The organism is Ruegeria sp. AI2 (assembly GCF_056541275.1).
In genome coordinates, this window is sequence record NZ_JBQFYB010000012.1 from 1 (window position 1) to 112,727 (window position 112,727).

General features: G+C 57.8%; 97 protein-coding genes and 1 pseudogene. 62 read left to right on the forward strand and 36 right to left on the reverse strand.

What is annotated here, in order from left to right; all coding sequences use genetic code 11:
* Nucleotides 1-149: 149 nt before the first annotated feature.
* The 5 genes from hpaD to ACR0LL_RS16920 all read left to right on the forward strand — a co-directional run bounded on the left by hpaD (nucleotide 150) and on the right by ACR0LL_RS16920 (nucleotide 5,286).
* Nucleotides 150-1,001: a 3,4-dihydroxyphenylacetate 2,3-dioxygenase gene (hpaD, locus tag ACR0LL_RS16900; RefSeq protein ID WP_480588400.1), complete on the forward strand. Its 852-nt coding sequence runs from the start codon at nucleotides 150-152 to the stop codon at nucleotides 999-1,001.
* Nucleotides 1,002-1,094: 93 nt separating this feature from the next.
* The gene (locus tag ACR0LL_RS16905) at nucleotides 1,095-2,567 is read left to right on the forward strand and encodes an NAD-dependent succinate-semialdehyde dehydrogenase (protein ID WP_480588402.1); all 1,473 of its coding nucleotides are present in this window, start codon (nucleotides 1,095-1,097) and stop codon (nucleotides 2,565-2,567) included.
* A complete protein-coding gene (locus tag ACR0LL_RS16910) occupies nucleotides 2,567-3,421 on the forward strand; it encodes a fumarylacetoacetate hydrolase family protein (RefSeq protein ID WP_480588404.1) in 855 nt (284 codons plus the stop codon). The genes ACR0LL_RS16905 and ACR0LL_RS16910 overlap by 1 nt, the downstream gene beginning before the upstream one ends.
* Entirely contained in the window at nucleotides 3,418-4,218 is an 801-nt protein-coding gene (hpaH, locus tag ACR0LL_RS16915; RefSeq protein WP_480588406.1) for a 2-oxo-hept-4-ene-1,7-dioate hydratase, read from the forward strand. The genes ACR0LL_RS16910 and hpaH overlap by 4 nt, the downstream gene beginning before the upstream one ends.
* A gap of 12 nt (nucleotides 4,219-4,230) precedes the next feature.
* Nucleotides 4,231-5,286, forward strand: coding sequence for an aldolase/citrate lyase family protein (locus ACR0LL_RS16920; protein ID WP_480588408.1), 1,056 nt, complete (start codon nucleotides 4,231-4,233; stop codon nucleotides 5,284-5,286).
* 144 nt (nucleotides 5,287-5,430) lie between these two features.
* Here the strand turns inward: ACR0LL_RS16920 and ACR0LL_RS16925 are convergent, their stop codons facing one another.
* The 7 genes from ACR0LL_RS16925 to ACR0LL_RS16955 all read right to left on the reverse strand — a co-directional run bounded on the left by ACR0LL_RS16925 (nucleotide 5,431) and on the right by ACR0LL_RS16955 (nucleotide 12,807).
* A complete protein-coding gene (locus ACR0LL_RS16925) occupies nucleotides 5,431-6,660 on the reverse strand; it encodes an AGE family epimerase/isomerase (protein ID WP_480588410.1) in 1,230 nt (409 codons plus the stop codon).
* Between the two features lie 67 nt (nucleotides 6,661-6,727).
* The gene (locus ACR0LL_RS16930; RefSeq protein ID WP_480588412.1) at nucleotides 6,728-7,795 is read right to left on the reverse strand and encodes an ABC transporter ATP-binding protein; all 1,068 of its coding nucleotides are present in this window, start codon (nucleotides 7,793-7,795) and stop codon (nucleotides 6,728-6,730) included.
* Nucleotides 7,796-7,806: 11 nt separating this feature from the next.
* Nucleotides 7,807-8,649 (reverse strand): carbohydrate ABC transporter permease, encoded by an 843-nt coding sequence (locus tag ACR0LL_RS16935; RefSeq protein WP_480588414.1) that lies wholly within the window; start codon nucleotides 8,647-8,649, stop codon nucleotides 7,807-7,809.
* Between the two features lie 10 nt (nucleotides 8,650-8,659).
* Entirely contained in the window at nucleotides 8,660-9,610 is a 951-nt protein-coding gene (locus ACR0LL_RS16940; RefSeq protein ID WP_480588416.1) for a carbohydrate ABC transporter permease, read from the reverse strand.
* Nucleotides 9,592-10,851 carry an ABC transporter substrate-binding protein gene (locus ACR0LL_RS16945; RefSeq protein WP_480488675.1) on the reverse strand — a complete coding sequence of 420 codons (1,260 nt, stop codon included), beginning with the start codon at nucleotides 10,849-10,851 and terminating at the stop codon, nucleotides 9,592-9,594. The genes ACR0LL_RS16940 and ACR0LL_RS16945 overlap by 19 nt, the downstream gene beginning before the upstream one ends.
* 35 nt (nucleotides 10,852-10,886) lie before the next feature.
* Nucleotides 10,887-12,038 carry an aminotransferase class I/II-fold pyridoxal phosphate-dependent enzyme gene (locus ACR0LL_RS16950; RefSeq protein WP_480588418.1) on the reverse strand — a complete coding sequence of 384 codons (1,152 nt, stop codon included), beginning with the start codon at nucleotides 12,036-12,038 and terminating at the stop codon, nucleotides 10,887-10,889.
* Nucleotides 12,031-12,807, reverse strand: coding sequence for a FadR/GntR family transcriptional regulator (locus tag ACR0LL_RS16955; RefSeq protein WP_480588420.1), 777 nt, complete (start codon nucleotides 12,805-12,807; stop codon nucleotides 12,031-12,033). Before ACR0LL_RS16955 ends, ACR0LL_RS16950 begins: the two co-directional genes overlap by 8 nt.
* A 390-nt stretch (nucleotides 12,808-13,197) precedes the next feature.
* Here ACR0LL_RS16955 and ACR0LL_RS16960 point away from each other — a divergent pair, with 390 nt between their 5' ends.
* Both ACR0LL_RS16960 and ACR0LL_RS16965 read left to right on the forward strand, forming a co-directional pair.
* Nucleotides 13,198-14,937 (forward strand): type I secretion system permease/ATPase, encoded by a 1,740-nt coding sequence (locus ACR0LL_RS16960; protein WP_480484348.1) that lies wholly within the window; start codon nucleotides 13,198-13,200, stop codon nucleotides 14,935-14,937.
* 41 nt (nucleotides 14,938-14,978) lie between these two features.
* Nucleotides 14,979-16,253, forward strand: coding sequence for an HlyD family type I secretion periplasmic adaptor subunit (locus ACR0LL_RS16965; protein WP_480588422.1), 1,275 nt, complete (start codon nucleotides 14,979-14,981; stop codon nucleotides 16,251-16,253).
* 8 nt (nucleotides 16,254-16,261) lie between these two features.
* Here the strand turns inward: ACR0LL_RS16965 and ACR0LL_RS16970 are convergent, their stop codons facing one another.
* From ACR0LL_RS16970 to ACR0LL_RS16980, 3 genes are read right to left on the reverse strand one after another with little or no spacing between them, the layout of a single operon-like run.
* Entirely contained in the window at nucleotides 16,262-17,269 is a 1,008-nt protein-coding gene (locus ACR0LL_RS16970; RefSeq protein ID WP_480588424.1) for an ABC transporter substrate-binding protein, read from the reverse strand.
* Nucleotides 17,248-18,615, reverse strand: coding sequence for a sensor histidine kinase (locus ACR0LL_RS16975; protein WP_480588529.1), 1,368 nt, complete (start codon nucleotides 18,613-18,615; stop codon nucleotides 17,248-17,250). The genes ACR0LL_RS16970 and ACR0LL_RS16975 overlap by 22 nt, the downstream gene beginning before the upstream one ends.
* Nucleotides 18,605-19,273: a response regulator transcription factor gene (locus ACR0LL_RS16980; RefSeq protein WP_480588426.1), complete on the reverse strand. Its 669-nt coding sequence runs from the start codon at nucleotides 19,271-19,273 to the stop codon at nucleotides 18,605-18,607. Before ACR0LL_RS16980 ends, ACR0LL_RS16975 begins: the two co-directional genes overlap by 11 nt.
* 108 nt (nucleotides 19,274-19,381) lie before the next feature.
* Between ACR0LL_RS16980 and ACR0LL_RS16985 the strand changes: the two genes are divergently transcribed.
* The 5 genes from ACR0LL_RS16985 to ACR0LL_RS17005 all read left to right on the forward strand — a co-directional run bounded on the left by ACR0LL_RS16985 (nucleotide 19,382) and on the right by ACR0LL_RS17005 (nucleotide 24,364).
* The gene (locus tag ACR0LL_RS16985; protein WP_480588428.1) at nucleotides 19,382-20,362 is read left to right on the forward strand and encodes a tripartite tricarboxylate transporter substrate binding protein; all 981 of its coding nucleotides are present in this window, start codon (nucleotides 19,382-19,384) and stop codon (nucleotides 20,360-20,362) included.
* A 65-nt stretch (nucleotides 20,363-20,427) separates the two neighbouring features.
* A complete protein-coding gene (locus ACR0LL_RS16990) occupies nucleotides 20,428-20,910 on the forward strand; it encodes a tripartite tricarboxylate transporter TctB family protein (protein ID WP_267366075.1) in 483 nt (160 codons plus the stop codon).
* A gap of 1 nt (nucleotide 20,911) precedes the next feature.
* Complete coding sequence (locus ACR0LL_RS16995) at nucleotides 20,912-22,423, forward strand: tripartite tricarboxylate transporter permease (protein ID WP_480588430.1); 1,512 nt, start codon at nucleotides 20,912-20,914, stop codon at nucleotides 22,421-22,423.
* Nucleotides 22,416-23,600 carry a CaiB/BaiF CoA transferase family protein gene (locus ACR0LL_RS17000; protein WP_480588432.1) on the forward strand — a complete coding sequence of 395 codons (1,185 nt, stop codon included), beginning with the start codon at nucleotides 22,416-22,418 and terminating at the stop codon, nucleotides 23,598-23,600. The genes ACR0LL_RS16995 and ACR0LL_RS17000 overlap by 8 nt, the downstream gene beginning before the upstream one ends.
* Nucleotides 23,597-24,364, forward strand: coding sequence for a citryl-CoA lyase (locus ACR0LL_RS17005; protein ID WP_480588434.1), 768 nt, complete (start codon nucleotides 23,597-23,599; stop codon nucleotides 24,362-24,364). The genes ACR0LL_RS17000 and ACR0LL_RS17005 overlap by 4 nt, the downstream gene beginning before the upstream one ends.
* On the opposite strand, the gene ACR0LL_RS17010 is transcribed toward ACR0LL_RS17005, so the two are convergent.
* The 6 genes from ACR0LL_RS17010 to ACR0LL_RS17035 form a co-directional block, all read right to left on the reverse strand.
* A complete protein-coding gene (locus ACR0LL_RS17010) occupies nucleotides 24,361-25,557 on the reverse strand; it encodes an acetate/propionate family kinase (RefSeq protein ID WP_480588436.1) in 1,197 nt (398 codons plus the stop codon). The genes ACR0LL_RS17005 and ACR0LL_RS17010 overlap by 4 nt on opposite strands.
* 279 nt (nucleotides 25,558-25,836) lie before the next feature.
* Nucleotides 25,837-28,017 carry a Tex family protein gene (locus ACR0LL_RS17015; RefSeq protein ID WP_480588437.1) on the reverse strand — a complete coding sequence of 727 codons (2,181 nt, stop codon included), beginning with the start codon at nucleotides 28,015-28,017 and terminating at the stop codon, nucleotides 25,837-25,839.
* A 135-nt stretch (nucleotides 28,018-28,152) separates the two neighbouring features.
* Nucleotides 28,153-28,893: an aspartate/glutamate racemase family protein gene (locus ACR0LL_RS17020; RefSeq protein WP_480484339.1), complete on the reverse strand. Its 741-nt coding sequence runs from the start codon at nucleotides 28,891-28,893 to the stop codon at nucleotides 28,153-28,155.
* 38 nt (nucleotides 28,894-28,931) lie between these two features.
* On the reverse strand, nucleotides 28,932-30,170 hold the full coding sequence (locus tag ACR0LL_RS17025; RefSeq protein ID WP_480588439.1) for an NAD(P)/FAD-dependent oxidoreductase: 1,239 nt from the start codon (nucleotides 30,168-30,170) through the stop codon (nucleotides 28,932-28,934).
* Nucleotide 30,171: 1 nt separating this feature from the next.
* Nucleotides 30,172-32,385 (reverse strand): TRAP transporter permease, encoded by a 2,214-nt coding sequence (locus ACR0LL_RS17030; RefSeq protein WP_480588441.1) that lies wholly within the window; start codon nucleotides 32,383-32,385, stop codon nucleotides 30,172-30,174.
* 80 nt (nucleotides 32,386-32,465) lie between these two features.
* On the reverse strand, nucleotides 32,466-33,473 hold the full coding sequence (locus tag ACR0LL_RS17035) for a TAXI family TRAP transporter solute-binding subunit (protein ID WP_480484336.1): 1,008 nt from the start codon (nucleotides 33,471-33,473) through the stop codon (nucleotides 32,466-32,468).
* Nucleotides 33,474-33,602: 129 nt separating this feature from the next.
* On the opposite strand from ACR0LL_RS17035, the gene ACR0LL_RS17040 reads away from it, so the two are divergent.
* Entirely contained in the window at nucleotides 33,603-34,547 is a 945-nt protein-coding gene (locus ACR0LL_RS17040) for a LysR family transcriptional regulator (protein ID WP_480588443.1), read from the forward strand.
* A 24-nt stretch (nucleotides 34,548-34,571) separates the two neighbouring features.
* On the opposite strand, the gene ACR0LL_RS17045 is transcribed toward ACR0LL_RS17040, so the two are convergent.
* From ACR0LL_RS17045 to ACR0LL_RS17055, 3 genes are read right to left on the reverse strand one after another with little or no spacing between them, the layout of a single operon-like run.
* The gene (locus ACR0LL_RS17045; protein WP_480588445.1) at nucleotides 34,572-36,785 is read right to left on the reverse strand and encodes a hybrid sensor histidine kinase/response regulator; all 2,214 of its coding nucleotides are present in this window, start codon (nucleotides 36,783-36,785) and stop codon (nucleotides 34,572-34,574) included.
* 3 nt (nucleotides 36,786-36,788) lie between these two features.
* On the reverse strand, nucleotides 36,789-37,958 hold the full coding sequence (locus tag ACR0LL_RS17050) for an FIST N-terminal domain-containing protein (protein WP_480588447.1): 1,170 nt from the start codon (nucleotides 37,956-37,958) through the stop codon (nucleotides 36,789-36,791).
* 45 nt (nucleotides 37,959-38,003) lie between these two features.
* Nucleotides 38,004-38,684, reverse strand: coding sequence for a response regulator (locus ACR0LL_RS17055; RefSeq protein ID WP_267367519.1), 681 nt, complete (start codon nucleotides 38,682-38,684; stop codon nucleotides 38,004-38,006).
* 180 nt (nucleotides 38,685-38,864) lie between these two features.
* Between ACR0LL_RS17055 and ACR0LL_RS17060 the strand changes: the two genes are divergently transcribed.
* From ACR0LL_RS17060 to ACR0LL_RS17075, 4 genes are all read left to right on the forward strand, one after another.
* The gene (locus ACR0LL_RS17060) at nucleotides 38,865-39,413 is read left to right on the forward strand and encodes an SRPBCC family protein (protein WP_480588449.1); all 549 of its coding nucleotides are present in this window, start codon (nucleotides 38,865-38,867) and stop codon (nucleotides 39,411-39,413) included.
* Between the two features lie 28 nt (nucleotides 39,414-39,441).
* On the forward strand, nucleotides 39,442-39,924 hold the full coding sequence (locus ACR0LL_RS17065) for a (2Fe-2S)-binding protein (RefSeq protein WP_209507073.1): 483 nt from the start codon (nucleotides 39,442-39,444) through the stop codon (nucleotides 39,922-39,924).
* An 80-nt stretch (nucleotides 39,925-40,004) separates the two neighbouring features.
* Nucleotides 40,005-42,365, forward strand: a complete 2,361-nt coding sequence (locus ACR0LL_RS17070) for a xanthine dehydrogenase family protein molybdopterin-binding subunit (RefSeq protein WP_480588450.1) — start codon at nucleotides 40,005-40,007, stop codon at nucleotides 42,363-42,365.
* 95 nt (nucleotides 42,366-42,460) lie between these two features.
* Nucleotides 42,461-43,252, forward strand: a complete 792-nt coding sequence (locus ACR0LL_RS17075; RefSeq protein WP_480588451.1) for an FAD binding domain-containing protein — start codon at nucleotides 42,461-42,463, stop codon at nucleotides 43,250-43,252.
* A gap of 197 nt (nucleotides 43,253-43,449) precedes the next feature.
* Here ACR0LL_RS17075 and ACR0LL_RS17080 read toward each other — a convergent pair whose 3' ends face one another.
* Nucleotides 43,450-45,276 carry a BCCT family transporter gene (locus ACR0LL_RS17080; RefSeq protein ID WP_267366082.1) on the reverse strand — a complete coding sequence of 609 codons (1,827 nt, stop codon included), beginning with the start codon at nucleotides 45,274-45,276 and terminating at the stop codon, nucleotides 43,450-43,452.
* A gap of 417 nt (nucleotides 45,277-45,693) precedes the next feature.
* Nucleotides 45,694-46,638, reverse strand: coding sequence for a PDR/VanB family oxidoreductase (locus ACR0LL_RS17085; protein WP_480588453.1), 945 nt, complete (start codon nucleotides 46,636-46,638; stop codon nucleotides 45,694-45,696).
* Between the two features lie 140 nt (nucleotides 46,639-46,778).
* Here ACR0LL_RS17085 and ACR0LL_RS17090 point away from each other — a divergent pair, with 140 nt between their 5' ends.
* The 4 genes from ACR0LL_RS17090 to ACR0LL_RS17105 all read left to right on the forward strand — a co-directional run bounded on the left by ACR0LL_RS17090 (nucleotide 46,779) and on the right by ACR0LL_RS17105 (nucleotide 51,891).
* Complete coding sequence (locus ACR0LL_RS17090; RefSeq protein WP_480484326.1) at nucleotides 46,779-47,684, forward strand: LysR substrate-binding domain-containing protein; 906 nt, start codon at nucleotides 46,779-46,781, stop codon at nucleotides 47,682-47,684.
* Nucleotides 47,685-47,787: 103 nt separating this feature from the next.
* Nucleotides 47,788-48,945 (forward strand): aromatic ring-hydroxylating oxygenase subunit alpha, encoded by a 1,158-nt coding sequence (locus ACR0LL_RS17095; protein ID WP_267367492.1) that lies wholly within the window; start codon nucleotides 47,788-47,790, stop codon nucleotides 48,943-48,945.
* 133 nt (nucleotides 48,946-49,078) lie between these two features.
* Nucleotides 49,079-49,318: a hypothetical protein gene (locus ACR0LL_RS17100; RefSeq protein ID WP_480488707.1), complete on the forward strand. Its 240-nt coding sequence runs from the start codon at nucleotides 49,079-49,081 to the stop codon at nucleotides 49,316-49,318.
* A gap of 152 nt (nucleotides 49,319-49,470) precedes the next feature.
* Complete coding sequence (locus tag ACR0LL_RS17105) at nucleotides 49,471-51,891, forward strand: GcvT family protein (protein WP_480588455.1); 2,421 nt, start codon at nucleotides 49,471-49,473, stop codon at nucleotides 51,889-51,891.
* Here the strand turns inward: ACR0LL_RS17105 and ACR0LL_RS17110 are convergent.
* The 3 genes from ACR0LL_RS17110 to ACR0LL_RS17120 all read right to left on the reverse strand — a co-directional run bounded on the left by ACR0LL_RS17110 (nucleotide 51,888) and on the right by ACR0LL_RS17120 (nucleotide 55,159).
* On the reverse strand, nucleotides 51,888-53,132 hold the full coding sequence (locus tag ACR0LL_RS17110) for a molybdopterin molybdotransferase MoeA (RefSeq protein ID WP_480588456.1): 1,245 nt from the start codon (nucleotides 53,130-53,132) through the stop codon (nucleotides 51,888-51,890). The two genes, ACR0LL_RS17105 and ACR0LL_RS17110, sit on opposite strands and share 4 nt — an antisense overlap.
* Before the next feature lie 184 nt (nucleotides 53,133-53,316).
* Nucleotides 53,317-54,327 (reverse strand): D-cysteine desulfhydrase family protein, encoded by a 1,011-nt coding sequence (locus ACR0LL_RS17115; RefSeq protein WP_480588458.1) that lies wholly within the window; start codon nucleotides 54,325-54,327, stop codon nucleotides 53,317-53,319.
* 139 nt (nucleotides 54,328-54,466) lie between these two features.
* Nucleotides 54,467-55,159 carry a Crp/Fnr family transcriptional regulator gene (locus ACR0LL_RS17120; RefSeq protein ID WP_267365173.1) on the reverse strand — a complete coding sequence of 231 codons (693 nt, stop codon included), beginning with the start codon at nucleotides 55,157-55,159 and terminating at the stop codon, nucleotides 54,467-54,469.
* Between the two features lie 185 nt (nucleotides 55,160-55,344).
* Between ACR0LL_RS17120 and hemA the strand changes: the two genes are divergently transcribed.
* Nucleotides 55,345-56,568: a 5-aminolevulinate synthase gene (gene hemA / locus ACR0LL_RS17125; RefSeq protein ID WP_480588460.1), complete on the forward strand. Its 1,224-nt coding sequence runs from the start codon at nucleotides 55,345-55,347 to the stop codon at nucleotides 56,566-56,568.
* Between the two features lie 53 nt (nucleotides 56,569-56,621).
* Here hemA and ACR0LL_RS17130 read toward each other — a convergent pair whose 3' ends face one another.
* From ACR0LL_RS17130 to ACR0LL_RS17155, 6 genes are read right to left on the reverse strand one after another with little or no spacing between them, the layout of a single operon-like run.
* Entirely contained in the window at nucleotides 56,622-56,909 is a 288-nt protein-coding gene (locus ACR0LL_RS17130; RefSeq protein ID WP_480588461.1) for a cytochrome C oxidase subunit IV family protein, read from the reverse strand.
* 5 nt (nucleotides 56,910-56,914) lie between these two features.
* Nucleotides 56,915-57,463, reverse strand: coding sequence for a cytochrome c oxidase subunit 3 (locus ACR0LL_RS17135; RefSeq protein ID WP_209597161.1), 549 nt, complete (start codon nucleotides 57,461-57,463; stop codon nucleotides 56,915-56,917).
* Nucleotides 57,460-59,382, reverse strand: coding sequence for a nitric oxide reductase activation protein NorD (locus tag ACR0LL_RS17140; protein WP_480588463.1), 1,923 nt, complete (start codon nucleotides 59,380-59,382; stop codon nucleotides 57,460-57,462). Before ACR0LL_RS17140 ends, ACR0LL_RS17135 begins: the two co-directional genes overlap by 4 nt.
* Nucleotides 59,383-59,391: 9 nt before the next feature.
* Nucleotides 59,392-60,201 (reverse strand): CbbQ/NirQ/NorQ/GpvN family protein, encoded by an 810-nt coding sequence (locus ACR0LL_RS17145; RefSeq protein ID WP_267365163.1) that lies wholly within the window; start codon nucleotides 60,199-60,201, stop codon nucleotides 59,392-59,394.
* An 8-nt stretch (nucleotides 60,202-60,209) separates the two neighbouring features.
* Nucleotides 60,210-61,577: a cbb3-type cytochrome c oxidase subunit I gene (locus ACR0LL_RS17150; protein ID WP_480477361.1), complete on the reverse strand. Its 1,368-nt coding sequence runs from the start codon at nucleotides 61,575-61,577 to the stop codon at nucleotides 60,210-60,212.
* Nucleotides 61,578-61,593: 16 nt separating this feature from the next.
* Entirely contained in the window at nucleotides 61,594-62,043 is a 450-nt protein-coding gene (locus ACR0LL_RS17155) for a c-type cytochrome (RefSeq protein WP_209597154.1), read from the reverse strand.
* 266 nt (nucleotides 62,044-62,309) lie between these two features.
* On the opposite strand from ACR0LL_RS17155, the gene ACR0LL_RS17160 reads away from it, so the two are divergent.
* Complete coding sequence (locus ACR0LL_RS17160; protein WP_480588466.1) at nucleotides 62,310-63,416, forward strand: Hint domain-containing protein; 1,107 nt, start codon at nucleotides 62,310-62,312, stop codon at nucleotides 63,414-63,416.
* 28 nt (nucleotides 63,417-63,444) lie between these two features.
* On the opposite strand, the gene ACR0LL_RS17165 is transcribed toward ACR0LL_RS17160, so the two are convergent.
* Complete coding sequence (locus ACR0LL_RS17165) at nucleotides 63,445-64,641, reverse strand: NnrS family protein (RefSeq protein WP_480588468.1); 1,197 nt, start codon at nucleotides 64,639-64,641, stop codon at nucleotides 63,445-63,447.
* 243 nt (nucleotides 64,642-64,884) lie between these two features.
* Here ACR0LL_RS17165 and ACR0LL_RS17170 point away from each other — a divergent pair, with 243 nt between their 5' ends.
* The 32 genes from ACR0LL_RS17170 to ACR0LL_RS17325 all read left to right on the forward strand — a co-directional run bounded on the left by ACR0LL_RS17170 (nucleotide 64,885) and on the right by ACR0LL_RS17325 (nucleotide 100,653).
* Nucleotides 64,885-66,561, forward strand: coding sequence for a cytochrome D1 domain-containing protein (locus ACR0LL_RS17170; protein WP_480484314.1), 1,677 nt, complete (start codon nucleotides 64,885-64,887; stop codon nucleotides 66,559-66,561).
* Nucleotides 66,562-66,685: 124 nt separating this feature from the next.
* Entirely contained in the window at nucleotides 66,686-68,473 is a 1,788-nt protein-coding gene (locus tag ACR0LL_RS17175) for a NapC/NirT family cytochrome c (protein ID WP_480588470.1), read from the forward strand.
* A gap of 54 nt (nucleotides 68,474-68,527) precedes the next feature.
* Complete coding sequence (locus ACR0LL_RS17180; protein WP_480484312.1) at nucleotides 68,528-68,929, forward strand: cupredoxin domain-containing protein; 402 nt, start codon at nucleotides 68,528-68,530, stop codon at nucleotides 68,927-68,929.
* Nucleotides 68,930-69,129: 200 nt separating this feature from the next.
* Nucleotides 69,130-69,891, forward strand: a complete 762-nt coding sequence (gene cobA, locus ACR0LL_RS17185; RefSeq protein ID WP_480588472.1) for a uroporphyrinogen-III C-methyltransferase — start codon at nucleotides 69,130-69,132, stop codon at nucleotides 69,889-69,891.
* On the forward strand, nucleotides 69,884-70,267 hold the full coding sequence (locus ACR0LL_RS17190) for a c-type cytochrome (protein WP_480588474.1): 384 nt from the start codon (nucleotides 69,884-69,886) through the stop codon (nucleotides 70,265-70,267). The genes cobA and ACR0LL_RS17190 overlap by 8 nt, the downstream gene beginning before the upstream one ends.
* On the forward strand, nucleotides 70,264-71,409 hold the full coding sequence (locus tag ACR0LL_RS17195; protein WP_480588476.1) for a cytochrome D1 domain-containing protein: 1,146 nt from the start codon (nucleotides 70,264-70,266) through the stop codon (nucleotides 71,407-71,409). Before ACR0LL_RS17190 ends, ACR0LL_RS17195 begins: the two co-directional genes overlap by 4 nt.
* A gap of 3 nt (nucleotides 71,410-71,412) precedes the next feature.
* A complete protein-coding gene (gene ahbB / locus ACR0LL_RS17200; RefSeq protein ID WP_480588478.1) occupies nucleotides 71,413-72,402 on the forward strand; it encodes a siroheme decarboxylase subunit beta in 990 nt (329 codons plus the stop codon).
* Nucleotides 72,399-72,848 (forward strand): Lrp/AsnC family transcriptional regulator, encoded by a 450-nt coding sequence (locus ACR0LL_RS17205; protein WP_480588480.1) that lies wholly within the window; start codon nucleotides 72,399-72,401, stop codon nucleotides 72,846-72,848. Before ahbB (ACR0LL_RS17200) ends, ACR0LL_RS17205 begins: the two co-directional genes overlap by 4 nt.
* Nucleotides 72,845-73,327, forward strand: a complete 483-nt coding sequence (gene ahbB / locus ACR0LL_RS17210; protein ID WP_480484307.1) for a siroheme decarboxylase subunit beta — start codon at nucleotides 72,845-72,847, stop codon at nucleotides 73,325-73,327. The genes ACR0LL_RS17205 and ahbB (ACR0LL_RS17210) overlap by 4 nt, the downstream gene beginning before the upstream one ends.
* Before the next feature lie 4 nt (nucleotides 73,328-73,331).
* Entirely contained in the window at nucleotides 73,332-74,546 is a 1,215-nt protein-coding gene (gene nirJ / locus ACR0LL_RS17215) for a heme d1 biosynthesis radical SAM protein NirJ (protein ID WP_480588482.1), read from the forward strand.
* 76 nt (nucleotides 74,547-74,622) lie between these two features.
* Nucleotides 74,623-76,146, forward strand: coding sequence for a cytochrome D1 domain-containing protein (locus ACR0LL_RS17220; RefSeq protein ID WP_480588484.1), 1,524 nt, complete (start codon nucleotides 74,623-74,625; stop codon nucleotides 76,144-76,146).
* The gene (locus ACR0LL_RS17225; protein WP_209507042.1) at nucleotides 76,103-76,366 is read left to right on the forward strand and encodes a hypothetical protein; all 264 of its coding nucleotides are present in this window, start codon (nucleotides 76,103-76,105) and stop codon (nucleotides 76,364-76,366) included. The genes ACR0LL_RS17220 and ACR0LL_RS17225 overlap by 44 nt, the downstream gene beginning before the upstream one ends.
* A gap of 549 nt (nucleotides 76,367-76,915) precedes the next feature.
* Entirely contained in the window at nucleotides 76,916-79,087 is a 2,172-nt protein-coding gene (locus tag ACR0LL_RS17230) for a 4Fe-4S binding protein (RefSeq protein WP_480588530.1), read from the forward strand.
* A 15-nt stretch (nucleotides 79,088-79,102) separates the two neighbouring features.
* Nucleotides 79,103-81,010: a TAT-dependent nitrous-oxide reductase gene (nosZ, locus tag ACR0LL_RS17235; protein ID WP_209507040.1), complete on the forward strand. Its 1,908-nt coding sequence runs from the start codon at nucleotides 79,103-79,105 to the stop codon at nucleotides 81,008-81,010.
* Nucleotides 81,011-81,012: 2 nt separating this feature from the next.
* Nucleotides 81,013-82,269, forward strand: a complete 1,257-nt coding sequence (locus ACR0LL_RS17240) for a nitrous oxide reductase family maturation protein NosD (RefSeq protein ID WP_480588486.1) — start codon at nucleotides 81,013-81,015, stop codon at nucleotides 82,267-82,269.
* Complete coding sequence (locus ACR0LL_RS17245) at nucleotides 82,259-83,152, forward strand: ABC transporter ATP-binding protein (RefSeq protein ID WP_480588488.1); 894 nt, start codon at nucleotides 82,259-82,261, stop codon at nucleotides 83,150-83,152. The genes ACR0LL_RS17240 and ACR0LL_RS17245 overlap by 11 nt, the downstream gene beginning before the upstream one ends.
* Nucleotides 83,149-83,970 carry an ABC transporter permease gene (locus ACR0LL_RS17250; protein ID WP_480588490.1) on the forward strand — a complete coding sequence of 274 codons (822 nt, stop codon included), beginning with the start codon at nucleotides 83,149-83,151 and terminating at the stop codon, nucleotides 83,968-83,970. The genes ACR0LL_RS17245 and ACR0LL_RS17250 overlap by 4 nt, the downstream gene beginning before the upstream one ends.
* The gene (locus ACR0LL_RS17255; protein ID WP_480588492.1) at nucleotides 83,967-84,482 is read left to right on the forward strand and encodes a nitrous oxide reductase accessory protein NosL; all 516 of its coding nucleotides are present in this window, start codon (nucleotides 83,967-83,969) and stop codon (nucleotides 84,480-84,482) included. Before ACR0LL_RS17250 ends, ACR0LL_RS17255 begins: the two co-directional genes overlap by 4 nt.
* Complete coding sequence (locus tag ACR0LL_RS17260) at nucleotides 84,479-85,372, forward strand: FAD:protein FMN transferase (RefSeq protein WP_480588494.1); 894 nt, start codon at nucleotides 84,479-84,481, stop codon at nucleotides 85,370-85,372. Before ACR0LL_RS17255 ends, ACR0LL_RS17260 begins: the two co-directional genes overlap by 4 nt.
* Nucleotides 85,373-85,502: 130 nt before the next feature.
* Nucleotides 85,503-86,018, forward strand: coding sequence for a ferredoxin-type protein NapF (gene napF / locus ACR0LL_RS17265; RefSeq protein WP_480588496.1), 516 nt, complete (start codon nucleotides 85,503-85,505; stop codon nucleotides 86,016-86,018).
* Nucleotides 86,015-86,305: a chaperone NapD gene (locus ACR0LL_RS17270; RefSeq protein ID WP_480588498.1), complete on the forward strand. Its 291-nt coding sequence runs from the start codon at nucleotides 86,015-86,017 to the stop codon at nucleotides 86,303-86,305. The genes napF and ACR0LL_RS17270 overlap by 4 nt, the downstream gene beginning before the upstream one ends.
* Nucleotides 86,305-88,797 (forward strand): nitrate reductase catalytic subunit NapA, encoded by a 2,493-nt coding sequence (gene napA / locus ACR0LL_RS17275; RefSeq protein WP_480588500.1) that lies wholly within the window; start codon nucleotides 86,305-86,307, stop codon nucleotides 88,795-88,797. The genes ACR0LL_RS17270 and napA overlap by 1 nt, the downstream gene beginning before the upstream one ends.
* A gap of 28 nt (nucleotides 88,798-88,825) precedes the next feature.
* The gene (gene napG, locus ACR0LL_RS17280; protein ID WP_267363552.1) at nucleotides 88,826-89,644 is read left to right on the forward strand and encodes a ferredoxin-type protein NapG; all 819 of its coding nucleotides are present in this window, start codon (nucleotides 88,826-88,828) and stop codon (nucleotides 89,642-89,644) included.
* Nucleotides 89,641-90,558: a quinol dehydrogenase ferredoxin subunit NapH gene (gene napH, locus ACR0LL_RS17285; RefSeq protein WP_480588502.1), complete on the forward strand. Its 918-nt coding sequence runs from the start codon at nucleotides 89,641-89,643 to the stop codon at nucleotides 90,556-90,558. The genes napG and napH overlap by 4 nt, the downstream gene beginning before the upstream one ends.
* Before the next feature lie 12 nt (nucleotides 90,559-90,570).
* Nucleotides 90,571-91,008 carry a nitrate reductase cytochrome c-type subunit gene (locus ACR0LL_RS17290; protein WP_480588504.1) on the forward strand — a complete coding sequence of 146 codons (438 nt, stop codon included), beginning with the start codon at nucleotides 90,571-90,573 and terminating at the stop codon, nucleotides 91,006-91,008.
* 29 nt (nucleotides 91,009-91,037) lie between these two features.
* Entirely contained in the window at nucleotides 91,038-91,730 is a 693-nt protein-coding gene (locus tag ACR0LL_RS17295) for a NapC/NirT family cytochrome c (protein ID WP_480588506.1), read from the forward strand.
* 13 nt (nucleotides 91,731-91,743) lie between these two features.
* The gene (locus ACR0LL_RS17300) at nucleotides 91,744-92,001 is read left to right on the forward strand and encodes a hypothetical protein (protein WP_267363546.1); all 258 of its coding nucleotides are present in this window, start codon (nucleotides 91,744-91,746) and stop codon (nucleotides 91,999-92,001) included.
* A 484-nt stretch (nucleotides 92,002-92,485) separates the two neighbouring features.
* Nucleotides 92,486-95,686 (forward strand): adenylate/guanylate cyclase domain-containing protein, encoded by a 3,201-nt coding sequence (locus ACR0LL_RS17305; RefSeq protein WP_480588508.1) that lies wholly within the window; start codon nucleotides 92,486-92,488, stop codon nucleotides 95,684-95,686.
* Between the two features lie 52 nt (nucleotides 95,687-95,738).
* Nucleotides 95,739-96,623, forward strand: a complete 885-nt coding sequence (locus tag ACR0LL_RS17310) for an encapsulin (RefSeq protein WP_209507025.1) — start codon at nucleotides 95,739-95,741, stop codon at nucleotides 96,621-96,623.
* Between the two features lie 14 nt (nucleotides 96,624-96,637).
* Entirely contained in the window at nucleotides 96,638-97,462 is an 825-nt protein-coding gene (locus ACR0LL_RS17315) for a DUF3237 domain-containing protein (RefSeq protein ID WP_480588510.1), read from the forward strand.
* Nucleotides 97,455-99,578 carry a hydroxysqualene dehydroxylase gene (locus tag ACR0LL_RS17320; RefSeq protein WP_480588512.1) on the forward strand — a complete coding sequence of 708 codons (2,124 nt, stop codon included), beginning with the start codon at nucleotides 97,455-97,457 and terminating at the stop codon, nucleotides 99,576-99,578. Before ACR0LL_RS17315 ends, ACR0LL_RS17320 begins: the two co-directional genes overlap by 8 nt.
* A gap of 4 nt (nucleotides 99,579-99,582) precedes the next feature.
* Nucleotides 99,583-100,653: a polyprenyl synthetase family protein gene (locus ACR0LL_RS17325; protein WP_480588514.1), complete on the forward strand. Its 1,071-nt coding sequence runs from the start codon at nucleotides 99,583-99,585 to the stop codon at nucleotides 100,651-100,653.
* On the opposite strand, the gene ACR0LL_RS17330 is transcribed toward ACR0LL_RS17325, so the two are convergent.
* The 4 genes from ACR0LL_RS17330 to ACR0LL_RS17345 form a co-directional block, all read right to left on the reverse strand.
* Nucleotides 100,644-101,114, reverse strand: coding sequence for a hypothetical protein (locus ACR0LL_RS17330; protein WP_480588516.1), 471 nt, complete (start codon nucleotides 101,112-101,114; stop codon nucleotides 100,644-100,646). The genes ACR0LL_RS17325 and ACR0LL_RS17330 overlap by 10 nt on opposite strands.
* A gap of 75 nt (nucleotides 101,115-101,189) precedes the next feature.
* Entirely contained in the window at nucleotides 101,190-101,969 is a 780-nt protein-coding gene (locus ACR0LL_RS17335; protein ID WP_480588518.1) for a carnitinyl-CoA dehydratase, read from the reverse strand.
* A 3-nt stretch (nucleotides 101,970-101,972) separates the two neighbouring features.
* Nucleotides 101,973-103,988, reverse strand: coding sequence for an acetate--CoA ligase family protein (locus tag ACR0LL_RS17340; protein WP_480588520.1), 2,016 nt, complete (start codon nucleotides 103,986-103,988; stop codon nucleotides 101,973-101,975).
* A gap of 2 nt (nucleotides 103,989-103,990) precedes the next feature.
* The gene (locus ACR0LL_RS17345; protein ID WP_480484285.1) at nucleotides 103,991-105,151 is read right to left on the reverse strand and encodes an acyl-CoA dehydrogenase family protein; all 1,161 of its coding nucleotides are present in this window, start codon (nucleotides 105,149-105,151) and stop codon (nucleotides 103,991-103,993) included.
* Between the two features lie 80 nt (nucleotides 105,152-105,231).
* On the opposite strand from ACR0LL_RS17345, the gene ACR0LL_RS17350 reads away from it, so the two are divergent.
* Nucleotides 105,232-106,179: a GlxA family transcriptional regulator gene (locus ACR0LL_RS17350; RefSeq protein WP_480588522.1), complete on the forward strand. Its 948-nt coding sequence runs from the start codon at nucleotides 105,232-105,234 to the stop codon at nucleotides 106,177-106,179.
* 67 nt (nucleotides 106,180-106,246) lie between these two features.
* Here ACR0LL_RS17350 and ACR0LL_RS17355 read toward each other — a convergent pair whose 3' ends face one another.
* Entirely contained in the window at nucleotides 106,247-106,849 is a 603-nt protein-coding gene (locus ACR0LL_RS17355) for a helix-turn-helix domain-containing protein (protein ID WP_480588523.1), read from the reverse strand.
* A gap of 146 nt (nucleotides 106,850-106,995) precedes the next feature.
* On the opposite strand from ACR0LL_RS17355, the gene glyA reads away from it, so the two are divergent.
* The 6 genes and pseudogenes from glyA to gcvT form a co-directional block, all read left to right on the forward strand.
* Nucleotides 106,996-108,249: a serine hydroxymethyltransferase gene (glyA, locus tag ACR0LL_RS17360; RefSeq protein ID WP_480484282.1), complete on the forward strand. Its 1,254-nt coding sequence runs from the start codon at nucleotides 106,996-106,998 to the stop codon at nucleotides 108,247-108,249.
* An 11-nt stretch (nucleotides 108,250-108,260) separates the two neighbouring features.
* Nucleotides 108,261-109,643 (forward strand): dihydrolipoyl dehydrogenase, encoded by a 1,383-nt coding sequence (lpdA, locus tag ACR0LL_RS17365; protein WP_480588525.1) that lies wholly within the window; start codon nucleotides 108,261-108,263, stop codon nucleotides 109,641-109,643.
* Between the two features lie 14 nt (nucleotides 109,644-109,657).
* The gene (lipA, locus tag ACR0LL_RS17370) at nucleotides 109,658-110,602 is read left to right on the forward strand and encodes a lipoyl synthase (RefSeq protein WP_480588526.1); all 945 of its coding nucleotides are present in this window, start codon (nucleotides 109,658-109,660) and stop codon (nucleotides 110,600-110,602) included.
* A gap of 25 nt (nucleotides 110,603-110,627) precedes the next feature.
* The gene (locus tag ACR0LL_RS17375) at nucleotides 110,628-112,001 is read left to right on the forward strand and encodes an alanine/glycine:cation symporter family protein (protein ID WP_480488771.1); all 1,374 of its coding nucleotides are present in this window, start codon (nucleotides 110,628-110,630) and stop codon (nucleotides 111,999-112,001) included.
* A gap of 82 nt (nucleotides 112,002-112,083) precedes the next feature.
* Nucleotides 112,084-112,506, forward strand: coding sequence for a universal stress protein (locus tag ACR0LL_RS17380; protein ID WP_480588528.1), 423 nt, complete (start codon nucleotides 112,084-112,086; stop codon nucleotides 112,504-112,506).
* A 16-nt stretch (nucleotides 112,507-112,522) separates the two neighbouring features.
* Nucleotides 112,523-112,727 (forward strand): annotated as a pseudogene (gene gcvT, locus ACR0LL_RS17385) (glycine cleavage system aminomethyltransferase GcvT); the annotation flags it as partial.

Sequence of the window (112,727 nt, forward strand, 5' to 3'; positions counted from 1 at the left end):
GCGACGGCGGCAACTGGAGCTTCGAGTTCTACATGGAACAAAAACACGTCGGCTTCGCAACTGGCCAACACAAAATCATGCAGCTCGGGAAACTGTAACCGACTGCACTCGAAATACGCGCGAAGAAACTCTAACTCCAGGAGGAGACCATGGGAGAAATCGTACTTGCCGCCAAAATGACTCACGTACCTACCCTGCTCATGTCCGAGCAGGAAGGACCGATCAAAGGCAAGCGTAAACCGGCTATTGATGGTCACCGGGAGATTGCTCGTCGCGCCAAGGAACTGGGCGCAACAACGGTTGTCATCTGTGATACGCATTGGGTGTTGAACGCAGGTTTTCACATAAACGCCAACGACCATTTTGAGGGTCTATTCACATCGAATGAATTCCCGCAGTTCATTCAGGACCTGCCCTATAAATATGAGGGCAACCCCGAATTGGGTGATGCGATTGCGCGGATTGCGACCGAAAAGGGTGCCTATACCTTGGCCCATCACCTGGACAGCCTTGAGGTGGAATACGGCACGCTGGTACCGATGCGGTTCATGAGCCGTGAACACGAAATGAAAGTGGTGTCGATCGGTGCGTGGTGCACCGTGCACGCTCATGACGAGAGCCGTATCGTCGGCGAGGCAATCCGCGAAGCAGTCGAGGCCAGCGACGAAAAGGTGCTGCTGGTTGCGTCGGGTTCGCTGTCGCACAAGATCTGGGCCAACAAGGACTATGCCGCCAATAACGGCACTTTCACAATCAGCTCAGAATTCAATCGCCAGATGGATCTGCACGTGCTGGAAATGTGGAAAAACGGCGATCACGCTACGTTCCTCAAGATGCTGGGTGACTATGCCAACTTCTGCTGCGGTGAAGGTTCGATGCATGATACCGCGATGCTATACGGCGCACTCGGCTGGGACACTTACGACAAGAAATGCGAGGTTGTGACCGAGTATTTCCCGTCCTCGGGCACCGGTCAGACTAACGTCATATTCCCGGTCTGAGGATCGCGGTTTCCATTCCGATTGCTTGCCCCTGGTGCCTTTTGGCGGGGCAAGCCGTTGATCTATCCAATTCGAACTGATGCAGGTCCCCAAATGTTTCCTTTGAATGACCCCGGTTTGCTGCGAGAGGCTGCCCTTGTAGGTACACGCTGGATTGAAGCTGACCCGGCCAACAGCCTGGCCGTCACCAACCCCGCCACCGGTGAAGTTATTGGTCATGTTCCCAATCTGGGTGCCGCCGAAACCGCCGAAGCTATTGCTGCCGCCGAGACCGCGCGCCACGGGTGGGCTAAACGCACCGCCAAAACGCGTAGTCAAATTCTGCGTCGCTGGTACGAACTGATGATGGAGAACCAGGACGATCTGGGTGCCATCCTGACAGCTGAGCAGGGCAAGCCACTGGCCGAAGCCAAAGGTGAGATCGCCTATGGTGCCAGCTTCATTGAGTGGTTCGCAGAAGAGGCCCGCCGCGCCTATGGTGATGTCACCCCAGGCCACGCTCCAGACAAACGCATCCTGACGATCAAACAACCCATCGGGGTTGTAGCCGCGATTACGCCGTGGAATTTCCCAAACGCTATGATCACGCGCAAGGCTGGCCCTGCTCTGGCGGCGGGCTGCTCCATGGTTCTGAAACCGGCCAGCCAGACTCCATTCTCAGCTATCGCGTTGGCGGTTCTGGCCGAAAGAGCGGGCCTGCCTGCGGGGCTGTTCTCGGTCGTCACCGGCTCAGCCCGTGGCATTGGCGGCGAGATGACCGGGAACCCGACAGTACAGAAACTGACCTTTACCGGTTCGACCGAGATCGGAACGCTTCTATATGCGCAATGCGCACCAACGATCAAAAAACTGGGGTTGGAGCTGGGTGGCAATGCGCCCTTCATTGTTTTCGATGATGCTGATCTGGACGCTGCTGTGGAAGGAGCGGTGATCGCCAAGTTTCGAAATAATGGTCAGACCTGCGTTTGTGCCAACCGCATTTACGTGCAGGCCGGTGTCTACGATTCCTTTGCCGCCAAGCTGCGCGACAAAGTAGCGACTTTGCCCACTGGTAATGGCTTTGACGAAGGTATCATATTTGGTCCGCTGATCGATCAGGCGGCAGTCGACAAGGTTGCTGAGCACATCGCTGATGCGACCTCGAAAGGTGCCGAAGTCACTCTGGGCGGCAAGTCGCACGATCTGGGTGGCACATTCTTTGAGCCAACCATTTTGACCGGTGTTACTTCGGAGATGGCGGTCGCGAACGAAGAGACGTTTGGCCCGGTCGCACCCCTTTTTAAGTTCAACACCGAAAGCGAAGTCGTCGCTGCGGCAAATAACACCGAGTTCGGCCTTGCCTCATATTTCTATTCCCGCGACCTGGCTCGCGTTTGGCGAGTTTCCGAGAAGCTGGAATATGGCATGGTCGGAATCAACACCGGCCTGATCTCGACTGCGGAAGCTCCATTTGGCGGGGTTAAGATGTCTGGTCTGGGCCGTGAAGGCTCGCGCCATGGGCTGGATGACTTCATGGAACTCAAATACCTGTGCATGGGCGGCATCGACACCGCCGAGGAGGCTTAATGCGCTTTGCTACTTATACCGCCGAAGGGGATACCTTCTTTGGCGCGATTACCGATGATGGTGCGATTGCCCTGAACGGTGATTTCCCCGAGTTTTCCAGCCTGTATGAGGTCATCGCTGCGGGTGAGTTTAGCCGGTTGGCTGCGGCGGCCGAGGGTAAGCCTGTGACCCATTCCGATTTCACCTATGAAATGGTGATGCCGGATGCCCGTCGCATTCTGTGCGTCGGCGTGAACTTCCCGGACAGAAATGCGGAATACAAGGATGGCAGCGCGCAGCCGGAATATATGTCGCTGTTCCCCCGCTTTGCCAGCGGCTTTACCGGCCACAACCGCCCGCTGATCCGACCGGCGGAAAACCACACGCTGGATTACGAGGGCGAAGTGGCCATTGTAATCGGCAAGGCGGGTCGCCGGATTTCGCAGGACGAAGCCTATGAGCACATCGCCGCGTTGACGCTGTGCAACGAAGGCACGATCCGCGATTGGGTGCGCCATGCCAAGTTCAACGTAACTCAGGGCAAGAACTGGGACAATTCAGGGTCGATCGGCCCTTGGCTGGTGCCCTTCACCGACCCGGCGCAATTGGATGACGCCCGCATTCAAACCCGCGTCAATGGTGAGTTGCGTCAGGACGACACCCTCGACCGCATGATGTTCCCGATCCGGCGCGAGATCGAGTATATCTCGACCTTCATGACCCTGAAACCGGGTGACATTATCGTAACCGGCACCCCCACCGGTGCGGGCGCGCGCTTTGACCCGCCAAAATATCTTGCACCGGGTGACGTGGTCGAGGTTTCTGTCGAAGGTATCGGCACCTTGCGCAACACAGTCGAGGATGAGAAGGCATGACACCCGAAGAGCATGCCCGCGCAGCAGCCGACCTGCTTCAGGCCGAACGCACCGGCGACCAGATCGGTCTGCTGAGCCTGCGCCACCCCCAGATGGGTATGGACGACGCTTATGAGGTGCAGAACGCCATCTATCGCCAGAAGCTGGCCGAGGGGCGCAAGGTCATCGGGTGGAAAATCGGTCTGACATCGAAAGCGATGCAATATGCGCTGAACATCGATATTCCCGACAGCGGCATCCTGTTTGATGATATGGCGTTTGAAAACGGTGGTACGGTCCCTGCGGGCCGTTTCATCCAGCCCCGGATCGAGGCTGAAATCGCCTTTGTTATGAAATCCGCCATCGGTGGCGAGAATGTCAGCCGCGACGATATCGTATCCGCCACGGACTACGTCTCACCGGCGATTGAAATTCTGGACACACGTATTCAGCGTCAGGACCCCGAGACCGGCAAGGCCAGAACCGTCTTTGATACGATCAGCGACAATGCCGCCAATGCAGGGATTGTGCTGGGTACAGAGCGCAACGCGATTGACGAATTCGACCTGCGCTGGGTTGGTGCCTTGACCTTCCGCAACGGTGAGATTGAGGAAACCGGCCTTGGGGCCGGCGTATTGAATGATCCTGTTGAAAGTGTTGTCTGGCTGGCCCGGCGCATGGCGCAATACGGACAAAGTATTGAACCCGGACAAGTGATCCTGTCGGGCAGCTTCATTCGCCCCGTCGAATGCCCGCCAAGCACAGAAATTCACGCCGATTTCGGACCCTTCGGCTCGGTCGATATCAAATTTGATTGAAGGAGCACCTTAATGCCCGCGCCAACAAACCCCTTCAAGGCCGCACTGAAAGCCGGAAAACCCCAGATCGGATGTTGGATTGGGATGGCCAATGCATATGCCGCCGAAATCGCCGCCACATCCAGATTTGACTGGCTGCTTGTTGACGGGGAACATGCCCCGAACGATCTGCGGTCTATCCTTGAGCAAGTGAGGGTCATCGAAGGCACAGGTAGCCAGCCGGTAGCGCGCCTGCCAATTGGCGAGACCTGGATGATCAAGCAATATCTCGATGCTGGCGTCCAAAGCATATTGGTGCCAATGGTTGAAAGCGGCGATCAAGCGCGGGAATTGGTGCGCGCAGTGCAATATCCACCACATGGAGTTCGAGGCGTTGGGTCTGCTCTGGCGCGTGCTTCGCGTTTCGCGGCGATCCCGGATTACCTGACAACGGCAGGCGACCAGATTTGCCTGTTGGTTCAGGTGGAAAACCGCCTTGGCCTGGATGCACTGGATGACATTCTGACGACAGATGTCGACGGCGTATTTATCGGTCCGTCAGATTTGGCCGCGGATATGGGGCACATCGGCAATGCTGGCCACCCCGACGTGGTCGAAGCGGTTTTGGACGCGTTGACAGGGATCGTGGCCGCGGGCAAGGCAGCGGGCATCCTAACGTTGGACCCCGTGATGCAACGCAAGTGTCTAGATCTTGGGGTTACGTTCCTGGCCACGAATATCGACGTAACACTTTTTGCCAAGTCTATGCGCGGGGCGGCCGAAACTGCGTTGGAAATGTTGTCAGACCAGTGCGCGTCTGGAAATGCGCGAACAGAAATGGCCAGCAAGTATCTTCAGCAGTTATGCAAGCACTGGTCCCACAAAGGGCAAGTCGAATTTGACGCAACTGAAGGAAACGTTTCGTTTGAAAACCGGCGCAGGGTTGCGATGAAAGCGACGGACGAAGGGCTGGAAATAGTTGCTTCTGTCGGCCCTCGTGAGGATTTGGATTTTTGGATGGGTGTTATAGAGGACCATCTGAAACGCTTTGCGTTTCGTGAGGAGTTCGAGGTTGTTTGGAATGCATAACGCTGGAATGCAAGGGCAACCGAGCGCGCCCCTGACATTCGGACACCGCCGCAGGCTACGATTTGTAGTCTGCGGGTATTCGACAAGACCCTGCACCGGATTCTGACTCGGGTAAAACAAGCCGCAACTGCGGATTTTCCAAACCTAAAGCGGCATCATCCTCGACAGACGTTGTGACAGCGGAAACAGACAGGCTTGCAACGAGTGATAGATGTCCGGCTTGCCGTCAAAGATGGACGTCACAACAGCCCCTGCCCCATCTACTGCTGGATACCAGCCGCCATGCTGATGATCGACAAATGTTTCATTCGCATAGGTCCAGAGCTTTCTGTACCACTCCTCGTCTTCTGGCCTTCTGTCTAGCACGATCAGAGCGGCAATCGCCCCGATGGCTTCGGTGATGGGCCACCAGAACCGCGAAGCGTTGGCAACGCGGCCATCAAAATCAAGTGTGTAGGCCAACCCGCCATCAGGCAGCCACGCATCTTTCAAAGCCTGCGCAATCAGGTGGCGCGCCGTGTTCGGAGCATTAGGGCTCGTTCGGCCTGACAAATCCCAATGCTGAAGCTGAAGCCGACCCAATTCGAACGAATGCCCCGGCGTTGTTCCGGAAGGCCTGAACATCGGATCGCCCGCATAATCCCGATTAATTTGCCAATCAGACGAATAGTGTTCGGGAAGACGCCAGTTTTCACCGGGTGCAATTTTGCCAATGAAAAAGTCCAGAATGCGACCGGCGCGGGACAGGTAGGTTTCGTCCCCTGTTGCCTCAAAGGCAGCCAGCATCGCCTCAACGCCGTGCATATTGGCATTCATTCCACGATATGCGGAAAACGGCGTCCAATCCCTGTTCCATTCATCGCGAAACAGGCCCGCTTCTTCGTCCCAGAAGTGTTTTTCCAGAACATTTCGGACATCTGTCATTAGTTTGTCTGCATCCGGGTGACCCGTCATTTTCGCACTTGCCGAGGCAAGAAGGACAAAGACGTGCCCATAAGCAAGCTTGCGGTCATCCTTGATCTGATCCCCATCCAACGCCCAGAGATATCCGCCGTGGTCGCGATCTCGGTGATGGCTTTCAAGAAATGCCATACCGTGATCAATGATCCGTTCAGCACCTTGAAAACCAGACAGATGTCCCAATGCATAAGAATGAATCAACCGGGTTGTCGTGTGCAGCTCCTGCAGCTTGCCGGGCAGCGGGCGACCATCGTGACCAAGTGTATAGAACCCGGGCTCATCCCGGCAACTTGCGCTGAAGAACGTAAGTTGCCGCTTGGCCTGGTTCATCAACCAATCGCGGTGTCTTGGCGTTTCAATCCAAAAGCCGGTCTCGGACTGTGACCCCGGAAGCAATAACTGATTGTCATTCATCTAAATATCCCGCGGATGGAGATCTGTCGCGTGCGACTTGGCCCGATCTTCCAAATTGCCCATCATCTCAGCAAGCCCGTCGCAACGCTGTACCATCCGAAGCAAACAGATGTGCATTCTGTGCTTGAATGCGCAAACCGAGGCGATCCCCGGATTTCACGGGGATATTGCCATGCTTGCGCACCATCATGGGGCCGATCCCCTCGGCATTGACGTAGATGTTCGTGTCCGACCCCAGATGTTCAACAACATCCGCAACGGCCGACAGATCACCGGCACCGTTTTCCACAACATCGATGTGTTCCGGCCTTACACCCAGTTCTTTGGCCTCAGCGGCAAGGGGTTGATCGAGAATTTTAATTTCAACCCCATTCCCGACATTCACACCAGTTTCAGTTCCCAATACAGGCACAACATTCATGGTGGGTGAGCCGATAAACTGCGCAACAAACTTGTTGGCCGGTCTTTCATAAAGCTCAAGCGGGCTGCCGACTTGCTGGATGTCGCCTGCGTTCAGAACAACGATCCGATCTGCCAGCGTCAACGCTTCGACCTGATCATGGGTCACATAGATCATGGTCGCGCTGAGCTTTTGATGCAGCCGCGCAATCTCCAGCCGCATCTCGACACGCAAAGCGGCGTCAAGGTTTGACAATGGCTCGTCAAACAGAAATGCGCGCGGGTCTCGGATGATGGCCCGCCCCATGGCAACCCGCTGACGTTGACCACCCGAAAGGGCCTTGGGCAAGCGATCCGTTAATTTGGTCAATCCCAGCGTCTCCGCCGCCTGGGCGACCTTTGATATGCGTTCAGCCACCGGAGCTTTGCGGATTTCCATCGAGAAACCCATGTTTCGCGCGACGTCCATATGCGGATAGAGCGCGTAGGATTGGAACACCATCGCGATGTCCCGGTCCCTTGGCCTCACATCGTTCATACGCTCGCCATCGATCAGAAAGTCGCCGCTTGATATCGGTTCAAGACCAGCAACCATGCGCAGCAAAGTGGATTTGCCGCAGCCTGACGGGCCGACCAGAACGATGAACTCACCATCCTGAATTTCAAGATTGATGTTGCGCAGGACCTCGACGGATCCATAGCGTTTTGCAACGTCACGAAGTTCGATACGTGCCATGATCTGGCCTCCTATCCTTTGACCGCGCCGGACGTGAGGCCCTGCACGAGATAGCGTTGAATGAAGATGAAGAAGAGGCAACTTGGGATCAGAGCCAGCACGCCAGCCGCCATCATTTGCCCCCAATCGACCGAGAATTTGGAAACAAATGTCAACAAGCCAACCGGGAATGTCATCGCGTCGTTCTTCGAGATCAGCATCAACGCAAACAACAGCTCGGACCACGCGGCAGTAAAGACAAACCCAAGCGTCGCCCCTAACCCGGGCAATGTCAGCGGGAACACCACTTTGCGCAGCGCCTGAAACCGTGTACAGCCATCCATCATCGCCGCATCTTCCAGATCTTTGGGTATGCCATCAAAAAATGACTGCATCAGGAATGTTGCAAAGGGGATGTTGAACGCAGTGTAGACCACGATAAGGCTTGTCAGCGAATTCAGCAGCCCCAGGTCCGCGATGATCTTGTAGATGGGTGCGATGATCATCAGCAACGGGAACATCTGGGTGACCAGCATCAAGGCGATGATGATGCGTTTGCCCGCAAAAACGAAGCGGGAAAAGGCATAACCCGCCCCAGCCGCGAACAAGGTCGTAAAGAACGCAGCCCCCAGCGACACCACAAGAGAGTTCCGGAAGTAGGACACAAAATCGGTCTGAAAGATAACCGTTTTGAAGTTTGAAAAGGTCACCTCGCTTGGAAACAGGCGGGTGCCCTCTGAAAAGATCAGCGCGTCCGGCGTCAACCCGATCTTGAGCAACCAATAAAGCGGGAACAACGCAAAGATCAGATAGAACGCAAGTGCCGCGTATTTACCCACAACCAGCAGGGGGTTGGGTTTCCTGACAGCTGACATGGTCAACTCCTCAAATCTTGACCAGCTTCTTGCGAAGCCAGAGCAGGATAACGGCGTAAATCAGAAGGATCAGCAGCAGCGCCACAGCAATGGTTGACGCGTAGCCGAAGTCCAATTTGCGAAAAGCGGTGGTGAATATGTAGGTCGACAGGATTTGCGTCGAATTGGCAGGCCCGCCGCCGGTCATCACATAGATCAGGTCGGCGAAATTGGCGATCCAGATCGTCCTCAGCATCACGGTGATCGCGATCATCGGAGCAAGGAACGGCAACGTGATCTTGGTGAAAGTCTGCCAGGGGGTCGCGCCATCGACTTCTGCGGCCTCATAAAGCTCACCGGGTATCGATTGCAAAGCCGCCAGCAGTGTGATCGCAAAGAACGGAACGCCGAACCAGATATTTGCAGTGATCGGGCCCCATATGGCGAGCTCGGGATCGCCAAGGATATTGTAGGGCTCTGACAGAATGCCAAGGGCGGCCAGCCAATGCGGTAGCGGGCCGATGACAGGGTTAAAAAGCCACGCCCATGTCAGCGCAGAAAGGAAGGTCGGGACAGCCCAGGGTAGGAAAACAAGCGCCTGAAAAAGTTTCTTTCCATAGAACTGCGTATTCAAAAGCATGGCAAGGCCAAGGCCAAGCAGAAACTGGAACGTTATCGACCAAAAGGTCCAGAACAGCGTGTTCTCCATTGCGATCCAGAACTTGCGGTCTCTCCACAGATCAACGTAGTTTTCAAACCCGATCCAGCCAGAAGCAAAAGGCTTCAACAGCTCAATGGATTGGAACGAATATGAGATTCCGATGATTAGCGGAACCATGATCACCGCACCGATCAGAAGAATTGCGGGTGACAAATAGAAAAACGGCTCGACCATGTATTGCAGGTAGAGCGAGCGTCGTGCCCGGGTTTCCCCGGGCCTGACAGTTTTCTGAGTGCGCGAAATCACTGTTTTGCCTTCCACTTGGCGTGCTCGTCGGTGAGGAACTCAGCCCACTCGTCCGCGACGTCCTGCGCGCTGCGCTGCCCCAACAGGGCTTCCTGACTGGTTTCCAGCAGAAGCGTGCTGCCAAAATAGCCCCACTGTTCCAGGTTGGTTGGCATTGTTGTCGGCACATATTGCTCGCCGTTCAGTTCCTCAAACCAGCCTTTGAATTGCTCGGTCTGGAAATGAGGATCCTGATCGGCGCCTTTATGGATCGGAATGACGCCTACGCGTTTTGCCCACGTGGCGTTGGCTTCGGGCGTCGACAAGGCCGCAACCAGATCAAAGGCTTCGTCTTCATGTTCAGTCGCATTGAAGATCGACCAGCCTGCGAACCCAATTGTTGGGAAAGCTTTGCCCGATGGTCCGACAGGCATCGGAATGACCGCGAAATCTTCGGCAGGCATCCGTTCGGCAATAGCGATCAGTGCGTCCGGGTCCTGATCAAGGAATGCACAGGTGCCGGAATAGAAGCCGGCCACGATCTCGTTAAAGCCCCAACTGACGGCATCCTTGGGCGCATACCCGTTCTGATACATATCGATCATGAACTGGATACCTTCGACCGAGCCGGGCTCGTTGATGCGGCTGACACCGTCTTCTGTGAAGAACTCGTTGGTGCCGTTCATGGCTGCCGCGAACATGATCCAGCCATTTGTTCCACCGGGACCACCGCGCAAACAGTATCCATACTTGCCCTCAAGCTCGGACACTGCGGCCGAGGCTGCCTTGAACTCCTCCATCGTAGTCGGGGGAGTGTCGATACCCGCTTCGGCCAGCAGTTTCTTGTTGTAGAACATCGCCCGCAGGTAGAAGCCGTACGGGATCATATAAAGGTCACCCGCCTGGCTGCCCATGGCGACTGTCTTGTCAGTCAGCGAAGCCCCGTGTTCCCATCCGGCGACATGATCCTTGAGACTGACCAGCTGATCGGACCCGGCATAGAGGGCCTGCCAGGTGTCGGGCATTTCAACCACATCCGGGATGTCGCCTCCTGCCACCATTGTTGCCAGCTTTTCGAACGCGTTGCCCCAGGGTAGCGATACAATCTCGACAGTGACGTCTGGGTTATTGGCTTCAAACTCATCAATCAGCCCCTGAAGCACCTCTGTACGCTCGGGGCTTGTAATAACCTCGACCAGTTTCAGTGTGGTCTCGGCATAAGATGCCGAACCCATGAACACGGCCGCAGCCGTCATTCCAGTTAGTAGTTTCTTCATGTTTTCCTCCTGTTGGTTTTATTGAGCGAACGGTTCTAAGCCGCGCTTTCGGCGAGAGCCGAAGCAAAATCGGCCCATAGATCTTCTGCCGACTCGAGCCCCAAACTCAGGCGCACCAGATTGGGTGAGACCCCAAATTTCTGCATTGAGTTTTGTTCACCAGCCTGAGCAAGCCCGACGCGCGCAGGCAGGATCAGACTTTCGAAGCCCCCCCAGCTCACACCGAGGCGGAATAGGTTCAAGGCATCAGAAAGTTTTGCGATGTCGACACTGTCATCAAACTCAACCGACATAAGACCGGACCGCCCGGTCAACCCGGGCACGTCGTTGGCACCGGGTGAGTTGACCTGCCTGACCTGCGGAACAGTGGCCAGGCGATCAACAAACGTGTTGGCCGTTGCTTGATGCTGCATCATGCGTGCGTTCAGCGTGCGCAGGCCGCGCGTCAGCAGGAAGGCTTCAAAAGGTGCCAGTTTGGCCCCAAGCAAAGGAAGTGTCAGATCACGGATGCGGGCGATATGGTCCCGGGAGGCAACCACCACGCCCGCAACCGTGTCCGAGTGCCCCGAAATATATTTCGAGGCCGAGTGGATGACGATGTCGATGCCCAATGCGAGGGGGCGTTGGAACACCGGGCTTGCCCATGAATTATCAATCATCGTCAACACGTTGTGGCGTCTGGCATGCTCTGCGACGCGACGTAGATCCATCGCCTCAAAAATGATCGATCCGGGGCTCTCCAGATAGGCCACCGTTACATCGGCAAGCAGATCGGGGTCGTTCTCGAAACGCTCCGGCGCATGGTAGTCGATATGCACCCCGAACGGGCGCAGGATGCGCTCCATGAACCGGAATGAATCCGGATAGACATGTTCGACGCAGGCAATCCGGTCACCGGGTTTGACAAATGCCAGCAGCGTTGAGGAAATGGCCGCCATCCCGGAAGCAAATGCAACGGCTGCCTGACCTTGCTCGGCTTCAGCCATAAGCGTTTCAAACGCGGCGACGGTCGGGTTTTCCACGCGCGTGTAGATGGCCGTTTCTGATCTTCCGGCCATCCGGTCTTCAAAACTTTGGTAATTGTCGAAGGTGAACAGTGACGTTTGAACGATCGGCGGCGTGACCGAACCAGCCGCATCCGGGAAGGTTGCTGCAAGACGCGTCGAAAGGTCTTCGTAGTCAGACATTCTGGCTTTCCATGATTTCTAGGACTTCTGCTTCGACCATGTCCATGATCGCGCCGATAATACTTGCGGCTTCGTCTGCACGGCCGGAGACAACTGCTTCGGCCAGCGGCGCATGTATTGGAATTGAGGCCTGCCCCAAGTGTGGTTGACCGAAGGGCGTGTCATATACTTCGTGAAAAGCTTTTTGAATTTGCCGGATCAACTGCCCGAAAAGTGGATTTCCGCACGCTTCATGCAGTGCTGCGTGAAACCGGTAATCGGCCGGCCGCCAATCCTCACCTGCAGAATGAACAGCTATGAGCTCTGCAACGCGGGCCGAAATCAAAAGCCGCTGCGCGTCTGAGCAATTCAGTGCTGCCAACCTTGCTGCCTCGATTTCCAGTGGCCGGCGCACGGCGTGTGTTCGCAAAAGGCTTTCGGCTTCGAGCTTCAGCGTGAGTGGGAGATGGATCGTATTGGCAGATACCTCGGCCGCCAATCGCGTCCCGGCTTTCTTGTTCCGTACAACGATGCCCATATTCTGCCAACTTGTCAGGGCCTCGCGAACCTTCGCCCGTCCGATCCCAAGCTGATTTGCAATTTCGATCTCTGGCGGCAGGCGATCCCCTACTTTCAATCCTTCCACTTCGATCATTCCAGAGAGAGCATCCAGAACGTCCCGGCCGCTGCTGCCAGCCGGTAGCACCTTCAAGGTGTTGCCGACACTCTCAGCTTTTTCCTTTGAGGGCGTTTTTTTGACCACGCGCGACTTCTCCGATTCGTATTTCATTCACTTCTATATTTAATGTAGGACAAAATAAACAATAATGTCCGACATTATTAAGGCGCTTGTCATCTTTACAGGTGAAGTCGAAAAATCCGGTCTCGGTCATTTCGCGGCGGGATCAATGCAGCCTTAATCGCCTGCGGCTAGTTGGCAGGCTGCGGTCTTAGCGCGTCCGTCTATTTGCTGTATTCCGCCCGATTTGCCGTAACCCTGAAGCGCCCGCCCAGCGGCGCTTGTAATTGCCATTAGGTTTTTGTCAGCTACGGCTGAATAGTGCTTCTTTACGCTAGGGACCCGCGGTTTCTTGCCCAAAAAAAGATGTGCAAACTTGGCAAGGCTGATCTAACTTTTTAAATGCGGGGGCGCATCTCCGGATAATATGGATTTAAAACATTGAAACCTGAACACCGCGTATCTGCGGCCCCCCGGCATGAACTGCGCAATGTGCGCAATCAGGGGATCGCGTTCCTTGCTTTGGCGTTCTTGTTCAGCATTTTTGTGAACCTGCTTATGCTGACGGGCCCATTGTTCATGTTGCAGGTGTATGACCGGGTATTGGGCTCGCGTGCGGTGGAAACCCTGACAGCGCTGTTTTTGTTGGTGGCGTTGCTTTATGCGCTGATGGCGATGCTGGATTTTGCCCGCGGACGCATCGTGGCCCGGTTCGGCGCACGGTTCCAGTCACAGTTGGATGAGCGCGTCTTCGAAGCAACGCTGCGGCGTTCACTTTTGCCGCAAATACGATCTGCCCCGGCAACGGCCTTGCGTGATTTGGAATCCATTCGAAACCTGTGCTCATCCCCCGTTCTGCTGGCGGTGATGGATATTCCATGGACGCCTGTTTTTCTGGGTGCGATTTTCCTGTTTCATCCCTTGCTGGGCTGGCTGGCCGTGGCAAGCGGTGTTCTGCTTGTCGTGATTGCACTGCTCAATCAGGCTCTGACCAGCAGAAAAGTCGCTGAAGCACAAACTGCAGCAGCGCGGGCAAACGCCTTTGCGGAACATGCGAGACAAGCGGCAGAGGTTGTGCGCTCACAGGGTATGCAGGCGGACGTGACAAAGCGGTGGTTGGACCAGCGTTCGAATGCCTTGCGCCAAACCATTTCGGCCAGCGACTGGACAGGCAGTTTTACGTCTTTGACCAAGTCGTTACGACTGTTTCTTCAATCTGCAATGCTTGCCTTGGGCGCGTGGCTGGTTTTGCAAAACGAAATGACACCGGGCGCGATGATCGCGGGTTCAATCCTTTTGGGTCGGGCCCTCGCCCCGGTCGAACAAGCGGTCGGCCAATGGGGCATGATCGAACGTGCGCGAACGGCCTGGACTTCCCTAAGCCGGTTTTTGGATCAGACCCCTCCCGAAGAGCAGCGGATTCGCTTGCCCATCCCGAAAGCGCAGTTGGAAGCCAAATCGCTGACTGTCATTCCCCCCGGGGCAACAACGCCAACGTTGCGGAACGTGAATCTGAAGCTGCAACCGGGCAAGGCGCTGGGTGTCATCGGCAAAAGCGGATCGGGAAAGACGACACTGGCCAAGGCGTTGCTGGGGCTTTGGAATCCGGCAGCCGGTGAAATTCGACTGGGTGGTGCCACTCTGGATCAATATGACTCCAACGATCTGGGCAGCCATATCGGATATTTGCCGCAGCAGGTTACCCTGTTTAACGGGACCGTGGCCGAGAACATCGCCCGGATGTCAGAAAACCCGGATTCCGAAGCGGTGGTGGCCGCAGCCAAGAAAGCCAATGCGCACGACCTGATCCTGTCTTTGGAGAAAGGTTATGGTACCTTCCTTGAAGGCAATGACAGTCAGTTGTCAGGCGGGCAGAAACAGCGCATCGCTCTGGCCCGCGCCCTCTATGGCGACCCTGTTCTGCTTATTCTCGACGAACCAAACTCGGCACTGGACGCGGATGGCACCGAAGCCTTGAACGCGGCCGTGAGGGGGCTCAAGGCGGCAGGCAAAGCCGCCATCATCATGACACACCGCCCGCAGGCCATTTCGGAATGTGACGATCTGGCCGTTGTCGAAAAAGGACAAGTGGTCAGGTTCGGCAGTCGTGACGAGGTTCTCAGCGCAATGGTGCAGAACGCGGGCGCGATTAAGCGCAAGCTTAGCCCCGTAGGTGAATAATGGCAAAAAACACGACCAAGAAGCAGGCGCAGGCCTGGAGTATGAAAATTCCCGCCCTGGTAGGATTCGCCGCGCTTGCCATTTTGGTTGGCGGACTGGGCCTTTGGGCAGTGAAGACGCGCCTCGCTGGTGCAATCGTATCCTCAGGAGTGATCGAGGTACAAAGCAACCGTCAGGTGGTCGAACACCCTGATGGCGGCGTTGTTGGCGAAATATTTGTACGCGATGGTGATGTGGTCGCCTCGGGCGAGATGCTGTTGCGGCTGGATGATACTTTCCTATCGTCCGAACAGACGATTGTGGAAGCGCAGCTTTTTGAGCTTCTGACAAGGCGTGTCCGGCTTCAGGCCGAACGCGACGGGCTTTCGTCGCAAGAGTTGGCGGCGCGGTTGCACGAGGTTCAGACGGAATACAGCATTGATCTGGACCTGATCGAAGGTCAGCAAAACCTGTTCGACGCCCGGGTGGAAACCCTATCCAAACAGCAAGAACAGCTGAACAAGCAGCTGGTTCAGATCGAGAGTGAGATTGAAGGCACGCAGGCCCAACTCGTTTCGCTGCGCCGTCAGGTTGAATTGATCGAGGATGAGCTGGAAGACCAGCAAAGCCTGTTGAAACGTGGATTGACACAAACCAGTCGTGTACTGGCCCTGCAACGGGAAGAAGCCAGCCTGACAGGTGAAATAGGCCGACTGGAAGCCGCTGTCGCCCGCCTCAAAGGGCAGATCGCATCAACCGAGATCCAGATCGTTGAACTGACTGCAACCCGCCGGGAAGAGGCAATTACCACGTTGCGGGACGTACAGGCGCAAGTTGCTGAACTATCGGAACGCCGACTGTCCCTGTCCGAGCGGCTGACACGATTGGACATCCGCGCACCGGTCAGCGGAACAGTATATGGAAGTCAGGTCTTTGCCCTTCAGTCTGTCGTTCAGCCGGGTGAACCCATGATGTATGTTGTTCCACAGGATACGCCATTGCTTGTCGCCGCGCGCGTTGACGCGATCCATGTGGATCAGCTGCATGTGGGTCAACCTGTCGCCCTGCGGTTTCCGGCCTTCAATCAGCGTGAAACGCCTGAATTGGACGGGCAGGTCAAAAACGTGTCAGCCGATACATTCACGGATGAAAAGTCCGGCTTTACATTCTACCGCGCCGAAGTGGTTATGAATGATGGCGAGCTGGACCGTCTCAACGGTCAGGAGCTTTTGCCGGGTATGCCTGTTGAGACACTGATAAAAACCGATGAACGCACCCCGTTGTCCTATCTAGTCAAGCCGATGGCCGATTACTTCAATCGTGCATTTAGGGAATGACGGCAGGGCTATCTCTGGATAACTGCGCTTTCCCATTCGGCCAGAAAACGGCGGCGTTTTAATCTGTCCAAAAACGTCATCAGCGCTGGATCCAGCCCAATCGTTTCACGTTCTTCGTCCGTGTCAAAAGGTGCCAAAGGCGGGAGGGTGTGGCCGCCACCTGACTGCGTGGATTGCTTTGATACAAGGTGACGAACAAAAGACGCGGAAAATTCAGGTACGGGTGTACCTTCAAGAACCATCGCCGTGCGCATCATGGTCGTCTGAAAATCCGACGGCAGGATAACCTCAAGCGTATCCTTGTGCCCGGCGCGCGCATCCGCATAGCTGCCAAGCACATTATAGGCTACGGCGATCTCACCTTTGACAAGATCATCAATCATGTCGCCGGAACAGCAGTACAGACGCACATCCAACCCGCCCATGACTTCCATCAGGCGCCAGAACGTTTCTGACGCACGGGCATCCTGCGTCGCAAACAGATACCCGAGACCGGACTGACGGATGTCATAAGTTCCCACCCGGCCCCGAAAGCTGTCCGGTCGCATTCGAAGAGCTTCAATCAGTTGCTGTCGGGTCTCTGGGACAGGCGCGCCGGAAAAGGCGGCACGGTTGATCACGATGGTCGCGGGCTCGAACGTGAAGGCGAAAAGACTGCGATGCCACTGCGCCCAGGATGGCAGCGATATGTCATCGATCACGCGTCCATATCCGTCATTGGCCAGTTTCAGTTGCAGGTCCATGGCGCTGGAAATGACAATATCGAAATCTTTCGGTGCGGCGCGCACGATCCGATCGATGTCAGCAGTACCGGTCACCAAATACTCGACAGAAATGTCAGGGTTTTCCTTGATAAAGCTGGAAATCATAGGCTCAAACAAAAACGTATCCGTGCTTGAGATGACCCGAATATGCGCCTCGTCTGCTTCGGCGTTGAATACTTGCCGATCCTCCCAGACTTGCGCCTGTGTGACAGCGGGAAACCAAAGGAAGACTAAAGCGATAATGTAACGCATGCGCCGCCTCCCTGTCTGTTGGACAAGTCAAGCGCTCCACCATGCGCTGTTGCAACGTCCTGCGCGATGGTCAGGCCCAAACCGGACCCAATGGTACCACTTGCGTTCTTACCCCGTTCAAACCGACGCGTGAGAGTGTCAATTTCGTTTAAGGGAAACCCCGGGCCACGGTCTTTTACCCGGATTTGAGCCCGTGGCTCCGACGTGACTTCGATGCGAACAGAACTGTCGGCCGGAGCATATTTAAGTGCGTTGTCAATCATGTTGCGCACGGCGTTTTGAATGAGGATGGGGTCACCTGAATACATGACCTGTGGGTCGCCACAAAGCGACAACGACAAGTCCTTCATCTCGGCAATTGGTGTCAGGCGCTGCACAAGGTCACTGACCAAAGCGTTCAGGTCAATGTCTTCCCGCTCAAGGTGGTCAGCCCGGAACGTGATCATCGCATGATCCAACAGCTGTCCGGCTGCACGAGAGCTTTCATCAATGGCGCGCACCATCGAACGCAGCGCCTCGCGGTTTTCTTCTTTTTCAACCCTTTGCAAAGTGGCGTCAGCATAGGACCTGACCGTAGCAAGAGGAGTGCGAACACGGTGGGCCGCCTCGGCAATAAAGTCTTCTGACTGGCTGAGTGACTGATCAAGCCGACCCATCAATGAGTTCAGTGAAGCAACCAAGGGGGCCATTTCGCGGGGTACCGGCTTTTTGAACGGGCTCAGATCCTGCGGCCCACGGCGGGTGACAGAGGTTGTCAATCTATTCAACTGCCCGATGGTCGAGGACGTCGCCCAGAAGGAAAGAGCGGCAGCAAGGGCAAAGAACCCTACGCCCAGAATCGCCGCATTGCGCGAAATCTGGTCCAGAGTTTCGGCCAACGCGTCTTGTGTCTGCCCCAGCGCGACCACCAGTTCGGTTTGCTTATCCAATCCCACCAAAGTCCGGCTGGCGCTGACCTGACGAATGGTTTCACCGCGAATCTGACTGGAACTGAAAAGCGACTTTCCGTCACGCGGTCCAATGGTCGGTGGAAAATCCTCGTATCCGGAAAGAAACGTGCCGTCCTGAAAAATAGAATAGAAGATCCGGTCGTCCGCAGGGGTGCTTAGCATCGCGAAGGCGGCATATGGGATATCGACCTCCAGCTCCCCTTCCCGCAAAGCGGCCGCATCGAGGATTGAGGCCACTGATGCACCAAGTATGTTGTCTTGCCCCTGTTGCGCGACCTGCGCAGCATAGTTTCGGACTGCGACAAACAGCAGGAACGCAAGTATGGCCGCGCCGCCGATCAGTGTCAGAACCAGCCTGTTCCGCAGCGATCCTGACACATTGGGATCAGGAGGCATGGTCAAGTCTGTATCCCAGCCCACGAAGCGTGGTGATCTTTAGATCCGAGGGTTCCAGATGCTTGCGCAAACGGCCCACATAAACTTCGATCGCGTTATCAGAGACATCATCATCATAAGAAAACAGCCGGTCCGTTAGTTTTTGTTTCGAAAAAACGTGACCAGGTGCGCTGATGAACAATTCCAGCAGGCGCAGTTCACGATTGCGCAGCGACACGGTCTCGTCACCCACGGTCAGATGGCCAGCCAGGGGATCGAATACGATGCCGCCGACTTCTATCGTTGTCTTCGTATTCCCGGATTTGCGACGCAGAACTGCGCGGCAGCGCGCTTCAAGCTCGGCATGATCAAACGGTTTGGTGACATAATCGTCAGCACCAAGATCAAGCGAGCCGATTCGATCCGAAACCTGACTGCGGGCCGTCAAAACGATCACCGGCGTGTCCAAATGGCTCGCGCGATGCCGCTTGAGGAAATCGCGACCGTCCCCATCCGGCAGCATGATATCCAGCAGGATCAGATCGTATTCCTGAGTTTCAACGAAGGCAGTAGCATCACCTAATGTAGACGCGTTATCAACCACATGCCCGTCTAACCTCATGCGGGAACTGATCGCGTTTGCGAGGTCTAGATTGTCTTCGACAAGCAGAAATTTCATCGGGCTTTTATACTATTCTCGCGCGTGACAGGTTGATGTCAGGTTGGTGTGTTTTTGTTCTTCCCAATCTGAGCCGCCATGCGGCCCGTTGTCAAATGGGAGGACATCATGACAACATTCGCACTGGGCCGTCGCGCCCTTATCGCAGCTGTAGCTGCAGTAGGTCTTGCAGGACCTGTTCTGGCTGAAGACCAGGTAGTGGACAGCATCCACTTTCTGATCCCCGGCGGCGCCGGTGGTGGTTGGGACGGTACCGCCCGCGGCACCGGCGAAGCGCTGACGAACGCCGGTCTTGTGGGCACCGCGTCTTATGAAAACATGTCAGGCGGTGGTGGCGGCAAAGCCATCGGCTATCTGATTGAAAACGCCGACAGCAACCACGGGACATTGATGGTAAACTCCACGCCAATCGTGATCCGTTCGTTGACTGGCGTGTTCCCTCACAACTTCCGTGACCTGACGCTGGTGTCGGGTACGATCGGTGATTACGCAGCCATTGTTGTCGGCAAAGACAGCCCCATCAACTCTATGAGTGATCTGCTGGCAGCCTTCGACGCCGACCCGGGTAACACGGCCATCGGCGGTGGCTCGGTTCCTGGTGGTATGGACCACCTGGTCGCAGCCATGGTGATGGAAGCGGCCGGAAAAGATGCGCTTGGCGTGAAGTACATTCCATATGATGCGGGTGGCAAAGCCATGGCTGCCCTTCTGTCCGGTGAGATCGCAGCGCTGTCTACAGGTTTCTCTGAAGCCGTCGATCTGGCCAACGCAGGTGAAGTTAAGATCATCGGCGTCACATCGGCAGATCGCGTAGATGCCGCCCCAGACGCGATGACCATGAAAGAACAGGGCATCGACACCACCTTTGTGAACTGGCGTGGCTTCTTTGCGGCCCCGGGTCTGCCCGAGGACAAGCTTGCAGCATACCAGGCCGCGATTGCCAAGATGTACGAAACCCCGGAATGGGAAGAGGTTCGTGCACGCAACGGTTGGGTGAACATCCACAACTCGGGCGATGATTTCCGGTCATTCCTTGAGCAGCAGGAACAACAGATCGGTGATCTGATGAAGAAGCTGGGCTTCCTCTGAATACAACTAGGGCAGAGCGGCAACCCGCTCTGCCAACCCTGACGACGAAAAAAGGAGGGGGTCTCATGGCGCTGGATCGCTGGATCGCGCTCATTCTTCTGGGTGTTTGTTTAACATATGGCTACGCCGCTTGGTTCACGATGGACAGTAGTCTACCCCCTTTCATGCAAAGAAACCCCATATGGCCAAGCACTTTCCCAAAAGTCTTGTCAATTCTGGGGATCATCACGGCCACGATCATTCTGCTGGGCTTTGAAAAGGCTGAACCCAGCGAACCTGAAATCGATTACCGGCGGTTGGGCGATTACCATCTTGGTCAGGCGATCATGCTGCTGGTTCTGATGGTTGTCTACGCGTTGTGCCTGCGTCCCGTCGGGTTCCTGATCTCAACTTCGGCCTTCCTGATCTTCGGGTCTTTTATCCTGGGTGAACGAAAATGGCATATCATGCTGCCCGTCGCCCTGATCGCCACCGGTACGGTCTGGTATCTGGTTCAGGAAGTCCTTGGCATATACATGCGCCCTTTGCCCGGCATTTTCGGAGGCTGACATGCTCGAAGGACTTCTGATAGGCCTGCAAACGGCATTCTCACTGCAAAATCTGCTGATGGTCGTCGCGGGCTGTCTGATTGGCACATTCATCGGAATGCTTCCGGGTCTGGGCCCGATGTCGATCATCGCCATCATGATCCCGGTGGCAATTTCCATGGGCGACCCGTCCGCCGCGCTGATCTTGCTGGCCGGTGTGTATTATGGCGCCATTTTTGGTGGTTCGACCTCTTCTATTCTGCTGAATGCGCCGGGGGTCGCGGGTACCGTCGCCTCCAGCTTTGACGGCTACCCGATGGCACGTCAGGGCAAAGCGGGCAAAGCCCTGACCATTGCAGCAATCGCGAGTTTTGCAGGCGGTACGCTAGGCGCATTGCTTTTGATGATTTTCGCCCCTGCCCTGTCGTCTGTTGCGTTGCTTTTCCATTCAGCCGAGTATTTCGCGCTGATGGTTGTCGGCTTGTCGGCCATTGCCGCCTTTGCGGGAACAGGTCAGGTTGCCAAGGCTATCATAATGACAATCCTTGGATTGATTATGGCCACCGTCGGTGAAGGCGCACTGTTCAATATGCCTCGTTTCACCATGGGCATCATGGATTTGCAGTCGGGCTTTGGCTTTATCACACTTGCAATGGCCATGTTCGCGTTACCCGAGGCGCTGTTTCTTGTTCTCAAACCCAAGGACCTTAAGGGCGAAGAAGGTGAAATCAAGGACCTGCGCATAAGCAGGGAGGAAGCCAAAGCCATTGCTCCGGTGATTGGCCGCCAGTCTATCCAAGGGTTTTTCATCGGCGTTCTGCCCGGTGCAGGCGCAACGATTGCCAGTTTTCTGGGTTATGCGGTTGAGCGTAACATCGCCCCAAAGGCCGAGCAGGACGAATTCGGCAAAGGGTCGATCAAAGGGCTGGCCGCGCCTGAAACGGCGAACAACGCCGCCTGTACCGGCTCCTTCGTGCCGCTTCTGACGCTTGGCATTCCCGGATCTGGAACGACGGCGATCCTGCTTGGCGCATTGATTGCCCTGAACGTGACGCCGGGCCCACGCCTTATGCTGGACGAACCGCAGATCTTTTGGGCGGTCATCATGTCCATGTTCATTGGCAATCTGGTACTTCTGATCCTGAATCTGCCGCTGATCCCCTATATTGCCAAAGTTCTCTCGGTGCCGCGTAACTATCTGATCCCCTTTATTTTGTTCTTTACTCTGATGGGGGCCTATATCGGACAGAACAATGCAACCGAACTGCTGATACTGGTGGGTTTTGGGGTATGCGCAACGGCGTTGAAATTTGCTGATTACCCACTGGCACCACTGCTGATCGGTTTCATCCTCGGCGGTATGATGGAAGACAACTTCTCACGGTCCATGCAGTTGTACGATGGTATCGCCTTTATCTGGGAACGCCCGATGACGCTGGGTCTGCTGGTTATTGCGGCGCTTCTGGTGCTCCTACCCAGCTACCGCGCGCGCCGTGCACAGGCCCGGGCGGAAGGGGTTGCCGAAGGTGACTGACCCGCTGGCGGGAATACGGGTTCTCGATCTGACCAATGTCCTCGCGGGTCCGTATTGCTGCTACCAACTGGCATTGATGGGTGCCGACGTGATCAAGGTCGAACGCCCCGATGGTGGCGACCTTGCTCGCGTTCTGGGTGCAGATCCCGCCAGAAACAAGGCGGGGATGGGGATCAGTTTTCTGGCGCAGAACGCCGGGAAAAAGTCTGTCACGCTGGACATGAAATCGGAAAAGGGCAAGGCGCTTCTGAAACGCCTTGTCCAGTCAGCTGAAGTTCTGGTGGAAAACTTCCGGCCCGGAGTAATGGATCGTCTTGGTCTTGGTTATGAAGTTCTGCGCAACGTTAATCCCAACCTGATCTATTGCGCCATCAGCGGGTTCGGGCAGGATGGCCCCCGGCGCGGCGATCCGGCTTATGACCAGATTGTGCAGGGTATCAGCGGCGTGATGTCAATCACCGGCGCCCCCGACACGGCACCGTATCGCGTCGGCTATCCGTTGGCGGACACGGTCGGGGGGATGACGGCCGCCTTTGCAGTCTCGGCGGCATTGAACGCCAAACCACGCGGCACCTATCTGGATGTTGCGATGTCCGAAGCCGTGATTTCGACAATGGGCTGGGTTGTTTCAAATTATCTGGTGGGCGGTGTAACGCCCGGAGCGCATGGGAATGAGAACACAACCTCGGCCCCCTCAGGTACATTTGCCACGCGGGACAGCCCGATCAACATCGCGGCCAATCGGGACGAGCAATGGCAGGCACTTGCCCGCTGTCTCGGGCGGGATGATCTTCTGAACAACCCCGACTACGCAACGCGTGAAGATCGCAAAACAAACCGCCACGCCTTACGTACAGAACTGGAACGCACCCTAAAGACGAAGGCTGCGTCCGAGTGGGCGAGTGAACTAAACGCATTGGGGGTACCGACAGGACAAGTTCTGACCGTGCCCGAGGCCCTTGCAGACCCGCAACTTTCCGATCGCGGTCTGATTGGCTCTTTGTTGGTTCACGGCGAACAAATGCAACTTGCAGGCAGTCCCGTCGTAATGAATGGCGCCCGGCGAATGCCGCAAATCGCGCCACCAAAACTTGGGGCCGACAACAAGGCGGTGTGGTCCGAAATCGGATTGACCGACGCGGAAGTCGACGCGCTGAGCAGAGAGGGGATCATATGAGCGATGTGTCAGATTGGTGGGCAACATCCATCATCGATATGGAACCTGGCCGGATAGACCTGCGCGGGGAGCCGATTCAAAACCTGATCGGACGCCTTGGTTTTGCGGAGATGATCTGGTTCATGGTACGCGGCGACCGCCCATCAAAAGCGCAGGCCCAATTGTTCGAAGCCGCGCTGGTCGCGGCAGTCGACCACGGTCCTCAGGCACCGTCGATTGCAACCGCGCGCATGGCGGTTACCTGTGGCCTGCCTCTCAACAACGCGATGGCGAGCGCTGTGAACATGTTGGGCGTCATTCATGGAGGGGCTGGCGAGCAGGCCGTGGAACTCTACCACTTTGTGGGCCATTACCCTGGCACTTTGGCGCAGGCAATCGCTGCGTGGATCGAAAGCCACGGAAAGATACTTCCGGGTTTTGGACACAGGTTTCACACGCCCACAGACCCCCGCGCGCCGCGCCTGATGGACTTGGTCGCCGAAGCGGTGAAAACCGGTGCTTGCGATGGGCAATTCATGCGCATTGCGCAGCAAATCGAGGCAGAACTTGCGCGGCGTAAGGGTAAACCCATCTCGATGAACATCGATGGCGCAACCGCAGTTATTTATGCCGAGCTTGGGTTTGCGCCACCATTGGCGCGCGGCCTTTTCTGCCTGTCCCGATCAGTGGGTATTCTGGCACATGCCTGGGAGCAGATGCAGCAAGGTGGTCGCAACAAAGGGCCGACCCCACCCTCATATCGCTGGACGTACCAGCCGGGTTAAGCGCTTTTCCGATGGGATCGATTTGCCAACAGATCGGCGGCCGCACGGGCAATAACCAGCTCTTCATTTGTCGGGATAACCATGGCGACCACTCGGGACAGGTCTGTCGAGATGATCCGATCATTGTCCGCGTTGGCATCGGGATCCAGTTCAATCCCCAGCCACCCCATTCCAGAACATACCCTGTCACGTACAAGACGCGAGTTTTCTCCGATACCACCTGTGAAGATCAAGGCATCAATACCGCCCAATATTGCGGCCATTGCCCCAAGTTCGCGGCGGATGCGGAACGTGAAATAGCTGATGGCCTGTCGACTTTCGCGGGTATCTGCTTTTTCAAGGGTGCGCATGTCGCTTGAAAGTCCCGAAAGACCCAGCAACCCTGATTTGCGAAACAGAAGGTCGGAAATCTCTGATGCGCTCAACTCTTCCTGATCCATCAGATACAACAAAACACCGGGATCAAGCTGACCGCAACGGGATCCCATCGGCAGACCGTCCAACGACGAAAACCCCATGGTCGAACCGACGGATCGCCCCCCGACCATGGCACACATCGACGCTCCGTTACCCAAATGCGCAACCACAACCCGCCCCGCGTGCAAAAGCGGCGCGGTTTTGGCCAAATGGTCTGAGATGTATTCATAACTAAGCCCGTGAAAACCATAGCGTCGGACGCCTTTGTCGTAATACTCGCGCGGCAGGGCGAATACGTCGTTCTCCCAGGGGTGGTTGCGATGAAAGGCTGTGTCGAAACAGGCAATCTGGGCAGCATTTGGAAAACGTTCCATAGCTGCCTTGACGCCAGCCAGGTTGTGCGGCTGGTGCAGAGGTGCATACGGAGAGAGCTTGTCCAACTCCTCCAAAGCAGCGGCGGTCAACGGCAAAGGCGTATCGATCTCAGGTCCGCCGTGAACAATACGATGCCCAACCGCGGTGACCTCGCAACTGGGGAAGGCCCGTGACAACAGGTTCAGTACCCAGTCCAGTGCAGCAGCGTGATCGTGAATATCGCCTGCCGTGCCATTCGCCAGAACTCCACCGCCAGATGACCGCGCCTTGACGATTGGCTCTGGCTCGCCGATCCGTTCGACCACACCGGTGCACACCATGACTGGATCGTCTTCTGTCAGTTCGAACAGGCCGAACTTCATCGAAGACGATCCGGCATTCAGTGTCACGACATGTGTCATGCATATCCTCTGGTTTGCGAAAAGGTGAAGTTCCTAAGGTTTACTGATCCGCTCTGGTACAAGGTTGAGTTTAAGACATTGCCCAAGACTACGAGCCAGCCAACCGTTACAAACCCCGTTTTTTGCAAATCTCCATGGAAGAAAAGATCGTTCAGCCCAATTTTTCCGGGGTGCCAACATCACCTTCCTTCCTGCCAACCTAGTCGTAATCATGGATTGGAACACGCGCAAGGCACTAAGCTGAAGCTGTCAAACACGGGTTCCGAAGCAAAGTTCACTTCATCCTCCGCGACGGTTTCCTCCACCCCCTTGTTTTCGCATGGTCAACCCAATGCGCTTTCTCGCGACATCAACATCGACGACACGTACTTTAACCACCTGCCCGGTTTTAACCACGTCATGCGGATCTTTGACAAACCGGTCCGCCAGCTGGCTGACATGAACAAGCCCATCCTGATGCACGCCGATATCCACAAAAGCGCCGAAGGCGGCGACGTTGGTGACTGTGCCTTCCAAAACCATTCCGGGTTTCAGATCGGTGATTTCTTCGATGCCATCGGTGAAAGATGCGGTGACAAAACTGGGGCGGGGGTCGCGACCGGGCTTTTCCAGTTCGGCAAAGATGTCCCTAACCGTCGGCAGGCCGAAATCCTGAGTTACAAATTGTTCCGCCCGCAACCCCTTTAACGCGCCATCATGGCCCATGATGTGCCGGATATCGCGACCGCAGGCGGCAACGACCCGGCGCACAATGTCATAGGCTTCGGGGTGCACTGAAGACGCATCTAAAGGCTCTGAACCGTCCCTGATGCGCAGGAAACCGGCGCATTGTTCGAACGCACGTGGTCCAAGGCGGGCGACTGACAGCAAATCCTTCCGCGATAGGAAGGGCCCATTCAGGTCACGGTGGGTGACAATCGCTTCGGCCTGCGCCGGACCCAGACCAGACACGCGTGACAGTAAAGGGGCAGATGCGGTGTTCAGATCAACCCCGACAGCATTCACCACATCCTCGATCGCGGAATCCAGCGACTGTGACAGGCGATGCTGATCCACATCATGCTGATACTGGCCAACACCAATGGATTTCGGTTCGATTTTAACCAGCTCGGCCAAGGGGTCCTGCAATCGGCGCGCAATCGAGACCGCGCCACGTAGCGAGACATCCAGATCCGGAAATTCGCGCGCAGCCAGTTCAGATGCGGAATAAACCGAAGCGCCAGCTTCTGACACCACCACTTTTGTTGGTGCTTTCAACGTCTTAGGTAGAAGTGCAAGAGTGTCTGCAACCAACCTTTCGGTTTCACGGCTGGCCGTCCCGTTCCCGATTGCGATCAGTTCGATCTGATGAGCAGATATCAGATTGAGGATACTGGCCTGTGCACCTCGCAGATCATTCTTCGGCTGAAACGGGTACAACGTATCAGTGGCGACAACCTTGCCGGTTGCATCAACAACAGCAGCCTTTACGCCCGTACGAATGCCCGGATCCAGGCCCAAGGTCGCCTTGGCACCTGCCGGTGCGGCAAACAGCAGATCCTTGAGGTTTCGCGAGAAGACCTGAATGGCTTCGTCCTGCGCCCGGCTGCGCAGGTCAGCCATCAGTTCGACCATCATTGAGAGCGAAAGTTTCACCCGCCAAGTCCAGCCCGCGACTTTGCGCAACCACACGTCTGCTAGCCCAGTGCCACGTGTCTGTAGATGGGCGGCGACAATCGTCTCGGCCCGCGCGGCACCAAATTCCGGTTCTGGCGCGATATCCAGCGTGACGATGCCCTCTTTGGATGCCCGCAGCATCGCCAATGCCCGATGTGACGGCACGTCCGCCCACAATTCGGAATGGTCAAAGTAGTCACTGAACTTGGCGCCGTCCTTTTCCTTGCCTTCTATGATCTTTGCGCTGAGCAGAGCCTCGTGCTGCATGAAACTGCGCAATTCGCCCAGCAGTGCGGCGTTTTCTGTCAACCGCTCGGTCAAAATATCCCGCGCACCGTTCAAAGCATCCCGGGTCGTTGTTACCGCCTCGGTGAGGTACGCCGCGGCTAATATTTCAGGGTCGCAGTTGCGGTCCGCCAGAATAGCGTCAACCAAAGGTTCAAGCCCATTTTCGCGTGCAATCATCGCCTTGGTGCGCCGTTTTGGCTTATACGGCAGATAAATGTCTTCCAACTGCGCTTTGGTTTCCGCGCGCGCAATGGATTTACTCAGATCGTCGGTCAGTTTGCCCTGATCCTTGATCGAGTTCAGAATGGTTTCACGCCGCGCTTCAAGCTCGCGCAGATAAGTCAGCCGCTCAGACAGCAGGCGCAATTGGGTGTCGTCCAATCCTCCGGTTGCTTCTTTCCGGTATCGGGCGACAAAAGGCACGGTTGCTCCTTCGTCCAGTAGCTTGATCGCGGCACCGACCTGCTCGGAACGTGCCTTAATCTCGGTGGCGATAGTGCGGGCGATACGGTCCAATGGTGCCTCCTGAAGCGACGGTGGAAGAACTTCTTAACCAGCCGTTTCGGCAAGGGGAAGACCCTTGGTTCACTCCGCAGTCAGGCCGTTTCAGTTTGGCTGTTCATCAAGTCAGCACGCCAGGCAGTGTCCACATCAAACCCACGGCATAAGTCCGCGATACGGGCTACGCGTGCTTACCGAATGGGCCATATGTGCCAAGGTCACCAGATCATAAACCGGCAGGCTCAATTCCTTCTGAATTGAGGCCGCGTAAGGCGGTAGATCGGTGCATTCCAGTACCAGCGAACGGATTTCCGGTGTATCGCGTTTCAGTTTGCGTACAGCATTCAGAACTTCAGCCTCAATCAGATCGGTATCCATTCGGGTGCGCGTATTGCGCAGGATGACTTCGGCGAACTCGGTCGTGTTCTCAAGACCCTGCACAGCTACGGGGATGTCCCCTGCCCCAACTCCATCGAAATGGCGTTGCGTCAGCGCCGAGGAATCGGCGGTTATCACTCCTACCGGTGCACTGGCACCGGTCATGTAATAAGCCAGCGGCACCTGAATCAGGCTTGAGGCAAAAACGGGCACGGACACGGCTTCGGCCAGCTCTTTCTGGAACAATGCAAGAAACCCGCAACTGCCAGTGATGGCCCGCACACCTTCGGATTCAAGCCTCTGCGCGCCTTTGATGAAGGGCTCCAGCAACTCTGGTGTCGGGTTGTTCAGCAGCTTTGGTACTGTGACGCCTTCAATCATCTCATACAGCACCGGGAACGGAAGACTCGATGGGTTTTTGATATGGCCCGGAGGTTTGGGGAAATAGCTTTCCAGGCACAAAACTCCGATGGATGCCCCGCAGATATTCTGTCCACCTGGGTAGATCGGCATGACGTTGTGATCCTTCTCGAGAAGTCGCTTCGCGTGTTTTAAAACCGCGACAAGGCAAATGGGTCCAGACTGATGTTCAGACGCTGTCCAGCTACCAGATCGGCCACAAGCTCTCCGGTTTTAGGCGCCATCATCAGGCCATAGTGGGAATGACCGAAAGCGCTGAACAATCCCTGATGTCCGTCAATCGGCCCGATGGCAGGCAAGCTGTCTGGAAACGATGGGCGGCGCCCCATCCAGAATTGCGTGTCGGCGGTATTAAGATCCGGTATCATTGCCTTGGCTTGTCGCGTCAGTAACGCCTGTTTTCGTGGATCGGGCGGGGCATCTACACGCGCAAACTCGGCGGTGCCTGCCACACGCAGCCCACCCTGCATCGAACTGGCAACCACTTTGGCATCCACATCCATGACCGAATTCTGAAGGCTCGCCAAAGGTGCGGGGAACTGAACATGGTACCCGCGTTCAGCAGCCAGCGGCACAGACAGACCCAAAGGTTTCAAAAGCTCGGCAGACCACACACCTGCAGCCAATATGACTGTATCAGCCTGAAGCGTATCGGTCTGGGTTGTCAGATGCCACCGCCCCTCGTCGGTTCGGTTCAGTTTTCGAACTTCGGCCCGAATAAACTCAGCGCCTTGTTGGCGCGCTTTTTCGGCCAGAACCGCGCCAACCTGACCGGGTGATGTAATCCGTGCCTGACATTTGATAAGGATCGCTGCTTCAAAATCCCCGGATAGAGCGGGTTCAATTCGGCGCAACTCTGGGCCGTCGATCCTCTCGAGTTGCCCACCTTTCTCCTGTCGGATCAGATATCCCAGCGCCTTCAGGTCAGCTTGATTCGGGTGGCGGAAAGCATGGATGTAGTTGGAAGCGACTATCAGGTCTTCATAACCAGTGTTCTGCAAATGACGTCGATACAACTCTATCGACGGTCTGCAAAGAAGCTCCATCGCATCCGAGATTCGGCGGACCGATCGTTCATCAGATGCTTTCAAAAACCTCAGGCCCCAAGGGACCATCCTCGGCCAGAACGAGGCCCTGACGGACAAGGCGCTTTTGGGGTCCAGCAGCATCCGGGGGATTGCCTTCCAGATACCGGGAACCGCTTGGGGGATCACTGACCATGGCGAGACCACACCGGCATTACCGAATGAGGTCTCCTGCCCGGGCTCTCCCCGGTCAATCAACCGCACGGTTTTGCCACGTTCCTGCAATGACAGCGCGCAGCAGATGCCGACGATCCCGGCGCCGATTATGGTAACACGTTCAGACATGTCAGGCCGTTGCTTGAGTTCGGGTGCGGGCGATCAACTGCGCAACAATCACGGGTGACGCCACTGCCAGCGCGATCAGGTCAGCCGTTAACGTGGGTGCCACGAAGATGATCCCGGCAAAGGCCATCAGAATACGAGACAATACGTTGAGCGGTTGCAGCCAATAGCCGACGACCGCCGCGGACAGAGCGATGACCCCCGCTATGCAGCTTGCCGCAGTATATGTGAATTCCCAAAAATCAAACCCTGTGGAGGACACGAACAACAAAACCGGCGCATAGACGAATGCCATCGGTGCTATCACCTTGCCCAACCCGAGCGTAAACGCGGACAGCCCGGTGCGGAACGGATTTGAGTTGGCGATCGCAGCTGCCGCATAAGCCGAGGTACAGACCGGAGGTGTAATTTCGGATACCACACCGTAGTAAAGCACGAACAGGTGGCTTGCGATGGGCGGAACACCCAACTGTGCCAGCGCGGGCTGCGCGACAGAAACCAGCATGATGTAAAGCGCTGTGGTCGGAATACCCGCCCCCATCAAAATGCAGACGACAGCGATGAAGATCAGTGAGATGAACAGTTGCAGGTCTTCGATTGCAAACAGCTGGAAGCTGCCGAACGAGATCATATTATAAAGATCCGCCGCCAGATTGCCTGCCCCTTGCGTGACCATAAATCCGATACGAAAGCCGATACCGGTGGTGTTGATCACACCCACAACAATACCGACAGCGGCGGCAGCGGCACCCACCGCCAGCGAGTATTTTACGCCCAGTTCGACAGCAGCCAGCATCTCGGGCACTTCGATACGTTTTTGTGGGTTCAGTGTGGCAGTCACAGACAGCGCGCAGAGTATCGCGGTCATTGTCAGGTCGAACCCGCCATCCGAGAATTTCCACAACACAAAGGCCAGAAACGCCGCCGCGTAAATCAGCGTTGGTGGCTGCTTGATACGCGACATACCCGCGATCACCGCCAGCGATATGCCGCAGAAGGCCGACATGAATGGCGTGTAACCGGTAAACAGCACCACCAGCAGGCCAATCAGGGGCACGATATTGGCCCAACCTTCAGCCCAGACAGCTTTAAGCTGCGGTAATTGCTCTTTCGTCAGACCCTTCAGGTTCAGCTTGCGCGCCATCAGATGCACAACTGCAAAGACACCCACGTAGTGCAGCAGCGCCGGGAAGATCGCCGCAATGACAATAGTGGTGTAAGGCACCTCCAGGAACTCGGCCATGATAAAGGCCGCTGCCCCCATGATGGGCGGGGTAATCTGGCCGCCCGCCGAGGAAGCGGCCTCGACCCCGCCCGCGAAATGGCCCGGATAACCCAGGCGTTTCATGTTCGGGATGGTTAGCGCGCCGGTTGAAACCGTGTTGGCGACCGAGGACCCCGAGATCGTTCCAAAGAATGCCGATGAAACGACTGACACCTTGGCCGGGCCACCTGTATAGCGACCCGCCAGAATGGTGGCATTGTCGATAAACAACTGTCCCAACCCGGTGCGCTGCGCGATCACACCAAACAAAACGAAATGGAAGACTATGGTCGAAACGACCCAAAGCGTGACGCCGTAGATGCCTTCCTGCGGAAAGTACATCGACGACACGAAGGTTTTGAAATTTACACCGGGATGCTGCAACAAACCGGGAAAATAAGGACCAAGCAGAGCGTAAGAGATGAATACGCAGATAATCAGCGGCAGCACCCAACCCAGCGTGCGACGGGCGATGTCAAGTACCAGCAGAATGATAACCACGCCAAGAAAGACATCGTAATTGTTGGGATTACCCATACGAAAAGTCTGTTCCTCGATCCCGAGAAAGGGAATACCGCGCCAGGCAAATCCAACGTAAAGCGCCGCAATGATGCCAAATGCCATGAATACCAGGTCATAAAGCGGGACGTTCCCAATACGAAACCTGCTGATTTTGAGCGCATATAGGTTTTTAGCCCCGACAATCGGAATGGTCGCGTAAACCAGTATGAACAACAGGGCCAGATAAATGCCCATGTGCCAGTGGTCCGCCGGCAAGCCGAAACCTGCGGTGAAGAATTCATAGGACGCGAATAACAGGGCAACAACCCGCAGAACCTTGGCCGTGTTCGGTGTAACCTGACGTACTGCGGCGCCTTCGTCGAACTGTTCTTCGATGGCTGCCAGTTCTTCGGCTGTCAGGTCGTGGTCATCGCGTGTTTCGGTCTCGGACATGATGGCCCTCTGATTGCGCGTGTAAGGAGAGTGCGGTGCCCCGCACAGGGGCACCGACGACAGGCTTCAATGAGGTTCGATTACTGCAGAAGGCCTGCTTCTTTGTAGAACTTCTCTGCACCAGGATGCAGCGGGACACCCAGTGCTTCGACTCCGTCCAAAGCTGTGTCAGCTGTGATCTGCTTGCCTTTGGCGTGACCGTTGTCCAGCAGTTTTCGGGTGTTGTCGTTCCACAGTGCTTTGGTCAGCTGATAGACCAGTTCTTCGGACAGGTCCGACGACACAACCAGCATAGCGCTGACCGCTGGGGTCTTGGTTTCGGTGTCAATCCCTTCATACACACCGCCCGGTATGGCGGAAGGGATATAGGCCGGAATGATCTCGTTGATCTTGGCAAGGTCTTCGTCACTGAACGAGTGCAGGTTCATACCTTTGGTCGATGACAACTGCACCATAGCGGCGACCGGCCAGCCAGCTGCGTAGAAATACGCGTCCAGCTGCCCATCGGCCAGACGCTCGGCGCTCTGACTGTTGTTCAGCTCTGCTTCGTCCATGTTATCGCGGTTTACGCCCCATGCATCCAGCATCTGCAGCACGGCCACCTGTGTGCCTGAACCCGCCTGTGCGATACCCACGCGCTTGCCTTTGAGATCGCTCAGGTCACCAATGGTCTGACCTGCGGGCAGAACCAGATGCAGATCCTCTGGGAACAGGTTTGCCACAATGCGAAGCTTGGGATGCGGCTTGCCTTCGAACTTGCCTTCGCCCAGATACATCGAACGGGTGACATCAGCGGCGGCCAGACCTGCCTCAAGCTCGCCATTCTCCACTGCCGCGTTGTTAAAGACTGACGCAGTTGTTGATTGCGCAATCGCGATCAGGCCGGGTACGCCGCACTGACCACCCTCTTCGCAGGGGCGCGAGCCCGGAGGGGCCGAGATCCCATTTGCGATGGTTCCGCCAATCGGAAAATAGGTGCCGCCTGCACCACCGGTGCCAATACGGAAAAAAGTTGGGTCCTGTGCAAGTGCAGGCGCGGCCATAGCGCCTGCCAAAGCCAGACCTGTCAGGCATTTCATCAGTCTCATCGTAAGCTCCCAGTTTTGGATCATTGGATTCGGTTTGTCCGAACTCTGATCTAATCAGCCTATGGAGATTTACCATAAATACAAATTTGTTATATTTAACTAAATTAAAGTTTGGCTTATGGATGTGGAATGAACCTTACTCAATTGACTGTTTTTCGTGAGGTGATGGAAAGCGGCTCTATCTCTCAAACCGCAAAAAAACTGAACCGGACACAGCCGGCCATCAGCCTTGCGCTCAAGAACCTAGAAAAAAGTTTGGGGCTGATCCTGTTCGAACGAAGAGGGCGCCGTTTGATTCCAGTACCGGAAGCACACTACCTATTGTCGGAAACCACTGGTATTCTGGACAGATTATCTACGATTTCCAGTACGATGCACGGACTTCTTAAAGGGAGTTCCGGTAGCTTGAATATTGCAGCGATGCCAGGCCCTTCCACTTTTGCCTTTCCGAATTTCATCAGCCGTTCAGTTGGTGGAAACCCCGATATACAAATTACACTTTCAACCCGCAGCTCTCCGCAGATTATGGAACTGGCGGGTACTCAGAACATCGATTTCGGGTTTGCTGATTTTGAACATCCGACAGGTAAGCAACCACAGTTCTCAGCCGAGATCATAAGCGGCGACTGTTTTTGCGCGCTGGACAGAGACAACCCTCTGGCGAAAGAAAGCGCCGTTACGATATCCGATCTTGACGGAGTTCCAATGGGCGGGCTGCATGACACGCATCCGTTTCAGGAAAAAGTGCGACAAGCGTTTCAGGTGGTCTCGGCGAATTACACACCAACCGTGACCTGCCAATATTTTCTGCCGCTTATCCCCTTTGTCGGATCGGGCCAATGCTGCACGATTGTCGATCCGTTGACAGTCGTTACCGAGCGGGAGTTGAACATTTCAAACGACCGTGTCGTGTTTTTGCCCTTCAGTGAACCGTTGAGGTATGAATATGCGATCCTGTCACCGAACCACCGGCCTCCGTCCCAGCTAGCGTTGCAGATCAAAGCCGGCTGGAAGGCTGAGGTTTTGTCGATGCTACATCGAACAGGTGCCAACCCACAGACAGAAATCGCCTGAAAACATACACGTTTCCAGTGCTGCTCAGTTGCGTTGTTCAATCGATGACTCCAGCGTTGACCGCAAAAGTTGCGCATCAAGCGGTTTGTAGAGCAAAGGCAGGTTGGCGCGCTTGCAGCGCCTGGCCAGTTCAGGTGATCGGTTGGCCGAAATAACGCAGCCGGGCAGAGGTCCAAACTCGTTCGTCAAGGCATGTATCGCGTCGACACCGGTTCTATCGTGATTCAACTGAAAATCGGCGACTATTGCATCGGGCAGAATGTCAATTTCACGAAGAAGATTGATTGCTTCGTCTTCGCTTTCGCTCTCCAAAACCTCGACCCCCCAGGATTCGATGGTCATGGTCAGTGCACTACGAAGGTTTTCATCATTCTCAATCAACAATACAACCGTGTTACCAAGTACCTTTACGCCCGGATCGTGGGCCGCAGGGACGCTGCTGGATGTGGTCTGCTCTTCCTGCGCCAACGGCACTTCGACCGAGAATCCAGTGCCTTTGCCTATTTCGGAATACAGCTGGATCGGATGTTGCAACAGCCCACAAGCGCGCTCCACGATTGCAAGGCCCAATCCCATACCCTCTGCCGCGCTGGCATCAGAATGCAGGCGCTGAAATTCCTGAAAGACGATGTCTCTTTGGTCTGACGCGATACCGATACCTGTATCCCAGACTTGCAAGGCAATTGCGCCTTTGCGACGCCGCACACCGACCAGAACCTTTCCGGTCTCGGTATACCTGATCGCGTTCGACAGCAGGTTCTGCAAAATCCGACGCAAATAGCTGGCGTCGCTGGTCACACGCGCGTTCGTGTCAAAAAATGACAGCTCAAGCCCTTTTGCCTGCGCCACCGGGCGAAATGCGTCTTCCATCTGCGAAAACAGCGTGCTCACTGATATGGTCGACAAATGCGCGGTGGCCCGTCCTGAATCCAGCTTCGAGATATCCAGCAGCGCTTCCAGAATGTGTTCAACGCTGTTCAGCGCACTTTCAGCCTTGCCTGCAACGGTCTTTGCGTCGTCTTTGTCCAGGCCGCTGCCCAGAGATGCAACATAAAGCTTTGCCGCGGAAAGAGGTTGCAGCAGATCGTGACTGGCAGCTGCCACAAATCGCGACTTGGATGCGTTTGCACGCTCGGCCTCGTTCAACGCGTCAGCCAGTTCCATTGTGCGCGATGTTACGCGTTGTTCCAACAGCTCTTTGGCTTCGTATAAGGCCTGAGCGGACTTTCGTTCTGCGGTTACATCGGTGAAGGATATCACAAAGCCCCGGTCCGGCATTTCCTGCGCAAACACCGAAAGAATTTTTGACCTTCCGCGGTGCATCTGAAATTGCAGAGGACGGCGATAAGTTTGCCGCGTCACCCAATCCAGCAGATCGGCTTCCGTTACCCCCTTCTGGAACTTGATGTTCGTGCCAAGGCGATTGGACAGCGATTCAAACCGGGTCCCCATCTGAAACTGTGCGATCGGAATGGCCAGCAACTCGCTGGCGCGGTTGTTCCAACCGATCAGACGGTGTTTGTTGTCAAAAATGCAAACGCCCTGTTCGATATGTTCCAGCGTCGCGCGGATCAGCCTAGCCTTGTCATCCAGAATCCGGTCACGTTCCTGCCGTTCGATCCGCATGATATCAGTCACATCGGTTTGCAGAATAACAGTTCCGCCATCTGGTGTGCGGTGCTCGGACACTTGCGACCACCGATTGCCAACAAGCCGGACATTGAACACCACATGATCGTCCGTATGCCGGTCCAAACGGCTTTTGGCCCAGTCTGTCGGTGTCATCGTTTCAGGCAGGGACAGGAACCCTGATCGGCTGACCAATTCAACATATTCGGCAAAGCTCAGCCCCGGGCTCAGCCGCTCCTGAATGTCAGGCATATGCAGACCAAAACGGCTGTTGCACAGCACCAGTTTTTCGTCGCGATTGAAAAGGGCAAACCCCTCTTGCACTGTTTCGATTGCATTAGCTAGGTCAGCGCGTGCGGCTTCGGTGTCCTTGTTCGCCTGTGCCAATCTGGCATTGGAATCGTTCAGCAATTCAAGGGCACGCTCCAGATCATTCGTCCGGGCGCGGACCTCTTGTTCAAGCACGGCCGCGCGCTGAAACTGCGCATAAGCTGCGCCTGACGCATCGGTGGATTCTTCTACCCGGCGCATTAGCGCTTCGGCAATCTTGCGAAGTTTCTCGTTCTGGCGGTCAACCGAGTCCGTGGGATCTGTAAGATGCTCGATCATACGTTACTCTTTCTCGGGTGGATAAATCGCAACACCCGTCAGAGTTTGGTTCACATGGATAGAGTTGTACTGCTCTCCGTAGGTTGAAAATCCGACAACGTGGTTGCGGGCCAGAATGTCCGAGATTTCGCGGGTCTTTTGCTTTTCCTGCGCTTCCAGTCGGCGGAGAATGCAATCACAGCCCAGAATTGTGTCGGGTTGCCGTTTCTCAGTCAGAAGGCCAATTTCTTCCTCAAGGTGCTCGACCATGTCCCTCGGTTCGGCCAGCGTCAGCACAAGCCCTTCATCAATGGCCGAGAAAAAGACGAGGTCCCCGTTGCCCGCCACCTGCTGAATCGCGCGGACGTGATGCTGCCCGCCAATCTGCACAACAACGGGGTGCGCCGCAAAGGTGAATGTCGTCAGTTGTTCCGGATCCTTGCCAAGGATACGGGCGTACTCGCGGGCGGCGGGCTCGGCGTTGATCTCCTGAACGATGCGTTTTGCCGGGTCCGCCTTGGTTACGACCATACGCCGGGTCGTTGGAACCAGATGATCGGTTTTGAACACCTTGATCGGGCACCGCGTACGAACCTGGGTCAGAATGGCAGCATTGCTCAGTGCCTTGCCCTGATGCAGCACATAGGTTCGCCCGAACCGGGTTCCATCACCGGCCGATCCGCCAAACAATGGCACCGGCCCCAAACCGACGGCCAACTCGGAGGTCAACGCATCCTCTTTGGTCGACAATCCGTCGATCATCAGGAATGTAAATTCATGGCTCCAGTCGGGCGCCGTGACCATCATGGTATTTCGGTTATGGATCATCTCGTTGATGATGCTTTCCGCCTCAAAATCGTTCAGATCGGAAACCAGGACCGTACGCGTGTCGAAATGGGATTGCGGAAGGCCGATTGCGACGATCTGGTCTTCGCAATAACCGCTATCTGCAAGTTCTCCGGCGGTGGTGCAGCCAACCACCGGCGTAGGCGCAAACACCTGCTCGGCTTTGGCAATGACCACAGCCGCGTCCGCATTTGGACTGACGAACAGTATCACCAGCGCAAGTGGTTCAGCTCCGAATTGACGTTCGAGCACCCCAAGCGCCTGCCCGGTGTCGTAACGCACGAAAGCCGTTTTGACGATGCCTGTTGCACCGGTCCGGGCTGTCGCCCACCCGACTGCTTGGTCCATCGAGCCTCCTCCCTAAAGCGCGACGATGTGGTGAGAGTATGACGCTTAGCCTTGGTCTTGCAAGACGCTGGCAAACGAAGCTTTCTTTGCAATCAGAACGGCTTGCGTCCGGCTTTGCACACCCAGTTTCCGCATGATTGCCGTGACATGCGCTTTGACCGTGGGTTCCGCAATGGACAGGTCATAGGCAATCTGTTTGTTCAGCTTGCCCTCACAGATCAGTTGCAGAATGCGGGCCTGCTGATTTGTCAGCGTCGCAAGCCGATTGACCGCGTCGGCGTGTTCATCCTCTTCGACATTGATCAGAACGCACCCTTCGGGCACGAAAACTTTGCCGGAATGCACTGTCTCGAATGCCAGGCGAAACACATCGCGTTGGCTATGCTTGGGTACATAACCCGATGCGCCTGCCTGAATCACCTGACTGACAACGCGATTATCCGTCATCGAGGACACCACAATAACCGGGGCATTCGCAGCAGCCTTCAGACGGACAAGGCCGTCCAGCCCCTCCACATCCGGCAGGTTGAGGTCCAGCATGACCGCGTCCGGTTTCAGCCCCCCTGACAGAAGTTCCATCGCGCCTTCCAGTCGGTCCGCGGTATGGATTTCGCCGATCTGTGCCACGCTTTGCAAGGTCATCGACAGCGCGTCGCAAAACAGGGGGTGGTCATCGACGATCAGCACTTTCTCGAAGCCAGACCTTACAATGGAGTCAGCAAGCATTTGGTATTGCCTTTTTCAATCAGGTTGTCCCCAGCTTACCCAATCCTAACAATGAAAGTAATCTGCGCCTACTGGCCCAAAGTCGTACATAAGATCGGCTCGGCGTCACCTACACCCAAGGTCTAATAGGCAGGGCGAAAAACACCACGTAGCGTAAGAAAAAACACCTGGAGAAGAGAGATGGAGCTTAGTGACAGCCGCGTCATCGCCGCGCCGCGATCCAAGGTCTGGGACGCGCTTTTGTCGGCTGAGGTTCTGAAAGAATGCGTTCCGGGATGTCAGGAAATGACCGGCTCGGTCGATGACGGGTTCGAAGCAACGGTGGTGCAGAGAGTCGGCCCCGTAAAAGCGACCTTCAAAGGGGCCGTTACCCTTTCTGATATCGTAACGCTTGAAAGCGTGAAGCTCTCGGGTGAAGGTAAGGGTGGGGCTGCGGGTTTTGCCAAGGGTGCGGCCGATGTCAGTTTGTCTGATGTGCCCGAAGGTACTCTGCTGACCTATACCGTCGACGCACGTGTCGGTGGCAAGTTGGCCCAGCTGGGCAGCCGGGTCATCGATGGCGTCGCCAGAAATATGGCCGACCGGTTCTTTGAAAATTTTCAGAACGCGGTCGAACCCGAAAAAACAGCCGATCCGGAAACCTCGGATCAGGTTCAAGCCGAACCTTCTGCCGAGGGTGAAGGCGGCGAAGCAAAAAAAGGTTGGTTCAAGCGCGTATTGGGCGGTTGAACCGTTGGAACTCAGGGAGGAGAAAGTCATGAAAATTTCCATGACCGTGAACGGCAAGGCCGTAAGCGGCGAGGTTGAGGGCCGGACATTACTGTCCGGCTTTCTGCGCGAGCAACTGTCATTGACGGGCACGCATGTCGGCTGTGATACGGCCCAGTGCGGCGCCTGCGTTGTACATGTGAATGGTCAGGCCGTGAAATCGTGCAATATGCTGGCGGTCGAAGCCGACGGTGCTGATGTTGGCACAATCGAAGGTCAGGCAAATGCGGACGGTTCGCTGAACGTGATCCAGCAAGCCTTTCAGGATCATCACGGCCTTCAATGCGGGTTCTGTACACCGGGTATGGTGATGAGCGCCGCAGCGCTGCTGAAAGACAACCCGCGCCCATCTGAGGCAGAAATACGGAAATATCTGGAAGGCAACCTGTGCCGCTGCACAGGCTACCACAATATCGTCAAGGCGATCATGGCCGCCTCAGGTCAGGACGTCGGCAGTATCGCCGCGGAATGATGCCGCTGCGGGCGTAAACGTTGCGCCCGTGGGACAAGTGAAGGGTGCAGCAGCATCCGTTTATGGGAGGAGAACAAGCAATGCCCAAAGACAGTGGCATCGGAGCCAGTTCCAAGCGGCGCGAGGACGTCCGCTTTCTGACCGGAGCAGGCAACTATACCGACGACATCAACGTACGTGGTCAGGCTTACGTATATTTCCTGCGGTCCGACATCGCGCATGGTCGGATCAATTCTGTAGATACATCAACGGCCGAAGGTATGCCCGGTGTGGTCAGAGTATTCACCGGCAAAGACTTTGAAGGCGTGGGCGGAATGCCCTGTGGCTGGGAAGTGACCGACAAGCACGGCGCGCCGATGCAGGAACCACCACACCCAATTCTGGCACAGGGCAAGGTGCGCCACGTGGGTGATCCGATCGCTGCCGTGGTGGCTGACAGCCTGGAACAGGCCCGTGACGCGGCCGAGGCTATTGATCTGGATATCGAGGAACTGCCCGCCGTGATCGACATGAAATCCGCCGCGCAGGATGGCGCGACGCTGGTTCATGACGATCTGAAAAACAACATCTGCTATGACTGGCAGCTGGGTGAGGCCGACGACGCCAAGGTGAACGACGTCTTTGCCAATGCGGCGCATGTCACCACTTTGGATCTGGTGAACAACCGGCTGGTCGCCAACCCGATGGAGCCGCGCGTGGCTGTGGCCGAGTACAGCCGGGGCACGGATGAATATACGCTCTATACCACTTCGCAGAACCCGCATGTCATCCGCTTGTTGATGTGTGCGTTCGTTCTGGGTCTGCCGGAACATAAAGTCCGCGTCGTAGCCCCGGATGTGGGCGGTGGTTTTGGCACCAAGATTTTCCACTATGCAGAAGAAGCGTTCTGCACTTTTGCCGCCAAGGCCTGCAACCGCCCCGTCAAGTGGACCGCCAGCCGGTCCGAGGCGTTCATGTCGGATGCGCAGGGTCGTGACCATGTCAGCACGATTGAGCTGGCTCTGGATGCGGATAACAACTTCATCGGCCTGCGGACCAACACCTATGCCAATCTGGGCGCTTATCTGTCGACTTTCTCCAGCTCGGTTCCGACATGGCTGCACGGGACGCTGATGGCTGGCAACTATAAGACCCCGGTCATTCAGGTGAATGTGAAGGCGATGTTCACAAATACGGTGCCCGTGGATGCCTATCGCGGTGCTGGTCGACCCGAAGCAACCTTCCAGCTGGAGCGCGTTATAGACAAGGCCGCGCGCGAGTTGGGTGTCGATCCAATCGCCCTGCGTCGCCAGAACTTTGTCACGCAGTTCCCCTATGACACGCCGGTGGCGCTGACTTACGACACCGGGGATTATAACGGGACAATGGACAAGCTTGAGGCGGCTGCCGATCTGGCAGGCTTTGCCGCACGTCGTGCAAAAAGCGAGGCCAACGGCAAGCTGCGGGGCTTGGGTGTCAACTGCTATATCGAGGCCTGCGGCATCGCGCCCTCGAATATCGTTGGCATGTTGGGGGCCCGGGCGGGTCTTTATGATGCGGCAACTGTTCGGGTGAACGCCACCGGTTCGATCAGTGTGATGGTTGGCGCACACAGCCACGGGCAAGGCCATGAAACAGCCTTCCCGCAGGTGGTGGCCGACATGATCGGTATCGATGAGTCGATGGTTGAGATTGTGCACGGGGATACCTCGAAGATCCCGTTTGGCATGGGCACCTATGGCTCACGCTCGCTGGCGGTTTGCGGCTCGGCTATGGTCAAGGCCACCGAAAAGGTGATCGACAAGGCCAAAAAGATCGCAGCCCATTTGCTGGAGGCGTCCGAGGCGGATATCGAACTTAAGGACGGTCAGTTCAGCGTTGCGGGGACCGACAAGTCTGTAGCTTGGGGAGATGTGACCCTCACGGCTTATGTCCCGCACAACTATCCGCTGGAAGTTGAACCTGGACTGGAGGAAACCGCGTTCTATGACCCGGCCAACTTTACTTTCCCGGCAGGGGCTTATGCCTGTGAGGTCGAGGTTGATCCAGACACAGGTCAGGTCAGTATCGAGAAGTTCACGGCTGCGGATGACTTTGGCAATATCGTCAATCCAATGATCGTTGACGGACAAGTGCATGGCGGTATCGGCCAGGGCATCGGTCAGGCCTTGCTGGAGAACTGTGCCTATGATGAGAACGGCCAATTGCTGAGCGCGTCCTTCATGGACTACGCGATGCCACGCGCCGATGACGTCCCGTTCTACGGCGTGGATCATTCCAGCCAGACGCCCTGTACGCACAATCCGCTGGGCGTGAAGGGTTGCGGCGAGGCCGGAGCGATCGGCTCGCCGCCTGCGGTGGTCAACGCGGTGCTGGATGCGTTGAACTCGGGTGGAAGGGCTGTTGATCATATCGACATGCCGATGAGCCCGTCACGCGTTTGGACGGCGATGCATGGTTGAGAGGTTGGGGTGCGAGGGGCAAGCCCCTCGCGCTCCCCGGGATATTTATAGCCAGATGAAGGGCGGATCAGCGCCTTTCGGAAAGGAAGAACGAAATGTACAATTTCGAGTTTGAGAAGCCCTCGACCATTGCTGACGCGGTTGCAGCATTGGCAGCAGAGGATGCGCAGGCGTTGGGAGGCGGGCAAACCCTGATCCCGACATTGAAACAGCGATTGGCGGCTCCGTCCAAACTGGTGTCGGTGAGCGGCATTGCCGAGATGCAAGGCGTCTGCGTTGATGATGACGGCTCAGTCTCTGTTGGGGGTGCAACACCTCACGCTGTCGTTGCTCGCGACGCTGCAGGATCTTATCCCGCGCTGGCGGCATTGGCTGGACAAATTGGCGACCCGGCAGTGCGCAATCGCGGAACCATCGGTGGTTCGGTTGCGAACAATGACCCGGCAGCCTGTTATCCGGCGGGTGTGCTTGGATCGGGCGCAACCGTGGTGACCAACGCGCGTCAAATTGCGGCAGATGACTTTTTTCAGGGCATGTTCACCACAGCCCTGGATGAAGGAGAGATCATCACCTCGATCCGCTTTCCGGTTCCGCAGGTGGCAAGCTATCAGAAATTCCTGCAACCGGCATCGCGGTTTGCACTTGTTGGGGTATATTTGGCCCGTTTCACGGACGGCGTGCGCGTGGCGGTGACCGGGGCAAGTGAGGATGGCGTCTTCCGTTGGAGCGAAGCCGAGCAGGCGCTGAACAAGGAGTTTCGCCCGGACGCCTTGATGGACCTTCGGATTAACCCCGCCAACATGATCGCTGATTTACATGGCAGCAAGAAATACCGGGCGCATCTTGTGTCGGTCATGACCAAACGCGCCGTGGAAGCCTGCATGTAGGAATCTCACGACAGGATGCTCAAAAGCCCCGGTTTTTACCGGGGCTTTTTCGTTGAGATATGGTTTTGGTGTGTCACCAAGGTCGGGCTGGCCAGCACTTCTCCGTTGTTTGAGGGTCGTGGCCAGTGTCTGCGCAAAATGAAATCAGGCCGCCCAATTCCGGGCGGCCTGATCAAGTCATAAGCTAAGCTTTCGCTCTATTCGGCGGCTTGTGCACCTGTAGCGGCGTGTTTGTCACGCTGGCTGTCGCGGAACAAAGCTTTGGCCAGAGCAATACACATCAGACCCATCACAGCAGTAAAGGGCAATGCACCGATGATCATCGCGTTTCGCAGCGCATCCATCGGGTTGTTTTCACCGGCTGCGAGGATCAGCGCGCCGATCACAGCTGTCAGGATGACACCCCAGATGATGCGGTGCTTGATGCCCGTCTCCTGGCTGCCACCCGACATGATGGTGTTCATCACGAGAATGCCCGAGTCTGCCGACGTGACGAGGAATGTCATGATCAGGATCACGCACATCACGTTCAGCATTGACAGCAGACCACCGTCAATCATGTAAGATAGTGTCACGAACAGCTTGTTGGTGTTCGATGCGCCGATGATTGCACCTTCTGCAGCGCCTGCCAGTTCCAGATCAATCGCAGTTCCACCCAGAACAGTCATCCATGCAAAGCACACCAAAGCCGGGGCGAACACACAGCCTACGATGAACTCGCGGACAGAGCGCCCTTTCGAAATACGCGCGAGGAACAGGCCCACGAAGGGCGAGAACGCGATCCACCAGGCCCAGTAGAACGTGGTCCAACCCGATTGCCAGCCGAACTGACGCCCCTGCTCACCCGCCGCATAAACGGCTGCCAGGGTTGCTTCATCCAACTCTGCTGCTGCCCCTTCCAGGCCGCTCTTGAAACCGTCAAAGCTGCCCCACGCATTGGTAGCTCCGCCCATCAAATCATTGGCATGGGCTTGTGCTTCGGCAGGCAAAGCCGCAGCGAAGGCTTCAACTGACAGTGGACCATAGGCGTTAAAGCTGAGCGACAGGATATGCAGGATATAGTCGACCATTGCAGTGCCATAAGTGGTCATAGCAAAGACGAACGAGCCGAAGACGATAAATGTGCCCAACAGGATGATCGACAATACGAGGTTCAGGTTCGACAGGTATTTAACACCACGACCAACGCCTGATACGGCCGAAATAATCGACAGACTCATGATGATGACCAGACCGGCGATCAAACCTACTTTGCTTGGGGTTGGAACTTCGCCACCCAGATCCATGACCCATTCCATACCGGTGATGGCATAAAGCCCGTCGATGAACTGGCTGACACCATAGCCGATGGTGACGGAAACACCGAGGATCGTCGCAACAACACCCAGAACGTCAACCACATGGCCGAAGAAGCCATTGACGAAGCGGCCAAACAGAGGCGTCAGCGCCGAACGGATGGTGAGAGGCATGTCGCGGGTATAAGCGTAATATGCCAGCGACAAACCGGTCACCACATAGATGGCCCAAGCGTGAAACCCGTAGTGCAAGAAGGTATAGCGGTAAGCCGACTGCAGTGCTTCGGGTGTATTTCCAACGACCGCCTCGGATACGACTTCGGGGTTCGAACCCCACAGCCCCAACGGTTCTGCGGTTGCAAAAACCATCAGACCAACACCCAGGCCGGCGCCGAACATCATGGAGAACCATGAGAAGTTCGAAAACTCGGGCTTTTCACCGGGTGTTCCCATCACACGGCGACCCGTGGACGGAATAGCGGCGACAACGGCCAGAAAAACGAGGAACAACCCGACAATGACAATGTAGAAGCTGTTGAAAAGCTCAAGCAGCTGCCCGTTCAGGCTGCCAAGCGTGCCGTTTGCATTTGCAGGGAATACTAGTGCCCACAAAACCAGCGCAACCATGATGGCCTTGCTGATCAGGGCAATTGGGACGCTGTAGTTTTCATAAAAACCGGCATCCGCCGTCTTTATCTCAACGTCCGTGAATGGATCGGGTATCGACATATTGCGTTTTCCTCCGTGTGTTCGCCGTTTCTTGTTCTTTTGATTTCTGCTTGGGGTGCACCGCGCGGGACGGCGTAAACAAACATGCCCAATGCACCAAACGATCAGCGAGTTGACTGCAACTCAGCTGAGACTTACGGGGAAGACCACACACCATGTGGGATCGCCCACCGCTCTTTTCCTCCCAGATTGTGTTCGCTTGCAAAAGCTGTTGGTTCGTTGTGGCAAGTCTGTCTGCCGTTGAACCTGGTAGCAGCTTCGCAAGAAGTGGTTGCGCCCTTCAATTCGGGAAAACCTATGACAGAGGTTAGGGCAGCTCACCCAAGAATCCGACCCTTATGCTACTCGAAACGACGCTCTCGGTTACTCGAAACATGTGTTAGCGAGAACAAGTAAAGGGCGTGATTGTGGTTCCTTCTACAGTTTCAATACCAATTTATCCGACTTGGCCCGCGAAACGCATGTGCACAGGAACTCATGCGTTTCCTGCTCTTGCGGAGTAAGTATACCGTCGCGATGATCAACTTCGCCGGAAACGACATCAACGATACAGGTTCCGCAAAGCCCTTCGGAGCAGCCGAAATCAACCTGCACACCATTGGCCTGCAAAACCTCCAGAATAGATTGGTCCTTGCCAACGGGATAGACCGCGCCGGTCGACTGGATCTCGATCTGGAAATCGGCGTTCGGGGCATGTTCAATGTCCGACGCGGCGGCGAACCGTTCAAAGTGTATCGCGCCGCCACGCAGCAAGGCACCTGCTTCCAGTACCCCATTCAGCATCGGTTCCGGGCCGCAGGTATAAACGTCTGCGCCCATCGGTATCGATTGCATGACCGATCTCAGATCGAATACCCCGTCTGTGTTATCACAATGCAAATGATACCATTCATCCAGTCCAAGCGCCCGGAATTGCGCATCCATCGCCGCGTATTCTTGCGATCGAACAAGATAGTAGACACGAAAATCCTGCCCTCGGTTCAGCAGCTCACGTGCCATTGCAACCAATGGTGTGGCCCCGATACCGCCAGCGATCAAAGTGACGTGCCGATCATGGCTTTCGAGTTTGAAATGGTTGCGGGGACCGCCGATTTCCACGGTCACGCCCTCTTGCAGGTCATGCATCGCCAGTGACCCGCCTCGCCCTTCGTCTTCGCGTTTGACGGCCACGTTGATCAGGCGTCCATCCTGGCTCCAGCTCCACAGCGAGTATTGCCGTATCAGACCGTCTTCAAGATGGATGTCCACATGCGCCCCGGGCTCAAGGCTGGTGAAGCGCCCGCTTTCGATCTCGAAGCAGAAATCAGAGGTGTCGGGGCTGAGCGATGTTTTTCGCACAAGGCGGGCAACTTGAGTATCCATCACTTGTCCTGTTCGGTCTCACGTGGCGTACATTCTGCGTCGTTCAGCAAACAACAGGAAAAAAGATAGATTTCAATTGCAAAATTTCTAACATTCGGGTGAATTGAGCTCACCCAGAGTTCAAAAGCCAACAAACCTCCATGTCTCGACGCCACTACAACCTTCCGCCACTTACGACACTATCGGCCTTTGAAGCCGCCGCTCGGCATCTCAGTTTCAAAGAAGCCGCAAGCGAGCTTTCCGTGACGCCTGGTGCCGTCAGTCATCAGATTAAGGCGCTGGAAAGCGAGCTGGGCGCAGCCCTTTTTGTCCGAAAACACCGCGGCGTGGAACTGACCGAGGATGGGCAAGACCTGTTTGAGGCACTCGGCACTTCGTTCCGGCAGATTTCAAAGGTACTTGAAAAGATTCGCAGCAATGATTCCGAGAACCACGTAACCGTTGGATCAACCACTGCAGTCGCCGCACTTTGGCTGTCGCCGTCTGTCATCCGGTTCTGGCAGGATTATCCGCACGTGAAAGTGAACCAGATGGCGCAGGACAAGGCGTTCACGGACCGGCCGGATATCGACCTGTTCATCCGCTATGGCCGGGACGCGAACGCGCAACTCACGCACACGAAACTGTATCGCGATATCCTGACACCCGTTTGCAGCCCCCAGATGGCCGCGGACCTTAAAGGGGCCAGCCTTGAAGACCTCGTGCAGCGGCGGCTGATCCATCTCGAAACTCAGGACAGCACCTGGACGACCTGGTCATCCTGGTTCCACGACCTCGGGTTTTCTGGAGTTGTTCCCGTGGAATCGCGGGTGAACAGCTATGCGCTTGCCCTTCAGGTGGCGCGTAAAGGGGCGGGCCTTGCGCTGGGATGGAAACGTCTGGTTCAGCCCATGCTGGCTTCGGGGAAACTCGTCGCGCTGGAGGAATTCAGCCTGCCCGCCCCGGACAACTTCTATCTTGTCGGTCGCCCGGACGATCAGCTTTCGGAAGGGGCGCTGGCTCTCAAGAATTGGTTGCTCAACGAACTGTCTGAAGGTTCGGTTTAGCCTGCCTCAATTTGCCATTAGGTTTTTTAGTATTGAACGTGGGTGGCCTCAGCCGCCAATGGATGCAGCGATAAACTCATTCAAAATCACTCAGGAGTGGCCGATGAACAAGCACGCACCGCTTTCGTCTGTTCTGACACCGGTAAACACCGCAAAGGGTCTGCCGAACGAGCATTATATTGATCCCGCAGTTTTTGCCGAAGAACGGGATGCGGTCTTGTTTGCGAACTGGTCCGGCATCGGCTTTGGCAAAGACATTCCAGAGGCGGGAGATGCATATCCGATCAATTTCCTCGGTGTGCCGCTGTTGATGGTTCGTGATCGCGACGGTCAGATCGGCGTTTTCCAGAACACCTGTCGCCATCGCGGCATGATTTTGGTCGACAAGCCGCAAAAAATCCGCGGCGCGATCCGCTGCCCCTATCACAGCTGGTGCTACGGCTTGAATGGTGAACTGCGGACCGCCCCTCATGTCGGTGGCCCCGGGCAGAACACCCATGAGGATCTGGACTTCGCCGAGTTGGGCCTTATCCGCATCCGCTCGTATGTCTGGCGGGATGTTGTCTTTGTCAATGTCAGCGGCGACGCGCCGGAATTCGAAGATGTCCATGGCGAGTTGATGGAACGCTGGAAAGAATTCGATCAACCGATGTATCACGGTGGCGCTGGCGCATCGGTTTACCTTGAGTTGAACTCGAACTGGAAACTGGCTGTTGAGAACTACTGCGAAAGCTATCACCTGCCCTGGGTTCACCCCGGCCTGAACAGCTATTCGCGTCTGGAAGACCACTACAACATCAACGAATTGGGCAAATATTCGGGTCAGGGCACCTATGTTTACCGCCAGTTCGAGGGTCACGATGGCGAAAAGCTGGATGATTTCGAGAATCTGAGTGAGCAGTGGAATGACGGCGCGGAATATATCGTCGTTTACCCGAATACCCTGCTGGGTGTTCAGCGTGACCACGGCTTTGCCTTCCTCATCGATCCGATCACGCATGAGCGTTCGAACGAACGGATTGAGCTCTACTACGCCAAAAAACCCGAAGACGCGCCCGAACACGAAGCGCTGCGTGCCAAGAATGCGCAACTGTGGAAAACGGTGTTCGAGGAAGACGTCTTTGTGGTTGAAGGCATGCAGAAAGGCCGTCACGGCGTGAAATTCGATGGCGGCCGTTTCTCGCCCGCGATGGACGGCCCGACCCATTGTTTTCATCATTGGGTGGCCACACAAATCGAAAAAGCCCGCGCTGAAGTGTAAGCAATCCTGAAAATGTTGATCTGGTCAGGCCCTTCTGACCAGATCGCGGATCGGCTGTAACAACAGCAGACGGGACGGCGTTGCGTCTTTTGTCTCCTAGTGGACAGCCTGTGAATTCGCTGAAAGGGTCACAGTGGATCTGGACGAACTCGACAAACACCTCTTGCGGGCCCATGCGGAAAAAGATGTACCCGCATTGATCCGGCTGTATCACCAAGCGGCGATTCTCGCCGAAGAGCGCCAGCATCATGAAGCCGCGTGCTTCTATCTGACCCACGCATTTGTGTTTGCGTTGGAATACGGCGCGCCGGAAGCAGATGAGTTGAACCTGAAGTTGTTTGAACGTGGCCGCGCACACCGATTGACGTTCTGACGAGCTCATTTGCTTAAGCGTATCGCGCCGCTAGGCAATTTTCAAAGTTTGAGTTTAGCTGACTTCATTCGATCTCGAATTTTGTCGACATTGTCGATGGGCCAGTCTTCATGAAAGAACAGGCGCGAACGAAAACGCGCGAGATAGCCAAAATGCGAAACGAAGCTCAGGCCGTGGTCATCGGCGGAGGAGTGATCGGGTGCTCGATCCTGTATCATTTGACCAAACTGGGATGGTCGGATGTTGTTCTTTTAGAGCGGGACGAGCTGACCTCGGGGTCAACCTGGCACGCAGCCGCCAACATTCACGGATTGCACGACAGTACCAATATCAGCCGCATCCAGCATTACACGATGAGCCTGTATAAAGCGCTGGAAGCTGAAACCGGTCAAAGCTGCGGAGTATTCCAGCCCGGCTCGTTATACTTGGCCCAGACAGAAGAGCGCGAACATCAGCTGAAGCTACAGGCCGCAAAGGCCAGGCTGTATGGCATGAATTTCTATGAGATCAGCATCGAGGAAGCCCAGAAGCTGAACCCGCTGGTCAATTACGACGGTATCCGTTGCGTGATGTTCGAACCCGATGGCGGCAATGTGGACCCGTCGGGCGTGACCAATGCCTATGCGGTCGGCGCACGTCAACGTGGGGCGCAGATTCACCGTTTCACTCCGGTCACCGCAACCGAGCAGCAGGAGGATGGTAGTTGGATCGTCAGAACGCCAAAAGGTGACATCAGGACACGCTGGGTGGTGAACGCAGCGGGCCTGTGGGGGCGCGAGGTTGCTGCACTGGCTGGAATCGAACTGCCGCTGCAACCTACAGAGCACCAGTATTTCGTAACCGAATCCATGGCGGATGTGAAAAGCCACGGCACCCGCCTGCCATCTGTGTCAGACCGGGATGGCGAATATTACTTGCGTCAGGAAGGTAACGGCTTGCTGGTCGGCGCTTATGAGAAAGACATGAGGTTCTGGGCCGAAGAAGGCACGCCGCTGGATTTTGCCCACGACCTGTTCCCTGATGATCTGGAACGGATCGAAGAGAACATGATGAACGCCATCGAACGCCTGCCCGCGGTTGGCGAAGCCGGGATCAAGCGTGTCATCAACGGCCCAATGATCTGGTCTCCGGATTCGAACGTTCTGATGGGGCCGGTGCCCGAGGTCGACGGCTATTTCTGCTGCAATGGTATCATCCCCGGCTTCTCGCAATCGGGTGGCATGGGCCTGATGGCAGCGCAATGGATCATCGAGGGTGAAACGGAATACGACATGTTCGCCTGGGATCTGGCGCGTTTTGACAGCTGGGCCACCAAGGCATTCACCAAAGCGCGCGTGGCGGATCAGTACAGTCATCGGTTCGCGATCCATTTCCCTAATGAAGAACGCAGCGCCGGTCGTCCGGCACGGGTTCGCCCGATCTATGAGGCGCAGAAAGCCATGGGCGCGGTTTTTGGCCTGAACGCCGGTTGGGAACATCCGCTGTGGTTTGCCGCAACGCCCGGCACCAAAGACACCAATGGCTTTACCCGTCAGAACTGGTGGGGACCGGTGGGCGAGGAATGCAGGATGTTGCGCGACCGTGCCGGGATCATCGATATCTCGAATTTCGCCAAATATGTCTGCAAGGGTCCGGGTGCGGCAGACTGGCTGAACGCCGTCTTTGCCAACACCATGCCCAAAACCGTTGGTCGGTCCTGTCTGACCCCACTGATTTCAAAGCGCGGCGGTATTGCAGGCGACTTTACCGTCACCCGCGTGGCTGATGACGAGTTCTGGGTGATCGGCTCGGGCATGGCAGAACGGTATCACAAACGCTTTTTCAAACAGGTTCCGCTGCCTGAGGGCACCACTTTCGAAAGCAAAACCGAAGCGATGTGCGGCTTTAACGTGGCCGGGTCCAAATCCCGTGACATCCTGCAACGTCTGACCAACACATCGCTGGCAACCGAAGATTTCCCGTTCATGCGGTCCGCCAAGATCGAGCTGGCGGGAGTCCAGGTCCTTGCCCTGCGTGTCTCCTTTACTGGCGATCTGGGGTGGGAGCTGCATTGCGACACCCAAGATCAGGCCCGGCTGTACAATGCCTTGCTTGAGGCAGGCAAAGAGTTCGGGGCTGGCCCTGTTGGCAGCCGGGCACTAATGTCTATGCGGGTCGAAAAGGGATATGGGTCTTGGAGCCGCGAATACAGCCCGGAATACTGGCCGCATGAAGTGGATCTTGATCGCCTCTGCAAATTCGAAAAGGACTTCCTCAACAAGGCAGCTGCGCAGAAAGTATTGCAGAACCCGGCTCGGGAACACCTGGTGATCCTGCACCTGAACGAAGCGGATGTGACAGCATCTAACGCCGACGCGACCGGTGGCGAGCCGATCTTCAAGAACGGTGAAGGGATCGGCCGGGTGACCTCGGGCACCTATGGCTACACCGTCGGAATGTCGTTGGCCTTGGGATATGTGAAAAATGCCCAGCCAGGTGATGAGGTCGAGGTTATGGTTCTGGGGCGCCCACACAGGGCCACAATCCTGCATGAACCGCCCTTTGATGCCGCAGGAAAAGCGCTTAGGGCTTAAAACCGCAATAGCTCAAGGCGTTGCCCTTCGGGATATTCCGTCACTTCTGCCGGGATGATCGCCAATCCATCCGCTTGCGCAAGCAAAGCAACACGACCACTGTAGGACGGCTCCATCAGACGCAATCGGGGCCGTCCGTCCGGTGTGTAACCGTCAATCTGAACCGGGCGGTATTCCTGTCGGCCCGCGGTGCGGTACAAAGGTTCCGACAGAACTGCTTGTACGGCTGCGTGCGGTGTGTGGTGCAGACCGGCGCGGCGCGCCATCATCTGCGATCCGATAATTTGCCAGGTCACAAAAGCAGAAACCGGGTTGCCCGGCAGGCCAATGTAAAGCGCACGGCCACGTCGACCGAACATGATAGGCTTGCCCGGTTTCATTGCGACTTTCACCACATCCGTCACGCCACCGATCTCGGTGAACAGACGCGGCATATGATCTTCATCGCCGACAGAAACACCACCGGTTGTGATAATCAGGTCAGAGGTTTCAGTCGCGTCCAGCAAGACCTGTTTCAAAAGCTTGGGGTCATCTTCAACCTGCCCCCGGTCCGTGAGTTCAATCCAGGGTTTCTGCAACAGCGCAAGCAGCATGTAACGGTTCGAGTTATAGATCTGCCCCGGCCCAAGGGGCTCACCCGGTTGGCGCAACTCACTGCCGGTTGAAAAGATCGAAACCTTCAGCTTGCGGAGGACCACGACCTCGCCATACCCGGCGGATGCAAGGGCTGCCACCTCACGCGGGCCAATCTCGCAGCCGCGCCGCAGGATCGGCGCTCCGGCATGAAGGTCTTCACCGGCACGCCGGATATGTTGCCCAGGCTTTGGACGGCGGCTGAAGCGAATTTGCCCCTCTACAACATCACAATCTTCCTGCATGACGATGGCGTCGTAATCAGAGGGAACGGGCGCTCCGGTAAAAATCCTCAGCGCTCTGCCCGCAGGTGCAGCATGAGATCCGCTGTCCCCCGCCGCGATGCGACCCGCCACCGGCATCTGGAACAGGTCGGTATCGCCAAGATCGGCTGTTCGAACCGCATAGCCATCCATTGCCGAATTGTCGAAAGCGGGCATATCGACTTTACTGAAACAGTCGCGGGCCAGAATTCGCCCAATTGCAGCGGCCAAAGGCAGCGTTTCCGCTTCTGTGATCGGATCAGCAGCGGACAGGCCCCGGCGCAGGGCCTCATCCACGCTCAGATACATATGCGCGTGTCGATCACAGCCGCATCCATCAGCCATATCCAGCCTCCAACTCTGCGAACATGTCTTCCACCTATTCTAAGGTGGGCTAGGCTCGCTCAACCGACACGACATCCGCGGTGCTGTCATTGACATAGGTCACGTGAAACCGCGTCGCGTGCTTCGAAACGACGGGTTGGCTGGCCAAGCGCGACTTCCGCTATAGTGGCTTCTCGGATGGCTCTCAGGCCGGGAACAGCTCTTCCCGATATGCGAACAGCGCCGGTTGCCCACCCGTATGCAACAGCACAACTTTCTGGCCCTGTTGAATTGTGCCGTTTTCAAGTAATTCCAACAAACCTGCAAAGGTTTTGGCCGAGTAGACCGGATCAAGAAAAACACCCTCGGCACGCGCCATCTGTTCAAGCGCCCTCCGTGTGGACGGACCTATCCGCCCGTATCCAGGGGGCAATGTGCCGTCCCATGTGAGGATGTCATTCATGACCAGAGCCGGGTCAAACTTCATCATACCCGCCAACCGTTCCAATACCTTTTGCAACCGCGCATGTTGCTGGTGGCGGTCGCGGCGAACGCAGATGCCATAAACAGGTGCCGTGTTGCCAGCCAGCCGCAGCCCGGCCAAAAACCCGCCGTGGGTCGAACCGCTGCCGGATGGCACCACCGCCACGTCGAAATCGGCGATCTGATCCAGTAGTTCGGCAGCCCCGGCCACATAACCTAACGCCCCCAAGGGCGGATGATCGATGCCCAAGTGAATTACATATGGTTTTCGGCCCTCAGCGATCAGCTGATCTGCCCGCGCGTGAAGGGCATTGTCGGCCCCGGCCTCGTCTTCTCCGGTATCGTAGCGCATGTGCTCGGCACCCAGAAGCCGGGCCAGAAGTACATTTCCCGAGGAATAATAATGTTCTCCCATATCCGGCACACGCTCTTCCAATTGAAGCACGGCCTCCATCCCAAGCTTCGATGCAGCCATGGCAGCCGTGCGCACGAAATTGGATTGCACAGCGCCGGTGATCAGAATGGTATCTGCCCCCTGTTTTTGTGCCTCGCCCATATAGAATTCAAGCTGTCGGGTCTTGTTGCCGCCAAAGCTCAACCCTGTCAGATCATCCCGCTTGATCCACAGATCCAGACCAAGCTGGTCGGACAGACGATCAAGCCGTTCGATCGGTGTAGCAGCTGTCATCAGTCTCGCGCGGGGAAAACCGGCCAGTAGCTGTTCAATCGTCATGCCTGTGTTCCATCAACTCACCCATTCAGCATCACGCCCGATAGGGCATATCCAGCAAGAATAGGAAAGATAGTGATTGCCGGAAAGATCGCAGACCGGAAATGGCCAGTTTACTATACAGAGCAACGGCCACGCGGCTCTATTTCTCGCTCGGGTCGCTTTCCGCGTAATTCCGCAGTACATCCATATCTGCAATTTCCGCGTGGTTTCGGTTGATCTTAACCCCGACTGGTTTCAACCTCGAAAAAGCGCGGCTCAGGCTTTCGGGTTTCATCCCCAGACGCCCGGCGATCAGCATCTTGTCATACGGCAGTTCAACTTCGCACTGGCCGGCATCGCAATCACACAGGTTCAGCAGGAATTCCGCGACACGCTGCGCGCCCGTCTGGGCTTTGAGCTGTTCGAGTTGCGCCACCAGGGAATGCAGATGCGTGAATGTGGCCGCCAGGATCGATACGCAGATTTCCGGGTCTTGCTTCATCAGCGAAAGCAGCACCGGACTTGGGATGTGCATGATCTCGCAGGGAGATACCGCCTCGGCCGAAACGGGATAGCGCACATTGCGCAGCGCAACGGCTTCGCCAAAGCTTTCACCACGCGTGAAAACGCTCACCACGGCTTCGGCACCGGTCGGGGAAATGCGAAACAGCTTGACCCAACCAGCCAGTACAACATGTACGGCCTTGGCCTCTTCCTCTTGCAGAAAGATCGTCTCGCCCCGGTCGTATTGCCGCCAGACGGCCTGACGCAGCAGAGTATCGACATGTTGCTCTGGCAGGCTTCGCAAGAGCAGTGACTGCCGCGCAATTATCTTTTGTGCCTCGTGTGACAAGAAGGCAGCCCCTTATTCGTCCGCTCCGGGAACACCCCCGGATGATCAACCCCGAGACATGCTATGCCAAAGCCAGCGCGGGGGTGCCACCCTTTTCTCGGTCTCCAACTTGACTATTGTCATGTAAGGGCGGGCGCCACTGGCATAGGTTCAACGAAATTTCAGTTATCCGGGGAGCACGCCAGATGGACTTCGAGCAATTTTTCAGCCAGAGCCTCGACACTTTGAAAGACGAAGGCAACTACCGGATTTTCATCGACCTGCAACGCCGTCGTGGCGCGTTTCCGAACGCGCGTCAAACCGACGGGCCGGTTCAGCGGGATGTGCGGATCTGGTGCTCAAATGACTATCTGGGCATGGGGCAGCACCCTTCGGTGATCTCTGCCATGCACGACGCACTGGATCGCTGCGGAGCAGGTGCTGGCGGTACGCGCAATATCTCGGGCACCACGCATGATCACGTTCTGCTTGAGGCTGAGCTGGCTGATCTGCATGGGAAAGAAGCCGCGTTGCTGTTCACCTCGGGATATGTGTCGAACTGGGCTGCTTTGGGGACATTGGCCGCGCGAATTCCTGGGCTGATCGTGTTTTCTGACGCGCTCAACCACGCCTCGATGATCGAAGGTATCCGGCATTCGCGTGCCCAGAAGGTGATTTGGAAACATAACGACTTGGCGGATTTGGACGCCAAATTGGCCGCAGCGGATCCCGACGCACCCAAGATGATCGCCTTTGAATCGGTTTACTCCATGGATGGCGATATCGCCCCCATCAAGGAAATCTGCGATCTGGCTGACAAATACGGCGCGATGACCTATCTGGACGAGGTTCATGCCGTCGGCCTTTACGGCCCGCGCGGTGGCGGGATTGCTGAACGCGATGGATTGATGGATCGCCTGACGGTCATCGAAGGTACATTGGGCAAAGCGTTCGGCGTGGTTGGTGGGTATATCGCGGCCTCAGCCGCGCTGTGTGATTTTGTCCGCAGCTTTGCCAGTGGCTTCATCTTCACGACTGCCCTACCCCCATCGATTGCAGCCGGCGCTGCCGCATCGATCCGGCATTTGAAGCATTCAAGTACAGAGCGTGACTTGCAAAAGACCCGCGTGGCGCAGGTGCGCGCCCGATTGGATGCCGAGGGCATTCCACATTTGCCCAACCCCAGCCATATCATCCCGGTGATGGTTGGCGACCCTGTGAAGTGTAAATTCATTTCGGACACCCTGCTTGAGGAGTTTGGCATCTACATTCAGCCGATCAACTATCCCACGGTTCCAAAAGGAACCGAGCGCCTGCGGATCACGCCGTCACCCGTTCATACGGATGAGGACATCGATCATCTGGTGGGCGCCCTGTCGGCGCTGTGGCAGCGCTGTCAAATCGCGCGGATGCCAATGGCCGCACAATAACCTAAGCGTCCCTTTGCTTGGTAACCTGCCGTCCCTTTTAGGGGCGGCTTTTTTCAGATCAGGTAAAGTGCGAAGATCACAGCAGAGAACCCCGTCAGAACCAAGGTGAAGCCACGCAGCCAGCCCGGGCTTTCAGCTAGGTCCAGATATCGGGCCAGAATCACACGGGTTTTGATCAGGGCAAAGAGCAGGATACCGCCTGCAATGAGTGCGTCAGGCGTTTTCATCAGGGTCAAAAGCGTTGAAGCCAGACTGAGCGCCAAAAGCGCCAGCCACGCGCCGATGAGTGAGTTCGGACGCCTCCGGCGGGAGTATTTAGCAAAAGATGAAGTTGCCGACATATTGTTTATCCCAGAAGATAAATCACAGGAAACAGCAGGATCCAGACCAGATCGACCATGTGCCAGAACTGTGCGCCCGCCTCGATGTTACGAGGATCATCGCGCCACGCGACCAGCAACAGGATACCCACCCCGGCCAGAACATGCGCCGCGTGAAATCCTGTCAGCAGGTAGTAGAACATGAAAAACGGGTGGGTTTCATAGGTAATGCCCTGCCCAGCCTTTCCAGCATATTCCACGCTTTTGATAACCAGGAATGCGATCCCAAGTACGGCCGCGCCTGTCAGGGCAAGCCTGGCCTTGAACCGGAATGCTGCGCGGCGCCAGTTCAGGGCCTGCGCGGCCAGGTAGCCAGATGTGACCAGTATTGCAGTGTTAAAGGCTGCACCTGTTCGATAAAGATGCGATTGCGCCTCGGCAAAGCCTGCAGGGTCGGTCAGGCGAACGCCCATGAACGCGATCAGCCCGGCACCAAAAACCAGCAGCTCACTGATAATCAGAACCCACATCAGCAATTCGCCCGGAAGCTCGTCGATGAAGGAGGTTTCGCTCATGCACCGACCAATTGGCGATATATTTGCGGCAACGCCATGGTCAGGCGGTGCGGGTCTGGGATAACAGCGAAACCGCCCTGTCCGAACATGCGGGGGAACCAGCTTTTGCCGGTTTTGTCGATGGTGACACCAAAAACCGATTGCCCGGCGCGGCGTGCCTCACGCACGGCCATGCACGTGTCTTCAATACCGTGACGCCCTTCGTAATGGTCAAGGTCATTGGGTTTGCCATCGGTGATCACCAGCAACAGGCGGCGTTTGCGGGTCTGACTTGCCAGATCCTTTGAACAGTGGCGGATCGCGGCCCCAAGCCGCGTGTAGTGACCGGGTCGCAGTGACGCGATACGTTGTTCAACTTTGGCGCCCATCGGCTCATCAAACCGTTTGCATCGCTGGATATAGACGCGCTGACGTTTCAGCGAACTGAAGGCATGAATAGCGAAATCGTCACCGCAGGCGTTCAGGCCCCAGGCCAAAGCAGCCAGGGCTTCACGTTCAATGTCGATCACGGCGCGACCGGTTACGGCACTTTCAGTGGACCGGCTGACATCCAGCAGGATCGAGACTGCCAGGTCGCGCGCCTCGGGGCGGGATTGTTGCCAAATGCGGTCGTTGCTTTCGCCACTGGCCATACGGTCAGTTTCGGCGCGCACGGCGGCTTCGATATCCAACTGGTCACCGTCCAGATGGCCGCGTGTCATCACGCGCCCAGGGCGCAGCGCCTCGAACTGGCGTTTGACCGCGCGGATACGGCGGGCGGTGGCAGGGTCCTTGCCAAACGCAGCAGCATCGTCGCGGATATCCGCATCCGACAGCAGGACGTTGACGTGATCTGCTAGATATCGGCCCGAGCGCACGTCCCATTCGGGATAAAGGATGCGACCGGACAGACGCTCCCGGTTCACATCCTCGGGTGCCAGATCAAGGTGCAGTTTCAGCCGCGTTGGCGGGGCTTTTGATATCTGACCCAGGCCAATCTCTTCCTGGTCATCGGCCGCTTTCTTGGCATTGTCGGGATCATCATCGTCGATGCGGCGGTTGATGTTCAGGAACTCGGCCCAGCTGAGGATGGCTTCGAACTTATGCAGAATGAAACTGTCGCTGCGCTCGGCCTGATCCGATTTGCGACGACGGGCGCGGTGGGTTTTCTCACCGGATTCCTCGGGTGGACCTTCAGTTTCGGGGTTTTCCACCTCGTTATGTTCGGAAAAGCCAACTGCGCGCAGTTCGGGCCACAGGGGAACCGGGCGCATAGGCTGATAGCCGCGAGGGGCGATCAGGTCCTCGTCCAGTGTCAGAAGCTGCTCGGCTTTCGCCGACAGCGGTTGAGGGTCACCCAACTTATGGCGGATCAGCTCTTCAACTGCGTCCTCAATCGGTGGCAGGTTGGGGATATCGCGCTGATGCAGCACGCCCTTGCAAAGTTCAGTGTAAAGCGGGCGCAGGCCGGGGGCGTCGTCCAGCGTCGCATCAACCATTCTCTGCGCGGCGATCAGCGCGCGCAGGTCGGCGCGCAGCGGATCGTCTTCATCTATTCGCGTTCCGGCATGGGCAGCCGCAGCGGCCAGCCAGACATACAGCGCGCCATTGGCTTCGCGCGCAGGAAAAACCGCCAACCGGTCCGGCAAGCGCAAGACTTCACCATCAAACGAAGCGCGCGGCATCAGCTCCACTTCGGTCGCCAGACGCCGACGCCAACTTAGGCGGTGATGTGAAACCTCGGGCGAGACCGGGCGCAATTCTACGCCCGGACCACCGCCCAGCCCTCGAAAGAGGACGGCCAGTCGCCCCGCGACCTCAGAGAGGTCGACCGCGGCTCCATCGTGCACCTGGGGTGCATCGAGGCGGCTGGCAAGGGTGTGCCACAGTTTCCCGATCGTTTCTTCGGGTTCCCATGGCTCAAAATCGATCTTGACCATCGGCCGGCCTCACCCAAAGACAGCCGTAACAAGATCGAGGAGCCCGCGTTTGATATCCTCGTCATCTGTCAGAGGTTCAATCATGGCCGCGAGGATGGCGCGGTCGGTGGACATGCCTTGTGCGATAAGTGTTGCGGCATAAACAACCAGTCGGGTGGAAACGCCTTCCTCAAGATCCTGACCCTTGAGCCCGCGCAGCTTACCCGCCAGCCGAACCAGCGGCTTGCAACGTTCCAGCGGCAGACCGCTTTCCTGTGCGACCACTTCGGCTTCCATCTGCGCGGATGGGAAATCAAACTCCAAAGAGATGAACCGCTGCCGGGTCGAGGGTTTCAAGGTTTTCAGGATATTCTGGTATCCGGGGTTGTACGACGCCACCAGCATAAAGCCAGGTGCGGCCTCAAGCTCTTCGCCGGTGCGGTCGATTGGCAGGATGCGCCGGTCATCGGTCAGCGGGTGCAGAACGACAGTCACATCCTTACGGGCCTCGACCACCTCGTCGAGGTAGCAGATCGCGCCTTCGCGCACTGCGCGGGTCAGGGGGCCATCGACCCAGACGGTTTCCCCGCCTTTCAGCAGATAACGGCCAATCAGGTCGGCAGCCGCCAGATCATCATGGCAGGCTACGGTATAAAGCGGGCGGCCAAGTTTTGCGGCCATGTGGGCCACAAAGCGGGTCTTGCCGCAGCCCGTCGGACCTTTCAGCAGAACTGGCAAGTCGTTGTTATAAGCCGCGGTGAACACATCGCATTCATCGCCTTGGGGCAGGTAGAAGGGGGCGTTTGCCGCCCCCTCATTCAGTTTTATGGAGCCATCCATATCCATCATCACTCCGCAGGGGTTTCGGCGGCGCCGGGTTCAATAACTTCTTTCCGGGGAACCCAGATCGAGTAGATGAACAGCAGCGCGCCAAGGACCACGACGATACCGGAACCCAGACGCATCCAGTAGAAGATTGCGATCTGGTCTTGTACGTCCATGAAGTAATCTCCGACCACACGTTGCATGTGCGTCTGCACGGTTCCGCCGAAGGTCAGCACGAAGGTCATAAAGACCATACCGCTGGTCATCAGCCAGAACGATCCCATGTTCAGCACCTGATTGTAAGGATCACGGTTCTTGAGGATCGGCATCGCATAGCTGAAGATCGCCAGGTTGAGGCAAACATAGGCACCGTAGAAGGCCAGGTGACCGTGGGCCGCAGTGATCTGTGTGCCGTGGGTATAGTAGTTTACCCCGTGCAGCGTATGCAGGAAGCCCCAGACACCAGCACCGAAGAAGGCAAGCGTTGCGCAGCCCAGCGACCACAGCAGAGCGGCCTTGTTGGGATGGTCACGACGGCCTTTCCAGACCATGACGAAGGCAAAGGCCATCATCGCGAAGAACGGGATCACCTCGAGGCTTGAGAAGATCGACCCAATCCACTGCCAGTAACCGGGGGTGCCGATCCAATAGTAGTGGTGACCTGTTCCAAGAATTCCCGAGAACAGTGCAGCGGCCACGATGACATAAAGCCATTTTTCGACCACCTCACGGTCCACACCGGTCAGCTTCAGCATCAGGTAGGCCAGGATCGACGCCATGATCAGTTCCCACACACCTTCGACCCACAGGTGGACAACATACCACCAGTATTGCTTGTCCAGAGACAGGTTGCCTGGGTTGTAGAAGGCAAACAGGAACAGCAGCGCCAGACCCCACAGGCCCAACAACAGGATATTGGTTATTGCAGTCTTCTTCCCCTTCAGAACGGTCATCGACACATTGTAAAGGAACATCAGAGCGGCAACGACGATACCGGCCTTGACCCATTTGGGTTGCTCAAGGAACTCGCGCCCCTCTTTGCCCAGCAACCAGTTGCCTTCGAACAGGTTGAAGACATAGGTCAAAACCACGCCCAACGTACCGACCACAAGAATGATCAGCTGCAAATAGGCCAGCTTGGGCGAGTGGATTTCACGCTCGGCCTCTTCCGGGATCAGGAAATAGGCCGCACCGAAAAAGCCCAGTATCAACCAGACGATCAGCGCGTTGGTGTGCAGCATCCGCACGATGTTGAACGGCAGAAGCTCGCTCAGGAAGTTAGGGAATACATAGATGAAGCCGGCCAGCAGGCCGCCGATCACCTGTATCGCGAACAGTGCCATGGCTACCGCAAAGTAGGCATAGGCGATTTTTTGGGATTCGTATTTCATTGCTCCATTCCCCTTCTCAGCCAGCCTCGTTGGGCGGCCAGTCCTGAGCGTCGATGTTGTCCGTCCAGATCAGGAAGTTGGTCAGATCCCGGATCTCTTCGTCGCTGAGGTTGAATTGCGGCATCTGCCGACGACCGGGAATGCCGGTGGGTTGTGCCTCCATCCAGCCCTTGAGGGATTCAAAGGCCGATTCCGGGTCGTCCAACACGCCCCAACGTGTCATCACATTGCCGACCTCAGGGGCAAAGTACGCCCCTTCACCAAGGATCGTGTGGCAGTTGATACAGGCGTGTTTTTCCCAAACATGTTTGCCCCGAACCACACTTTCGTCGAGCTTCGCGGCATTTTCGGAATTGACGATATACAGATGTGAATGGGCTGATAGAGCCAGAAAGATGAGGATGAAGAACAGTGACCCGCCATAGAATATGTTGCGAGCCATGCTCTTTGTCATGACTTCTCGCATCGCGCTCTCCTTTGCGCAGATTAGCTAGTGCATGAAACATGAAGGGTGAGCGCAGGGTTTGCCTTAACGAAAGTCAAGACTTCTCAAGTATGCTCAGAAACGCGATCAGACATCCGCAAACAGCGAGAATAACGAAATGACCTTGGGATCGCCTTGAAATCTCAGCCAATTCTGAGCATTTTCGCATCGACTTTATTGTTTGGCGAACTTATTCAAGCGCTTGAGAAAACAGGTGTTTATTTCGTTTCAAAGATTGATGGGTGGAAATGGCGAACTATTCCTATATCGGTTATACGCCTGGTGTAATCACGGTGAATACGATCGGGCCGGACACGGTTACGTTGGATGTCAATTTTGATCCCGACACGGATCGTCGTTTGTTTAGCGTGACTGACGCAGCTGGTGGTTTTGTTCAAAACGGAGGTGGACCACCTGTTGTCGATACAGGGGATGTTTTCAACGGTGACCGCTTTGACGACGAAGACGGCGATGACCTGACGCAGACCGGTACTATTACCACCCTCGATGGTTCGACCACCTTTTTGAGTGGCTCAATATACCTGGAAGAATCCTACATTCTGTCCAAACCAGGCGGAGGCACAATCACTGTTTATCGCGTCGAAGTTGACGGTGTTTTGGGCGGCTACATAACCTCTGAACCACTTGTGCCCGGCACGACCTACTCGATGAACATCGTGAATGTCACGCCGACCAATGCGCCCGACACAACTGACCCGGCTGCCATCATTGACGTGCCGTGCTTTACTGCCGGAACACTTATAATGACGCCAGAAGGTCCGATGCCCATCGAGGATCTGAAGGTGGGTGACATGGTCATGACTGCCGACAATGGGTCACAACATGTACGTTGGATCGGCACGCGGCATCTGGATCAAGCGGCGCTTCGCGCCCGTCCCAGGCTGAAACCCATTCGGATCGAGGCCGGTTCACTGGGCGATCGGGTACCACGGCGCGACCTGCTTGTTTCGCCACAGCACCGTATGCTGGTTCGATCCCGGATCGCCGTCAGAATGTTTGACACCGAAGAAATCCTTGTTCCGGCCCACATACTTGTTGCCAGCCCCGGAATCTGTGTCGCAGACGAAACCGTGTCAGTCACGTATTTCCATTTGCTGTTCGACCGTCATGAAATCATCTACGCGGAAGGGGCCCCGTCAGAGAGCCTGTTCACTGGTGCGCAGGCCCTGTCCAGCGTTCACCCAGACGCCCGAGAGGAGATCTTCACTCTGTTTCCGGAACTGGCTAAACCGGGGCACGTCCCTCAGGCTGCGCGGCAAATACCCGCAAAAGGAAGACGCGCACGCGCGCTCGTCCAGCGTCACGTCAAGAACGAACGCCCCTTGATATCCTGAAACGGCAAGCCGCGGCGAAACGAACGGGTCAGCCCTGCTTTGTTGCGCGCGGGCCTGTCAGCGCCGGCCACATGGCAAACAGGTACAACCCAATTGCGGCAATCCAAAGCCCGTCAGCCGTCAGCATGGCCACCATATAGCCACCTGCCAGCCCGGACCCCAGCCAGCGGACCAAAGCCGCCGCCGCCATAAGCCCGTATCCGACCGCCATAGGCGACGGTGCAACAAGGGGGCGGCCACTGTGGCCAAGGGCGGCGCGGCTCATGACGGCAAGGGTCATGCCACCAACGCACCCGATCCCCAAAATGTGCAGCGCGCCGATCTCATTACCATATCCGATGACGGCAGACCCCCACAGCAACAACCCAAGGGCCAGCATCATCAGGCCCAGGTGCAGAGCAATCAGGATCGGCTGCCGCAGCGCCCAACCCGCTCTCCACCTTGCCATGCGCATCAGCTGGGCGCCGCCCAGCAACAACGCGCAGATACCCGCCAAGAAAACACTGCCCAAGGTCAGCACCAACAACGGCAGCACAAGGGCCAGCGCCATCACGGCCTTTTCCAGCGCCGCGTTTGAAGCCGGCCACAGGGCCTCGGGAACACCCTCGCGTTTCATTGCATTGCGCGTAAAGGCTGGAGTAATACGTCCCCCCAGTATCGCTATCATTGAACACAAGGTCAGCAGCCCTGCTCGCACGCCGGTATTCAACGTGTCTGCGGCGACACCTATCCATTCCAGATGAACCATCAGGTTGGCCACCCACACCAAACTCAGAAGATACAGAAATATCATGTTCTGTGGCTTGGGCCTTCGTACCAGCTGGCTAGCAATTTTCAGGACAAGAATCGGAACAAAGCTCAGGTCAACAATCGCGACGGTAATCGGAGAGAGCGATCCTGAAAACCACACCGCCAACCGCCCCGCCATCCAGATCAGCGCTACGATCGTAACAAAGCGCGCCCGCACTTCGGGCGTGCCGGTCCAGTTTGGAACTGCGGTCAGAAAAAACCCACCCAGTGCTGCCGTCGCATAGCCAAAAATCATCTCATGGGCATGCCACATGACCGGGGGCATTCCATAACTTTGCTCGGCATAGGGTAAGAGCCCATCCAGTGAGGCCAGCCAAACACCCCAGGCGACACCAGCAAACACACCATAAAGACCGGCAGAAAGGAAAAATACCCGAAAGCCTTCGCTGAAAATGCGCGATATTGCAGATGACATGCCTGCTCTCCATGGCCCATCTCGTCCTTCAACAAGCAGTACTGTCCGACGGGATTCGGGCACTTAACCGAAATCAAGACGACAAAAACATGTGCGAAAAAAACAGGTTTTATTGCTGAAATCTGCGTCTGGTTTTTGCCCAAAGAACGAAGTTAGCGCCGCGCCCGTTGACTTTGGTCAAGGATGACAATCCCGTGATGGATCAGTCTCCGCATTGCCTCACCACGCAAATGGAGAGTGATCATGTCACTTGGAATCAGCTACAACAAGACCGGCCGCGCTTTTGGGGTCGGATTGGCAATGTTGTTGGGCAGCGTCGCTGCTCCAGCTTTTGCCGACGAGCCAACACTTAGCGACGAAGCCTTTGAAGCTTCGAAACAACTGTACTTTGAACAATGTGCAGGCTGCCACGGGGTTTTGCGCAAAGGCGCTACCGGTAAAAACCTGGAGCCGCATTGGAAGAAGACCGCAGCCGACGGCACCGTAACCGAAGGCGGCACCCTGAAACTGGGTCAGGAACGCCTTGAGAAAATCATCGCCTGGGGAACTGAAGGCGGGATGAACAACTTCTCGGACATCATGTCCGAGCAGGAAATCAAGGATATGGCGACCTACATCATGATGGAGGCCCCAAAGCCGCCTGAAATGTCGCTGGAACAGATGAAGGCAACCCGCAAGGTTTACGTCGAAGAAGCAGACTACCCGACCGAGCCGCTTCACGGCCGCAACTGGGAAAACTTCTTTGTCGTCATCGAACGCGATGTGGGCAAGGTTGCCGTCATCGACGGTGACACGAAAGAAGTGCTGACGCATATTCCGACCGGCTATGCCGTGCACGTCCTGAAGGCTTCGGAACATCACAACATCACCGAACCCGAAACACCTGGACGTTTCTGGTACACAATGGGCCGTGACGGCAAGATGACCAAGATCGACCTCTGGCAAACGCCGGACAAGATGCTGGTTTCGGAAGTCAAGATCGCCTATGACGCGCGCGATGTCGCCGTGTCCGGTGACGGCAAATACGTCATCGGTGGTGGGTACTGGCCGCCTCACTTTGCGATCGTTGATGCGCAGACCATGGAGCCGGTCAAAGTCGTTTCGACCCGTGGCACAAACGTAGATGGCGAGTATGTGGAAGAAGCCCGTGTGGCCGCTATCTACACCACGCCGAACGAACCCACCTGGATCGTTGCCGTGAAAGAGCTGGGTCAGCTCTGGCAGGTTGACTACACCGACCTCGACAACTTGCGGATTGACAAGATCAACTCGGCCAAGTTCCTGCACGACGGGTTCTTCGACCCGACAGGCCGGTACTTCCAGATCGCGGCAAACGCATCGAACAAGATGGTCGTTGTCGATACCGAAACGCACAAGCTTGAGGCGATGATCGACACCGCTGCCCTGCCGCACCCCGGCCCGGGCGCAAACTGGATTGACCCGAACTGCGGACCTGTGGCGGGCACAACCCACCTGGGTGTCGGTACCGTGACAGTCTGGGGCAACGACCCAGAAGGCCACCCGGATCAGGCGTGGAAAACCTGTTACGAGGTGGAAACCGACGGTCCCGGCCTGTTTGTCCGCACCCATCCGAACTCGGATTACATCTGGGCTGACCAGACCAAACACCCCGAGCCGGAAATTCAACAATCGGTTCAGGTCATCTCGAAAGAGACCGGCGAGATCGTGAAAACGATCCAGATCACCGAAGATGAAGGCAGCGCCGCTGTTCACTTCGAATTCAACGCCGATGGTACCGAGGTCTGGGTTTCCAAGTGGAACCTGTCGGACTCGAAGGAACCCAACGGTCAGATTGTGATCTTCGACGCCAAGACATTGGAAGAAATCGGTCGGATTGACGGGCTTTATGCGCCAACCGGCAAATTCAATGTCCACAACCGGTCGAACCACGTCACCTGACGGGTTCGTAACCTAAACCGGAAAGGGCGGGCCCCTCGCCCGCCCTTTCCTCGTTTGACAGATCCGCCAAACTCACCGGCCTGCCACCCAAGGCCAGACAAGACAGCCAAAACGGAGCCCGGATATGACTTCCGAACCGGAAAAGAAAAAACCGATCTGGCGCCGGTATTTCCTGTGGGGAATGCCCGTGGCCGGCATTGCTGCGGCTTTCGCCGCCGGCATCATCTTCTGGGGTGGGTTCAACACCGCCATGGAAGCCACGAATACCAAGGAATTCTGTGTCTCGTGCCACGAGATGCGGGATTTTGTTTATGCGGAATATCAGGGCACGATCCATGACGTGAACCGGTCGGGCGTTGGTGCGGTCTGCTCGGACTGTCACGTGCCCAAGGACTGGACCCACAAAATCATCCGCAAAATAAAAGCCTCAAAAGAGCTTTATGGAAAGATGGTCGGCACCATCAACACCCGAGAGAAATTCGAAGCCAAGCGCATTCATCTTGCCATGAATGAGTGGGAGAGGATGAAATCGACGGACTCGCGTGAATGTCGAAACTGCCATGACTTTGAATCGATGATGCCTGAATTCCAGCGTCCGCGTGCACGTCAGCAGCACCTGAACGCAATGGAAACCGGTCAGACCTGTATCGACTGCCACAAGGGTATTGCACACTCGAACATCCGAGACCGCGCATCCGACGAATATCTGGAAGAGCTTGAAGCGCCAAATCCGGCCTTCATTCGACCAATTCCGCCAGAATACCTTGCCAGCCTTGAGCGGATCGAAGCCAAGGAAGCTGCCGAGGCCGAGGCTGAGAAAGCTGCAAAGAAAGCCCAGCAGGAGGCCGTTCAGGCCCAGATTGCGGCAGCAGTTGATGCCGCTGTCGCGGAAGAGCGGGCAGCGGCTGCAACCGATGGTTCGGCAACACCTGCCAGCAGTGAAAGCGGCGATGTCGGTGCCAACATCGACTGGAATGCGGTGGCCAGTGCGGACCTGAAACTGTTCTATCCAGGCCAGGCGTCGTTTGAATGGGTGCAGAACGGAAAAACCCATGGCGGGGCCCGTCCGCTGACCAAAGGTGGCGATCAATGTTCGACCTGTCATGCCAAGGAACTGGATGCGATTGGTAACAAGATCGTTGCCGGTGGCGAGCTGGAACCCACTCCGATCCCCGGCAAACGCGGTGTGATCGACGCAACCGTTCAGGCGGCACATGATGACGAAAACCTGTACATCCGTCTGCAATGGCCGGATGCGGGGCACAACCCTGCTCCGTTTGTCGATGGCGGCAAAATGGATCCTGAAAACCAGATCAAGGTCGCTATGATGATCACTGGAACCGGTATCGAACTGGGCGATCAGGTCGGGTGCTGGGCGTCGTGCCACGCCGACAACACCTATATGCCCTTTGCGCCTGAGGCCGATGCAATTGCCGCAAACCGGGATGTTTCCGGTCGCCTGACCGCTCAGGACACCGTGACCAAGTACCTCAGCGAAAGCCGCACCGAGATCGAGATCAAAGGTCGAGGCGGCAAGGCTTTGGGCGGTTGGGACAAGTTGCAGGCCGCCGAACAAATCGAGCAGTATCTGGCTGATGGTACCTATCTTGACCTGATGCGTGTCTACGCGGACGGCAGCGCCACAAATGGTTACCTGCTGGAACAGCGGGTGGTCAATGATGGTGAGATTGCAGCCTCGGCAAACCTGTCTGGTGGCATGTGGACGGTTGTTTTCACACGTCCGCTGAACTCCGGCGCACCCGGCGATGTCCCGCTGGAGGCCGGTCAAACCTATACGGTCGGTTTTGCAATCCATGATGACTTTGCCGCCGCACGGTTCCACCACGTAACGCTGGATACCAGCCTAGCGCTCGACGACGACAGCGCGTTTATCAACGTGGTCAAGCAATAACAGTTTGGGGCCGGTTCTCCCGGCCCCAATTACTTTGGAAAGGAGACATGGACCATGAAACCCCACCGCCTTCTTCCCGCGCTGCTGCTTCTTGCCGCGCCAGCCTGGTCAGATGAAACCGCCGAGATCTGCGCCGAAGCCGAAGAGCGTTATGTCGAGCTGTTCGGCCACCCCTCGGCCTCGGTCGAGGACGCCAAAGTGGTTTTGATGTACAACTACAATTTCTGCCCGTTTGAACTGACCGTAAAGGCAGGTACAACTGTCCGATGGGTGAATGTCGACAAGCGCACCAGCCACAGTGTGTTGCTGAAAGATGGCAGCGAACCCGAAAGCGACCGGTTGTTCCCGGAAGAAACGGTTGAAATGACCTTCCTGACACCCGGCCCTCAGGATTATCTCTGCGGGCCCCATTGGGAGACACAGAACATGATCGGGATGATCACTGTCGAGCCCTGATCCCGGGTTTTTCATAGGCTGAACAGAGGGGCGCGGGCGCAAATCCCGCGCTCCTTAACTTATGTCAAGGAGGTTGGTTTTCGATTGCGCCAATCTGCCGTCATGACACGCCCGGCCTACCCAGCAACGTCCCGCAAAAGCATTGGATTCGCGCAGGAAACCCCGGGTTTCGAAGACATTCAGACCCAGCGAGTTTGAACATGAGCGGTAAGGTTTTTCTGATTGGTGCAGGCCCCGGCGACCCCGAGCTGATGACGCTGCGTGCCCTGCGAATGCTGCAGGAAGCAGATGTGGTGATCTATGACAGGCTGGTGTCTGCTGATATCCTGAATCTGCACGCCGAAGGCGCGCGGCTGATCCCTGTTGGGAAAGCGCCCAAATGCCACACCGTCCCACAGGACCGGATCAACGAAATCCTTCTGGAAGAGGCCAGCGCAGGTCACACGGTCGCCCGTCTGAAAGGTGGCGATCCGATGATCTTTGGCCGCGGCTCGGAAGAAGCCGCTTATCTGATGGCCCATGGCGTGGCAGTCGAATACGCACCGGGGATCACGGCGGCGCAGGGCGCGTCCTGTTCGACCGGCGTGCCACTGACCCATCGCGGTCTGGCCACCTCGGTTCAATATGTTACCGGACACCGGCAGGCAGACAAAGTGCTGGATCTGGACTGGAAACGACTGGCCGACCCGGACACGACACTGGTGGTCTATATGGGTGTGGCCAATATCGGCCAGATCGCCATGGGGCTGATGACCGAAAACCTACCGGGATCAACACCGGTTCTGGCCATCGGAAATGCGACGACACCTGATGAACGCCGGCTGGTGTCACGGCTGGACCAATTGGCCAACGACGTGCGCACCTCCGGGTTGAAGGCACCAACGCTTTTCATCATCGGCAAAGTTGTCTCACTCTACGCCGAACAGCCCGTGGCGACCATTCTGGAACGGGCCCATGGCTAAGCTGGGGTGCAGAAAACATATGCCGTGTCCCGCGCCGAACAGAAATGTGCCCGGCCACAAGGGGTGGGTTGCCCAAACCTTTCTGACAACTGCGGTTCTGGCCGCAACTTCCGCCTTTGCTGCCGATGTCATTGATCCCAACGCACTGAAAAGACTTGTGCATCAGGATTGCGGCTCGTGCCACGGGTTGTCGCTGAAAGGCGGCCTGGGGCCTGATCTGCGCTCGAAAACACTGGAGCATTATGACGCCGAGGTTTTGACCGGCGTCATCCTTGACGGCATCCCCGATACGGCGATGCCCCCGTGGCGGCCCCTGATCAGCGAAGAAGAGGCCGAATGGATTGCCCGATACCTGCTGGAACAGGAGGCACAATGAAACACCTTTTCCTCAGCCTTGCGGCGACATTGATGATGACCACGGCCCAGGCCGAGCCGATGGCAACAGGAGACCTTGGGCTGGTGATCGAACGTGCCAGCGGATCGGTCCTGTTGGTGGACCAGTCCGACCGTGCAGCTCTGGCCCGGATAGAAGGATTGGGCGATCTGTCCCACGCCTCGATGGTCTATTCACCGGATGAACGTTTTGCCTATGTCTTTGGCCGTGACGGAGGCCTGACCAAGGTTGACATCGTCACCCGCCAGATCGTGAACCGTGTTGTGCAGTCCGGAAACGCCATTGGCGGCGCAATCTCGGACGATGGCGCCCTTGTAGCTGTATCGAATTACGAACCCGGCGGTGTGCGCGTGTTTGATGCGCAAACGCTGGAGATGGTGGCTGACATTCCCACCGGCAGCAAAACGATTGGTCTGGTCGACGCGCCGGGTCGCCGTTTCGTTTTCACCATGTGGGACACGGGTGAGACATGGATCGCGGATTTCGCACAAGGCGCGCCCGAGGTCACCAAGATCCCCGATATCGGCAAGAACCCTTATGACGCGCTGATCACTGCCAATGGCCGCACCTATATCACCGGCCTGTTTGGCGAGGATGGTCTGACCGCGCTTGATCTGTGGTCCGACAACCCGGAACCGATCCGCGTTCTACCCGGCTATGGCCGTGGTCAGGAGGAAATGCCGGTCTACAAGATGCCCCATCTGGAAGGTTGGGCGCTGACAGGGTCCGAATTTGTCTTGCCCGCCGTTGGCCTCCACGAGGTTTTGTGGATCGACGCCACCACCCTGACCGAGACCGGACGCACGCAAACCTACGGACAGCCGGTCTTTGCCATGGCCCGCCCGGACGGGCGGCAGGTCTGGGTTAACTTTGCCCACCCGCTGAACGATACCATTCAGGTCATCGATACCGTCAGCAAACAGATCATCCACGAATTCAAGCCCGGCCCTGCCGTTTTGCACATGGAATTCACTCCGCGCGGGCACGAGGTCTGGATCAGTGTGCGCGATGCGAACAAGGTCATGGTTTATGACACGCGTAGCTTCGAAAAACTACGTGAGATCGAGGCCGAAAGCCCGTCGGGTATCTTCTTTACTGCGCGTGCGCACAAAACGGGTCTGTAAGTCATGCAACACATTACAGACCCGATCGACCGCCGCTTGCTGGATGAATTTCAGCGTGATTTCCCGGTGACCGAACGCCCGTTTCAGGTTCTTGGAACCGCTCTTGAACTGGACGAAAGCGAAGTCATCCACCGCCTGACCAGAATGCGCACCACAGGCCGCATCACGCGGGTTGGCGCAACCATCACACCCGGCGTGGTGACGGCCAGTACGCTGGCAGCAGTGTCCGTCCCGGAGGAGCGGCTGGAAGAGATTGCCGCCCTGATCGACGCCGAGCCGGGTGTAAACCACAATTATCAGCGCGAGGACGCTTGGAACCTCTGGTTCGTCGCTACCGGCCCGGATCGGGCGCATGTGGATGCTACCCTCGCGCGGATCAGCCGGGTCACCGGGCTGCGGGTACTGGATTTGCGGCTGGTGCGCCCTTTCAACGTTGATCTTGGGTTCCGCATGATCGGCGGGGTCAAAACCGTGCCCACAGCGCGTCAGGTGGATGCATCCGCCATGCGCGACGGCGATCGGTGTCTACTGCAAACGCTCAGCTCGGGACTGTCTCTGGTCGCCGAACCTTATGCAGCTTTGGCACATTCGCTGAACCGGGACGTTGATGAGGTGATGGCGCGGGTCATCGCGTTGCACGCTGCCGGTATTATCTCGCGGCTGGGTGTCATCGTACGTCACCGGGCGCTTGGCTGGTCGGCCAATGCGATGGTGGTCTGGGACCTGCCGGCAGAGCAGATCGACATCGCTGGACCCGCTTTGGCCGCTTTCCCAGGGGTGACCTTGTGTTACGAGCGCAACCCGGTGCCCGATGTGTGGCCATATCGCCTGTATTCCATGATCCACGCACGGTCCCGCAGCGAAGCTTTGGACGTATTGGCCCGTGCGACGACCCTGTCCGAACTGACAGGTGCACGGAACAAGGTTCTGTTCTCTACCCGCTGTTTCAAGCAGACCGGTGCCCTGATTCAAACCAAAGAGGTCGCCGCATGACGCTGGACCAAACTGACCGTGCGATCCTGAACCTTATGCAGGACGATCTGCCACTGGTTTCACATCCTTACGCAACAGTCGCCAAAGAACTTGACCTGTCCGAGGCCGAATTGCTGGCGCGCCTGACGCGCATGAAAGAGACCCGCGTCATCACACGTTTTGGGCCGTTCTTCGATGCCGCTGCAATGGGCGGTGCCTTCTGCCTCTGCGCGATGGCCGTTCCAGCCGGGGAATTTGAAGCCGTCGTGACCAAAGTCAATGCACACCCCGAGGTCGCCCATAATTATGAACGCACGCACCGGCTGAACATGTGGTTCGTACTGGCCACTGAAACGCCCGAAGGGATCAAGGCCACAGCCGATGCAATCGAACGGGAAACGGGGATCGAGGTTCTTTGTTTCCCCAAACTTCAGGAATTCTACATCGGCTTTCGGGTGGCGGCATGATCGACGCAACAGACAGACAGATTATCCAAGCACTACAGGGCGGATTGCCTCTGGTTTCTGCCCCATATGCTCAGGTTGCTGATGATCTGGGGATGCAGGAAGCCGATCTGCTTGAGAGGCTGTCAGCCCTCAAAGCGCGCGGCGTAATCCGCCGCATCGCGGCCGCCCCCAACCACTACAAGCTTGGCATGACCTCGAACGGCATGACTGTCTGGGATGTCGAAGATGACCGCATCGCCGAATTGGGCGCTCAGATCGGTGCTCTACCCTTTGTCACCCATTGCTATGAACGCCCGCGCGCCCTGCCCGACTGGCCCTACAATCTGTTTGCCATGGTTCACGGATCGGATCGGGATGAAGTCGAGGAAAAACGCGCCCAGATCACTATGATCCTGGGTGATGCCTGCCGGGCCAAGGATATCCTCTATTCCACGCGCATCCTGAAAAAGACCGGGCTGCGCCTGAAAAAGAAAGGCTGAGACGATGTTCCGCCTGACCGAATACATGCACCAGCTGGTCAAACCGACCCCGGTGCGAAAACGTCGCCCCGGTCCTGTGAAACCGGTTGTAATCTGGAACCTGACGCGGCGCTGCAATCTGAAGTGCCGTCATTGCTACACCGTCTCGGCGGATGTTGCGTTCCCGGGCGAGCTCAGCCACGAGCAAGCCATGGTAACCCTTGAGGATCTGGGCCAGTTTCGCGTCCCGGCCCTGATCCTCTCGGGTGGGGAACCACTGGACAGGTTCGATTTCTTCGACATTGCCAAACGGGCGCGCGACATTGTGCCGATGCTGGCGCTGTCGACCAACGGGACACGCATTCATGATGAGACCGCGGACATGATTGCCGACGTTGGTTTCAACTACGTTGGCATCTCGTTGGATGGGATCGGGGCCACGAATGACTGGTTCCGCGGTGTTGAAGGGGCTTTTGCCGACGCCCTGCGCGGTGTGCGCGAATGCAAGAGGCGCGGCATCAAGGTTGGCTTGCGGTTCTGCCTGACCGAAGGCACGCAGCATCACCTGCCGGACCTGCTTCAGCTATGCGATGACGAGGGCGTCGACAAGTTTTACCTGTCGCACCTGGTTTATGCCGGGCGTGGTGACAAGAACCGCGGTGAAGATGCCGAGCATCAGCGCACCCGCAAGGGAATGGATCTGCTGTTGGAGCGCGCGTGGGAGGCTGCCTCGAGCGGTCGCCCGCTGGATATCGTGACCGGCAACAATGACGCAGATGCGGGGTATTTTCTGAACTGGATTCGTGCGCATTTCGACGTTGACAAGGCTGCGCATGTCCGCGAGCATCTGGCCGCTTGGGGAGGAAATTCCAGCGGTTTGGGTGTGGCCAATATCGATAATCTTGGCCGGGTCCATCCTGACACCTACTGGTCTGATTACACAGTCGGCAACGTTAAGACGACATCGTTTTCCGAACTTTGGACCAGCGACGATCCGATGCTGGCCATGCTGCGCACGCGTCCGCGCCCCCTCAAGGGGCGCTGTGGGGCCTGTGAGCTAAAGGATGTCTGCGGTGGCAACACCCGCATCCGGGCCCTGCAACTGACCGGTGATCCCTGGGCCGAAGATCCGGCCTGTTACCTGACAAACAAAGAAATCGGTGTTGACGACGCAGGTGAGCGCCTGCGGGTTACGCCGTTCCGGGGGAAAAGCCATGATCCGGCGCATCAGTTCTTTTGATCCTGTCTGCTCTGAACCTTCGACATGGGCGCTAGAGACACTTAACGGAGCCTCCGGCGGGAGTATTTTTGAAAAGATGAAGGTCGTGTTGATGTGTTTTGTACTGGGCGCCGGTGGTGCCTGGGCGGATGCACCAACGGATTATGCCGAGCATTGTGCGTCCTGCCACGGTGAAAACCGCCTGGGCGGTGTGGGCCCGGCACTGATCCCAGAGACGCTACAGCGCATGCGTGGGCCGCGTATCGCGGCGGTGATTGCGGAAGGGCGCGCGGCGACGCAAATGCCTGCTTTCTCGCACGAACTCGATGCTTTGCAGATTGAAGAGCTGGCCGGCTGGTTGAAATCACCGCTGGAAACCGACCCCGAATGGGGCGAGGCCCATATTATGGACAGCCGCACGCTGGATGACGGTTATATCCCGGTTGATGCGCCAGTGTGGTCAAGTGACCCGATGAACATCACCCTGGTGGTCGAAACCGGGGATCATCATGTCAGCGTGCTGGACGGTGACACGTTTGAGGTTTTGGACCGGTTCGAGACACCCTTCGCGGTTCACGGCGGGCCGAAGTTCAGCCCGGATGGGCGTTACGTTTTTATCATGTCCCGGGATGGCTGGGTTCAGAAATACGACATCTGGGCCCTGCAACAGGTGGGGCGCGTACGGGCGGGGCTTAACAGCCGAAACATCGCAATGTCCGGCGACGGCAAGTGGCTGGCCGTTGCGAATTATCTGCCAAACAGTCTGACCCTGCTGTCGACCGAAGACCTGTCGGTGGCAAAAGTCATTGCGATCAAAGGAAAAGCGGGAAAATCCAGCCGCGTATCCGCGGTGTATCAGGCCCCCCCGCGCGAGAGCTTTGTTCTGGCGCTCAAGGATGTTCCCGAGATCTGGGAGGTCTTTTACGGAGCCAACCCGCCGCAATCCGGGTTGGGTCACGACTTCCGCATCGAAGGGCAGTTCAAGAACCCTGACCCCTTCCCGGTGCGCAAGATCACCACGCCCGACTATCTGGACGATTTCTTTTTCGATCAAAGCTATGAATACGTCATGGGTGCCGCGCGCGATGGCAAGGGCGGACAGGTGATCGACCTTGTTATTGGGCACAAGGTGGCCGATCTGGACTTGCCGGGGATGCCGCATCTGGGCTCGGGGATTACGTGGAAACATGGCGATACGACCGTTATGGCCACACCGCATCTGACCGACGGCACGGTGTCGGTGATCGACATGGAGACTTGGAAAACCGTCAAGCGGATCAAGACCGAAGGGCCGGGCTTCTTCATGCGGAGCCACGAAAATTCGCCTTACGTCTGGGCCGATGTCTTCTTTGGCCCCAACAAGGATGCCATGCATGTGATCGACAAGCAAAGTCTTGAAATCGTAAGGACTTTGCGCCCTGCCCCGGGCAAGACCGTGGCACATGTCGAGTTCACAAAGGATGGCCGCCACGCGCTTGTATCAATCTGGGAAGATGACGGCGCGGTGATTGTTTATGATGCGCAGACGCTGGAAGAAGTGCGCCGCCTGCCGATGCGAAAACCGTCTGGGAAGTACAATGTCTGGAACAAAATCACCTTCTCGGAAGGCACCAGCCACTGAAGGCAAATGGCCGGTCTGGAAACTGGCAATTCTGCTTTATCCAGCCACCATGTTGACCGTGGCCATCAACCTGTTTCTGGCCGGTCTGATCCTGCACAGCGCCGGTTTCGGGGTGATTGGACCGGTTCCGGCAATCCTTTGGTCAATACCTTTAGGCATACCCGCGTCCTGGTTGGCAGGGCGATGGGTGCGTGGGTTGATGGACGAAGCGGACGGCTGAAGGGAAATTCCAAAGGCCTGACGAAAGTCAAGTATCGGACAGGGAAAACCGCCTACGACTCGGGAAAGAATACCGAGTTGGATTCTCCATGCCTGCCTTTAACTCTTTCCACACCCTCCCTGTTCGCGCATTACGCGCGGCGTGTGGACTGGCAGGTATTTTCCTTCTGTTGTTGCAAATGCTTGGCCCGGTTCTGGCGAGTCCCGGTGAGAGCATGTGGGTGGAGATCTGCTCGGAGGCAGGAGCGGTTTGGGTTGAGGTGGACCTTGATGAGGAAAGCACCGATCCAACCGCGCCCTGCCCGAAATGCGCGGACTGTGCGCTTTGTGCGGTGACGGTGTCAGCACCGATGCCGGGCGCTTTGCTGCCCGCAAGCGTCGGAAATGTTCAAAATGTACGCTTTGAACATGGGGGGCAGTGCATTTTGTACAGCCCCAAACACCTGTGGCCCGAAACCCGGGGGCCCCCGTTCATGACCCTAGAAGAATCTGAACGCGCCCCGCGCGCGTCCATGGCGTCCACCCAATTGATCGGAGGTGCGCCGTGGTCATAAGTCGCGCAATCCATTTACTTCTGGCCCTCGTTCTGTCCTTCGGTGTTGCAATCAGTGCGCGCGCCGACAGTCTTGCCAGCTTTCTTCCTGACATCGATCCGGCTGACCTGGCCCCGGGTGCCGACGCGTTTGGCCCGGTACGCAGCGACGTGAAGGTTGCCCCGGTCCTTCGGGGTGGCGAGACCATCGCGTGGGCTTTTCTGACTTCGGACTTTGTCGGAACGACCGGCTATTCCGGCAAACCCATTCACGTGGTTGCTGCCATCGACGCAGACGCTGTTCTGACCGGTGTTCAGTTGGTCAAGCATTCCGAACCCATCGTGCTGATCGGCATTCCCAATTCCCGGATGGTTGAACTGACCGAAGGCTATGCGGGCCTTGACCTGAAACGAGAGGCCGAGACCGGGGGTGAGGGGCATGACCTAGACATTATCTCGGGTGCGACCGTGACGATCATGGTGATCGATGACAGCCTTGTGCGCGGAGGGATCAAAGTGGCCCGCGCGCTGGGGCTGGGCGGATTGTCTCCGGTACAGGCTGGCGGGCCGAAGCGCGAAGTCGATATGGCGCAGGATGCCATTTACGACTGGACCACATTGTCTGGAGACGGCTCGGTCCGGCGGATGACGCTGGATGTCGGGCAGGTCAATGCTGCCTTTGAAGCCACCGGGGATCAGCGCGCGATCAAGCGACCCGAACCGGGCGAGCCGGATGACACCTTCATCGACATGCACATGGCGCTTGTTTCGGTGCCATCGATCGGCAAGTCGCTGCTGGGTGAGGCCGAATACCAGAACCTGACCAACTGGCTGGACGAGGGCGAACAGGCCATTCTGGTACTGGGGCGCGGGGCCTATAGTTTCAAGGGCTCGGGCTATGTCCGGGGTGGGATCTTTGACCGGATTCAGCTGATCCAGGGCGACAGCTCAGTGCGGTTCTTTGACAAGCAGCAGCGCCGTCTGGGTGAGGTTGCCGCGCCAGATGCCCCCAGCTTTACCGAATTGGATATCTTCAAGATTCCCGCTGATGCCGAGTTTGACCCGGCCGAGCCGTTCCGCCTGCAATTGCTGGTGCAGCGTGCCGTCGGGGCGGTTGAAAAGACCTTTCTGACCTTCGATCTGGGATACAAACTGCCGGAACAGTACCTGTTGCCCGTCACCGCGCCATCGGTCGTGGATGATGCAACCGGCGAAGCGGCTGCCAAGGCCGCCCTGTGGCAGCGCATCTGGAAGGATCGCACTGTCGAGATCGTCGGGCTTGGTGTCATGCTGCTGGTGCTGACGGCCACGTTCTTCTTCCAGTTCCACGCCACGATGAATGCGCGCGTCTTCTACTGGTTCCGCATCGGGTACCTGACGATAACCCTGTTCTTCATCGGCTGGTATGCCAATGCACAGCTGAGCGTGGTGAACCTGATGGCGCTGGCGGGCAGTTTGCGCACGGGGTTCTCGTGGGATGCGTTCCTGCTGGACCCGCTGGTCTTTATCCAGTGGTTTGCCGTGGCCGCAGCCCTGTTGTTCTGGGGCCGTGGGGCCTATTGCGGATGGCTGTGCCCGTTTGGCGCGCTTCAGGAGCTGACCAACAAGATCGCGCGGGCGCTGAAAGTGCCGCAATGGACTTTGCCCTGGGGCCTGAACGAGCGTCTCTGGCCTGCGAAATACATGATCTTTCTGGGTCTTTTTGGCCTGAGTTTCGTCTCGATCCCGCTGGCCGAGCAATATGCCGAGATCGAGCCGTTCAAGACCGCGATCATTCTGAAATTCATGCGCGACTGGCCGTTTGTGGTCTTTGCGCTGGTCCTGCTGGGGATCGGGCTGTTCGTTGAACGGTTCTATTGCCGCTATCTTTGCCCGCTGGGCGGAGCGCTGGCGATCCCTGCCCGTATCCGCATGTTCGACTGGCTGCGTCGCTACAACGATTGTGGCACGCCCTGTCAGACCTGCGCCAATGAATGCCCCGTTCAGGCGATCCACCCCACCGGTGAGATCAATCCGAACGAGTGCGTCACCTGCCTGCATTGTCAGGTGCTCTATCAGTCCGAGGACAAATGTCCCGTCGTTATCCGCCAACTGAAACGGCGGGCCAAGACCGGGTCGGTCACACCTAAGACCCCCCTCGGGCAACCACCGGCGAACCATCCGAACGCCAAACCGAAAACCGTTTCCTAAAAAGGAGGAACGACCATGTCGGACCAAGAAAACAAACTGAACATCACGCGCCGCGGAATGCTGGGGGCCACTGCCACCGGTGCCGTCATCGCCGGGACCGGTCTGGGATCGACCCTGATGACCGCGAAAGAGGCCAGCGCTGCCGCCAAGCAGCATCTGGAACCGGGCGAGCTGGACGAATATTACGGCTTCTGGTCGTCGGGCCAGACTGGCGAGCTGCGCATTCTGGGCGTGCCGTCCATGCGCGAGCTGATGCGGGTGCCGGTGTTCAACCGCTGCTCGGCCACGGGCTGGGGCCAGACCAACGAGTCGCTGAAGGTTCTGACCGAAGGCCTGCTGCCTGAAACCAAGGAGTTCTTGGCTGCAAACGGCAAGGTCACCTATGACAACGGCGACCTGCACCACCCGCATATGTCGTTCACCGACGGCACCTATGATGGCCGTTATCTGTTCATGAACGACAAGGCCAACACCCGCGTGGCCCGTGTGCGTTGTGACGTGATGAAGTGCGACAAGATCATCGAGATCCCGAACGCGCATGACATCCACGGCCTGCGTCCGCAGAAATTCCCGCGCACCGGCTATGTCTTTGCCAATGGTGAGCACGAGGCCCCACTGGTCAATGACGGCCAGATCCTTGATGATCCGTCGCAATATGTGAACATTTTTACTGCCATCGACGGCGACAGCATGGAAATTGCGTGGCAGGTGATGGTGTCGGGCAACCTCGACAACACCGACTGCGACTATCAGGGCAAATACGCCTTCTCGACCTCGTATAACTCGGAAATGGGTATGAACCTGGCCGAGATGACTGAGAACGAGCTGGACCATGTAGTCGTGTTCAACCTCAAGGGCATCGAGGATGCGATTGCCGCAGGTAACTATCAGGAACTGAACGGCGTCAAGGTCGTGGACGGGCGTAAAGAGGCGGGTGGAAACCTGACCCGGTACATCCCGATCCCGAACTCGCCACACGGTGTGAACGCAGCACCCGACAAGAAACACATCATGATCAACGGCAAGCTGTCGCCGACTGTATCCGTGATCGATGTGGAAAAGGTCGATGCGCTGTTCAGCGAAAACGCCGATCCGCGTTCCGCTGTTGTCGCCGAGCCGCAGCTGGGTCTTGGCCCGCTTCACACGGCGTTCGACGGCAAGGGCAACGCCTATACCACCCTGTTCCTGGACAGCCAGGTGGTGAAGTGGGACATCGCCAAGGCGATCGAGGCCTATGCGGGTGCCGATGTTGACCCGATCGTCGACAAGGTCGACGTGCATTACCAGCCGGGCCACAACTCGACCTCGATGGGTGAAACCGCCGAAGCGGATGGCAAGTGGCTGATTTCGATGAACAAGTTCTCGAAAGACCGCTTCCTGAACGTGGGTCCTCTGAAGCCCGAGAATGAGCAGCTGATCGATATTTCCGGCGACAAGATGAAGGTGGTCCATGACGGCCCGACCTTTGCCGAGCCCCATGACTCGATCATTGTTCACCGGTCCAAGGTGAACCCGGTCAATGTCTGGGACCGCAACGACCCGATGTGGGAAGAGGCGCGGGCGCAGGCTGCCGCTGACGGTGTCGATCTGGACGAAGGTGCCGAGGAACCAATCCGGGATGGCAACAAGGTGCGGGTCTACATGACCTCGACCGCGCCCGTGTTCAGCATGGAGAAGTTCACCGTCAAGCAGGGTGACGAGGTGACCGTCTATGTCACCAACCTGGACGACGTGGATGATGTGACCCACGGCTTCTGCCTGTCGAACTTCGGTATCGCGATGGAAGTTGCACCGCAGGCCACCGCCTCGGTCACGTTCATTGCCGACCGTCCGGGCGTGCACTGGTTCTATTGCCAGTGGTTCTGTCACGCGCTGCACATGGAGATGCGCGGCCGGATGTTTGTTGAGCCGCGGAGCGCATAAACATGCGTTGGCCCCTGCTCATACCGCTCCTGCTCGGCTCGCCCCTTTGGGCGGCGGACTGGGATGTGCCCAATCGGGCGGGGGCCATCAACGAGATACTGGCGCAGGCGGCGGATGGGGACACCCTTCGCCTGAGCCCCGGCGTTTACGTCGAGCAGTTGGTTCTGGACCGGCCCGTGACCCTCGACGGGCTGGGACAGGCCACCATCGACGGCCAAGGCCAAGGCAGCGTGATCACAGTGACCGGGCCGGGCGTGACCCTGCGCGGGCTGACGGTGATCGGATCAGGCTCGGACCATGACGGCATCGACAGCGGTATCCAGTTGACCAAGACGGCGCGCGCGCCGGTGGTCGAGGATAACGTGCTGCTGGGCAATCTTTACGGCATCGACATCCACGGTGCGAAGGACAGCATCGTACGACGCAACCGGATTGAAGGGCGGCAGGATCGCCATATGAACGCGCGCGGCAATGGTGTCTATGTCTGGAACGCGCCGGGTGCGGTGGTTGAAGGCAATGACATCCGCTATGGCCGCGACGGGATCTTTGTTAATTCGTCCAAGAAGAACACCTTTACCGGCAACCTGTTCCGCGATCTGCGGTTTGCGGTTCACTACATGTATGCCGACGACTCGGTCGTCAGCGACAATGTCTCGATCGGCAACGATCTGGGCTATGCGGTGATGTTCACGACCAATGTGCGGGTCGCCAACAATGTCTCGATCGGGGACCGCGAACATGGCGTGATGCTGAACTATGCCAACAAGAGCGTCATCACCGGCAATGTCGTGAAAGGTGCCAAGGAAAAATGCACCTTTCTGTATAACTCCAACAAGAACGAATTCACCGACAACTGGTTCGAGGGATGTGGCATCGGTATCCACTTTACCGCCGGCAGTGAACGCAACCGCATCGTCGGCAATTCATTCATCGGCAACCGGACGCAGGTGAAATATGTCTCGACCAAATGGGTCGAGTGGTCCGAAGACGGGCGCGGCAATTACTGGTCCGATTTTGCTGCCTATGATGTGGATGGCAACGGCATCGCCGATGTCCCCTATCGACCCAATGACAGTATGGACCATGTGCTGTGGACCCAACCCGCAGCCAAATTGCTGCTCGGCTCGCCTGCCGTGCAGCTGGTGCGCTGGTCGCAATCGGCCTTCCCGGCACTGTTGCCGGGGGGTGTGATGGACAGCAACCCATTGATGCAAGCCCCTGAACCCCCAGCTATGAAAAAGGTGCCTCATGACGGATAAGGCCCTGTCAATTGACCATGTTTGCAAGAACCGGGGGAAAACCCGCGTTCTTGACGATATCACCCTGTCCCTTGCCCCCGGTCAGCGCGTGGCGCTGCTGGGCCATAACGGCGCGGGAAAGTCGACCCTGATCAAATCCATCCTTGGCCTGACGCCCATTCGGGACGGGGCCATTCGGATCGGGGGCGCCACCCCCGGCAGCGCGCAAGCGCGACGGGATACGGCCTATCTGCCCGAGGCGGTCTCGTTTCACCCGGCGTTGACCGGGCGCGAGCAGCTGACGCTGTTTGCAAAACTGTCCGGGTCAAAAGCCGATGTTCCCGGCCTGCTGGAGCGCGTTGGCCTGAGCGACGCATTGGACCGCCGGATCGGTGCCTATTCCAAGGGGATGCGGCAACGACTGGGACTGGCGCAGGTGCTGCTGGGACAGCCGAAAGTGGCGCTGCTGGATGAGCCAACATCGGGCCTGGACCCGATCTCGCGGCAGGACCTCTATGCCATTATTGACGAGTTGGCCGTGCAGGGTACCGCGGTTCTGATTGCCAGCCATGCGTTGACCGAGGTTGAGGCGCGCACCGACCGGATCGCCATCATGCGCAAGGGTCGGATGGTGGCCGATGACACGCTGAACAACCTGTCGGCGCTGGCCGGTCTGCCGATCCGCCTGAAGGTGCGCGCCACCGCCAATGCGGATGCCCTGGCCGCCGAACTGGGCGGCAACCGGATCAACGGCGCATCGGTCGAGCTGCTCTGCACACCCGAAGACAAGATGGAGGCCCTGCGCCGGATCGCCGGATTGGGCGATGCAGTGGCGGATGTGGAAATGACACCGCCCAAGCTGGAGGACCTTTATCGCCACTACGCACAGGAGGAGAGGACATGACCCGCTTCCTTGCCATTTCCCGAACTGAAATGCTGATTCTGCGCCGCAACCGCTGGCTGTTGGTTGCCACGCTGATCATGGTGCTGTTCGCCTTGGCGCTGACCTTTGCGGGCAGCGCGCCCACCGGCACATTGGGTGTCGATATGCTGACCGTCTCGGTCGCGTCGATGACCACGTTGTCGGTTTACCTTGCGCCTTTGCTGGCGCTGATGATTTCCTTCGATGCCATCGCGGGCGATGTGGACCGGGGCAGCCTGTCGCTGCTGCTGTCCTATCCGGCTGGACGCGGGGAAATCCTGTTGGGCAAGTTCTGCGCCCATCTGGCCGCGCTGGCCTTTGCCATGACCGTGGGTTTTGGCACCGCAGGTGCGGTAGCCGCGTTCTTTGGTGGTGCGGGGCCGGAAAGCCTGATGGCGCTGGTGCGACTTATCCTGACCTCGATCCTGCTGGGCGCCGTGTTTCTGGCGCTTGGATACCTGCTGTCCGCTTTGGCGAGGGGCGCCACGGCGGCAGCGGGTCTGTCGGCCGGGCTTTGGCTGGTTTTTGTCGTCCTTTATGATCTGGGCCTGTTGGGGGCCGTCGTCATGGACAAGGGCGGCACCTTTACCCAATCCGTCTTTCCATGGGTGATGGTGGCCAACCCGGCCGACGCGTTCCGTTTGTGGAACATCGCCGCGACGGAAGGCGTGGCCATGGCTTCGGGCATGACCGGGGCCGCACAGGCCCTGCCGGTCTGGGCCGCGCCCGCGTCGCTGCTGATCTGGCCGGTGCTGGGCTTTGCCCTCGCCCGGCTGGCTTTCCGGAGGGTGGAGCCATGAGACGCCTTGCCCTGATCGCATTGCTTGCACTGGTGGCCTGCAAGGAAGAGTTCGCCGAGGCACCTGACCCGGTCGATCTGACACCGGATGCGCTGAGCTATTTCTGTCAGATGAATGTCGCCGAGCATGGCGGCCCCAAGGGGCAGGTTCATCTGGAAGGCTATCCGGCCCCGCTGTTTTTCGCGCAGGTGCGGGACATGGTGGCCTATCTGAAAAGCCCCGAGCGCGATGCGGATATCACTGCCATATATGTCAGCGATATGGGCGTCGCGCCAAGCTGGCGGCAGCCGGGGATTTCGAACTGGATCGCTGCGGATGGTGCGACTTTTGTCGTTGGTGCCGATGTGGCAGGTGGCATGGGGGCGCGCGAAGTGGTGCCCTTTGCCGATCCTGCCGATGCGCAGGTTTTCGCGGAGACCTATGGCGGGACCGCAATGCGCCTGCCCGACATTCCCGATGCCGAAGTGCTGGGCCCTGTCGATCTTGATCTGACATTGGAGACCCCCGTATGACCGCCCTGTCCCGTCGCCGTTTTCTGATCATTTCAGCTGCCTGTGCGGCCACCCCGGCCATGGCTTCGGACGCGCATTGGCGCGGCACAGCCCTTGGGGCTGCTGCCAGCCTGCGGCTGGTTGGGCTGACGGATGCCGAGGCCGCACCGATCATTGCCGCCGTCGAGGGTGAGGTGACCCGGCTGGAGGATATCTTCAGCCTGTACCGTCCGCAGTCACAGCTGAGCCGCCTGAACCGCGACGGTGTTTTGACCGCACCCGCCCCTGAGCTGTTGGAGGTGCTGGGCCTGAGCAGCGCCCTGCATCAGGCCTCCGGCGGCGCTTTCGATCCCAGCATTCAGCCCCTGTGGTATGCTTTGGCAACAGGCGCAGGCCCCGGAGATCTGGCTGCCGCCCGCGCTGCTGTGGGTTGGGAACGGGTGTCTTTCGATGCTGCGTCGGTGCGGCTGCCGGTGCCGGGCCAGTCGGCCTTGACTCTGAACGGTATCGCCCAAGGCGCGATCACGGATCGGATCGCCGCGCTGCTTCGTGGCTTTGGTTTGCGTGATGTTCTGGTCGATATGGGAGAGGTTGCCGCCTTGGGTTCGCGAGGCGACGGCACGCCCTGGAAAGTCGGGTTGGCCGCGCCGGACCAGCGGGTTCTGAAGCGGGTCGCGCTGCGTGACCGCGCTGTCGCGACGTCATCATCGCTGGGGACGCAGCTGGGACAGGGTTTCGGTCACATCATCACCCCGGACGGGCCTGCAAACCGGGACAGAACGGTTTCGGTTTCTGCCCCTGATGCGGTGATGGCAGATGGTCTGTCCACGGCAATTTGCGCGACATCTCAAAGTCAAGTCACTGAAATCTTGCGGCGTTTTCCCGAGGCCCATATCGAGCTGAATGTATGACGCATGGTCGCAACTCTCAGGTGGGTTAGGAAAATTCGCGAAAAACATGATATAGGTCAATTCGTGTGCTGCTTCGCGCAGCTAGGAAGTAAGGACGCGAACCAATCTATCCACACTCGAGTCGCCAGCCATGAGCCAGTTGACCAGCAGACGCGCTTTTCTGAGCGCACGTATCCTACGGGAGGATCCTGATGCGATCCGTCCGCCGGGCGCGGGCGTGACAGGATTTGCCGATCTGTGCACAGGCTGCGAAGACTGCGCCGGGGCTTGCCCGGAAGAGGTCATCACATTCGACAACAGCGGCTTTCCGGTTCTGGATCTTTCTGCAGGCGGCTGCACCTTATGCGGTGCATGTGCCGAGGTTTGCCCGACCCCGGCGCTGTTGCCCGAGCGTGTGGCAGAGTGGCCGTGGCGCGCACGGATCGAGGCTGCAAGCTGCCTGTCGATGAACGGGGTAAGCTGCCGCCTGTGCCAGGACACTTGCGAACAGGAAGCCATCCGCTTTCGCCTGCAACTGGGCGGGCGGGCTGAACCGGCGCTTGAAACCGAAACCTGCATCGGATGCGGCACATGTTCTGCCGCCTGCCCCGCCGGGGCCATCACGATGCACCGCCCCGCCCCTTTGCACCCGGAGGTGACCCAATGAATATCTGTGGCTGTCTTGTCCACATCGCCCCCGATCACACCGACGCCGCGCGCGCGGCGATGACCGGCACCGATGGCGTCGAGCTTCATGCCGAGGCCGAGGATGGCCGGTTCGTCGTGGTTGTCGAGGATACAGCCGACCGGCTGGCCTCGGAAACCATCATGGATCTGCACCAGATCCCCGGCGTGATCTCGCTATCGCTGACCTATCACCATTTCGAAGATCTCGCGGAGGCTGCTCCGCGTCCTGATGCTCCAAGCCAACCGTCCAGCAGGAGGCCCATGTAATGACCATCTCTGAATCCCGTCGTACATTTCTGAAAGCGTCCGCAGCGGCTGCCACGGCCTCGGCTGCCGGCATTCCACTGGCCGCTGGTTCGGCTAGCGCCCAGGCCGCCGCGCCTGATATCCGCTGGGACAAGGCCGCCTGCCGGTTCTGCGGTACGGGCTGTTCGGTTCTGGTGGGCACCAAGGATGGCCGCGTAGTCGCCACGCAGGGCGACCCGGATGCGCCGGTCAACCGGGGTCTGAATTGTATTAAGGGCTATTTCCTGTCCAAGATCATGTATGGCAAGGACCGCTTGACCACGCCGCTTTTGCGCAAAACCAACGGCGAATATGACAAGAATGGCGAGTTTGAGCCGGTCAGCTGGGACGAAGCCTTTGACGTCATGGCTGCCAAGTGGAAAGAGGCGCTGGCCAAGAAAGGCCCGACCAGCGTGGGTATGTTCGGTTCCGGTCAGTGGACCGTCTGGGAAGGTTATGCGGCGGCCAAGATGATGAAGGCCGGGTTCCGGTCGAACAACATCGACCCCAACGCGCGTCACTGCATGGCGTCGGCCGTGGTCGGCTTTATCCGTACCTTCGGCATCGACGAGCCGATGGGCTGCTATGACGACCTTGAGCACGCAGATACGTTTGTTCTGTGGGGGTCGAACATGGCCGAGATGCACCCGATCCTGTGGTCGCGTCTGACCGATACGCGCCTGACCAAGCCGGGATGCGAAGTGCATGTTCTGTCGACCTTCGAGCACCGTTCGTTCGAGTTGGCCGACAATGGCATGGTGTTCAACCCGCAGACCGATCTGGCGATCCTGAACTACATTGCCAATTACATCATTCAGAATGGCGCGGTGAACGAAGAGTTCGTCAAGAACCACGTCAACATCACCAAGACCGCCACCGATATCGGTTATGGCCTGCGCGACAATCACCCGCTGCAACAAGAGGCCGCGAACCCCAATGTCGGCAAGATGGAGCCGATCAGCTTTGAGGAATATGCCGAGGCGGTATCGGCATACACGCTGGAATACACCTCGGAGCTGTCCGGCGTTCCGGCGGACAAGCTGGAGCGTCTGGCCCAGCAATATGCCGACCCGAACCGCAAGGTCATGAGCCTGTGGACCATGGGGTTCAACCAGCATACCCGCGGGTCGTGGGTGAATTCGCTGATGTATAACGTGCACTTGCTGGTGGGCAAGATTTCCGAGCCCGGAAACTCGCCCTTCTCGCTGACCGGTCAGCCGTCGGCCTGCGGAACCGCGCGTGAGGTTGGCACTTTTGCCCACCGTCTGCCTGCCGACATGGTTGTCATGAATGACGAGCACCGCAAGATTTGCGAAACCGCCTGGAATGTGCCAGCGGGTACCATTCCGGCCAAGCCCGGCTTTCACGCCGTGCTGCAACACCGCAAGCTGAAGGATGGTGATCTGAACGCCTATTGGGTGCAGTGCAACAACAACATGCAGGCCGCACCGAATATCAACGAAGAAGGCTATCCCGGGTATCGCAACCCCGAGAATTTCATCACCGTTTCAGACCCCTACCCGACCGTCACAGCGGTTTCCGCCGACCTGATCCTGCCCACCGCCATGTGGGTCGAGAAGGAAGGTGCCTATGGCAACGCGGAACGCCGCACCCAGTTCTGGCGGCAGCAGGTCAAGGCACCGGGCGAGGCCAAGTCGGACGTGTGGCAGGTGATGGAATTCTCGAAACGTTTCACCGTTGAGGAGGTCTGGGGCGAAGAGTTGCTGGCCACCATGCCGGAACATCGCGGCAAGACCATGTACGAGGTTCTGTTTGCCAATGGCAGCGTCGACAAGTTCCCGCTGTCGGAAACGGCCGAGGGCTTTGACAATGACGAATCCGAGCATTTCGGGTTCTACGTTCAGAAGGGTCTGTTCGAGGAATATGCCAATTTCGGACGCGGCCACGCGCACGATCTGGCACCGTTTGAAATGTACCATCAGGCGCGCGGAATGCGCTGGCCGGTCGTGGACGGTAAGGAGACGCTGTATCGTTTCCGCGAAGGCTATGACCCTTATGTGCCCGAAGGCGCGGGCGTGAAGTTCTATGGCAAGAAGGATGGCAAGGCGAGCATCATCTTTGCGCCTTACGAGCCTGCGGCCGAGGAACCGGATGCGGAATATGATCTGTGGCTGTGCACTGGTCGTGTGCTGGAACACTGGCATTCGGGGTCGATGACACGCCGTGTGCCAGAGCTGCACCGCGCCTACCCGGCGGCTGTGGTTTACATGCATCCGCAGGACGCCAAGGATCGGGATCTGCGCCGGGGTCAGGAGATAGTTCTGTCCACCCGTCGGGGCGAGGTCACCAGCCGGGTCGAGACCCGTGGGCGCAACAAGGTGCCGCGCGGTCTGGTGTTCATGCCGTGGTTTGATGAAGGCCAGTTGACCAACAAGCTGACGCTGGACGCGACCTGCCCGCTGTCGAAAGAGACCGACTTCAAGAAATGCGCCTGCAAGGTCGAGCGTGCATAGGCAACAAGGATCGTACGGGTAAATCCTCATGTCTTTTGCCGACAAACCCCTTTCGCCGCAGCGGCGCCGGTTCCTGCAGGATTCGGCGCGGGCGGCGGGCGGCTGCGTGGTCGCCGGGACGGTGCTGGCCTATCTGGCCCGCGACGCCCGCGCCCTGCCGGCCGAGGCTTTGCGCCCGCCCGGCGCGCTGCCGGAAAAGGAGTTCCTGTCGGCCTGCATCCGCTGCGGATTATGCGTACGGGATTGCCCATACGATACGTTGAAACTGGCCGAGTTAGGCTCGGACGCGGTAGCGACGGGAACGCCCTTTTTCACCGCCCGGGATATTCCCTGTGAGATGTGCGACGACATCCCTTGCGTCGCTGCATGTCCGACCGGGGCACTGGACCCCGCTTTGGACAATATCGACGATGCGAAGATGGGGGTCGCGGTTCTGGTCGATCAGGAGAACTGCCTGAACTTCCTCGGGTTGCGCTGCGATGTCTGTTACCGTGTCTGCCCCGTCATTGACGAGGCGATCACGCTGGACACCACGCACAACACGCGGTCGGGTCATCACGCGATGTTCATCCCGACCGTCCACGCCGACCGCTGCACCGGCTGCGGCATGTGCGAGAAAAGCTGTGTTCTGCCAGAGGCCGCCATCAAGGTGCTGCCTGCCCGGCTGGCGCGGGGCAGTTCGGCAGAGCATTACCGCAAGGGCTGGGAAGAAAAGGCCGCGAAAGGCGCGCCGGTGGTCGAGGGGATCATCGATCTGCCGGACCGTTTGCCCGGACCGGGCACGGACAATCTGGCCACGCCCGGCGGCTTTGCACCGGGATATGATCTGCCGGGGGTGGGACAATGAGTGCCCGCACAGATATGCCCACAGGTCACGAGGCCATCGCCAGCAAGGGCTGGATCGGCGCGCATCGCTATCTGCTGCTGCGCCGTGCAAGCCAGCTGTTCTTTCTGGTTCTGTTTCTGCTGGGCCCATGGTTCGGTATCTGGATTGTTCAGGGCACGCTGGCTGGGTCGCTGACGCTGGGCGTGCTGCCTTTGACCGATCCGTTCATCCTGTTGCAGAGCATGGTTGCAGGCCACTGGCCCGAAATGACCGCGCTGATCGGTGGGCTGATCGTTCTGGTGGTCTACGCGCTGATTGGTGGCCGTGTCTATTGTTCCTGGGTCTGCCCCATAAACCCGGTGACAGACGCGGCCAACTGGCTGCACCGCAAGCTGGACCTGCCGAAAGGCTGGCAGCCCAAGCGCGGCACGCGCCTGTGGATTCTGGCAACTGTCCTGCTTGTTTCGGGTCTGAGCGGCATGATCGCGTGGGAGTTGATCAACCCGATCACCATGCTGCATCGCGGGCTGGTCTTTGGAATGGGCTTTGTCTGGGCCCTGATCGCCGCCATCTTTGTCTTTGACGTCTTCGTCTCGCGCCACGGATGGTGCGGACACCTGTGCCCGGTGGGCGAGTTCTATGGCCTGATTGGAGCAAAAAGCCTGCTGCGGATCAGCGCCGCAAACCGCGCCGCCTGCGATGACTGCATGGATTGTTATGCGGTCTGCCCGGAAAATCAGGTGATCTCGCCCGCGCTGAAGGGCAAACCGGGAAGTACCCCGCTGATCCTGTCACCCGACTGCACGAATTGTGGCCGCTGCATCGATGTCTGCGCGGTCGACGTTTTTACCTTTACTCACCGGTTCGACGACCACATCGTCCAACCTTCCGATCCAGTTGCCGCGCCCGAGCCGCGCGCCGCCAGACCTATCTAGGGGAGTGCCAAGATGAAAAAATCAATCGTTACAGGCGGAATTGCCCTTCTACCCGTATTGTTGCTGAGCGGATGGGCCGTCGCGCAATCTGCTCAGGTTGAAACCCTGCGCGGTGCGGACGTGGACGAGCTGATCCCGTTGGATCAAATCCACAAGAATGTAGAAGGACGGATGCAGCGTAATTATCGCCAGCAGCCGCCGCTGATCCCGCATTCGATCGAACAGTATCAAATCGATGTGCGCACCAATCAGTGTTTGTCATGCCATGACTGGTCCAAAGCTGGTGAGAGAAATGCACCGACCCTTTCGATGACCCATTATCTGGACCGCGAAGGCCGCGAACTGGATCGGATCGCCGGAACCCGGTATTTCTGCAACCAGTGCCACGTACCGCAGGCCGACGCCCCGCCGCTGGTCGAAAACGTGTTCCAGCCCTCCGCCGGCAATTGATCCAACGCAAGACTGAAAGGAGCACCGATATGGCCGACTCTCCTGAAAACCGCGGCTTGCCTGGTCGCCTCTGGAACGCGATCTGGACGCCGACGGTGCTGTTCAGTTCAGGCTTTCTGGTCCTGGCCGGATTTCTGGCCGGTATCCTGTTCTGGGGTGGATTTCACTGGACCCTTGAGCTGACGAATACCGAAGAATTCTGTACCTCGTGCCACACGATGGAAACCAACCTGGGCGAGTATCGCGAAACGGTTCATTACAACAACCATTCCGGCGTTCGCGCGATCTGTTCCGACTGCCACGTGCCGGATGAATGGAGCCACAAGATCAAAGCCAAGATCATGGCCGTCAAAGACGTCTATCATGAGCTGGCCGGAACCATCAGCACACCCGAGCAGTACGAAGAGCATCGCCTGAGCATGGCTTCGGCCGTCTGGAAGAAGATGAAGGAATCGGACAGCCGTGAATGCCGCAACTGTCATAACTTTGACTACATGGACTTTACCATTCAGGAAACCCGCGCCGCGTCGGAACACCAGCGCGCCATCGACACCGGCATGACATGCATCGATTGCCATCAGGGCATCGCGCATAATCTGCCCGCGAACTATCTGGAACAATACCAGAAGATAAGCGAGGCCGTGGAGGGCGTGGTTCTTCAGGAACATGCTTCCGCCTCGGGCAGCGACATCCGCGCGTTTCTGAACAACAGCTCGAATTAGGGTGGGGGCAGACATGTTAGACTTACTTGGAACAATCGGCGCCAATGTCCTGGGCCTGCCCGGCATACTGGGACTGGCGCTTGGAATGATGACCCGCAAGCTGTGGTTGGGTGCGGCACTGGGGGCCGGTGTCGGCATTCTGGAAACGCTGGTTTTCGCGGGCTTTCAGTTTGCCCATGTGGAAGCGCTGGAACTGGGCATCTCGGTTCTGGTCGGGCTTTGCGCGGGCAGCCTTGGCACTGCCATCCGTCTGAAAGGCGCAACTGTCTGAAGAAGACACCGGTTCTGCCCATTGGTGGAACCGGTATCCTGCCGGGTCACGTTTCCAGCGCCAAAGCGGGTGCTTGTACCGCGCGCGACACGTCCATTGACGTAGCGGAAGCGTTTAAGGAGCGCGGCAGCAACGAAAATCGGCAGGGTCTGATTTTCGCATTTCCACAACTTCGATGAAAGCGTACGAGGCCCTAGCGCCAAGGGCAAAACACCCATTCCCATTCCGCGCGGCAAGGCAGCAGGCCAGGCCCGAATTCGCGCGTGAAAAATCAATATGAAACCGAAAGCCAATGATTTGGCAAGAAAAATTCAAAGTGGAGTGGAAATTCGAAACGACATCTGTCACAGCAGATAACAAGTTAACAATGGTGTCCCAGCGTCATGTGGATAGAACGTAAATTCCTCTCTATTTTTGCTTATACAAATACAATATGTTTTGAGGGGAATAAGGGGGGAAGAAAAATGGGCGGGGGCGCAGAACGATGACGGGGGTCCTTGAGGCATCGCCGCGTATCTCAAAAGTTCTTCAATTGGCTGATCTGGAAAACCATGCCACCCTGTTTCGGCAGGAAGGTGTGGATGATGATATTCTGGACGAGCTGACAGATCCCGAACTGCGTGATCTGGGGTTGACGGTTGGCGAACGGAAACGGTTTCGCAAGGCGCAGGCCCGTCTGAAATCTGAGGAAGCATCGACCCGGCAGGAGCTTAGGTCCGAAGCCGAACGGCGGCAGCTTACGCTGGTTTTCTGCGATCTCGTAGGGTCGACGCAGCTGGCCCAGCGGTATGACCCGGAAGACCTGATGCAGATCATGAACCTGTATCTGGATACGGCGATTGGCACCCTGAAACAGCATGGCTGTCATCTGGCCTACAGGCAGGGCGACGGGATCATGGTCTATTTCGGATATCCCAAAGCCATGGAGGACGATGCCGAACGCGCCGTTCGCGCCGTGCTGGAAACCATCGAAGCCGTACAAAACCTTGAAAACAGGTTTGGCGAAAAACTGGATCTGCGCGCGGGAATTGCCACCGGTATGGTTGTTGTGGGAGTGGTCTCGTCAACAAGTCTTGGGTCGCAGGACTTTCTGGTCGGTGAAACCGCGAACCTTGCATCCCGCCTGCAAGGTCTGGCCGAGCCGGGTGAGGTGATCGTTTCCGCAGAGACGTGGCGATTGACACAGGGCGCATTCGAGTTCGAGCCCCGTGGCAGCCAGAACCTGAAAGGGTTTGACAATCAGCGCACCGTCTATCGCGCCATTTCCGAAAGCGTCGCGACCAGCCGGTTCGATGCGCGTGTCGGACAGTCAGCTGTTGATCTTGTCGCCCGTGGCGACGATCTTTCGGTTCTGACCCAGCTTTGGAAAGATGCACAGGCGGGCTCCGGCAGGTTTGCGTTTGTCGGTGGCGCCGCAGGCATTGGCAAATCGCGGCTGATCAAGTCCCTGTCTGAAACAATTGGCGTCAAACCCTTTACCTTGCAGTGCATTCCGCATCTGGCCAGCCTTCCGCTTCACCCGATCGTGGGAGAGTTGAGGCGTGTTTCAGGCGACAAGTCCGATGACAGCATCCGGGGCGCGATTTCCGATTTTGTTCAGGCCGCCTCTCGTCTGAGCGACGCGGATTTGCCTGTTCTTCTGGATATGGCCGGGGTCGAAACGGGCGCAGCGCCGGATCCCGATCCCCTGAAGAAGGCCCGCAAATCGCTGGACGTGTTGTTGCGCAGCCTTGGCAGCCTGTGTGACAGGCGCGGCACCTTGCTGCTGGTGGTGGAAGACGTGCACTGGGCTGACGCAACCACGCTGGACGTGCTGGAGGCGCTGGCATCAGGACTGGACGGGTTCCCGATACTGGTGGTCCTGTCGCATCGCCCTGAATATGAACCGCCAGAGCATTACGAGGGCCGCGCGGCGCGCATCGATCTGACGCCTCTGGCCGGCAGTGAAGCCTCGGAACTGGTCCGGCGCGTGGCCGAGCCGTACAGTTTGCCGGTCATCCTGATCAGGCAGATTGTCGAGAAAGCCGATGGCGTGCCGCTTTACATCGAAGAGATGACAAAGGCGGTTCTGGACCAGCTGCCGCAAGATGCGCCGATCAACGCCGAGGTTCTGGATGCCCTGAGTATCCCCGCAACCCTTCAGGATTCGTTGATGTCGCGTCTTGACCGGATGGAAAACGCCAAGCCCATTGCGCAGCTTGGGTCTGTTATCGGGCGCAGTTTCACCTCGGCGATGATCCAGGCGGTGGCGCAGGAAGACATGGATGTGGAAAGCGCGCTGATGCAGCTGATGGCGGCTGGGGTTGTGCTGATCACGGGCGAAGCCGGAACGGCCACCTATACGTTCAACCACGCGCTGGTTCAGGATACGGCCTATAACTCGCTGCTGCGCGAAGACCGGCAGAAGGTTCATCTGAAAATCGCCCGGGCTTTGCTGGCCGGACATAACGCATTCGGAAACCCCGCCCCCGATACCGTGGCGCATCACTGTGACCATGGCGGGTTGAAGGATGAGGCGGTGTCCAACTGGTTTACGGCAGGTGAACAAGCCCTGACGCGGTTGGCGAACCTGCCTGCGATCTCGGCGTTTCGCGCGGCACTGCGCAATATCGGAACGATGCCCGCCAATGCCGAGCGTGACGGATTCGAGCTTCGGGTGCAGATGAATATCCTGCCAGCTTACATGGCGATCTATGGATGGTCCTCCGATCAGGTCGGAGAGACAGCCGCCCGCGCGATGGAGCTTGCCCATGCATTGGGCGATGGAGAAACCCTTTTCGCGGCCACTTTCTGCCGCTGGACCAATTTCTTTGTCGCGGGCCAGATGAACCGCGCAATGGAGATGGGACAGGCTCTGGACGCGATGGCCGGTATGAGCGGCGATCCTGTCGCCAACGTGCTGGCGGCCCGCGCGCTGAGTTTTACGCATTACTTCCGCGGGGAATTCGCGGATTGCGAGCAGCAGCTTGACCGTGCCTTTGCCCTGATTACCCCCGAGCTGGACATGGCCATGATGCCGATGACCCAGTCCTCGACCACGGCGTCTTTGCTGGCCATTCAGGGGTGCCTTCTGTGGCAGCAGGGCAAGTTTGATGAGGCGGAGGCCGCACGTCTGAAAGCCATCGACGTCAGCCGGGCACTGAACCACGCACCCAACCTTGTCTACATCATGGGCGCGTGCAGCATGTTCCTGCCCTACGCGGGCGAGTGGGACCGGCTGGATGTGACCATGAAGGAAGCCCGCAAGATCGCCGATGAGGAAGGGTTCCTGTATCTTCACGCCATGCAGGATATCTACATGGGTCTTGCGCAGGCGGGAAAAGGAGACATCGAGGGCGTTCCGGCCCATATCGAGGCCTGCATGAACCTGATCTCCAAGTCTGGTGGAAACTTTACTTTTCCGCAGAATCAGATTGTTCTGTCTGAGTTGATGATCGATCACGGGGATATTGATCAGGCCCTGGACCGGCTTGAAACCGTGTGTACCCCCGGTTGGGAACGAGGAGAAACGCTGAACAAACCGGAATATCACCGCGTGCGGGCCAAAGCCTTTGCAGCCAAGGGTGATCGGGACAGCGCGATTGCCGAGGTTGAACAGGCATTGGCGCTTGCCCGCGAATGTGGTGCCGTTGTTCAGGAACAACGCGCCGGGGCACTTCTGGACAGTTTGACGAAAGCCGAATGAACGAGACGGACTGCCCGGCCAAACAGGGCAGCATCACCAAGAGGGATTTACAATGACCGACGCATTGGATTGGAACACCGAACAGTGGAATGCCGTTAACAAGGCCGTCCATGATGAAGCGCTGCGTGCGCGGGTGGCTGCGAGTTTTCTGCCGCTTTATGGGCCGCTGCCAGCGGACACGCAATCTGTTCCCCTGAACAAGCTTGGTCTGGTCGACAACGCATCAGGCGCGGCCAAGCGTCTGGAAGTGAATGATTATGACACCCTGCGGCTGACGACGGTTTCCGTGAACGTCTACCTGAAAGGCGCGCAGGTGGCTGATCCGGAACTGGCCGCGGCCATGATCATGTTCCGCCGGGCCGCCGCCGTCGTGGCCAAGGTCGAGGATGACATCGTTTTCAACGGCCAGCCAGGCAGCAGCGAAGCCCCCAAACATGCCGGTGGCGCACCTGCCGATCTGCCGCCGATCTATACCGTCAGCGGCGGCGGCAAATACCCGGGGCTGCTGGAGGCTGGCGAAGGTCAGTCCATTTCGATCAACGGGAAGAAAAAGCCCTGTTCCGGCCCTGAAGTATTCGAGGCCGTGGTTGCGGGCATCAACAAGCTGGAAGCGCACGGATACCTTGGGCCTTTTGCCTGCGTGATGGGTAACGGACTGTTTCAGGCCGTGACCACGCCGATCGAAAACTCGATGGTGCTGCCGCGTGACAGTATTCTTCCGTTCCTTGACGGCCCGCTGCTGAGATCGGGCACCCTTCCTGCAAACAAGGCAGCACTTGTATCGCTGCAAGGCGCGCCGGTCGAGATTGTCGTGCCTTCGGATATCGCGGTGAAGTATCTGCAAACCTCGTCTGACGGTGAGCACATCTTCCGCGTGCAGCAGAAATTCCACCTGAGGATCAAAGAAGCACAGGCGATCTGCACCATTACGTGCTGACCGGAGATCTGGTCATGGGGGAGTTTACAGACCGGGGCGTGACATTGCGTTGGTCCGAGCTGATCAACGAAAATGGGCTTAATCGGGTGCTGATCGAAGCCGGACCCGCCGTGTCTTCGCATGACGTGGTCCGCGTGATCTGTTCCGAAGATGGTGGCCCCGAACGCGCCATTCGCGGCTGGCCCTTGCAATGCGACCCGATGACAGGGTTTCAGCAGTTTGCAGCCATGCTGCCATCTGTGACCCAGGAAAAGACATTGACCTGGCGACCGGTGCTGACGACCGGTGGTCGCGAATATGATCCTGGCCCCGGAAAGCCCTCCGAACCTGCGCCGCCAAGCCCGGCAAAGCCAGTCACGCAAGTGCCCGCGCTTGAACATGTGGGCAGGTTTGTAGTGCCGTTCACCGACGAGTTCTATCCTTCGGGTGAAACACCGGACGGCATCTGGCTGCATTTCGGGATCAAAGGGGGCGGAACGGTTGAAGGGCCTCATCTGAAGGGGACGATCGATCCGCTGGGGGGCGACTGGATGCGTGTGCGGTCCGACGGAGTTGGGCTTTTGCACGCCCGAGCGCTTATTCAACCCGTTGAAGGGGGTGCGCCGATCCTGTTTGAAGATACCGGCGTTTGTGACTTTGGCCCAGATGGGTATGCCGGGCTGGCGAAGGGCAATCTGCCCGCCTCAGCCCCGGTCCGGCTGGCGCCGCGATACCTGACGTCAAACCCGAATTATGCCTGGATGAACAGGTTGCAGGGGTTCGGCATCGGCGAAGCCAGCCTGTCCGATATCACCCTGCGCTTTGACGTCTATTCCGCGAAAGGAACATCCGATGGCTGAAAAGGTTGTCATATTGGGCGGTGGCGTGGCCGGAATGAGCGCCGCGCATGAGCTGATCGAGCGCGGGTACGAGGTCGAGATTCACGAGCGCCAGCTGATCCCCGGCGGTAAGGCACGCAGCATCCCCGTGATGAAGGGCGAAGGCGATCACGGGTCCAAGGCGAAACACATCAAGGCGCTTGAACAATGGGCCGAGATGGACGGTGCCAGTTATCCCCCAGGCGTGAAACGCCCCTGGTTGCCCGGCGAGCACGGGTTCCGGTTCTTTCCGAATTTCTATCGCCATATCACCGATACGATGGCGCGCACGCCCTATTACGGCAAAGGCACCTGTTATGATAATCTGGTGTCCACCACTCAGGTTCTGGTCAGCCAGTTTGACGACCCAGGCATCATCGTTCCCGAACGGTTTCCCCGCACGCTGAAAGACGTGGCCGACGCGCTCAAGACGGTTGCATTCACGCTGTCGCCCCGGGACCAGATCGCCTATGAGGATGTCGAACATTTCATCGCCTGCATGTGGCGCATCGCGACATCCTGCAAGGAACGCCGGTTCGACGAATATGAACGCATCGGGTGGTGGGACTTCATCGGTGCCGAACAACGCTCGGAAGCGTATCAGAAGTTCCTGGCCATTGGCCTGACCCGTTCGCTGGTGGCCGCGAAGGCGACAACTGCCAGTACAAAGACGGTGGGCGACATTGCCGTTCAGCTTCAACTGGGTATCGCGACGCCCGAGCCGCATGGCAACCGGCTGTTGAACGGCCCCACTAACCTTGTCTGGATACAGCCGTGGCTGGATTACCTCAAAAGCAAGGGGGTCGTGTACAAGTTCAACTCAAAGGTCACGGGCATCGACTGCCAGGATGGCCGCATCGTCAGCGCGACGGTTGAACAGGATGGCGAAGAAAAGCAGGTCACCGGGGATTGGTTCATCAGTGCGATGCCGATCGAACGGATCGCTCCGCTGATCACCCCTGCGATGACGGCAATCGACCCGTCTCTGGCCAAGCTGCCCCTGCTGGCCGAAGATGTGCAATGGATGAACGGAATTCAGTTCTATCTGACCAAGGATGTTGAACTGACGCACGGCCATGTCATTTTCATTGACAGCCCATGGGCCCTGACCGCGGTTTCGCAAAAACAGTTCTGGTCGGCCATCAACTTTGAAAACTGGGCAGAAGGCAAGACCAAAGGTCTGCTTTCAATAGATATTTCGGAATGGGACAAGCCGGGCCTGAACGGAAAAACCGCGCGTGATTGCAGCCGCGAGGAGATTGCGCAAGAGGTTTGGGAACAGCTCAAGCGGAGCGTCAACGTGGATGGCCAGACCATCCTGCGCGACGAGGACATGCATTACTGGTTCCTTGATCCGGATATCGTACAGGATCCCAACGACCCCAAGCGCCAAACCAATGTGGAGCCGCTGTTGGTCAACCGCATCAACAGCTGGCGGTTGCGCCCTGAGGCGGCCACGTTGATCCCGAATTTCATGCTGGCATCGGATTATGTGCGCACCTACACCGACCTTGCCACCATGGAAGGGGCAAACGAAGCGGCGCGCCGGGCGGTCAACGCCATCCTGCAACGCGGTGGATCAAAAGCAGAGCCCTGCCAGATCTGGGACCTGCACGAGCCGGATATCCTGAAACCGCTGCGCGCCTATGATTTTGCCCGTTATCAGGCCGGCCTGCCCTGGGACAACCGGTTTGCGGTTGCGGTCGAAGCCGCGCTGAGGATTGGACAGGATGCAGTGGGTGTTGAGCGTGGCGGCGAAGGGCCGCTTGCCGTCATTGCGAAACCGGCTACGGAATATTCAAAACCCGGCGGGATTACCGAAGACCCTGCGATTGCGGACGCGTTGCGCATGATCTGCCCTCCAAAAGAGCTTTTTGACCTGATGGTGGCCTACGAGCCGACCGCTGATCTTCCGATCCCCGGAGAGGAGATTGCAGAGGATGTTGCCTTTGATCTGGGCCGGGACAGCGGCCAGACGGGGGTGTTGTCCAAAGCCTTGCCGCTGGCGGATTCACCTTTGTCCGCAACCGGACCAAACCTTGCCGAGACGGGCAGGAACGAGACCAAAACCCGTGTGATCATCACCCAGAAGGGATGACCCTGTGGCCACTGGCACAGCACATCTGGATCCTGCGGCACAGCAGGATTTTCTGAAAACGCTGACCTCATACGGGGATCGGGCCCGTGAGACGCTTTTGCAGATGCTGCCGACGGGCGAGCCGCAGGCCTACCTGTACGGGCCGATGCGGGATTACATCGAAACCTCGGGCAAGGGGTTGCGGCCCGCGCTGTTGCTGGCCACCTGCGAGGCTTTCGGTGGTGACAGCGAGACCGCGCGAGTGTCAGCCGCCGTTCTTGAACTGCTGCACAACGCGTTTCTGATCCATGACGATATCGAGGATCAAAGTGATTTCAGGCGCGGGCGCGAATGTATGCACAAGCGGCTAGGGGTCCCTTTGGCGATCAATACCGGTGACGGGATGCAATCGCTGGCCCTGCGCCTGTTGCGCCAGAACCTTGGGCCGCTGGGCCCTGAAACGGGTATACGCGTGGTGGACGAGTTCGATCATCTGTTGCAGCAGTCCATTGAAGGTCAGGCGCTGGAGCTTGGCTGGATACGGGACAACCGGCTGAACGTGGATGCGTCGGATTACCTGACGATGTGTCTGAAAAAGACCTGCTGGTACAGCTTCATTCACCCCATGCGCATCGGGGCGCTGATTGCCCGGCCTCATGATGTGGCGTCTGGCGCGTTGAACCTGGACGATTTCAACGCGTTTGGGTTTTTTCTGGGGGCCGCGTTTCAGATACAGGATGATGTTCTGAACCTCGTGGGCTCGCAGGACAAATATGGCAAAGAGATCGGCGGGGACATTTACGAAGGCAAACGCACGCTGATGCTGGGGCGGCTTAGCTTGCAGGCGGACGAGCCCGAAAAAGCGCGCCTGTCGGAGATGTTGTCAAACCCGCGTGACAACCGCTCGACGCAGGATGTCAGCTGGGTTCTGGATCGCATGGATCACTATGGCTGCATCAGATATGCACAGGACGCGGCCAATGACTTGCTGGCCTCGGCCCGTCAGGAGTTTGCGCAGGTTTTTGCAGCCACAGAAGAAGTGCCGCGCGCGTTTCTGGGCCATTTCATGGACTATCTCGTAACCCGTCAGGTTTGAGCGCCCGCCACCTCATACATCACGATGATCGAGGTTTGCACTGTGCCCGTGCAGGCAATCCGACCGTGATATTCGCCGGGATCGGCGAGGTCCGGCACAGTTACAATGACGGCAACATCTGTTGACTCACCGGGGTTTAGCTGGATTTGCGCGGGGACAACATTGACCCGGTTTGCCGGAAGAGTGTCGCCGTTCCGGTTGATCAGGTCGCCCGGTTCGAACTGTAGTGCGACAGGCCCGCCACCACTTGGCGCATCAAAGGACAGCAATATGGTTGCGGTGCCGCCGGGGTGGCAGGTTTTGCGGCACGCAAATGGCCCTTCAAGCGGCTGTTGCGCGCCCCGTTCAGCCCCAAGCACGCGGCGGGCAATGTCCGAGATCGGTTGCGCATCCGGCTGCGGCGCGATCGGGCTGACCGGAAGTGGCGTGCTAACGTATGGTTTTCGTTCGAAATAAGGCATGCCTAACTGTGCACCTGTGGCGCGGATCAGTAAATGGGAAATTTACCGGATCCGCGCGACAAACACGCTGCGTTATTATTTGCCTTTCCAGACCGGATCACGTTTTTCAGCAAATGCACGCGCGCCTTCAAGCTGGTCCTCGCTGGAATAGAGGACATCCACGCTGCGCAGTTGCCGTTTGGTGATGCGGTTCATGGCGTCCTGAAACTTGGCGTCTTCGGCATCGCGCACGATCTCCTTGATGGCCGCGTAGACCAGCGGCGGCCCTGACGCCAGCAGGCGGGCAAGGTCCCACGCGCGGTCCATCAGCTGATCAGCGGCGACGATCTCGTTCACCAGACCCCAGCGGTTGGCTTCTTCGGCATCAAACCAGCGGCCTGTCAGAAGCAGCTCCATCGCGATGTGATAGGGAATGCGCTTGGGCAGTTTGACGCTGGCGGCATCCGCAACGGTGCCCGAGCGGATTTCCGGCAAGGCAAAAGTGGCGTGGTCAGCTGCAAGGATCATGTCTGCTGACAAGGCCAGCTCTAGCCCGCCGCCGCAGGCGATACCGTTGACGGCGGCAATCACGGGCTTGTTCAGGTCGCGCAGCTCTTGCAGGCCTCCGAACCCGCCGACGCCGTAATCTCCGTCCACCGCGTCGCCGTCGGCGGCAGCTTTCAGATCCCAGCCGGGGCAAAAGAATTTTTCGCCCGCGCCAGTCAGGATGGCCACGCGCAGGTCCGGGTCGTCGCGGAATTCGGCAAAGACCTCGCCCATTCTGCGGCTGGTGATCAGATCGATCGCGTTTGCCTTGGAGCGGTCCAGCGTGACCTCGAGGATCGAGTCATCGCGGCGGGTTTTGATCGGGTCCATATCTCAGGCCTTTCTTATCAGGGCGTCCACGGCAACGGCTTTGTCCGGCGTGCACAGGAGCGGGTTAATCTCGACCTCGCCAAGCGTGTCGGCATTTTGCATGACATAGGTCTGAACGGCCTCGACCGCGGCAACAACCGCGTCCATATCAGCCGCCGGTTGGCCGCGATAGCCCGCCAGCAGCGGGGCGATCTTCAATTGACCGAGGGCGGAGCGGATGTCTTCGGGCGGGCTGGGCACCAGCAAGGATACCGTATCGCGCAGCAGTTCGGTCAGCACGCCCCCTGCCCCAAGGGTCAGAACAAACCCATGCGCAGGGTCACGCACCACGCCGATCAGAAGCTCGGCAACGGGTCCGGTGACCATCTCCTCGATCAGGATGTCTTCGGTGCCGATATCTGCCGCGACAGCCGCGACGTCCTGGGCCCGGATGCCCAGCCGAACGGCGCTGTGTTCGGATTTATGCGCAAGCCCGACACCTTTGACGGCAAAGGGGCCTTCCATCTGGTCCGCTGCGGCACGGGCAGCTTCCGCGCCCCGCACCGACTGGTTCTGCGGGATACGCAGGCCGCATTCCGCCAGCGCCGCCTTCGAGGCGCCTTCGGTCAGGGTTTGGGTTGGTTCCATCATGCCCGGTTGCAAAACGGGCGCTGCGGATGGGGCCTTGACCTGCCCTGCGGCGCGGGTCGCAGATAGCGCCTCGCGCAGGCCCATGAAGGGGACAACACCCCCGGCCATCAGCTGTTGTGCGATGTCTTCCGGCAAAAGTTCCGGCAAGGTGGCGACAATCGCAAACCGGGCGCCGGTTTCTGCCCGTACGTTCAGCGCTGCCTGCGTTGCGCAGGCCCAATCGGTGGAGTCGGTGGTCGGGTAGTCGACGATCGAGAATGTCATGTCGATATCGTCACCCGTCATGCCCGACCAGGCCCGCGTCATCGCCTGCTCGTCACGCCAGATATAGGTGTGATAATCCAGCGGGTTGTTCAGCGCGACCATTGGCCCGAGCGCGCCGCGCAGGCGGGTCAGCTTTTCACCGCTCAGCCGTTGAAATTGCAACCCCGTGCCGACGGCCATATCGGCAATCAGGCTCGCCTCGCCCCCCGAACAGCTGATCGAGGAAATTTTGCCCCCCGGCAGCGGCCCGTAGCAGTGCAACAGTTTAAGCGTTTCAAGGAAGTCAGGCAGTGCCGAAACGCGCGGAATGCCAAGCCGGTTAAGCAGCGCCTGCGCCCCGGCATCGCTGCCCGCCAGAGATGCGGTATGGGAAACGGTTGCCGCTTGCGCCTGTTCCGATGCGCCGACCTTGAGGGCGACCAGAGGGATGCCTTTTGCATGGGCTTTGGCGGCCAGCGCCTCCCACTCGCGGATGTTCTTGAAGCCTTCGATATGCAGGCCCACGGCAGTCACGCGCGGGTCATCGATCAGGGCCGAGGCGATTTGCGCCTGACTGGTCTGAGCCATATTTCCGCAGGTGACCATATAGGCAATCGGCAGCCCGCGTTTCTGCATTGTCAGGTTGATCGAGATGTTCGAGCTTTGCGTCAGGATCGCCACGCCCTTGTCGACGGGCACAACCCCGTGCTGATCCGGCCACAGCAATGCCCCGTCCAGCGCGTTGATGAAGCCATAGCAATTCGGGCCCAGAATGGGCATGTCACCGGCCGCTGCGATCAGTTGATCCTGCAAATCCCCGCCGGTGTCGTCCTCGGCCACGGCCTCGGAAAAGCCCGAGGCGAAGCAGACAGCGCCACCCGCACCCATGCTGGACAGGACTTGAACCGCTTCGACTGTGGCGTGGCGGTTGATACCGATAAAAACCGCGTCAGGTGCGTTGGGCAGGTCTTCGACATGCCCATAAACCTTGTGGCCCGCAATGTCCGAAGCCTTGGGATGGACCGGCCAGATCTGACCAGCATATCCCATGCGTTCAGATTGCAGAATAACCTGTTGGCACCATGCACCGCCGCCAATGACAGCGATGGATTTCGGGCGCAGCAGCCGGGTCAGGTCTTTGGTCATGGTCAGGCGCCCAGCGGACGCAGAAGATCGCGGCTGATGATGTGGCGCTGAATCTCGCTGGTGCCGTCCCAGATCCGTTCGACCCGGGCGTCGCGCCAGAACCGTTCAATCGGGAAATCATCCATCAGGCCCATGCCGCCGAAGATTTGCAGCGTCGTGTCGGTGACCCGCGCCAATGCCTCGGAGGCATAGAGCTTGGCCGAGGCGATCTCGCGGTTTGCGGGCAGGTTCTGATCCAGACGCCAAGCAGCGGCAAGGGTCAGCCAGTCGGCGGCATCAATCTCGGTGATCATGTCGGCAATCTGAAAACCGACACCCTGAAACTTGCCGATGGGCTGGCCGAATTGCTTGCGCTCGGCGGCGTAGTTCAGCGCATAGTCAAAGCAGCGCCGCGCACGACCGACCGAGAAGGCCGCAACCGTCAGGCGGGTCGCGTAGAGCCATTCGTTCATCACCGCAAAGCCGCCATCGACCTCGCCCAGAACCTGGGCATCGGACAGGCGGCAATTGTCGAAATACAGGATACAGTTTTTATAGCCCCTGTGGCTGACGGATCTGTAACCGTCGCGCACTTCAAAGCCCGGTGTGCCGCGATCCACCAGGAAGGTGGTGATGCGTTTTTTGGGGCCTTTCGGGGTCTCATCCACGCCGGTGGCAACGAATACAATAAAGAAATCCGCGTGTTCCGCGCCCGAGATGAAGTGTTTCGATCCGTTGACGACCCAGTCGCCACCGTCGCGCACCGCCTGACATTTCATGCCGCGCACGTCCGATCCGGCATCCGGTTCAGTCATCGCCAGCGCGTCCATCTTTTCCCCGCGCACAGCAGGCAGCAGATAGCGTTCGCGCTGTTCATCGTTGCAGGCCATCAGGATGTTCTGCGGGCGGCCAAAGAAATGCGTAAGCGCCATCGACCCACGACCCAGCTCACGCTCGACCAGTGTAAAATCCAGATGCGACAGGCCCGCGCCGCCCACTTCTTCGGGGAAGTTGCAAGCATAGAACCCCAGATCGATACATTTCTGCTTGATCTCATTGCCAAGCTCCAGCGGGACCGTTCCGCTGCGTTCCACCGCGTCTTCATGCGGGTAGATTTCTTTTTCTACAAAGCTGCGGACCGTCGAAACGATCATGTCCTGTTCTTCTGTCAGACCAAACTGCATGGCGCGTGTTCCCTGGATCGGTGGTTGACCAACCAAACGCCATCGCTCATGGTCGCGGCATGCAGAGATAGATCAGTTTCATGCCAAATTCGAAAATATTAACGCAGCAGTACAATGTCCTGCTGTTCAACGGGTTCTCGAACCATTGCCTTGCGAACATGGTCGAACCGTTGCGGGCGGCAAACACCCTGTCGCGGCAGGCGTTATATACGTGGCGCTTCTGTTCGCTTGACGGCAACCCTGTTCAAAGCTCCAGCGGCCTTGTCGTCACCCCGAACGGGGCCATCGGCGATCAACAGGGGGATTTTCTTGTTGTCATGCCGTCATATGGATACCTGAAGCTGGATACGCGGTCGACCATGCGGGCCGTGCTGGCTGCGGCCAAGAAACACAAGCACCTGGCCGGGCTGGATACGGGAAGCTGGCTGCTTGCCAGCGCCGGATTGCTGGATGACCACAGGGCAACCATTCATTGGGACGAATTTTCGCGGTTCGAAGAAAGGTTTCCGGCGGTAGAGGCCGTGCAGGAACGGTTTGTCATCGATGGCAACCGTCTGACCTGTTCCGGGGCCATGGCAGCCTTCGATCTGGCCCTGACCCTTATCCGCCGGGATCACGGCCCGCTGCTGGCGATGGAGGTTGAGCACCTGTTCATGAGCCGGAACGGGCGTGGCCATTATGACCTGCCTCTGAAATCCGAGGACACGCTGGTCAATCGTGCGCTGACCGTCATGCAGGCGCATCTTGAAGCACCGCTGTCAGTCCGGAGTGTGGCCCGGAAAATCGGGTGTTCGCAAAAACGGCTTGAAACGCGTGTTCAGGCGGAACTGAAAACAACTCCGCAAGCGCTGTACCGGCGTCTGCGCCTAAACCGCGCGCGCAATCTGGCCGAGGATACGGAACAATCCATCGCCGAGATCGCGGGGCGCTGTGGATATGAAAACGCCAGCGCCATGACCCGCGCGTTCAAGGCCGAATTCGGTCAAACGCCGACCGCATTTCGGAATGGAAACCTGTCGGGGCGATGAGCCCGGACTGGCGGGAAGCCGTTTGTTGCTTTTCACAACCTGCAATAAAGCATGCGGTTTTCTGATGTCACTCCAGCGAAACCCACAGAATCTTGGCGTCTTCGTCGCTGGTCGAGATACAGCCATGGCCCATTCCACTGTCGTAATACAGTGAATCCCCCGCCTTCATGGGCAGGGGTCGGTAATGTTCGGAAAGGAAAATCAGCTCGCCGCTGAGTACATACATGAATTCTTCGCCAGAGTGCCGAATCCAAGTGTCGAACTCGGATACATCCCGCGCCTTGATCGTTGCGATATAGGGTAGCATCCGTTTGCTGGTCAGTTCAGAACACAGCAGTTCGTGATGATAGGTGGGCGTGGTCTTGAATTCCCCCTCGCCTTTTGGGGTGAAATCGCGGCGACCCGAGATGCCCGACTGACCCGATTGCAGGAACAGCTGTGGCGTGCTCATGTCGAGCGCCTGTGTCAGGCGCCGCACGATTTCAAAACTAGGCCGTGTCTGGTTGTTTTCGATCTTGGACAGAGTGGACCGACCAATACCCGCAGCACGGCCAGCCTCTTCCAAAGTCCAGCCTTTTGATCGTCGCGCATCGCGAATGGAGCGGCCCAAAGCCTCGCCTTCATCCGGTTCTTCCAACCCGGAAACATCGTTTTGGCTTTCATCGACCATGGATTTCCCCCTGTTTTTCAAAGGCTACAGGTTTTCCCATACATACGCAACTTCTTGAATAAGAGATTTATGTTGCCTTGTTGGATCATTTTCCACTATTGGAAACAAAGTTTCGTACTGAGGATTCGGAACCAGAGGAGGGGATAATGTTCAAAACGTCGCTGAATGAGGCTGACCCGGTAATCGCCGCGTCGATCGCGCGCGAAGGAATACGGCAGGCGGAACAGATCGAATTGATCGCGTCCGAGAACATCGTCTCGAAAGCTGTGATCGAGGCTCAGGGCTCGGTCCTGACCAATAAATACGCCGAAGGTTATCCTGCGCGCCGCTATTATGGCGGGTGCGAATATGTCGACGAGGTCGAAGTCGAGGCCATCGAAAGGCTGAAACAGCTGTTCGGTTGTGAATACGCCAACGTTCAACCCCATTCCGGCGCTCAGGCGAACGGGGCGGTCAAACTGGCGTTGCTGAGCCCCGGTGACACCATCCTGGGCATGTCGCTGGATGCGGGCGGACACCTGACACACGGTGCAAAACCTGCCCAATCCGGCAAGTGGTTCCGGCCGGTACAATACGGTCTGACCCAAGCCGGCCTGATCGATTACGACCAGGTGGCCGAGCTGGCCCGGGCGGAAAAGCCCAAGCTGATCATCGCAGGCGCATCGGCCTATTCCCAGAAGATCGACTTTGTCCGTTTCCGCGAGATCGCAGATGAAGTTGGTGCGTGGTTGCTGGCGGACATGGCGCATATCGCGGGTCTGGTCGCAACTGGCCTGCACCCTTCGCCCATTGGGCACGCGCATATCGTCACCTCAACCACCCACAAGACACTGCGCGGCCCGCGGGGCGGGATCATTCTGACCAATGACGAAGCGCTGGCGAAAAAGATCAACTCTGCCGTATTCCCGGGCTTGCAAGGTGGACCGCTGATGCATGTGATCGCCGGCAAGGCGGTTGCATTCGGAGAGGCGCTGAAGCCGGAGTTCAAAGAATACATGCAGCGCGTTGTCGACAGTGCATCGGCTTTGGCCAATGTCATGATGGCGCGCGGATGTGACATCGTTTCGGGTGGCACCGAAAACCACCTGATGCTGGTCGATCTGCGCCCGATCGGTGTGACCGGCAAGGATGCCGAGGCCGCGCTGGAACGTGCCGGGTTCACCTGTAACAAGAACAGCGTTCCGGGCGATCCCCAGAAGCCCACCATCACCAGCGGCATCCGTCTGGGCACTGCCGCCGGGTGCAGCCGGGGTTTTGGCCCTGAAGAGTTCAAACAGATCGGCCATCTGATCGGCGATGTTCTGGACGCGTTGGCGCAGTCGCCCGAAGGCGACGCGGCCATCGAAAAAGAAACCCGCGAAAAGGTTCGCGCGCTTTGCGCAAGCCACCCGATCTACTGAAAGTGCGCGAAATGAACACCTACGATCTGATTGTCATCGGAGGCGGACCGGGCGGCTATGTTGCCGCGATCCGCGCGGCTCAGCTGGGACTGAAAGTTGCCTGCGTCGAAGGGCGCGGCGCTCTTGGCGGCACCTGTCTGAACGTGGGGTGCATCCCCTCCAAAGCGTTGCTGACCTCCTCGGCCAAATATGCCGAGCTTGCACATCTCTCCTCCCACGGTGTTGCGGTCGAGGGGGCCAGCATCAATGTCGGCGCGATGATGGAGCGCAAGGACAAGATCGTGGGCGACCTGACCAAAGGCATCGCATTCCTGTTCAAGAAGAACGGCGTTGACCTGATCGAAGGTTGGGCCAGCATCCCTTCAGTCGGGCAGATCAAGGTTGGCGCTGACATCTATGAGGCAAAGAACATTCTGATCGCGACCGGGTCGGAACCTACCTCGCTACCGGGGATCGAGATTGATGAGCAGGACGTCCTGAGTTCGACCGGCGCGATCGCGATGGAAAGCGTGCCGGATCATCTGGTGGTGGTCGGCGCAGGTGTGATCGGTCTGGAACTTGGTCAGGTCTGGGCGCGTCTGGGCGCGAAAGTCACCGTCGTCGAATATCTGGACCGTGTGCTGCCCGGCATAGATGGCGAGATTGCAAAACTGGCGCAGCGGGCGCTGGCCAAGCGCGGCCTGAAGTTCCAGCTTGGTCGGGCATTGAAATCCGTCAACAAGACCGCGGCCGGATTGACGCTTGCTCTGGATCGGGTTGGCAAAGACAAGGAAGAGGTGATCGAGGCCGACAAGGTTCTGATCGCCGTCGGACGCCGACCGGTAACGCGCGGGTTGGGGCTGGAAGAACTGGGGATAGCCTGCGACCCGCGCGGCTTTATTCAGGTGGATGACACATTCTGTACCTCTGTTCCCGGCATCTATGCCATTGGCGACTGCGTTCCAGGGCCGATGCTGGCGCACAAAGCCGAAGAGGATGGCGTTGCCTGTGTCGAGATGCTGGCAGGCGAAGCGGGACATGTTGACTACAATACCGTGCCCGGCGTGGTTTACACCGACCCCGAGGTCGCCTCGGTCGGGCTGACCGAAGAAGCCTTGCAAGAAACGGGCATTGAATACGTAGTCGGGAAGTTTGCCTTCATGGCCAATTCGCGGGCGCGCTCGACCGGCGAGACCGACGGGGCCGTCAAGGTGCTGGCCAGTTCCGAAGGCAAGATCTTGGGCGCGCATATTTGCGGTGCGCATGGGGGAGATCTGATTGCCGAGCTGGTTCTGGCCATGGCCAAGGGCATCACCGTCGCCGAGGTCGCAGCCACCTGCCATGCCCACCCGGCGATGGGCGAGGCTGTGAAAGAAGCCTGCCTTGATGCCATGGGCCGGGCAATTCACGCGTAGCGGGGACCAGCCAGATGACCATCCAGCTTAGACCACGTCACCCGGAAAAAGCCAAAAAGGCCGACAGCGTCATTCCGCGCAAACCCAAGTGGATACGCAAGAAAAAAGGCGACAGCTCCGCCTATTACGAAACCCGGCGCCTGATGCGGGATCACAATCTGGCGACGGTCTGCGAAGAGGCGGCCTGCCCCAATATCGGCGAGTGTTGGTCCAAGCGCCACGCAACCATGATGATTATGGGCGAGGTCTGCACACGCGGATGCTCGTTCTGCAACGTATCGACTGGCCGCCCCGACGCGCTGGACGCTTTCGAACCCGGTCGCGTTGCAGCGGCGGTCAGGAAGCTGGGCCTGCGCCATGTCGTCATCACCTCGGTCGATCGCGACGATCTGGCCGATGGCGGGGCCGAGCATATTGCCCAGACCATTCGGGCGGTACGCCACCAAAACCCCGGCACCACGGTCGAAGTTCTGACCCCCGATTTTCTAGGCAAGGGCGACGCCGCCAAGGCAGTCTTTGACGCCGCACCGGACGTGTTCAACCACAATCTGGAAACCGTGCCGCACCTATATCCGACCGTCCGTCCTGGCGCGCGGTATTACACGTCGCTGCGGCTGCTGGATGATGCCAAGCGCGCCAATCCGGAACTATTCACCAAATCCGGCCTGATGGTGGGCCTGGGGGAAACACTCACGGATGTGCGTCAGGTCATGGATGATCTGCGTGCAGCGCAGGTCGATTTCCTGACCGTTGGCCAATATCTGCAACCAACCCCGAAACACCATCGAATCGACCGGTTCTGGACACCGGAAGAGTTCGCCCAGCTGGAACAGATTGCCCGGTCCAAGGGCTTTTTGCACGTGTCAGCAACCCCGCTGACCCGGTCGTCGTTCCATGCGGACGAAGATTTCGCTGCTCTCAGGCAGGCTCGCCAGCGGGCTATCGCCAAAGGGGCATAAACCAAACGCAAATGGGAGGGAATCCATGGAAGCGTTAAATTCAATCGTAGGGGCCATCAATGGCGTCGTGTGGGGGCCGCTGATGCTGGTTCTCATCCTTGGCGTCGGCTTCTTCCTGCAGGTCGGACTGAAGTTCATGCCGATCCTGCGCATTGGCACGGGCTTCAGCCTGCTGTTCAAAGGCCGTGAAGGTCAGGGCGAAGGGCAGATCAGCCCGTTCAACGCGTTGATGACTTCGCTGTCGGCCACCATCGGTACGGGGAACATCGCCGGTGTTGCCACTGCTGTCTTCCTGGGCGGTCCGGGCGCATTGTTCTGGATGTGGATGACCGCCCTGGTGGGCATGGCCACCAAATATGCCGAGGCTGTCTGCGCGGTGAAATACCGCGAAAAGGACGAGCTGGGCAACTTCGTCGGCGGCCCGATGTACTACATCAAGAACGGTCTGGGCGCGAAATGGGCGTGGCTGGGTGTTGCCTTTGCCCTGTTTGGCGCAGTTGCGGCCTTTGGCATTGGTAACGGCGTGCAGGCCAATGGTGTTGCACAGGTTCTGGAATCGAATTTCGGAGTAAACACCTCGGTCACCGGTGTCGCTCTGATGGTTCTGACCGCCGCTGTTATTCTGGGTGGTATCACCCGTATCGGTGCGGTCGCCGGTAAACTGGTTCCGTTCATGGCGATTGCCTATATCGTTGCCGGACTGCTGGTCCTGATCATCAACATCGGCAACATCGGTCATGCGCTGTCGCTGGTCTTCACCTACGCCTTCACCCCATCAGCCGCCGAAGGTGGTTTCGCTGGTGCAGCCGTCTGGGCCGCCATCCGCTTTGGTGTGGCGCGCGGTGTTTTCTCGAACGAAGCGGGTCTGGGTTCCGCTCCGATCGCGCACGCGGCAGCCGAGACCAAAGGCCCGGTCAATCAGGGCCTGATCGCGATGCTGGGAACGTTCATCGACACTATCATCGTCTGTTCGATCACCGGTCTGGCGATCATCTCGTCAGGTGCTTGGACATCGGGGGAATCCGGTGCGGCGCTGACTTCGCTGGCGTTCGAGACCACGCTGCCGGGTATCGGCGGGTCGATCATCGCCATCGCTCTGTCGATCTTTGCCTTTACCACCATCCTCGGCTGGTCCTTCTATGGCGAGAAATGCGTCGAGTTCCTGCTGGGCGTGAAATCCCTGCTTCCCTACCGCATCCTGTGGATCATCGCGATCTACTTCGGTGCAACCGCGGATCTGGGCTTTGTCTGGCTGCTGGCCGACACGCTGAACGCCATGATGGCCATTCCGAACCTGATCGCCCTGGCCCTGCTGAGCCCGATCGTCTTCAAGCTGACGAAAGAGTTCTTCGCCTCGGGCGGCAAGTCCGAAGAGCCGGGCGGCGCGCCTGCCGAATAAGCTTGGTCTGACTTGAAACCGGGGGGCCATTCCGGCCCCCCGCCTTAAAAAAACAGAATTCCATATCTCGAGGAGAGACGTGATGGCCACGAAAATCCTGCTGCCCATTGATCACACCGACGACCGTTCGTGGAAGAATGCCCTGCCAGTTGCCTTGGAACAGGCCAGGTTCTACGGGGCTGAACTGCACGCGGTTGCCGTCATCCCCGAGATCATCCAGCTGCCGAACCTGCCCGCCAACTACGGCGCCGGCGCCAAAGATCACGTGCGAAATGCGGTTCAGGCCATTCTGGATCATGGCAACGCATCGGACGTGCCTGTCCATGTTGAAGAAGGCAGCGTTTACCGTGAAATCCTCAAGCGCGCCTACAAGGACGGCTTTGACCTGATCGTCATGGCATCGACCAAGGGTGATTTTCCGAATTATGAAATCGGTCCGAACCTGGCCCGTGTCGTGCGCAACGCGCATTGCACTGTCATGGTTGTTCGCGACCAGTCCCGTTGAGTGAAAGGTTGGATCAATGACCGAGATTAGACGCACGCCGCTTTTTGGGCTTCACGTTGAGTTGGGCGGCAAGATGGTTGATTTTGCCGGGTGGGAGATGCCGGTTCAGTATCCGCTGGGGATCATGGGTGAGCATAAGCAGTGCCGCGAGAAGGCGGCGTTGTTTGATGTGTCGCATATGGGTCAGGTGATATTGCGGGGCGAGAATGTGGGCGAGAAGC

What these genes read in the sequence shown, in the direction of transcription:
- lipA (WP_480588526.1), top strand. Translation starts at nt 109,658, where the DNA reads ATGACCATCCAGCTTAGACCACGTCACCCGGAAAAAGCCAAAAAGGCC.
- ACR0LL_RS17035 (WP_480484336.1), bottom strand. Translation starts at nt 33,473, where the DNA reads ATGAGACTGATGAAATGCCTGACAGGTCTGGCTTTGGCAGGCGCTATG.
- nosZ (WP_209507040.1), top strand. Translation starts at nt 79,103, where the DNA reads ATGTCGGACCAAGAAAACAAACTGAACATCACGCGCCGCGGAATGCTG.
- ACR0LL_RS17350 (WP_480588522.1), top strand. Translation starts at nt 105,232, where the DNA reads ATGCCAAATTCGAAAATATTAACGCAGCAGTACAATGTCCTGCTGTTC.
- ACR0LL_RS17335 (WP_480588518.1), bottom strand. Translation starts at nt 101,969, where the DNA reads ATGGACCCGATCAAAACCCGCCGCGATGACTCGATCCTCGAGGTCACG.
- ACR0LL_RS16970 (WP_480588424.1), bottom strand. Translation starts at nt 17,269, where the DNA reads ATGCGTTACATTATCGCTTTAGTCTTCCTTTGGTTTCCCGCTGTCACA.
- ACR0LL_RS17190 (WP_480588474.1), top strand. Translation starts at nt 69,884, where the DNA reads ATGGCTAAGCTGGGGTGCAGAAAACATATGCCGTGTCCCGCGCCGAAC.
- nirJ (WP_480588482.1), top strand. Translation starts at nt 73,332, where the DNA reads ATGTTCCGCCTGACCGAATACATGCACCAGCTGGTCAAACCGACCCCG.
- ACR0LL_RS17105 (WP_480588455.1), top strand. Translation starts at nt 49,471, where the DNA reads ATGCGAAACGAAGCTCAGGCCGTGGTCATCGGCGGAGGAGTGATCGGG.
- cobA (WP_480588472.1), top strand. Translation starts at nt 69,130, where the DNA reads ATGAGCGGTAAGGTTTTTCTGATTGGTGCAGGCCCCGGCGACCCCGAG.
- ACR0LL_RS17085 (WP_480588453.1), bottom strand. Translation starts at nt 46,638, where the DNA reads ATGGATACTCAAGTTGCCCGCCTTGTGCGAAAAACATCGCTCAGCCCC.
- ACR0LL_RS17130 (WP_480588461.1), bottom strand. Translation starts at nt 56,909, where the DNA reads ATGTCGGCAACTTCATCTTTTGCTAAATACTCCCGCCGGAGGCGTCCG.
- ACR0LL_RS17005 (WP_480588434.1), top strand. Translation starts at nt 23,597, where the DNA reads ATGAGCGATGTGTCAGATTGGTGGGCAACATCCATCATCGATATGGAA.
- ACR0LL_RS17155 (WP_209597154.1), bottom strand. Translation starts at nt 62,043, where the DNA reads ATGCGAGAAGTCATGACAAAGAGCATGGCTCGCAACATATTCTATGGC.
- ACR0LL_RS17250 (WP_480588490.1), top strand. Translation starts at nt 83,149, where the DNA reads ATGACCCGCTTCCTTGCCATTTCCCGAACTGAAATGCTGATTCTGCGC.
- ACR0LL_RS17320 (WP_480588512.1), top strand. Translation starts at nt 97,455, where the DNA reads ATGGCTGAAAAGGTTGTCATATTGGGCGGTGGCGTGGCCGGAATGAGC.
- ACR0LL_RS17175 (WP_480588470.1), top strand. Translation starts at nt 66,686, where the DNA reads ATGACTTCCGAACCGGAAAAGAAAAAACCGATCTGGCGCCGGTATTTC.
- ACR0LL_RS17330 (WP_480588516.1), bottom strand. Translation starts at nt 101,114, where the DNA reads ATGCCTTATTTCGAACGAAAACCATACGTTAGCACGCCACTTCCGGTC.
- glyA (WP_480484282.1), top strand. Translation starts at nt 106,996, where the DNA reads ATGTTCAAAACGTCGCTGAATGAGGCTGACCCGGTAATCGCCGCGTCG.
- ACR0LL_RS16920 (WP_480588408.1), top strand. Translation starts at nt 4,231, where the DNA reads ATGCCCGCGCCAACAAACCCCTTCAAGGCCGCACTGAAAGCCGGAAAA.
- ACR0LL_RS17255 (WP_480588492.1), top strand. Translation starts at nt 83,967, where the DNA reads ATGAGACGCCTTGCCCTGATCGCATTGCTTGCACTGGTGGCCTGCAAG.
- ACR0LL_RS17345 (WP_480484285.1), bottom strand. Translation starts at nt 105,151, where the DNA reads ATGCAGTTTGGTCTGACAGAAGAACAGGACATGATCGTTTCGACGGTC.
- ACR0LL_RS17150 (WP_480477361.1), bottom strand. Translation starts at nt 61,577, where the DNA reads ATGAAATACGAATCCCAAAAAATCGCCTATGCCTACTTTGCGGTAGCC.
- ACR0LL_RS17140 (WP_480588463.1), bottom strand. Translation starts at nt 59,382, where the DNA reads ATGGTCAAGATCGATTTTGAGCCATGGGAACCCGAAGAAACGATCGGG.
- ACR0LL_RS17315 (WP_480588510.1), top strand. Translation starts at nt 96,638, where the DNA reads ATGGGGGAGTTTACAGACCGGGGCGTGACATTGCGTTGGTCCGAGCTG.
- hpaD (WP_480588400.1), top strand. Translation starts at nt 150, where the DNA reads ATGGGAGAAATCGTACTTGCCGCCAAAATGACTCACGTACCTACCCTG.
- ACR0LL_RS17245 (WP_480588488.1), top strand. Translation starts at nt 82,259, where the DNA reads ATGACGGATAAGGCCCTGTCAATTGACCATGTTTGCAAGAACCGGGGG.
- ACR0LL_RS17010 (WP_480588436.1), bottom strand. Translation starts at nt 25,557, where the DNA reads ATGACACATGTCGTGACACTGAATGCCGGATCGTCTTCGATGAAGTTC.
- ACR0LL_RS16950 (WP_480588418.1), bottom strand. Translation starts at nt 12,038, where the DNA reads ATGTCTGACTACGAAGACCTTTCGACGCGTCTTGCAGCAACCTTCCCG.
- ACR0LL_RS17180 (WP_480484312.1), top strand. Translation starts at nt 68,528, where the DNA reads ATGAAACCCCACCGCCTTCTTCCCGCGCTGCTGCTTCTTGCCGCGCCA.
- ACR0LL_RS17170 (WP_480484314.1), top strand. Translation starts at nt 64,885, where the DNA reads ATGTCACTTGGAATCAGCTACAACAAGACCGGCCGCGCTTTTGGGGTC.
- ahbB (WP_480588478.1), top strand. Translation starts at nt 71,413, where the DNA reads ATGCAACACATTACAGACCCGATCGACCGCCGCTTGCTGGATGAATTT.
- ACR0LL_RS16930 (WP_480588412.1), bottom strand. Translation starts at nt 7,795, where the DNA reads ATGGCACGTATCGAACTTCGTGACGTTGCAAAACGCTATGGATCCGTC.
- napA (WP_480588500.1), top strand. Translation starts at nt 86,305, where the DNA reads ATGACCATCTCTGAATCCCGTCGTACATTTCTGAAAGCGTCCGCAGCG.
- ACR0LL_RS17310 (WP_209507025.1), top strand. Translation starts at nt 95,739, where the DNA reads ATGACCGACGCATTGGATTGGAACACCGAACAGTGGAATGCCGTTAAC.
- ACR0LL_RS17115 (WP_480588458.1), bottom strand. Translation starts at nt 54,327, where the DNA reads ATGACGATTGAACAGCTACTGGCCGGTTTTCCCCGCGCGAGACTGATG.
- ACR0LL_RS17050 (WP_480588447.1), bottom strand. Translation starts at nt 37,958, where the DNA reads ATGGACCAAGCAGTCGGGTGGGCGACAGCCCGGACCGGTGCAACAGGC.
- napF (WP_480588496.1), top strand. Translation starts at nt 85,503, where the DNA reads ATGAGCCAGTTGACCAGCAGACGCGCTTTTCTGAGCGCACGTATCCTA.
- ACR0LL_RS16910 (WP_480588404.1), top strand. Translation starts at nt 2,567, where the DNA reads ATGCGCTTTGCTACTTATACCGCCGAAGGGGATACCTTCTTTGGCGCG.
- ACR0LL_RS17205 (WP_480588480.1), top strand. Translation starts at nt 72,399, where the DNA reads ATGACGCTGGACCAAACTGACCGTGCGATCCTGAACCTTATGCAGGAC.
- ACR0LL_RS17095 (WP_267367492.1), top strand. Translation starts at nt 47,788, where the DNA reads ATGAACAAGCACGCACCGCTTTCGTCTGTTCTGACACCGGTAAACACC.
- ACR0LL_RS17135 (WP_209597161.1), bottom strand. Translation starts at nt 57,463, where the DNA reads ATGAGCGAAACCTCCTTCATCGACGAGCTTCCGGGCGAATTGCTGATG.
- ACR0LL_RS17290 (WP_480588504.1), top strand. Translation starts at nt 90,571, where the DNA reads ATGAAAAAATCAATCGTTACAGGCGGAATTGCCCTTCTACCCGTATTG.
- ACR0LL_RS17220 (WP_480588484.1), top strand. Translation starts at nt 74,623, where the DNA reads ATGAAGGTCGTGTTGATGTGTTTTGTACTGGGCGCCGGTGGTGCCTGG.
- ACR0LL_RS17165 (WP_480588468.1), bottom strand. Translation starts at nt 64,641, where the DNA reads ATGTCATCTGCAATATCGCGCATTTTCAGCGAAGGCTTTCGGGTATTT.
- ACR0LL_RS17260 (WP_480588494.1), top strand. Translation starts at nt 84,479, where the DNA reads ATGACCGCCCTGTCCCGTCGCCGTTTTCTGATCATTTCAGCTGCCTGT.
- ACR0LL_RS17065 (WP_209507073.1), top strand. Translation starts at nt 39,442, where the DNA reads ATGAAAATTTCCATGACCGTGAACGGCAAGGCCGTAAGCGGCGAGGTT.
- ACR0LL_RS17375 (WP_480488771.1), top strand. Translation starts at nt 110,628, where the DNA reads ATGGAAGCGTTAAATTCAATCGTAGGGGCCATCAATGGCGTCGTGTGG.
- ACR0LL_RS17040 (WP_480588443.1), top strand. Translation starts at nt 33,603, where the DNA reads ATGAACCTTACTCAATTGACTGTTTTTCGTGAGGTGATGGAAAGCGGC.
- lpdA (WP_480588525.1), top strand. Translation starts at nt 108,261, where the DNA reads ATGAACACCTACGATCTGATTGTCATCGGAGGCGGACCGGGCGGCTAT.
- ACR0LL_RS16945 (WP_480488675.1), bottom strand. Translation starts at nt 10,851, where the DNA reads ATGAAGAAACTACTAACTGGAATGACGGCTGCGGCCGTGTTCATGGGT.
- ACR0LL_RS17300 (WP_267363546.1), top strand. Translation starts at nt 91,744, where the DNA reads ATGTTAGACTTACTTGGAACAATCGGCGCCAATGTCCTGGGCCTGCCC.
- ACR0LL_RS16995 (WP_480588430.1), top strand. Translation starts at nt 20,912, where the DNA reads ATGCTCGAAGGACTTCTGATAGGCCTGCAAACGGCATTCTCACTGCAA.
- ACR0LL_RS16935 (WP_480588414.1), bottom strand. Translation starts at nt 8,649, where the DNA reads ATGTCAGCTGTCAGGAAACCCAACCCCCTGCTGGTTGTGGGTAAATAC.
- hemA (WP_480588460.1), top strand. Translation starts at nt 55,345, where the DNA reads ATGGACTTCGAGCAATTTTTCAGCCAGAGCCTCGACACTTTGAAAGAC.
- ACR0LL_RS17145 (WP_267365163.1), bottom strand. Translation starts at nt 60,201, where the DNA reads ATGGATGGCTCCATAAAACTGAATGAGGGGGCGGCAAACGCCCCCTTC.
- ACR0LL_RS17240 (WP_480588486.1), top strand. Translation starts at nt 81,013, where the DNA reads ATGCGTTGGCCCCTGCTCATACCGCTCCTGCTCGGCTCGCCCCTTTGG.
- ACR0LL_RS16980 (WP_480588426.1), bottom strand. Translation starts at nt 19,273, where the DNA reads ATGAAATTTCTGCTTGTCGAAGACAATCTAGACCTCGCAAACGCGATC.
- ACR0LL_RS17030 (WP_480588441.1), bottom strand. Translation starts at nt 32,385, where the DNA reads ATGTCCGAGACCGAAACACGCGATGACCACGACCTGACAGCCGAAGAA.
- ACR0LL_RS16975 (WP_480588529.1), bottom strand. Translation starts at nt 18,615, where the DNA reads ATGCCTCCTGATCCCAATGTGTCAGGATCGCTGCGGAACAGGCTGGTT.
- ACR0LL_RS17055 (WP_267367519.1), bottom strand. Translation starts at nt 38,684, where the DNA reads ATGCTTGCTGACTCCATTGTAAGGTCTGGCTTCGAGAAAGTGCTGATC.
- ACR0LL_RS17195 (WP_480588476.1), top strand. Translation starts at nt 70,264, where the DNA reads ATGAAACACCTTTTCCTCAGCCTTGCGGCGACATTGATGATGACCACG.
- ACR0LL_RS17090 (WP_480484326.1), top strand. Translation starts at nt 46,779, where the DNA reads ATGTCTCGACGCCACTACAACCTTCCGCCACTTACGACACTATCGGCC.
- ahbB (WP_480484307.1), top strand. Translation starts at nt 72,845, where the DNA reads ATGATCGACGCAACAGACAGACAGATTATCCAAGCACTACAGGGCGGA.
- ACR0LL_RS17295 (WP_480588506.1), top strand. Translation starts at nt 91,038, where the DNA reads ATGGCCGACTCTCCTGAAAACCGCGGCTTGCCTGGTCGCCTCTGGAAC.
- ACR0LL_RS17025 (WP_480588439.1), bottom strand. Translation starts at nt 30,170, where the DNA reads ATGTCTGAACGTGTTACCATAATCGGCGCCGGGATCGTCGGCATCTGC.
- ACR0LL_RS17070 (WP_480588450.1), top strand. Translation starts at nt 40,005, where the DNA reads ATGCCCAAAGACAGTGGCATCGGAGCCAGTTCCAAGCGGCGCGAGGAC.
- ACR0LL_RS16965 (WP_480588422.1), top strand. Translation starts at nt 14,979, where the DNA reads ATGAAAATTCCCGCCCTGGTAGGATTCGCCGCGCTTGCCATTTTGGTT.
- napH (WP_480588502.1), top strand. Translation starts at nt 89,641, where the DNA reads ATGAGTGCCCGCACAGATATGCCCACAGGTCACGAGGCCATCGCCAGC.
- napG (WP_267363552.1), top strand. Translation starts at nt 88,826, where the DNA reads ATGTCTTTTGCCGACAAACCCCTTTCGCCGCAGCGGCGCCGGTTCCTG.
- ACR0LL_RS17270 (WP_480588498.1), top strand. Translation starts at nt 86,015, where the DNA reads ATGAATATCTGTGGCTGTCTTGTCCACATCGCCCCCGATCACACCGAC.
- ACR0LL_RS17020 (WP_480484339.1), bottom strand. Translation starts at nt 28,893, where the DNA reads ATGCCGATCTACCCAGGTGGACAGAATATCTGCGGGGCATCCATCGGA.
- ACR0LL_RS17380 (WP_480588528.1), top strand. Translation starts at nt 112,084, where the DNA reads ATGGCCACGAAAATCCTGCTGCCCATTGATCACACCGACGACCGTTCG.
- ACR0LL_RS16905 (WP_480588402.1), top strand. Translation starts at nt 1,095, where the DNA reads ATGTTTCCTTTGAATGACCCCGGTTTGCTGCGAGAGGCTGCCCTTGTA.
- ACR0LL_RS17340 (WP_480588520.1), bottom strand. Translation starts at nt 103,988, where the DNA reads ATGACCAAAGACCTGACCCGGCTGCTGCGCCCGAAATCCATCGCTGTC.
- ACR0LL_RS17080 (WP_267366082.1), bottom strand. Translation starts at nt 45,276, where the DNA reads ATGTCGATACCCGATCCATTCACGGACGTTGAGATAAAGACGGCGGAT.
- ACR0LL_RS17045 (WP_480588445.1), bottom strand. Translation starts at nt 36,785, where the DNA reads ATGATCGAGCATCTTACAGATCCCACGGACTCGGTTGACCGCCAGAAC.
- ACR0LL_RS16925 (WP_480588410.1), bottom strand. Translation starts at nt 6,660, where the DNA reads ATGAATGACAATCAGTTATTGCTTCCGGGGTCACAGTCCGAGACCGGC.
- ACR0LL_RS17355 (WP_480588523.1), bottom strand. Translation starts at nt 106,849, where the DNA reads ATGGTCGATGAAAGCCAAAACGATGTTTCCGGGTTGGAAGAACCGGAT.
- ACR0LL_RS16990 (WP_267366075.1), top strand. Translation starts at nt 20,428, where the DNA reads ATGGCGCTGGATCGCTGGATCGCGCTCATTCTTCTGGGTGTTTGTTTA.
- ACR0LL_RS17160 (WP_480588466.1), top strand. Translation starts at nt 62,310, where the DNA reads ATGGCGAACTATTCCTATATCGGTTATACGCCTGGTGTAATCACGGTG.
- ACR0LL_RS16985 (WP_480588428.1), top strand. Translation starts at nt 19,382, where the DNA reads ATGACAACATTCGCACTGGGCCGTCGCGCCCTTATCGCAGCTGTAGCT.
- ACR0LL_RS17305 (WP_480588508.1), top strand. Translation starts at nt 92,486, where the DNA reads ATGACGGGGGTCCTTGAGGCATCGCCGCGTATCTCAAAAGTTCTTCAA.
- hpaH (WP_480588406.1), top strand. Translation starts at nt 3,418, where the DNA reads ATGACACCCGAAGAGCATGCCCGCGCAGCAGCCGACCTGCTTCAGGCC.
- ACR0LL_RS16955 (WP_480588420.1), bottom strand. Translation starts at nt 12,807, where the DNA reads ATGAAATACGAATCGGAGAAGTCGCGCGTGGTCAAAAAAACGCCCTCA.
- ACR0LL_RS17110 (WP_480588456.1), bottom strand. Translation starts at nt 53,132, where the DNA reads ATGGCTGATGGATGCGGCTGTGATCGACACGCGCATATGTATCTGAGC.
- ACR0LL_RS17075 (WP_480588451.1), top strand. Translation starts at nt 42,461, where the DNA reads ATGTACAATTTCGAGTTTGAGAAGCCCTCGACCATTGCTGACGCGGTT.
- ACR0LL_RS17225 (WP_209507042.1), top strand. Translation starts at nt 76,103, where the DNA reads ATGTCTGGAACAAAATCACCTTCTCGGAAGGCACCAGCCACTGAAGGC.
- ACR0LL_RS17060 (WP_480588449.1), top strand. Translation starts at nt 38,865, where the DNA reads ATGGAGCTTAGTGACAGCCGCGTCATCGCCGCGCCGCGATCCAAGGTC.